This window comes from Natrinema longum (genome assembly GCF_017352095.1).
Taxonomy (GTDB): Archaea; Halobacteriota; Halobacteria; order Halobacteriales; family Natrialbaceae; genus Natrinema; species Natrinema longum.
The window spans coordinates 2,474,018-2,585,451 of record NZ_CP071463.1 but is presented as its reverse complement, the minus strand read 5'-3'; the positions used below and the strand labels follow the sequence as shown (position 1 = coordinate 2,585,451).

Sequence of the window (111,434 nt, the reverse complement as noted above, 5' to 3'; positions counted from 1 at the left end):
GATCGACCTCGAGCGGACGGCCCGGCCATCCACTTCGTCCACCGACCGGAAACCGACACGCCGCTGAAGAACAAGAAAGACGGCGAGCGCTGGAACGGGATCAGTTCTCACGTCGCCCAGATTCTACAGGATTATATCGACGGTCCCCGCGAGGAGATCGTCGACGAACACGGACGCCGACCACTCGTTACGACGCGACATGGGCGTGTATCCGTCTCAGCGTGTCGGGACACGCTCTATCGCGTGACCCGTCCGTGCTGGCGGGGAGAACCGTGCCCGCACGATCGAGATGTCGACGCTTGCGAGGCGACCCACTACTCGAAGATGAGTCAGTGCCCGTCGTCTCGGTCACCCCACGATGTCCGGAGTGGGCGAGTGACCGCCCACCGACTCGCCGATGAGGATCGGGCTCTCGTCTCCGAGCGGTTGAACGCGAGCGAGGAGATTCTCGATAAGCACTACGACAGGCGCAACGAGCGACAGAAAGCGGAGCAGCGACGGAGGTACTTCGATCTATGAACGGTAATCACCAAGACGGCCAGTGGAAAATATCGGCGATAGAGGGCCCCAATACGGGGAGGGCGGACTTCTCTTCAAGCCGATTCGTAGTCGACTGTAGATCGACTCGTCCCCCGTCCTCGTGAGCGGAGCGAACCGGGGCTCGGAAGACGCAGCGCCGAACGAAGCGGGGCGACCGTCTGAGACCTGTTCGAATCGAGAAGGGTGGCGGTAAACGTTCCCGAACGTCGACGTGTACGGACCCGTTTCAGTAGGCGACGGGGGCACAACATACACCTACTCTGTCAGACGACGCGCGAGCAGCCGACCGCCGGCCGACGAGACGGACAGCCGCCGTGAGGAGTCTCTCGGCACGGACCCGCCGGCCACACGACCCCATACAAAACGTGTAGCAGTCGTCTGACAGGGGTAAAGGGGTCGAAACAATGAGTCGGTGGACCGTCCGCTGGCAGTGAGACCGCTGTGGATGTTTACCCACTCAGTTCCGGATTCGCGATCGTCGGCGACGGATCGAACGGACGAACGCGAATCGTCGACCGCCGTTCGACTCGAGGGCGTTACCCACCGGTACGGAGCCACCGGCGGGCGGTTCCGCTCGAGCGCCGATCGGACGGTGACTGCGCTTCGCGACGTTTCCCTGGAGGTATCGACGGGAACGATCGTCGGACTCGAGGGGCCAAGCGGGAGCGGGAAGTCGACGGTGCTGCATGCCGTTTCCGGGTTGCTGGTGCCGTCGGACGGGAGCGTCGAACTCCTGGGAACCGATCTCGCCGGGCTGTCGGACGCGGAGCGAACGCGGCTGCGGCGACGCCACATCGGGATCGTGTTCCAGCGGTTCCATCTCCTCCCGTCGCTGTCCGCCCGCGCGAACGTCGCGTTACCGCTCGTCCAGTCGGGGCTCCCGCGCCGGGACCGGCGCAAGCGCGCGACGGCGCTGCTCGAGGCCGTCGGTCTCGGTGACCGCACGACCCACCTGCCCGGCGAACTCAGCGGCGGCGAGCGACAGCGCGTCGCGATCGCACGGGCGCTGTCGACGGACCCGGACGTGATCGTCGCCGACGAGCCGACCGGCGAACTCGACACGGCGACCGGCGCGGACGTCCTCGAGTTGTTGACCGACGTCGGACGGGACCGGGCGGTGCTAGTGGCCTCGCACGACCAGGCGACGCTCGAGGTCGCGGATCGGGTCGTCACACTGTGCGATGGACGGGTGGACGATGTCCGATGAGCGCGACGGGCGCGGACGGGCGGCCGGTCCGCGACGAACACGATGGTTCGGGATCGTCGGGGTGACGCTACGCAGGTGGTGGCAGCGGGCGACGGGAACGACGGTCGGCAGAATCGCATCGACGATCGCCGCCGTCGCGTTGACGATCGCGTTGCTGGTAGTCGTCACTGGGATCGCGCTGGCGCTTGCCGACGGCGGCGTGGCGAGCACGGACGACGCCGATGTCCGCGTGACGCCCGAAGCGAGCGGGACGCTGTCGTCCGTCGACGGGGTCGAGGGGCCACGGCTCGGGGCGACCAACGAACGGGCCGAAACGATCCGTTCGGCGGGCGGCGTCGAGCACGCGTCACCGGTCTTGCTCGAGACGGTCCGATTCGAGTCGTCGGACGGCGATCCACGACCGGTCCGTCTCGTCGGCGTCGTTCCCGACGACGAGCCACGGACCGTCGCGGGGCTGTCGACGGCCGCCCTCGAGCCGGGTGATCCCCACTACGCCAACGGCTCGTACGACGGGCGACTGACGAGGGAGATCGTCCTCTCGCCCACTGCAGCGGACCAGCTCGACGCGTCCGTGGGCGACGAACTCACCGTCTCGATGGGGGGACAAGAGCGGACGAGCGCCGCTGCACCCTCGGTGACGGTGACGGCGATCACGGACGAGCGGACCGGGGGAGCTGGTGCACCGATCGCGCTCGTTCACCTGAGCGAGCTCCAGTCGCTCGCCGGGGCCGACGACGGCGAGCTCGCCGATCGACTGGTGGTCTGGGGGAACCCCCAGGCGGCACAGTCGGCTGCGACCGACGCGTACCCGATCGCGGCGGTCGAACCGGTGAGTGGCACCGACCCGTCGGCGCTGTTCCAGGACGGCTTGGCGTTCGCAACGAGCGTGATCGCGTTGCTGGTCGGCGTGACGATCTGTGCGTCCTTCGTCGCGACGACGATGGGGATGACCATCGACGAGGACCGTCGGATGCTCGCCGTCCTCGAGTCGGTCGGCTTCCCCGCCCGGAGCCGGCTCGCCGTCGTCGCGGTGTCGACGGGGATCACGACGCTTGTGGGGGCGATCGTCGGCATCGGGCTCGGGATGGCGGGGATCGTCGGCGTCAATGCCGTCGCCGGCGCGACCGTCGCACCGGGTACGGTCGCCCAGTTTCACCCGGTGTTCGTCCCGTACGCGATCGCCGTCGCGCTCCTGTCGGGGCTGGTCGCCGTTCCGTACCCGCTTGCCGTCGCCGCGCGAACGTCCGTCCTCGAGGAGGTGGGGCGATAGCGATGTGGCGGAGCGCAGTTCGAATCCGTGCGGTGATCGGGCTCGCCGTCGCACAGCTCCGGCGGTCGCCCGGCCGAACCGCACTCTCCGTGCTCGCGGTCGCGCTGGCCGTGCTCTCGGTAACGGTGCTTGCGAGCCTGGGTGTCGGCGTCGTCGAAAAGGGCGAGGAGGGACTCGACAGGGCGAACCGGGACATCTGGATGACGAGCGATCCGGTCGATCCGGCCGCGAGCGGGACCGAAAACCCGATCGTCGGGGCCCACGGGATAGCGGCGGAGATGACCGCACGCGAGGACGTTCAGACTGCATCCCCGATCGCGATGTACGACGTCTATCTCGGAACGAATACGACTGCGCCCCAGCGCAGGCCCGCGGTCGGCGTTCAGCGGACCCACCACGAGTTCGACTTTCAGGCGGGTGGCGGGTTCGAAGTCGACGAGGAGACCGCTGCCAGTCCACCGCCAGCGGAGCCGTCGGTCGAGGAGATCGTGATCGACCCGCGAGTCGCGGACGATCTGAACGTCTCGGTCGGCGACACGCTCTACGTCGGGACGAGCAGGCAGACCGCACGGGCAAACGAGTTTACCGTCGTCGGCATCTCCGGCTACTACTCGCAGTATCTCGGCTCGCCGGCAGTGACGGTGCCGCTCGGGGACTTACAGGCAGTCGCGGGGACGTCGGGCACCGACCGAGCGACGTTTATCATCGCCAACGTGGCGGACGGTGCCGACCGGAACGCCGTCGCGGACGATTTGAGCGCGGAGTACCCCGAATACGACGTTCGGACCAGTGACGATCAGGTCGAGTCGATGATCGAGGAACGCACGATCGTCCTCGCGAGCGGTGTGACGCTGGTCGGCCTCGCCATCGTCGGCGGTGTCGTCCTGACGGCGAACCTGTTCGCGCTCGTGGCCCACCAGCAGCGCCAACAGCTCGCAGCGCTCCGTGCGATCGGCCTCTCCCGAGGGGTGCTCGCCGGAACGATCGGGGCACAGGGGCTCCTGATCGGTCTCGTCGGCGGCCTCGTCGGCCTCGCGGCGACGCCGTTGGCCGTGACCGGCCTGAACCGTTTCTCGGCATCCATGCTGGGATTCGAGCGGCTCCTTCGGACGACGAGCGGGATCTACGCCGGCGGCATCGCGCTCGCACTCGTCGTCGGGACGGTCGTCGCGCTCGTTTCGGGGTGGCGCGCCGGCCGGTACGCCCGTATCGAACACCTCGAGGCCTGACCGCGAGTGCGTCGGATCCGGGCCGACGACCGGTGCCGGCTTTCGCACCCCGAACCCACTTGCCGGCCGGCCCCGTAGTGGTCACGATGGGACTTCGAACATCCTTCAGTGACCGGTCGACCGCCGCGTCCGGGTCGGAATCGACGGCTGCCCGCTCGCGCTGGCGGCGTCTCGTCGGCCACCTCCTGACCGCGGTCGGGCTGGTCGCGTTCACCTACGCCGTCTTGCGAGTACTGGGGCCCCGAGACGACGTGCCCGTCCAGTCCGTCGACGAAGTACGGGCCGAGATGGACGACGTCGTCCCCGAGGAACTCCAGCGTCTGGCCGACGACGCCCCGGACGATCGGTCGAGTTCGATCGATACGATTCGGAATCGAGTGGGATCGTCCGTCCCCGACGAAATCTCGGAGATCGCCATCGACGACCCCGGAAGCGATGCGTCCGAGACCGACCCGGACGCGGCGTCGGCTCCCGACGCGAACGAGAGCGAGGGCGATAGCGACGCACTCGGCGAGGCGGAGACCAGCGCCGAGTATACCGCCGGCGACCGATCCGACGAGGAGATCGCCGAACGAGCAGCGTCGAACGTGCAGGCGGAGCCGGCGGAGCCGGGTGAAATGACGGTCGCGGACGACATCGCGGACGAACTCCTCGACACCGGACCGGATGCCGACGCCGAAAGCGAGGACGACGCCGAGGAATGACTCCGCCGCCGACCGCGACGGCGTGACTCTGGCTCGAGCGACCGCCTCGGGCCACCGGAAACGTGGGCCTTATCCGCCGGTCGCCCCTAGCGCGTTCCGATGACTGAGGGGGACGTCGCGGCGTTTACGCATCTCGGAGCGACGGTTCGCGGTGCGCTCTCCGAACGCGGGTTCTCGCAGCCGACGGCTCCACAGCGACTGGCGATTCCGCCGCTGTCGGCCGGCGAGAACACGCTCGTGATCGCGCCCACCGGGAGCGGCAAGACCGAGACGGCGATGTTGCCCGTCTTCGACCACCTCGTCGCCGAGGAGGGGCCACCCGAGGGGTTCGGCGCGCTCTACATCACCCCGCTGCGGGCCCTGAACCGCGACATGCGCGAGCGCCTCGAGTGGTGGGGCGAGTACCTGGATCTCGAGGTCGACGTCCGCCACGGCGACACCACGGACTACCAGCGGAGCAAGCAAGCCGAGGACCCGCCGGACGTGCTGATCACGACGCCCGAGACCGTCCAGGCGATGCTCACCGGCGAGCGGCTGCGCGAGGCGCTACAGGACGTCTCCCACGTCGTGATCGACGAAGTCCACGAACTCGCCGCGTCCAAGCGCGGTGCGCAACTGGCGATCGGCCTCGAGCGACTCCACGACCTCGCCGGGCGGTTCCAGCGGATCGGCCTCTCGGCGACGGTCGGCGATCCGGGAGCGGTCGGGCAGTTCCTCACGGGCGGTCGCCCCTGCGAGATCAGGGAGATCGACGTCGGGAGCAACGTCGACGTGACGGTCCGCGAACCGGAGATCACCGAGGCTGACGAGCGATTGGCCGGCGAGCTCATGACCGAAGCCGACACGGCCAGCCACGTCCGACTGATCCGGGACCTGGTCGCGGACCACGAGTCGACGCTGATCTTCGTGAATACGCGCCAGACGGCGGAGGCGCTGGGGTCGCGATTCAAGGAGCTCGACTTACCGATCGGGGTCCACCACGGCTCGCTCTCGAAGGAGGCCCGAATCGACGTCGAGGATCGGTTCAAGGCCGGCGAACTCGACGGGTTGCTGTGTACGTCCTCGATGGAGCTCGGGATCGACGTCGGACAGGTCGATCACGTGATCCAGTACAAGAGCCCGCGGCAGGTCACTCGACTCCTCCAGCGGATCGGCCGCGCGGGGCATCGCCAGGACGAGGTCTCGAGGGGCACGATCGTCACGACGCGGCCCGACGATACGTTCGAGGCGCTGTCGATCGCTCGTCGGGCTCGCGACGGCGAGGTCGAGCCGGCGGCGATCCACGAGGGGAGCCTGGACGTCGTCGCGAATCAGTTGCCGGCGATCGTCCAGAGCCGCGGGGACACGTACGTCGACGAGGCAGTCGAGACCGTCACGCGGTCGTATCCGTTCCGGAACGTGCCCGAGACGACGATCCGCGAGATCGTGGAGGAACTGGACCGTAACCGGGTCCTCTGGTTCGACGAGGGCGAGGACCGCATCGAGACCACCGGCGGCACCTGGCAGTACGTCTACGCGAACCTCTCGATGATCCCCGACGAGGAGACCTACGAGGTCCACGACATCGCCTCGGGGGGCCAGATCGGGACCCTGGACGAACGCTTCGTCGTCAACTTCGCCCAGCCCGGCGAAGTGTTCATCCAACGGGGCGAGATGTGGCGGATCGCGGAGATCGACGACGAGGAGGCGCGGGTCAAGGTCAGCCCGATCGAGGACCCCGCCGGCGAGGTGCCCTCCTGGATCGGCCAGGAGATCCCCGTCCCCGCCGCGGTCGCGGGCGAGGTCGGCGAGATCCGGGCCGTCGCGGAACCGCAACTCGGAGCCGGGGCCGACGCCGCTGCGGTCGGTCGCGAACTCGCAGGCCGCTATCCGGCCGACGAGTACACGCTAACCGAGGCCTGCGAGCAACTCGAGGCCCAGGTCGACGCCGACGCACCGATGCCGACGGCGGATCGACTGGTGCTCGAGCGACAGGGGCGGACGATCGTGCTCAACGCACCCTTCGGCCACATGGCCAACGAGACGCTCGGCCGGGTCCTCTCGGCACTGCTGGGCCAGCAGGCGGGCTCCTCGGTCGGCCTCGAGACCGATCCCTACCGGATCGAACTCGAAGTGCCGACTTCGATCGCGACCAGCGACGTGATCGAGGTACTCGAGGAGACCGATCCCGACCACGTCGAGGCGATCGTCGAACTCGGACTCAAGCGCTCGGACGCGCTCGCCTTCCGGCTCGCACAGGTCTCCGCGAAGTTCGGCGCGCTCAAACGCTGGCAGAACCAGGGATCGGGCCGGCTCTCGAACGATCGCTTGCTGTCGGCACTCGAGGACACGCCGATGTACGAGGAGGCGATCCGGGAGGTGTTCCACGAGGATCTCGATATCGACCGCGCGAGTTCGGTGCTCGCGGGGATCCAGTCGGGCGCGCTCGAGTTGGTGACCCATCGCGGGCGGACGCCGGTCGGACAGGGCGGTCGATCCTCGGGGGGCAAGGAACTGCTCGCGCCCGAGAACGCCGACGCGAGCGTCATCGAGACGGTCCGGGAGCGGATCCAGAACGATCGGGTCATCCTGCTCTGTACCCACTGCACGGAGTGGAACGTGAAGACGAAGGTCAAACGGGTCCGCGACCAGCCGGAGTGTCCCGAGTGCGGGTCGACCCGGATCGCGTCGCTGAACCCGTGGGCCGACGAGGTCGTCCAGGCCGTCAGGGCTCAGGAGAAAGACGACGAGCAACGAGAGATGACGGAGCGAGCGTTCCGGGCCGCGAGCCTCGTCCAGAGCCACGGCAAACAGGCCGTGATCGCGATGGCTGCCCGCGGCGTTGGGCCGCACAACGCCGCACAGATCATCAACAAACTCCGCGAGGACGACGCCGAATTCTATCGCGACATCCTCGCGAAAGAGCGGGAGTACGCCCGTACGCAGGCGTTCTGGGACTGAGACGGTCTGTTGTCACTGGGTCCTGGCACACCCCCGAGCAGGTCGCGGCTGGACTGCTCGCGAACGCGATCGAGGACAGCAGCGACGAGCTCCCGCAGGTAGTGCCGAAGGAACGGGACGGAGTGGACGCGGTCAGCGACCGGCGGACACGTCGAGAGCCGCCGGGAGGACGACCTCGAGGTCCCCGGCGGATTCGAGTTCGTGGAGGTGCTCGACCGTCGCCTCGAGCGTCGACTGGGAGTCCGCGTCGAGTTCGCCGAACGCAAGCGACGTGATCCCACCCCACTCGGCGGTCAACTCGAGGACCGAACGCGCGTGCTCGAGGTCGGTATCGTCACCGTACGGAATCGAGAGGCAGGTCCCGCCGCACCGTCGTCGCTCGACCGATCCGTAACGGCCATACGATCCGGCCCCGTCACCCCCACTATGAACGTCGCGCCGGGGGCCTGGAAGTACGCCATCGTTCCCCTGCTCGCCGCCCCCTTTGCACTGTTCATCAGCGTTACGGCGAGCCTCGTCGCGCTCGCGGTCGGTGCCGGCACCCTCGCGTTCTTTCGCGACCCCGACCGCACTCCGCCGCCGACCGGCGTCGTCTCGCCGGCCGATGGCACCGTCTCCGTGCTTCGCGAGGAGGGCGACCGGGTTCGACTGGGTGTCTTCATGAACGTCTGGCACGTCCACGTCGTCCGCGCCCCCGTCGCGAGCCGCGTTACCGACGTCGAACACGTTTCCGGCGCGAACCGACCCGCCTTCTCGAAGGACTCCGACCGGAACGAACGCGTCCACGTCCGCCTCGAGACCGACTCCCCGAACCTGCCGTCGGACGGGGACGACGCGGCAGCGACGAGCGCCGAGGTAACGCTGATCGCTGGCGCGTTCGCCCGCCGCATTCATCCCTACGTCGAACCCGACGACGATCTCGAGCGCGGCGACCGGATCGGCCACATCGCCTTTGGCAGCCGCGTCGACCTGCTCTTTCCGCCGACCGTCGACATCGAGGACGTCGCCGTCGATACCGGCGACTCGATGACCGCCGGCGAAACAGTGGTCCTCGAGTCCGCAGCCGGTGGGCTGGCCGGCGAGTTCGAACGTCGAAACTGAGTCGGACTCCGAATCCGCCGACCGAACCGGTATCGGGCACCGCTGGCTCGCTATTCGACGACGGCTACCGTGTCCGCGATCGGCTTCTCGTGGGTGCTCGCGTCCAGTCGGCGCTGGATACCCGCTCCGTCGGTGTGGGGATCGAATACTGTCGCGGAGCACGACCCAACAACTGTTTTCCAGCAGTCAATCGGTCGTTCACTCCGACCGATTCGGCTGAATTCCGCTGTAACCGATCGAAACGGTCGAAGCGGTATTTGCGTCCTCGAGACGCACTGTCGGCGATGGCGAGTCCACCCTCCGTTTCCGACCAGGGGTCCGGCGGTTCGACATCGTCCAGCGATCGCCGGGACGACGAGCACGGCGTGCTCGAGCGTGTAACACCACGGTTCGCGGCGTCGATCCGTGCGGCCGGATTCTGGACGGCGATCGCCATGCCGATTCTGTATCTCCCCTTGCTCGCGACGGGACTGTCGTCGTCCCTCGAGGGAGGTGTCTTCCTCGCCTTGCTCACGGGAAACCTCCTCGCGCTATACGTCGGGCACGCGTATCACCGGTAGTGGCGACCGTGGGTCAGACGGTCTCCTGTCCGTCAGTGCCGGTGGGACCGCGGGGCGTCGCGGTCCCACCGGGACATCGGGACGGCAAACCGTCTCACTCGCTCGAGTGACGCGACCGAACCGTCCCGAACTCCTGGCGGATCGCACGCCGCTTGACGAGGAGAAAGCCGGCCGCGATGAGCACGAACCCGGCCAGCGTCGTGGTGTCGACGACCTCCTCGAGGTAGAGCCAGCCGACCACCGCGGTGACGATCGGGGCGACGTACGAGACCATGTTGATTTCGACGGCACCCAATCGCTCGAGCAGGTCGAAGTAGATGAGAAAGGCGACCGCACTCGCGCCGATCGACAGGTAGGCGAGCGCACCGATCGCCACGGGGTGGGCCCACGCCGCCGGGGCGACGGGTTCCCCGATCGCGATACTCACGAGGTGCAACAGGAGTGCGCCGCCGAGCATCGACCACGCCTCCATCGTCTCGATCGGGAGCGAGGCGTCGAGCCGGCGCGTGAGAACGCTACCCAGCGCGAACGCGGCCGCCGCACAGAAGACGAGTCCCTTCGCGACGGCGTCGGTCGCCAACAGGTTCGACGGATCGGGCTGGACGATGACGGCGACGCCGACGAGACCAGCGAGGACGCCGACGACGCCGACTGATGAGGGCGCATCGGAGGGAACGAGTAGCCGGGCGAACCCGGTGCTCAAGACCGGCGAGAGGCTCACCAGAATCGCGGCTGCGGCCGCCGTCGTGTGCTGTTGGCCGACGAACAGGAACGCGTGGTAGGCCGCGATTAAGAGGACCGCACCGACGAGGACCTGTGTCCACTCGGTCCGGCCGCGGGGCCGCCAGTCGTCGACGGTCCCGACCGCGTAGCCGAGCATCAGTAGTCCGGCGATGTCGTAGCGCAGCGCTGCGAACAGGACCGGCGGGATATACGAGAGTCCCGCACTGATCGCGACGAACGCCGACCCCCACAGCGTTGCGAGCGTCAGGAACAGGACGAAGTTTCGATACCGGCTCACGATCGATTTCTCGGCGACGAGGTCCTATGCGTTTCGATCCGAAACGCACCACCCGGTCAACCGGTCGATCAGCGGGCGATCCGGTGTCGAGACTCGATCAGTCCTCGAGTGCGCCGTCCTCGAGCCAGGAACCCGCCCAGCATTCGATTTCGTCGAAGACCCGATCCAGCGATTCGCCCTTGTCGGTGAGACTGTAGTAGGTGGCGACGGGAGCGTCTTCCTCGATACGCCGGTCGACGAACCCCATCTCGCCGAGGTCGTCGAGGACCCGTGAGAGGGTTCGAGCGTTCGCGCCCGTCGATCGCTTGAGTTCGTTGAAGCGCTGTTCGCCGTCGAGTAACTCGTGGAGGACCGCCAGCCGCCACTGGGAGCCGATCTGCTCGAGGGAGGCGATGACGGGACAGGCCGTGTCGTGTTGCTCGCGGGGTTTCGTCTGTGGGGATGACATCTACCACGCCGTACGGGACGAACTGATTTAGAGGTTCGGATACGAACCACCTAACATATCGTTAGTAGCTTGCGTTCCGATACCGGAGCGGCGGGGTGGATAGGGACGGCCAGCGGCGAACCGAGAGGAGGCACGGAAACGATTGCCACACTGATCGCACCGCTGTCGTGCGATCAGGTGGACAACGATTTTCAGTGGCTCCGCTATGACTCGAGGGCACGTGCGACCTCGACAGGATAGACCAGTACCGACTGACGATGCGTCTGGGTGCAGTAGCGATACTGGTGCGTTCTACAACCGGTACCGGACGAAGTGACGCCCTCGAGGGGCGGACTATTCGTACGGATTCTCGACGACGACCGTTTCTTCGCGGCCGGGGCCGACGCCGACGGCGTAGATCGGGGCGTCGAGTTCCTCGCTGATGTACTCGAGGTAGGTCCAGGCGTTCTCGGGGATCGCCTCGTGCCCCTCGTCGGCGACCGCGCCCCAGTCGACTTCGGGCCAGCCGTCGAACGATTTGAACGTGGCCTCACAGCGCCCCCACTGTTCGGTCGTCGGCGGCATCGTGAAGATTTCCTCACCGTCGAACTCGTAGCTGTGGCCGACCGAGACCGTGTCGAGACCGGCCAGCACGTCGATGTGGTTGACCGCGAGGCCCGTAAAGCCGTTCGCGCGGGCCGCGTGGCGGAGCATCGGCATGTCGAGCCACCCGACCCGCCGCGGGCGACCGGTGACGGTGCCGTACTCGCCACCCTCGTCGCGGATGTAGGTCGCGAGTTCCTCCTCGTCCTCGCTCGCCCCGTCGTCGGCGTCGTAATCGGGGGTCTGTCCCTCGACGCCGCCGAGTTCGGTCGGGAGCGGACCCGTTCCGACCCGCGAGAGGTAGGCCTTGACGATGCCGATGACCTCGCCGTCGCCGATGACGGTCGGGCCGAGCCCGGTACCGACGGTCGCGCCGCCCGCGGTCGGGTTCGAGGACGTGACGTAGGGGTAGACCCCGTGGTCGATGTCGAGGGAGGTTCCCTGTGCGCCCTCGAGCATGACCTCGTCGCCGGCGTCGATCCGTTCCTGGAGGAAGGTCCCGCAATCGACGGTCATGTCCTCCGCGGCGAGACGCTCGCCGTATTCGCGGTAGGTTTCATAGAGGTGTTCGATGTCGAACTCTTCGCCGGTCTCCTTGTCGAAGACCTCCTCGGCGAGGGCCTTCTTCTGGGGAACGACGTATTCGAGGCGCTCGCGGAGCACGTCGGGATCGAGCAAGTCGCCGATACGGACGCCGCGGCGGCCGGCCTTGTCCTCGTAGGTCGGGCCGATACCTCGCTTGGTCGTCCCGGCGGCCAGATCCTCCTTTTCGTCCTCCTCGATGCCGTCGAGCGCGCGGTGATAGGGGAGAATGACGTGGGCGCGCTCGGCGACGCGAACGTCCGGCTCGAGGCCGCGGTCGCGGAGGGTATCGATCTCGTCGAACAGCGTCTCGGGGTTGACGACACAGCCGTTGCCAAGGACGCCGACCTTGCCGCGGACGGCCCCCGACGGCACGAGCGACAGTTTGTACTTCGTACCGTCGTGAACGACGGTATGTCCAGCGTTGTCGCCGCCCTGATACCGGGCGACGACGTCGGCGGCGTCGCCATAGAGATCGACGACTCCACCCTTGCCTTCGTCGCCGAGTTGCGACCCGACGATAGTGACGGTCATAACAGCGGCGGATTCATGCCGGGTCGATAAACAGATTTCGGTATACGGGTGGCCGTCAAGCGCCGAACGAGCCGACGGCCGAATCACACTCGGACACGGGCGGCGGCGCTGCCTGACTGTCGACCGCCGCGTCCGCGAGCAGTCCAACCGGGCCACTGGCACACGGCCGAGCGCGTAGCTACCAATATATATACGAGTAGATCAAAGACCGGCTGAGGAGTGACGATGGCGATCCGTCCCCGCCCGCGGGCCCGGAGCGGGGACGATCGCTCTCTCGACCGTTCGACGTCGAGACAGTCCCGAACCGGGGTGTGATTCGTGGCTCGAGGCCGTAGCGATCCGAACCACCCGACGCGACTCCCGTCGACCGCCGGGATCGGAAGCGTTAACTACTGACAGGAACAACCATCGAGTTGAGAGTGGTCGTTTCAGTCCACGAGAGTAACTTTTAAAGGGCCCAACGACAAGTTAACAAATGCCATGATAGATAGACTTGAGAAGGAAGTCGATATGCTAGAACGTCATCTCCAGGTCCTGAAGATGGTCATCGAGAACGAACCGATCGGGATCGTCAAGATGTCCAACGAGACCGGATACCCCCACCACAAAGTTCGGTACTCGCTTCGAGTCCTCGAGGAAGAGAACCTGATCGAGCCCTCCAGCCAGGGTGCGATCCAGACCGAACGCACGACCGAGTTCGTCGATGAACTCGACGGAAAGATCGACGATATCGTCGACAAACTCGACGGGATGAAGATCGAAGACGTCGCCGAGATCGAAGGATAGTCTCTGGTCCGCTTCGGACACTGTCGTCCGTTTCCACGACCGGTAGCCGGTGTTCCGTCGTCTCCGTTGAGCGTTTTATCGGCGTTTGCAGTCGCTCGAGCGTCGCGTACCGAATCGAATACCCACTCGAGGGGCTACAGTTCGGGGACGTTCATGTGGAACCCTTCCGATCGCGATTCGACCAGACAGAGGTGGTAGCCGTCCTTCCGCGAGAGATTGACGTAACTCAGCTTCGAGCCACGGCTGAGGAAGCCGCCGCTGGTCGCTTGCTCGGCTACCTCGAGCGCGCCGGGTTCGAAGTAACTCGATGTAACCGCGATCGCCGCCGCGAGATCCGGATAGTTCGCCTTCACCGCGGAGGCGGCTTCCTCCAACCCCTCGAGCATGCCCTTGGCCGCGGGCTCTCGCGAGTCGTTGAGGGTAACGAGGACTAACGGGTTCCCCATCTTGTCGTACACGACGATGTCGAACGTCACCTCGTCGGGAACGTCGTCGGTGTCGTCGTCCGCAAGCGAGATGGTCGCGTCGAGTTCGGCCCGATCGATGCGGGGAATGGCGTCGTAGAGGTCGACCAGTCCGTTCGCGTTGCCGGTGTCGCGGATCTCGTAGAGGAGCATCTCGGTGAGCCAGTCGACGAACCGATGCTCCATCGACGACGCGAGGAACTCGTCGTAGGGCTCCCCGTCGACCGTCGCGTCGGTCGATTCGAACTGCGTGTGATGTTCGAGCCGCAGGTTCGAGGCAACCTCGCTGCGGTCGGCATCGCCGTCGTGGGCCGTCTCGAGGGTCGGTTGACTCTTCGAGGTGTACCGGACGAAGAGGTTCGTCCCCGAGAGCGCTCGCTGGGGCGAGAGCTGGGGGCCCGCGGTCGCGTCGGCACCCGCCCCGGCCGAATCGGCCGTGCGCGCCCGTTCTCGCTCCAGTTCCGTCTCGAGATCCTCGATTCGGGACTGGAGCCGTTCGACGGTCGCGGACAGTTCGTCGTTCTCCGATCGGAGCCGATCGCGTTCGGTCTCGAGTTCCTCGGCTTTCGCCACGAGGGCGTCGCGTTGTTCCTGGAGGGTCTCGACTTTCTCGGTGAGTGCCGCGACCCGCTTTCGGTCCCGGTTCTCGGTCCCTTCGTCGGCCGATCCCGTGGACCGAGACTGGCTCGATTCCTCTCGAGCCGATTGCTCCTGTGATCGCGTCCCGCGAGTTTCCGACGAAGTCGCGGTCGATGACGACGACTCCGTCCCTCGCTCCGACGGGGTCGTCTCAGTTCGTGTCCCGGTCGACGCGGTCGGGCGAGAGCCGGTCCCCGAACCGCTCGCGGCCGAGGATCGGCTCGCTCGCCGACTGCGATCGTCCGCACCCGAGGCGTCCGCCGTCGGTGCCTCGTTGTCCGGATCGATCGACGGGATCCGCCGCGTCTCGCGCCACGCTTCCTCGCGCTCGAGTTGCTCCTCGAGATATCCGTCCTCCTCTTCCGCCGGGGTCGACTCACCGGATTGGGTCTCGCTGGCGGATTCGTCACCGCCCGGGGTGCCCGCACTTCCTTCGTCGTCGACCCACGTGATGTCGTTTCGATCGAGTTCTTCGGCCGCTGCTTCGACCTCCGCCAGATCGGGGCTCGTCGCCGCGCCGGTCGCGGTATCGTCGCCGCCCGTTTCCTCCGCGGTCGCTTCGTCGGCCACCACCTCGAGCGTCTCTCCCTCGGCCGAAGACGGAGTCTGCCGTCCGCCGTCGTCAGTGATCGACGACGGCTCGGTCACGGCCGGTTCGTCCGTCGATTGGGCCGTTCCAGTCGATTCGTCCGCCGATCCGGTGGAGTCGACCGAGTCGTCCGTCGATCGATCGGCGTCAGCCGATTCGTCCGTCAGCGGCTCGGACGTCGGTTCCTCGACCGCGCGTGAGGTCGTTCGACCGTCGTCTCGCTCGCCCCGTTGACCCCGTTGGGCGACGTCCTTGGCTCCGGTTTGCCCGCCGTCCTCGGCCTCGGCTTCGGCCGAATCGGGGCTGGAATCGGGAGTCGGGTCGACGGACGGCTCGGTGAGCCCGGATTCGGTCGACTCCGTTTCGTCAGTCGTCGTGATCCCCATCGGATCGTCCGTGAGATCGAGATCGCCCATGAGCGGCGACGAGTCGTCGGCGGTGATGCCCTGGGGAGAGTCGTCGTCGGTCACGTCGTCCGTGCCGACCGGATCGGTGCTCGAAACGTCGATCGGCTCGATTCCCGACCCCGTCGAATCGTCGCTCGAGTCGTCCCGGTCCGAGACACTGGCGTCGGTCGCGGATCCGACCGTCCCGGCCCCGGCCGACTCCGAGATCGAACTCGCGTCGGGTTCGTCGCCCGAATCGGCCGCCGACGGGGACGCTGGGTCGGCTCCTGGGACGTCGGTCACTTCGATCTCGACGTCGGTCACCTCGTAGATGCCGACCTCGTCGGCCGCCCGGTCGAAGGCTTCCTCGCCGGTGAGCAGCCGTTCGGCGTTCCCGATGTAGGCGGCGGCCATGCGCCGCCCGCCGTAGTAGACGACGTAGTAGTCGCCGCTGAGTACGTTCTCGCTCAGTTCGATGTAGCCGGTAAACGAGCCACTCTGGAGGGTCTCGTCGACCTCCCTGAGCGGCGTCTCGTTGGTGTAGTATTGCGCCCGTGTCTCGCCGCCGCGTTCCTCCATCGTACAGAGCAAGGGCAGCGACGGATCGGGGGCCTCGTACTTCGTGCCCGAAGCGGTTTCGAACTCCTCGATATCGCCGTCGACGATGCCGATAATGCGGCCGTTGAGCATAAAGAGCCACGTGCCGGCCGCGGAGACGGCACCCGAGAAATCAGTGTCAGCGAGATCGGAGAGGCCATCGAAACCGCCGCCGAACGGGCGGGAATCCCACTCCTCGACGCGCTGTTGGGTGCGCGGGTCCATACGTCAACAAGCGGGAACCACACCAAATACGTTTCGCCTAGAAATCGCCTATATTTTCGATTCCGCGTCCTCGGCGAGTTCTTTCATCCGCTTGCCGATTCGACCGGCGCTCGAGAACTCGTCTTCGCTCATCGCGCTCGCCAGCGCGTTCCCGAGGACGAAGACGGCGTGTTTGTGCTCGCTCTTGGACTTGTGGACGTGCGAAGGATCGACATCGAGCTGGCGGTAGGGATCGAACAGCGTTTCGTCGACCTCCTCGCGATCCGAGAAGTACTCCATGATGACGACGAGTTCTTCGTGGAGCTCGAGGAGTTCGTCTTTATGCATGTCCACGTGTAGGGACGGTTTCGATTTAAGCGTTGTGTGGCCGGGCGTCGCAAAACCGGTCGTGAGCACTCAGCGGTTCGGTACGTCCGGTTCGCTGTCGTTCCGACGGCGCAGGGTGACCGCGAGCACGACGATCCAGCCGCCGAAGGCGACGGCGGCGACGAATTCGGGCACGGCGAACCACGTTCCGGTATCGACGTCGCCACCGAGCGAGAGCAGCCAGCCCAGCCAGGCGAGCGGGTGTACGTTTCCGAACCAGACCGACGCGACCGCGAGCCGGCCGTCACCTGCCAGCGCCGCGCCCGACCCGTAGACCCAGCTCGCAAACGGCGCGACGCCGAAGACCGAAAGCGCGGCGACCCCGTGCAGGCTCGTCTCGAGGTAGAGCGCCGTATGCTCGAGGAAGAAGATTCCCACGCCGATCATCCCTACGACCGCGATCGAGAGGAGGACGACGCCGAGGCGCTCGATGGAGTTCCGACACGCGATCCACAGCCGCCAGGCGAAGGGGAGTCCGACCAGCCCACCCAGGATCAGCCCGCCGTTGAAGAGCGGAAACGTCGGCGCGCCGTACCGACCCATATCCGAGAGCGCCCGACTCTGCCAGGTGAACGTCTCGGGCGGGGCGACGACCGTGCCGAGGGTGATCGCCCCCAGCGAGAGGATCGCTCCCGCGAGACCACAGTACGTCGCGATCCGTTTCCTGCCAGCCATGGTACCAGTTCGCACGTGCTGGCGTATCAACGTGACTGTTCGGTATACTGTCTCGAGCGATAGCCGTGTGTCACGGGAAGCAACGGCGGAGAAAGCGGTGGGCGTTTCGGACGGACTCAGTCAGCGCCGGCGGAAACCGCGTCGGCGTCCGCATCGCGTTCCTCGCGGTGGTCGGCGGGGAACCAGGCGAGTTCGTGGTCTGCGGTGACGCGAACGTCGACGCGCTCGTCCAGGTCGATTCGATCGGAGTGGTTGTGCATGCACTCGATGGTTTGCCCGCCGTCGAGTTCGACGCGATAGAGGACGGTCGGACCGAGATAGCGCCGGTAGACGACGCGACCGTCGGCCTCCGATCCCTCTGCGGGAGAGGCCGTCACGTCGTCGGGGCGCACGAGCAGGTCGACGGCGGTGCCGTCGTAGTGGTGTGCAAGTCCGTTGACGTCGTCACGGAGGACACGGCCGAGTGCGGTGTCGACGTGATCGCCGTGGACGTCGCCCGAGAGGAAACTCGCGTGACCGAGGAAGCCGGCGACGAACCGCGATTCGGGCTGCTGGAAGACCTGCTGTGGGGTATCGATCTGTTCGATGTCGCCGTCGTTCATCACGGCCACTCGATCGGAGATCGAGAGGGCCTCCTCCTGATCGTGCGTGACGGAGACGGCGGTGACGCCGGTCTCCTTGATGATCCGGCGGACCTCCTCGCGCATCTCGACTCGCAGATCGACGTCCAGATTCGAGAACGGCTCGTCGAGCAACAGCATCTCGGGCTCGGGTGCCAGCGAGCGCGCGAGCGCGATCCGCTGTTGCTGGCCGCCCGATAGCTCGTCGGGGTAATCTTCGCCGTGGTCTGCGAGCCCGACGAGCTCGAGGAGGTCGTCGACGCGGGACTCTCGATCGGCGTCCGCCCAGTCCTGGAGGCCGAACGCGACGTTCTCGCGGGCGGTCAGGTGCGGAAAGAGCGCGAAGTCCTGGAAGACGACGCCGACGCCGCGTTCCTCCGGCGGGACGAAGCGACCGTCGCCCGCGACGGGTTCGTTCTGGAGTCGGACCTGGCCGGCGTTGGGTTTCTCGAGGCCGGCGATCAGCCGGAGCGTCGTGGTCTTGCCACAGCCGGATGGGCCAAGCAGCGTCAGGATTTCGCCGTCACGGACGGACAGTGAGAGGTTTCCGATGACGTCCTCGCTACCGAATCGTTTCGCGATGCCGTCGAGTTCGAGAACCGTCTCCTCGGTCGTCAGGTCCCGATCTCCATCCTCGGCCGCCGTTGTGAGCAGTTGTCCGTTCGCCATAGATCGACTCCGCCGTCTGCCGGCGCGTTATCCATTTAGGCGAGCCTAAAACACTTATAATTGCCGGTCCAGTCCCGACGGGTGGGACCGAAACGGAGCCCAGGGGCCGCTACAGTTCGACGCCGCTTGGAATCAGGCTGTGCTGGCGGAGCAAACTGCCCTCTTCGTCGTAGACGAGAAACGTTCGTTTGTCGTAGCTAACGAACGGGTCGCCATCGAGCGTGATCTCGACCTCGTAGCGACCCTCGTCGGCGGCATCCTCACCGTACCCCCGTGCCGCACGAATGAACTGGAGGACGTCGGCGGCGTCCTCGTTGAGTTCGAGGATGAACTCGCCGGTGACGCGGTTGGTGACGCTCACTACCCCCGTGGTGTCGTCCCCGAGCGGTCCCTGCAGGCGAAGGGCCGTGTCCGTTTCGCTCGCCTCGAGAACGGTTCCGTCGGGACCAGTAAGGCGCTCGCGGAGCAGCGTCGCCGGGCCGGTAAAATCGATCGATACCGCGGGCTTTTCCGGTTGGCCGCCGGTTTCGACCCAGTCGATATTGGTAACGTCTAACGTGAAGTGCTCGCGCCTCATTCCCTACCCGTTCCTTCGGACTCCGGCGGTATGAACGTAACGCACGAAACGGACGCGACGCGGCCGAGCCATCGGAGAGCCTGAGAACGACCCACCGGAGAGACGCACGATCGGGTGCCGATCGAACGGGTAGTTAGCCGTCTCATTTATGTCGGTTGCGTCCCGACGTGTCAGGAAACTCCGCGTCAATGGACCAACCAGCACACACCGACTCGGTCGGAAACGATACGTCGCCCGCTGAGAGCGAGGCGGCCACTCGGCCTCGAGACGAGGGGACAGGGGCGGCTGCTGGCGAGTCGGAGCCAGCCGCCGGGGACGGCGAGGGATCGTCGACGATCGGTAACGCTCGTCGGACGATCCGCCGGCTCGTCGAAACGCTCCGCGGATCGAGTCTCGATGTCCCCGACTACGATCCGAACGCCCACGGACCGCTGGTCACGGTCGACGGTTCGGACGGCCTCGAGGAGGTCGACCGCTACTGGGTCGACGCGCCGTTTGCGGCCGTCTCGATCGGCTACGATCACGAGGCGAACGAACACCGGTATCGTGCCGTCGAGCCCACGCTCCGGGAGGAGGAAGCGGTCCTGCTCGAGACGCTGTTCGACGACATCCGCGATCCCCTGTTGTACCGCGAACAGGACGGCGACGACATCGAAGGGCTGTTGCAGGAGACGATCCGCGACTCCCTCGAGCGTTACGGTGCCGAGATCGAGACGGCGACGTTCTACCGGCTGTTTTACTACATCTACCGGGATTTCCGGGGGTACGGACCGCTCGGTCCGATCATGCACGATCCACACGTCGAAGACATCTCCTGTGACGGCTACGACCTGCCGCTGTTCGTCTATCACGACGAGTACACCGACATCGAGACGACGGTCTCCTTCGAAAAAGCGGCTCTCGACCGGTTCGTCGTCCGGCTCGCCCAACACTCCGGCCGGCACATCTCGATCGGCGACCCGATGGTCGAGACGACCCTCCCCGACGGATCGCGGGCCGAACTGGCTCTCGGTGAGGAGGTGACGCCGCGTGGCTCCGCGTTCACGATCCGGAAGTACGCCGACGACCCGTTCACGCCGATCGACCTCCTCGAGTACGGCACGTTCGACGTCGAGCAACTGGCCTACCTCTGGCTCGCTATCGAACACAACAAGAGCCTGATCTTCGCGGGCGGGACCGCGTCGGGGAAGACGACGAGCATGAACGCCGTCTCGATGTTCATCCCGCCGCGGTCGAAGGTGGTGACCATCGAGGACACCCGCGAACTCCAGCTCTCCCACGACAACTGGCTCTCCTCGCTCACGCGCGAGCGCCGCCACGAGGGCACGGACGTGACGATGTACGACCTGTTGCGCTCGGCCTTGCGCCACCGTCCCGAGTACATCGTGGTCGGCGAGGTCCGCGGCGAGGAAGCGATGACGCTCTTTCAGGCGATGAACACCGGCCACACCACCTACTCGACGATGCACGCCGATTCGGTGCAGACGGCCATCAATCGCCTGGAGAACGAGCCGATCAACGTCCCCCGATCGATGGTCCGGAGCCTCGATATCCTCTCGGTCCAGACGCTGACCCGCTCGGGCGACCAGCGCGTCCGCCGGAACAAGGTCCTCGCCGAAATCGAGGGGATCGACCAGCGAACCGGCGAACTCGACTACTCGACGGCCTTCACCTGGGAGAGCGACACCGACACCTTCCGAAGTACCGGCAGTACCGTCCTCTCGGAGATCCGCGACGAACGAGGCTGGAGCCAGAAGGAACTGCTGACCGAACTCGGGAACCGCGAACGGTTCCTCGAGTACCTCCAGGCAAACGGCGTCTCCGACTACCAGCGCTTTACCGCCCTGGTCAACGAGTACTACAGCGATCCGGATCGCATCCTCGAGACCATCGAGGACGCCGATGCGGACGCCACTCGTACCGACGAGACGCTCGCCACCCGGACGGGAGTGACCAGCGAGAACGAGTTCGGAGCCACGACCGATTCCCGAACTGACGAGACCACACCCCGAGACTAATGCGCCCCGTGACCGTTGCCCCGCTGGTAGTCGCCGCACTGCTGTGTGTTCCCCTCGCCGTCGCCAGGTACTCCGATCGCGTCGACCGGCTCCTGTGTCGGATCGGGATCCGACTCTTCGGCGAGTACGTCGACGTCGTGGTTGGCAATCGGTCGGGCAGACGAGCTGCGTTACGGGCCACACACGCCCCGACGACCGTCCGCCGATACGGGGCGACGACGCTTTTGTACGCCGCGATCGCCGTGATCGTCGGCTCGATCGTCGGGCTCTACGCCATCTGGGGTCTCCTCGAACTCCTCTCGATCGACCCCGAAACCTTGCGGACGGCGCTGCCGACTCCCCTGGAGTTCCTGGCGACGCTCGGGGGCGTGCCGACGCTGCCGCCGGCCGAACTGGCCGTCCTGTTGTTTGGGTCCTCGCTGACACTCGGTGCGATCGCCGGCGGTGGGACCTACTGGTTCCGGTGGTGGTATCCGGGCTACGTCGCCGACGCCCGCGCTCGCCGGATCGAGGCGGGATTGCCCGCGACGGTCGCGTTCATGTACGCGCTCTCGAAAAGCGGCATGGCGTTCCCGGAGATCATCCGAATCATCGCCACACAGGAGGATACCTACGGCGAGGCCGCCACGGAGTTTTCGGTCGCCGTTCGGAGCATGGACACCTTCGGAACCGACGTCATCACCGCCCTCCAGACGATGGGCCGGCGCTCGCCGAGCCCGCAGTTCGGCGAGTTTACCGAGAACCTCGTCAGCGTCTTACAGAGCGGCCAGGGACTCGGCGGCTTCCTCGAGCGCCAGTACCTGGACTACCGCGAGGAGGTCGAATCACAGCAGGAAGGGATCCTCGATCTGCTCGCGACGCTTGCGGAAGCCTACGTCACGGTGCTGGTCGCGGGACCGCTCTTCTTGATCACCGTCCTCGTCGTCATCGGCATCACCGGGAGCGACACGATCGGACAGTTACAGCTCGTCGTCTACGTCCTCTTGCCGCTCGCCAACCTCGGCTGTATCGTCTATCTGAGCATGGTCACCGACAAACTCGATCCCAGCAGCGGGGTCGACGGGGACCCCGACGGTATCGACCCACTGTCGGTCGAGGGGGGTCGATCGGCGGCGGTCGTCGGGAGCGGAACGGGGCCGGGCCCGCGCCCCCACCCCAACGTCGAACGGGTTCGATACTATCGCCGATTGCAGGGCGTTCGCGAGCGGTTCGGTCACCCGATCCGGACACTGATCGAGCAGCCGTCGCTCACCCTCGCGATTACCGTCCCGATCGCACTCGCAGTCGTATTCAGCCGACTCCCCGCGGCGCTCGAGGACGGGTTCGACGTGGCCGCAGTCGACGACACCATCGCCGTCGGGGCGTTCGGGGTCGTGACGGTCTTTGCGATCGCGTACGAACTCCACCGCCGCCGCCTCGAGCGAATCGAGGCTGCGGTCCCGGACCTGCTCGATCGCCTCGCCAGCGTCAACGAGGCCGGTCTGTCGATCGTCTCGGCGATCGATCGGGTCCGTGACTCCGACCTGGGACCGCTCAGCGCAGAACTCGACCGGGTCTGGAACGACGTCGAGTGGGGTGCAGACCTCCAGACGGCGCTCCACAGGTTCGAAGCCCGCGTGGGAACGCGATCGATCGCCCGCGTCGTCACGCTGTTGACCGAGTCGATGAACGCCAGCGGGAACCTCGCGACGACGCTTCGGATCGCCGCACGCGGGGCGGCGGCGGATCGCCGGCTCAAGCGCGAACGCAGGCAAGCGATGCTCGAGTACATGGTCGTCGTCTACGTCTCGTTTCTGGTCTTCCTCTTTATCATCGCAGTGCTGGCCGGCTACCTCCTCCCGAACCTCCCGACGGAAACGGTCGACGTCGGAGCCGACTCGAGTCTCGACGGGCTGGGCGGATTCTCCGACGCCGATGCCGACGCCTACGCCACGCTGTTCTATCACGCGACGCTCGTTCAGGGAGCGCTCTCGGGGTTGATCGCCGGCCAGTTGAGTACCGGCGATATCAGAGCCGGGGCGAAACACGCCGCCGCCATGATCGCCCTCTCCGTGATTCTCTTCGCGATCCTCGTGTGAGCGGCCCCTCTATAGTAGCCACTGAAAGTCAATGCACACCTGACCGCATGATGGCGTTGTGGCCAGTGTGTAAATCGTTTCAGTGGCTACTATAGCCGAGAGCGGCCCCGATGTAGAAACGCTTTAGTCCTCGACGGCGGAAGCGAGAGTGGGAAGCGCACGGCCGCAAATCCGACTGTGCCGTCCACGTTTCGGATGGCTTGGGATTGCGGAAGTGCACGGCGAGAGCCAAATACTGTCGTTCGACAGTGTGTTCACGCGCGGTCAGTGCGATTCCTATCCTCAACAATGGCACGAATGCACACCCGCCGTCGCGGCTCGTCCGGTTCGGACAAGCCGTCGGCAGACGAACCACCGGAGTGGAGCGACGTCGACCCCGAAGACATCGAAGACCGGGTCGTCGAACTAGCCGAGCAGGGCCACGATCCCAGCCAGATCGGGATGAAGCTGCGTGACGAAGGCGTCACCGGCACGCCCGTTCCCGACGTCAAGCTGGCGACCGGCAAGAAGATCACCGAGATCCTCGAGGAGAACGACGCGCGAGCCGACATCCCCGAAGATCTCTGGAACCTGATGGAGCGTGCCGTGCGCCTGCGCGAGCACGTTCAGCAGAACCAGCAGGACCACCAGAACAAGCGCGCCCTGCAAAACACCGAAGCGAAGGTCCGCCGTCTGGTCAAGTACTACCGCGGCGACGAGATCGAGCCGGACTTCACGTACACCCCCGAGCTCGCGAAAGAACTCGTCGAAGACGCCGACTAACGTCGTATGTCCACCGAGGGTCGAGTCGTCGAGCCGGCAGCCGCCACGAGCGCACTCGAGAGCGCCGGCTTCGTCCGCGTGGTCGCCCGCGCGGACGGCGACGGGCTCGCAGCGAGCGGGCTCCTCGCGAGCGCCCTCGCGGCCAGCGAGACGCCGTTCCAGGTGACGGTCGGTCGGACGGTCGCGGAGCGAACCGAACGCGTTCGCGAACCGACCAGTCAGGACGAGGTGACGGTCGTCGTCGGGACCGCCGACGCGACCACCGCCGAGGACGACCGACTCCAGCTCGCGGCGACGGATCGCCCCGCGACCCTCGAGGCCGTCGACCTCGTCCGCGAACTCGGTTCGACCCCGGATCCGGTGCTCGCACTCGCCGGCGTCGTCGCCGGCGGGAGCGAACCCGGTGCGGGCGAGAGCGAGTGGCTCCTCGAGACCGCCCGCGAACGTGGACTCCTCGAGCGACGACCGGGCGTCGCGGTACCGACCGCCGATCCGGTCGACGGCGTCGCCCACTCGACGCGTCTGTGCGCGCCGTGGTCGGGCGACCTCGACGCGACGCGCGAGGCGCTTTCGGACGTCGTCGACGGCGATCCGGACGCGCTCGACGCGGACGCCCATCGCGCGATCGGCTCGCTGGTCGCCCTCGACGCCGTCGGTGCCGACGAGGCGACCGACGCCGCCGCGGAGACGATCGGGCGGGCGCTACGGCCGTACGCGACGCCCGAGCACGCCTTCGCGACCGTCGGCGGCTTCGCCGACGTACTCGAGGCGCTGGCACGGACCCAACCCGGCACCGGAACGGCCCTCGCGATGGGACACGACGTCCACGAACTCGCCCTCGAAGTCTGGCGCGAGTACGGACGCCGCGCTCACGATGCGCTCGCGGGCGCGTCGACCGGCCGCTACGACGGGCTGTTCGTCGTCGGCATCGACGACGGCCCCGTCGAAGCGGTCGCGCAGGTTGTGGCGGCCTCCCGGTCGCCGGAACCGACCGTCCTCGTGGTCAGCGAGGGAGACGATCCCTCGAGCGATCGGACGGGGTCCGACGGCGGCCGGGGCGAGGCGGCGATCGCGACGCGCGAGGCGACCCCCCTCGGCGCGACCCTCGAGGGCGTCGCCCGCGAACTCGCGGCGACGGAGTCGACGACGGACGGAGACGACGATCTCGAGGCCACCGCCGGCGTCGAATACGACATCGGCCACCGACGTGGCTACCTTCGATACGACCTCGACAACCTCGACGTGGACGAATCGACGATCATCGCAACCGTGAGGGAGCGACTATGAGCCGGCGAGCGACGATTCGGACGGCACACGACGACGCGGCGCTCGTCGCGCGGGCGATCAGCCCGGACAACACCGACGAGATGACGACGACCGTCGAGCGGGACGACACCGAAGGTGACGACACCACAGGTCGACTCGTTACGCGGATCGACCGCGAGACGACGAGCGGTCTCCAGTCGACGGTCGACGACTACGTCGTCAACCTCGAAGTCGCGATCGACGTCGCGTCGCAGGCACGAGCCGTACAGGGCGACCAACCGACGGACACGGGACCTGTGTCCGATCACGATACCGACTCAGACACAACACACAATGAGTGAACGATCAGTTTCACGTGCGAAACAGGAAAAGCGGTGGTACACCGTCCTGGCACCCGAACAGTTCGACCGCCAGGAACTCGGCGAAACCCCCGCTGACGAACCGGAGAAAGTCTACGGCCGAACGCTCGAGACGACGCTCGGCGAACTCAACAACAACGCAAGCGAGAACAACACGAAGCTCACCTTCAAGATCAACGACGTCGGCAGCGACAGCGCGTACACGGAGTTCGTGGAACACTCCCTGACCCGTGACTACCTGCGCTCGCTGGTCCGCCGCGGTGCCTCCAAGATCGAGGCCTACGTCACCGTCCTCACGACGGACGATTACCGCGTCCAGATCCAGCCCGTCGCGTTCACGACCAAGAAGGCCGACGCGAGCCAGGAGAAGGCCATCCGCGAGCAGATGGTCGAGATGATCGAGGAGGCCGCCGAGGAGCGCTCCTTCGAGGAACTCGTCGACAGCGTCGTCGAGGGTCGTCTCTCCTCCGCCATCTACGGCGAGGCAAAGACGATCTACCCGCTGCGACGCGTCGAGATCCAGAAGACCACCCTCGAGGCCCACCCCGAGGAAGTCGCCGAAGAGGAAGCGACCGCGGTCGACGTCGACGAAGAAGACGTCTCCGCGGACTGATCGCGACGGCGAGCGGACTGAATTTCGCTGGCGACGCTGTTTTGCCGACGTTTCGTCCGGTGAGAGCGCCGTCTCGTCGAACGACGGCAGGCGAGTCACTCAGAGCTCGAGTTCCGTCGCCGAGTCGACCTCGAACTTCGTGACCGTGGGTTCGCCGGCGAGCAACTCCGGCAGCGCCGCCTCGAACTCCTGGAAGTGGTCCGTCTGGGTGTGTGCGCCGAACGCTTCCTCGTCTTCGTACTGTTCGAAGAAGCGAACGACGTTCTGATCGGAGACGTCCGTCGCCGCTCGGTAGTCGATCAGTCCGGGTTCCTGTCGTGATTCGGCGACGAGGTGCTCGATCGACTCGAGTGCCTCCTCGCGGCGGTCTGGATCGATCGGAAAACTCGCGTGAATGACGATCATTACGACACGGTGGTTCGGCCAACAGTCCATAAAACTGATCCTCCACGGGCTGGAGGCGTTCGCACACGCTGGTTCCGTGCGAACGCGGAACGCTCCGTGCCACTGCAGCCGTTTCTGCGTGTGCAGTACTCAAAACGGGAACGCCGGGGTATCAGTCGTGGGAGAAGTCGGCTCGAATGTCGTCGCCCTCCAGATCGACGTCGAGTTCCGCAGAGTGGTCGACCCGTTCGTACTCGAGGGACGGCCTCGTCTCGGCCGGCACGGCATTGTACTCCCGGAGAAAGCGAACGATGCCTCGCGTCCCGCCGAAATCACCACGATACTGTCGGAACAGCCGCGGGACCGTCGCGGTATCGGCCTCGGGATCGTAGGTAACGTTCTCCTCCAGGAACCACTCGATCGCGATATCGAGTTCCTCGTCGACGTCACGTGGCGAGTAGACCGCGATCGGCGGGCAGTGTTCGGCCCCGTGACCCAACGCGAAGTGAATCCGGGGATCGCACTCCGCGAGGCGGAACTGCCGCTCGAACGACGAGGGGAACAGCCGGGGGAGATAGCCAAACCCCCACGGCTGTTTCGAGCTGCGGAGCAGCCCGTGTTCGATGTCGTTGAGACTCAGCCAGACGCCACTCACCGGAATCTGATCGCGGGCGAAGAACTTCCACTGATCGAGGAGTCCACCGTCGAACAGCGCCGGCTCCTCTTCCTCCAACAGGAGTTGTGCGTACGCGTTGTAGCAGTTGAGCCAGAACGCGAGCTTTCGCTCGCGATCGACGAGCGCCCGCTCTAGCTGTGACCGCTCGAGTGCCGCCAGGTGCTCTCGCAACGGGTCGGCATCGCCCTCGGTCTTGACCGTATATAAGAGATCGGCCGACAGCGAGAGGGGATCGAGCTGAGTCGACATTCGGGTAGTAGTTCACGAACCAAGCCCTTGAAGCCGTGTGACGGGTACACACGACAGTCCGGTCAGAGGACAGGTTCAAGCCGTGGTTTTATGCGATCTAACACAAAAATAATGGCTGTGAATCTCAGTAAGGGGTTTCTCCTCGTCCTCATCGCCCTCTTTGCGTACCTCTCGCTGTTGCTCGTGGTGCCGTTCGCCCAGTACGTTCTCGGGGCGATCCTCATCGCGTACGTCCTCTATCCGGTTCAGCAACGCCTCGAACGGCGAGTCCGACCGTCGATCGCCGCGGTCGCACTCGTTGCCCTCGCGGTCGCCGGCTTCGTCGTCCCGCTGATCGTCGTCGTTATCGCGGTTGCCAGCGACGCCCGGCGGCTCCTCGAGACCGTCAACACCGACTCGCTGGAGTTGAGCGAACTCGAGCGGGCGATCGAAGAGCAGACCGGCCAACGCGTCGATCTCCCCTCGGCGCTCGTCGATGCCGCACAGAACGTCGGCACGGTCGCCCTCGAGCGATCGACCGAGTGGTTCAGCACGGTGACACACGTGCTGATCGGGGTGGGTCTCGCGGTTTTTCTGCTCTACTACTTGCTCAAAGACGGCGACGATCTGGTGGCATGGATGCGAGAGCTGACGCCGCTTCCGGACGACGTCCAGGACGATTTTTACCAGCGCCTCGACGAGGTGATGTGGGCCGTCCTCGCGGGTCACGTCCTGATCGCGATCGTACAGGGGAGCATCGCCGGGCTCGGACTCCTCGCGACCGGGATCCCCAACGCCGCGTTCTGGACCGTCATCATGATCGTCCTCTCGTTGATCCCCCTCGTGGGGTCGTTCCTGATCTGGGGGCCGGCGGTGATCTTTCTGTTCCTGACCGGTGAACCGTTACTTGCGGGAGTGCTGTTCGTGTACAGCATGATCGTCGTCGGACTCTCCGACGATTACCTCCGGCCGCTCGTCGTCGATCGGTACGCGGAACTCAATCCTGCCGTCATCATCCTCGGCGTTCTCGGCGGCGTGTACGCCTTCGGCGTCATGGGTCTGTTCTACGGCCCCGTGGTCCTCGGCGCGTTGATGGCGACGCTCGACGTCATGAACAACCACTACGACCGACTCGGGAACGATCCGGGAATGCAGTGACAGGGTCCAGCGCAAACACACGCCGTTCGGCGTGGAAGAAGTCACGGACGGCGGCCCGACGGTGCCGCGTTACTCGTCGGTTCCCGCGAGCAACTCGTCGACGAGCCGCGTAAACCGATCGAGGAGTCGATCGGGAACCGTCGGCGTCACCGTCGCCAGCAGCCGACCCGTCGCTTCGGGTGCCGCGAGTTCGAGGGTCACGCGGTTTCGTTCGTCGTAGCGTTTCTCGACGAGGTCGTGATCGACCAGTCGATCGAGGTGGTACTCGAGCGTGCTCCGGGCGATATCGAGGGCGGCGGTGATATCATCGGGTGCGGCCGGCTCGTGCTCGATCAGGTAGACGACGATCTCGCGGGCCGTTTCCCGACGGAACAACGCCAGTGCGGCTCGTTCCCACTCGTCGTACTCGGGCGGGTAGTAGTGAGTCCGACCGTAGAACTCCTCGCGAACGAGTCGGTCGTCATCGAGCAGTCGACGGACGTGGTACTGGACCTGTCCCGGCGCGAAGTCGGACTCCCTGACGAGTTCGTTGAAATGGACGCCGGCGTTCGTGCCGATGCGGGCCTGAATCTGCTGTCGGGTATCGCTCATCGATAGTTCGTAACCTCGGAGAGGCGGACGTATTGGGACCTATCGCTGGCGGACATATAACGGGTCACCCAGGTTCCCAACCCCCGAGAACCGACGGCGTGACCCGGATCAGCGGCTCGTAGCTCACCCGTACCGTCGGGGGCGGATACCGTTTGGACCCCTCCGTTGCAGTCAACGACTCGCGGTCGTCGCCTCGAGCGTCGTTCGACACTGCTAGCCTGTCTGTCAGTTTCGGCTCCGATCGTCGCGTCGGTCGGCGTTCTGACTGCCTATCTGTAAGTATACTAAAGAGTTCTTGCAAACGTTACAGGAATCCAGTATATTTTTATTGTCTTATTGTTATCCTGGCGTATGAATCTCTTACAACAGTGGAAAGGTGTCAGCGGTTATATGATCAACGACCCCGGGACGTTTTTCAGTCAATACAATGAAAAACACGGGGTCGGGTACCCGCTACAGTTCCTGCTCGTTACGTCCCTGGTGAGTATGCTCATCCCCGCAGTGTTGTCCATACTGCTCAACGTCTCGTCGCCGGCTACTGCAGCGCTCGGCGGGCTGATCATCCTCGGCCTGGGTCTCGTAACGTGGCTCGGAGCCGTTATCGAGGCGTTGCTCGTCCATCTCGTGGCGATGGCGTTTGGCAAGCGTGGCGTCGCGACGACCCTCGAGGCCTACGCGTTCCCGGCGATCGTCCGCCACGGACTGTGGTGGATTCCGATCGTCAACCTCGCGCTCGGGCTGTACGGCTGGTATCTGCAGATCAAAGCGCTTGCGGCGTTCCACGACCTCTCGACCGGCAAGGCCGTCGTGGCTGCGGTGATCGGAGCCCTGCTGTACGTCCCCGCACTCGTCGTCGTCGCCGCAGTCATCGCCACGTTCGTCCTCGAACTCGGTAGCAGTACAGGCGCGGGCGCGGGCGTTTGAGGTCGGTCTCCGAGTAACCAGCGGGAAATCCGAATCGAGCGGCACAACGTCCCTGTCGCGTCTCGAGTCCGGCGTCGGACTCGAATCGAGCGGAAAACGAATCAGCAGCAATCGGAGCTGTCGTCGGCTCCGGGACCGGAAACGAAATCACCTGAGCGGATCGGCGAGCACCGTTCGGCTGCGAACGCAGCCTCGATCAGTCACCGGCGATCGGGGCGGTCGACACCGACTCGGTGTCGGGCTCCGGGCTCGTCATCTCGATCTCGATCCCGCCCCCGTCGGCGATGGAGACGAGCACGTCGTCGAAGTTCTTGCGGTACTCGGTCGCGTGCTTGCCGGAGGTGTTGATCCGAACCTTCTCTTCGACCAGGTCGGCCTCCGTCAGCTTCTCGACTTTCCGGTATGCCGTCGACATCGGGATCTCACACTGCTCGGAGAGTTCCGTCGCGGTCAGCGACTCTCCGGACGTCGCCTCGAGGATGGCGCGACAGGCGTCGTCGTCCAGCGCGGCGAGAACGGCCTGCGGGTCGATGGGGTCGTCGGTTTGCCAGCCTCGCGTCCGACCGTCGCTCGCGTCAGGGTTCGTCGTGGGCATCTTGTATCCTCTATTACCAACCCTGCCCCCTCCAAATAACGCCCAATAAATACAGGGTGCTTTATATTGGGGTGCGTATACTGGCTCGGTTCCACCCAGCGGGGAATCGTCCGGGAAGACGGAAGGCGACGCTTCCATCGGAGTACCGGATCGATCCCCTGATACGGTCTCCTGTCCGTCAGTGCCGGGGGGACCGGGACCGCCCTGCGGTTCAACCGGGACATCGGGCCAGCAAACCGTATGACGGATTCGAGGTCACAGCCATCATGTGAGAGTTTATCATTCCACAGACACAGAGTTTAGGGTCCGGCCCTCACAACGGTAGCGTATGGTTTCGGGGATTCGAGCGGAGGTAAAAATCGACGATCCGCCCGACTGCGTCGTCGGACAGGCCTCCGCCGAGACGAACGGACGGGTCCACTCGGTTTCGAAGAGCACCAGTCCATCCACGCCCGAGCGCGTCACCGAGGAGTTCCTGCTCGAGGCCGAGACCTACCCCGACGAGTTCGACGTCGATGTGGAGCTCTCGGCGATCTTTTCCTACGGCTCGAGCACGGTCTACCGGTTCGAGCGCGAACTCGGCCGCGGTTGTCCCTGCGAGTGTATCGAGGAACACGATTGTCCGGTCGTCGACGTCCGCACGCAGGGGGCGGCGCTCTATCTGACCTTCCACGCGCCGGATATGCACGGCTTGCAGGCGATCATCGGCGAGTTGCGGGATCGCTACGCGAACCTCGACGTCCAGCGGCTGCTCCAGTCCCAACAGGACCACGACGAACGAAACCTCGTCTTCGTCGACCGGAGCCTGCTGACGGACCGCCAGACCGAGGTCCTGGAGACGGCCCACCGGATGGGCTACTTCGAACACCCCAAACGCGCCAACGCCGGCGAGGTCGCCGCCGAACTCGACATTACCGGCACGACGTTCACAGAGCACCTCGCTGCGGCCCAGACGAAGCTCCTCGACGCCATCCTCGATCACGAATAGTCGCTCCGACCTGCGGGCTCGAGCCAGGGCGAGACCGGACTGTGGACGGAGCGCTGACTCGAGCCGTATGAACGTATCGGAACCTACAGGACGGCGGTACTGAACCGCAACCCTATATATACTGGACGTGCAGCTATACGGTAGACAACCGACGGTTGACACGGCTCATCCCCTGATATGAGTAGATACGAGTTTACGTGCCCGGAATGCGGGCAGGAGATCGAAGTCAACGAATCGATGCGCGAGGCCACGCTGGCACACGGCTGTCCGGTCTGTGGTTCGTCGGTTACGTCCTCGGCGTTCGCCACCGAACAACAGACGAAGTGACTCCCTCGCCATCGAGTCTCCGCGTCCGACCGTCCCGTCTCACTCCTCGCGATCGATTTCAGTCCGCCGTCCGTCGAGTGATGCCGGTGTGAGCCGGTAGAGTTCGATGTTCAGTGCCTCCTTTCCCTCGGCCCAGATCTCGAACAGCGGCCGTTTCGTATCCCCATACTGGGCGATCTGGCCCGCCGTCAGCTCCGACGGCTCGATGCTCTCGAGTGAGCCCGTGGCGATGACGCTCCGGTACGTCGAGCCGGCATCATCGTAAACGACGAGCCGCGCTTGTGGCGCGGACTCGAGGAACTGGCGCTTCTCGCTGTCGGGGGTCGACACCATCCGCATGTAGAACACTCGGTCGTCGTCGTCGTAGCCGTACGAGATCGGGATCGCATAGGGGTCGTCCGTCCGCGCGAGCGACAACACCCCAGTCTCGTGACGACTGAGGAAATCGTCGATCTCCGCGTCCGTCATCTCGGTTTCCTGGTCGATAGCCATCGTCTGGGTGGTTTTCCAAAGGAGAATCATGATCTTTAGAGTTGCCATCGACCGCGAGAAGCGCGGGACGGTGAGTTGGACGCTCCGGCCCGACCGTCGCGTTACTCGAGTCCGCTCTCCGTGCCGCCATCGACGGGATCGTCCTCGCTCGTCCCGATTACGACCGGCTCTCGGATCTCGAGTGCGCTTTCGAACTCGGCTTCGCGGTCCATGCGCCGACCGATCCGTTTCAGTTGCTCCTCGTGTGCGCGCCGGATGGCCGACAGTTCCCGGTCAGTGACGTCGATTCCGTCGCCGATCTCGTCCCAGTGGCCCCAGTCGACGAGGAAGACCTCGATCTCGTCGTCCGCGTAGAGCCGCTCGTACTCCCGGCGATACCGCTCTATCGCCGGCTTCAACGCGACCTGTGCGCGTTCGATCAGGTCGGGCAACCTGGTCGGGGCCACGCTCGCCTTGGCTGCAGTAAGCACGAGCACTTGCCCGTCGATCGGCTCGCCCGCCATCTACCCACCTGCACGCATCGCCTTCTGTGCGAACCGCTCGACGAGCGGGTCGAGCGTCTCTTCTTCCCCCTCGAAGACGATCGTCACCTCGGTCAGTTGCAACGACGGACCGATATCGACTGTCGCCGAGGAGAACGTCGCCGTCCAGTCGTCGCCTTCGACGGTGTCCTCGGCGACCTGTTCCCCGCCCAGGTTCGTCAAATAGCGGATCACGAGCCGTTCGGAGATGCCCCGAAAAGACCGACTGATACGGGTTGCCATACCGACGATTCGATCGCCGGACGGATAAATTCGCGTTCGTCGGTAATCGGTCGGCCTCACAGTAGCGTCCGAAACAGGACCACGGCCCCGACACCGCCACACAGCGACAGCAGGATGTTCTCCGTTCGCCACATGACGAGCAAGACGACGCCGGCCCCACCCCATTCCGCCGGGCCGCCGCCGGCCAGTTCCGGCCCGAGGATCGCGATCACGATCGCTCCCGGCAGGACCGCCAATCCCGCCTCGAGTCGCTCGCTCACCTCGATCCGGCGGAGGAACCAGAAGCCGCCGACTTTCGTCGCTGCCGTCACGAGTGCCATCGCGAGGATCGCACCGACGATCAGGGGGTCGAGCGCGAGAGCATCCTCACTGATCATAGCGGATCACCTCGACGGCGGCGGCCGCGAAGCCGCCAAGCAGGATGTACCACTGGCCCGGGACGACCGCCGCCGCGACGATGGCGGTCGAAAGCGCGACGAGCCACGGGACGAGCGTCGAGCGCCCCTCCCAGAGTTCGACGGCGAGCGCGACGAAGACCGCCGCGAGGACGAAGTCGATGCCGTATCGAGCCGGATCGCCGATCGCACCCCCGGCAGTCGCTCCGACGATCGTCGACGCGACCCAGAACACCCAGATTGCGATACCGGTCCCGAAGAGGAACCCGCCGCGCCCGCTGCCGGACGTGAGCTCGCGCATCGTCAGCGCCCAGTTCTCGTCGGCCATCAACAGGAGGCTCCCGTAGCTCCGGATCGAAGAGAGTTCGTCGAGCCACGGACCCAGCGCCGCACCCATCAGGGAGTACCGCAGGTTGATCGCGAGCGTCGCGAGGACGATCGTCGCGACGGGGAGCGGGTCCGCCCAGAGCTCGACGGCGACGATCTGGGCGGCACCGGCCAAAACGGTCGCACTCATCAGCGTCGCCTCCGCAACGCTCAGCCCGGCCCTACGAGCGAGCACCCCGAAGGCGACGCCGTACCCGCCGACGCCGAGCGCGATCGGGAGACAGGTGAAGAATCCGGCACGGATCCCGTCCCACTCGAAGGTCACCGCCTCGCGGCCGGCGGCACCCGCCGTTGTCGGACGCTCGCCAGCCTGCTCGTCCGCCGGTTTCCCGGCGCGGCCGCCGTGGCCGCGATCGCCGTCGCTGCCGTCGGTTTCCATCACGTTCGTCTCGAGTCGAACGAGGCCTAAAGCGCTCTCGAAACCGGCGCGGCCGCCACGGACGACGCGACCACCAGCCGACGGGCCGGTCACGCACCGCAAACGAGCAGTGCCAGCGCGATGACTCCCGCACCGAGACCGTACAGTGGACCGCTGACGATCGCGAGGGCGATCGCGAGCACGGCGACCACGATGCCGAGGAAGAGACAGAGCTGCTGGCCCAGCGTCCGGTCGTCGTTGCGGTCGATGAGCACATCGACCCCTAACTCGAGGACGAACTCGACGACTGTATCGAGCATAGTCGCGATTCGTTCCGAATCGATGAAAATACTGGGGAAACTGGCTTTCGTCGCCGCGCTGATTCGGCCGCGTTATCCGCCCGCGACCGGCGGAAACACCGACACGACGTCGCCGGCGTCCAACCGCGTCTCGGCACCTGCCATGTGCACCACGTTTCGGCCGTTTTTCAGTACACTCAGCTGTGGTCGGATCGTGCCGTCCTCGAGCAGTCGCCCCTCGAGGCCCTCGTAGTCGGACTCGAGCGCAGTGAGTACGTCGCCGACGGTGGCGTCGTCGTCGACCGTTCGCGTTCGCTCTTTCTCCCCGACGGCCTCACGGAAGGTCGCGAAAAACCGGAGATCGATTTCCATACGTCACAATCGTGTCCGGACGGCATAAGTCCAAGCGATAACCGGTCGATCAGTCCTGTCGGGGGAGCCCACACAGCGACACCACGCTCACGCCGTCGATGCCGCCGGCGACGACGTATACGTGACCGACTCGACACCGGCCGCGCCCAGCGCGTCGTCGATCGCCGTCGCTCCGATCTCGGTCGCCTCGTCGGTGTCGTCGGCCACGACGGTGACCGTCACGGTAAACTCGAGCGTGATCGTGTACGGGTCAAACGGCGCGGTCGGATGTTCGTACACGTCCGCGTCCGTGATTTCCCAGTCAGTGATTGTCCCGTCGGCAGCGAGTGACTCGAGGGCGTCCGCGAGTGACGTCGTCGCCTCGTCACAGGCGGTCGTGTCGGATCCACCGTGAAGCGTAACGAGTGTCGTCCCCGCACGGGAGACAGTAAACTCCATACACCCCGTACTCAGCCACGGCAGTTGAACGCTTGGGAGGACGGCCATCGGCTGGTGGGCCTCGATCCGAGCGCCGGAACACCGCGGCTGGCTCACTCGATCCAGAACGAAATCCCGCGGTCCGACAGCAGCGACCGCATCCGCTCGACGCCGCCGTGGATGTCCCATCCGTCCTGCGTATAGTGTTTGTAGGGGTGGCGGAGCCACGAGTACTCACGATGGGCGAACACCTCGACAGCCCCGCTGTCGGTCCGAAACAGGGTGACGTGTAGTTGCCACGTCGCCAGCGACGACTCGCGTCGAACCCAACTGCCCGCCGAGAGCCGCCCGTCGTCGTGAACTTTCAGGGCGGCGATCGGTTCTCTCTCGAACGCCATCGACTCGAGGGTCGACCTGACGGCGTCCAGCCCGCGCTTGAGGGTGCCGACGTACTCGTTGGGGTGTTGCCGACAGATCGCGTACCCGCCGAGGGGCTCTTTGATCCGGTGGAGCGCCGGCAGGACGCGACGACGCACGCGCGTCGTCAGATCGAGCGTGCCGGCCTCGGTGGTCGGAGGCCCGTCGGTCGTCGTTGCCACGAACGGATCTCTCGAGTGCGACTACAAAAATGTTTTCCACACATACATGTCACCGGTTAGTAACTCAGGCATCTATCCGGGCTATTGACGGCTACCTGGCGTTATTATGGCTATGTCGGACCATATAGATGGCTTATGAAAACACAGTTGTCGATCGGGAGCCGCTACCGATCCTGCAGTCGGATCCCGTCCTCGACGATTCGTGCGTTTCGCTCCCGATCGAGGTGCTCGCCGAGTTCGTCGTGTTCGTGAATCTGGGCGATCACGTCGGCGTACAGCGTTCGCCACGCGATCGCGTAGATCGGAGACTGTCCCCACGCCCGCAACTCGGGGACGAACGCGTCGTACGTCTCGTAGCGCTCCTCGAACCGTTCGATCACCTCGAGCACCTGCCCGGCTGCCTCGCGCTCGTCGTCGGCCGCCTCGAGGAGTCGGTTGAGCTGGTCTTCCCAGCCCGCGACCGCTTTCTGCATGTCGGCGGCCGCGCTCTCGTCGTCGGCCGGCAGTCGATCGAGAATCGGTTCGGGAACGCCGAGGGAAAGTTCCTCCATACGACCCGGTACGAATCGGACCGGCAAGAAGATGGCCCCGATCGAGCTCGCTACGAGACGCGACTCGGGCCGCGGTCGTCCGAAGGCGCTCGAGCGACGTACAGCGTCCCCTCGTCGACCGTCACCCGTTCGACGGGGACTGCCGGGCTGTCGCCACCGAGCGTCGTAAACAGGAACTCGGCGTCGGCATCGCGCGCCGCCTCGAGTGCCGGTCGATGCAGTTCCGGCGGGAGATTCCGTGCGTAGACGACGTCTGCATCCGCGTAGACCGACGGATCGGGGTCGACGATATCGTCGCGAACGAACGTCACCCCCTCCGGTACCGCTCGATCGTGAACGTCCGTCGCAGTAACCGAGACGCCCCTCGCGGCCAGCGCTCGGGCCAGTTCGGTTCGACGGCCGATCCCGATCTCGACGGCTCGCTCGTAGGCGGAGAGATGCGCAAGTATTGCATCCGGATTCCGGCGAGAGTGGGCCATGGCGGGACGTTTATGCCACCCGCGGCCATAGCCTTTGTCATGCTCGTCGATATCGTGCCGGTCGGCAACGTGCCCGCCGAGGTCAAGCGAGCGGCCTCCACTGCGTTGCGATCGGTCTACGACTGCGACGTGTCGGTCAACGACTCGCAGTCGGTCCCCAACGGAGCCTACGACTCCGACCGGAACCAGTACTCCGCCGAAACGTTCATTCAACTGGCCGAACGGGTCGGCCGTGGCGAAAAGAACATCGCGATCACACCACAGGACCTCTTCTATCGCCGCCGCAACTACGTCTTCGGGCTCGCTTACCTCGACGGCAGCGGCAGCGTCGTCTCTACCTACCGGCTCCAGACCTCCAGCGACGGCGGCTTCTCGAATCAAAGCGCCGCCGACATCTTTCAGGATCGCGTCCGCAAGGAGATCGTCCACGAGATCGGCCACACCTACGGCCTCGAGCACTGCGACAACAACCGCTGTGTGATGAACTTCTCGCCGACGGTCCGCGAGGTCGACATCAAAGAGGAGAACCTCTGTGGGAGCTGTCAGCGGCTGATTAGCTGATCTCCCTTTATCGACTCGAGACCGAACGCAAGCGTCGAGTCGGCGGCTTACGGCGCGTAGTAGTACTCGCCCTCGCTTTTCTGCTGGCGATCCAGCTGCGACTCGGGCTTGTTGATCCGGGGTCGAGAGGTGCGCTCGTCCCGGCGGAACGTGACCTCGAGGTTCGCGAGGAACTCGTTCATGCCGTCGCGCATCTGCTGTGGCTGGCCGGCACGGCCGTGGACGGCGGGTTCGCCGTCGAAGACCATCAGCCGGTCCGCGAGCAGGTCCATCATGTAGATGTCGTGATCGATGACCATCACGGTGGCATCCTGCTGTTCGGCGAAGCGCCGGATCGCCTTCGCGGCCTGGACCCGCTGTTCGACGTCGAGGTGTGCGGAGGGCTCGTCGAGCAGGTAGAGATCCGCCGAATCGGAGAGGCAGGCCGCAATCGCGACCCGCTGGCGTTCACCGCCGGAGAGATCGGAGAGGTTCTGCTCCATGATCCGTTCCAACTGGAGGGGCTGGGCGATCTCGGTGTTCCAGTAGGACGAGCCGAACTGGTCGGTGATCGAGGAGAGGAAGGCGTCGACCCGCATGTGCTGGTCGATGGTGACGTACTGGGGTTTATACGAGATGTTCAGATCGAGATCGGCGTCGCCTTCGTCCGGCCCGAGGTTCCCGGTCAGCAACTTGGCGAAGGTCGACTTCCCGATCCCGTTGGGGCCGACGACGCCCAGGACTTCGTTCTCCCGGATCGTGCCGCCCTCGACCTCGAGGCTGAACTCGCCGTCGCCGTAGCTCTTCGTAAGGTCCGGGTACTCGACGAGCGTGTCGGCGCGGGTCACGCTTCGAGGCGCGTGTTCCTCGAACTCGATCGGGTTGGGCCGGATCCGCATGTTCTCGTTGTCCAGATAGCCCGAGAGGTACTCGTTGATCCCGTTGCGGACGGACTTGGGCGAGGTGATCACACCGTAGGCACCCGGCTCACCGTAGGCAACGTGGAGCGTGTCCGCGAGCAGGTCCAAGATTGCGAGGTCGTGTTCGACGACGAGGACGGACTTGTCTTCCTCTTCGGCGAGTTCGCGGATCAGGCGTGCCGCAGTGACTCGCTGACCGATGTCCAGATACGGTGTCACCTCGTCGAGGAAGTAGAAGTCCGTATCCCGGGCGAGCGTGGCCGCGATGGCTACACGCTGCAACTCTCCACCGGAGAGGTCGTCGATCGACTGCTCCATGACGGGGCCGATCGAGAGCCGCTCGACCAGTTCGTCGAGGGCACCCCGCTCGTCGGTCCGCTCGAGTAGCTGACGGGTGTTGCCGTCGAAACTGTTCGGGATCTGATCGACGTACTGGGGCTTGCGTGCGATCGTGATGTCACCGTCGCGCACGTCGGCGATGTAGTCCTGTAGCTCGGTCCCGCGGTACGCTTCCAGGACCTCGTCCCATCCCGGCGCCGCTTCGTGACGGCCGAGGTTGGGCTCGAGTTCGCCGGCGAGGATCCGGACGGCCGTCGTCTTCCCGATCCCGTTGGGGCCGAGAATACCGGTGACCTGCCCCTCCTGTGGCGCGGGAAGGCCGTACAGCGAGAAGGCGTTCTCGCCGTAGCGGTGGACCGGCTCGTCTTGCAGTTCCTGCGGGAGGTTGATGATCTCGATGGCGTCGAACGGACACTTCTCGACGCAGATACCACAGGTTTCGCCCAGACAGATCTCCTCGGAGATGTGGATCTGCTCGGGTTGGCCTTCCGCGGCCTCCTCGCCGCGAAGCGTGATACACTCTTTCCCCGTGCGATTCGGCGGACAGTAGTTCTTGCACTCGTAGCTACACCGGTCGGGCTGACACCGATCTAGGTCTACGACGGCGATGCTATCGTCGGCCATGTTAGCCCGAGACCTCCGAGGTGAGCAGAATCCCCCACGTCACGAACCACAGTGAGAAGGTCATGAACGCGACGAACAGGTAGTGTTTGGTTCCAAACTCGTCCTCACCGTAAATCCCCGAAGCGTTGATGAGGATATACTGGACGACGATCGCCCCGAAGACGAACGCGAGCGCCTGCGTGTCCTGAGCCGCCGCCTCGGAGACGCCAACCCAGGTCGCGGACGCCAGCGCCGCGCCGACACCCAACAGCGCGGACAACGCCGTCACGCTGACCGAGCGAATGTGCTCACGTCGGTCGCTGATCGATTCGGTCGACATGGAAAGGAATCCGGTGCCGGTGATAAAAAGACGTTCGGGTTGGAGACGTGTTCGACCGAACGAGGACTGATCCGGGACTTCCGGAATCCCCCGACTTTTGCGGAGAGACGTCAGTGTCGGTATCACCGTTCACGACGGTACGTCCGTCGAAACAGGGTTACTCTTCGAATACCGACCGACGTCGAGAGAGGTCTCGAGTCGTTTCGGTTCCGTTCACGGGCAGTTGTCGTCGATCTGTCCCTTGACTTCCGCACCGGTTTCTACCGTGACACAGCCGCCGGCGGTGACGTCACCTTTGACGACCGCGTCTTCTTGGAGCACGACATCCGCGCCGGCGGTGACGTCGTTGTCAATCACGCCTTTCTCTTCGACGGTCACGCTCTCTGCAGCGTCGACACTCCCTTTGACAGTGCTTTCGGCACCCGTCGTTACGCTACCCGTTTCAGCGGTGATATCGTTCTTTACGCTACTCTCGGCGCCAGTCGTTACGTCGCCCCCGGCGTCGATACGCTCGATCGCCTCGACTTTACCGTTGAGGGTGACTTCGCCATCGACGTCGATCGAGCCGTCGATTTTGCTGGCGTCCTCCGCCGTCAAGTCACCACCTGCATCGATATCGCCCGACGTCTCGCCTGCTCTGATGACCACGTCACCGTCGGTCGTGACGTCTTCGCCGTTGCTGGCGATCGCAGGGACCGAGAAGGATGCGCTGTCGCTCCGCCCTTGGTCGTCGGAGTAATACGCGGTCCCACCCTGATCACCAGTGATCTCGAATCCGGTGAGTTCGATTTCGAGCGTCCCACCGACGTTACCCTGTGCCTGGTACGTGATCTCCTGTGTGGCATCGTCGAACCCGAAACTGCGAGCGTCCTGCCCACTGACGAGCGTCGCGCTTGCTCCCGTGTAATCGACGCCCGCGTTCTGTTGTGCGTCACTGAGATCGATCGTCGCGGTATCTTTGTTCCCGAGCGCATCGGCGTTGAATCGGAATCGCTGGGTCGGTCCGTCGGCGTCAACGTCGTCCGCTTCGAAACTCGCCGGCCCAGTTCCACCACCGCCGCCGTTATTGCCGGTACACTGATAGTCGACATCGACAGTTATCGTGGCCTGTTCTACGACGATTCCAGTCGTCGACGCCTCCGTGATGGTCACAGTTATGGGTTGGGTCCCGCTCGAGCCACCACCGTCACACTGAACCGTGAGGTCGGTCGCTGAACCGGCAGCCACCGGCGAATCGAACCCGTTCGCGATCGCGAGGTCCTGGCCCTCATCGACGTTCGTCGTGAGCGTCATGTCTGAACCGAAATTGTTGTGGATTCGAGCCACGGTCGCCGTATCCTGGCGGCCGTCGATAGATTCGCCAACTGATTCGAGACCGACATAGGCGTCCGTACCACTGGCAGTGTTGACAGTTACATCTCGATCCGCTGCGAGCGACGAGAACCCGAACGTCGGACCGGCCATGGTTATCACTCCAACAGTGATCAAACCGACCGCGACGAGCGTCCAGATTCGAGTCACGTTACGGCGGCCGCTCCATCTCCCCGAGTCGCATCCGTCGATTCTGTACCACGTGAACGACAGCGGAGACGGCGAACAGACCAAACACCGCCGTCGCCCACCCCAATTGCGGAACCGTCTCCGTGGGGATCACCTCGAGCCACAGCCCCGCCATCACGACCGAACCGACTGCGGCAAGCCCCAGATAGTAAACGCCCCACGGGATCGAATCGCCGGGCACGATGTCGAGGTAGACATCCAGCTCTGCCGCCTCGTCGGTGAGCTCGATCGTCCGGTCGTCGAACTCGATCACGTCGGCTCGCTCGAGCGTCGGCAGGTGTGTCTGCTGGAGGGACGTATAGACGCGCTTTCGCTCGGCGGACGTAATCTCCGCGACTTCCTTCTCGAGCTCCCAGGCGGCGACGTGTTCGGCGAGATCGCCGAGTGGAACCGGTTCACCCTCGCGTTTGCAGTAGTGGATAGCGTACCGGCGACGCTGGTTGCTCAACAGGTCGAAAATTTCGCCTTCCCGCGACTGATCGTCCTGACCCGTCGCCCCCGCTGTAGCCGGTTTGCTCTCGCTGGTTGTCGCCATCCCCCTGTACAGTGTGAATATCGGTGTCGTTGATACATAACACTTGTTGCCGACCAGGGTCCCATTTGGACATCGTTCACAACGATCAGCGTCCGCTTCTGGAGAGAGGCCGACTCGGCTCCGGAACGCTCACGCTCGGTTTTCGAAGCGAGAATCGGGTCCCCGACGAGATGGTCACTCACATTGGACGGGAATCTCCCGCTCGAGTTCGACAGTAATCGATCCATCGCTGGTCTCGAGATCCATCGTGAGATCCGTACTGCTACTTCGCTGATCGAATCGGAAGAAGCCGACCGCCGTTGCGTCACACCGAAGCGTCCCTTCGACGACGTATTCGTCGTTGCTCGTCCGAATATCGGACGCTTCGAGGGACGGATAGTCGGTCGCCCCCGCCGACATCTCGAGTCCTGCATCCGTCACCTCGAGGCCGGACGACGGTGTGTGATCGGTAATCGTGACGAGTTCGACGTCGGTATACTCATACTCGTAATTGCAGAACAGACAGTCGGCTACCAGACTCCCGTCTTCTTTGACCAGACTGATCGGTTCGTTTTCGATTCCGACGAGTGCATGTTCGTCAGGTGCGGTCTCGATGCTGGCCCCGCGGTCGGCACTCGTCATGTCGAATGCGCCGCTCGGTGCGGCGAGCACGAGCCCGCCGACGATGATCAGTCCGAGGCTGAGAGCTGTGAGCGATCGCATAACGTATCGTGGTCTGGAGTCGCTTGGATTCCGTTTCGGTGGGTTCTGTTCGGTTTCGTTGACGGTGGTCCTAGATACATCGAGCCCCGTCGCTACAGAGCCACAGCGGTAGGCCCCGTCTCAATCGAAGACGAGGGGCGGTCACAACGCTGCCGTCAGCCGATCACGATGTGATCAGCGTCGACATCGACGCCGGTGTCACCCGTCATGCCGCCCGTCACGTCGTTGTCGGACGTCCCGGTTCCGACATCGGGTCCTGCGCCTTCGTCGGCGTCTCCCTCGAGGCTCGGATCGACTTCGTCGGGCCCGTCGCCTGTCTTGCTACCGTCACCAGTGTCGACATCGGTCGAGTCGCCGCCACCGGGCATGATCGTGATACTGGGCGTTCCGGGATCGACACCCGCACGTTCGACCTGCACGTACACGATCAGATCGTTGAAGTCCGGGTCGTTGGTTGCATCGGGGTTTTCGTTGTAGGCTTCGACTGCGTCGTCCCAGAGCGCGTCGATGTCATCGTCGTCACACCCTCGCCCGCAGTTGGCCGTGTTTTCGAAGAGGAACACGAACTCGCCAGGTCCGAGATCGAGTTCGTCCTCGTTTTTCACCAGGCCTCGCTCCTCGAGGACCTCGGTGGCACTGATCTGTTGGTCCGCGCCCGCAGGAAGCGCCGGAATCGTATTGTTCTCCGCGCTTCGAACGCGGACGTTCTGCAGGTTCTGACCCTGTGATGCGTCGATCGGACCGAATACGGAGGTCGTCGGGACGTTGTTACACCATTCGAGCGATCGGTCCTCGGGATCCGAGTAGTGTGGTAACTCGTCGGGGTCCGTGCTTCGGTCGTCGCACGACCTGTATCTGGTATTTCGGAGGGTGAGTTCCGTCTCGCTCTCGACCGTGAAGTTGTACGTGTAACTGTCACCAGTCTTGTCCTGCCACGTCGGCCCGGTATTGATGTTATCGCCGCCGCTGGGGTTTTCGAAGGAGTGTTCCGTCCCGCCGTTCGCGACCACGTCGAGGGTCATCGGTGAGAGTATATGAACGTACTCGTAACCGTACCAGGGATTCCCGCGTCTGGTGTTACCGGAGACCTGTGAGCCAACGACATCGACGCTCACGTTCGCGTCGTCGACCTCACCCAGACCGACCCGGCCGGGATCGATCCCAGCATCAACGGTGAAGTTCGTCGTTTTAACTCCGTCCTCAGTCTGAATCGTTGCCTGGTACTCTCCATCGAGGAGTTTGGTCCCATTGAAACCCATCTCGATGGTGTCCGACTCGCCGAACGACCGGTTGACTGCTCCTTCGAAGATCCGTCCGTACGGACTTTCGTCCTCGAGCTCGGCCGGCATCTCGTCGAGATATTCGAGATCGAGCGTGACGGTCTGTGAGCCGGACTCGACGCCGGTGTTTTCCAGATCGGCCGTGACGGTGACGTTCTCATCGACCGTGACGTTCTCGTTCGACAGCTCGAAGTTCGTCCCCGGCTTGCCGACGTAGAACGATCCCGGCTCGCTCAAGCCTTCCTCGCCGGCCGTGACGTTGTACTCGTAGACCGTCCCGGCCTCGAGATCGTGCTCGGTCGGATCGACGGTAAACGAGACCGTCTCTCTTTCGCCGCTCTCGAGCGTCGTCGGCTCGGACATGGTGACGTCGGCGTTCGGAATCGTCAACGCGACGTCTCGTGACTGCTCGTCGGCGTACGTGTTTTCGACGACGGCTTCGACGGTGAACGGTTCCTCGTCGGTGACGATCTGATCGTCCCCGACGCCGTTGTCCTCAACGACGGTGAACGCGTTTTTTGCCTCTCCGGTGGCTTCACCAACGATGGTCCCGGTTGCAGTGTCGTCACCGGTCCCGACTTCGAACTCGTTTGGCTCGTAGGGCAGTGCAGTTTTGTTGACCGTCCAGTTGACCGTCCCGGTCGCCCCGTAGTCGAGGGTCAACTCCTCGCTTGCAGAGACGTTGTACTCATCGAAGTCGATGGTCACGGTCCGGTCGCCTTCGTCGACGCCGATGTTCGTGATCTCGGCGCTAATAGTCGCGTTGTCGCCGTCGGCTGGCGTCGTTTCGATGTCGTTGACAGTGAAGTTCGACCCTGATTCACCGAGGTAGAACTCCCCAGGATCATCGAGCGTATCGTCGATATCACCGGACTCATCGAGTGTTTGGATCGTGTAGTGGTACGTCTCACCGGGCGAGAGGTCATCCTCGTAGTCCTTCGAATCGATTTTGACCGACCTCTCTTTCTCTTTGTTGCCGGGAACAGCCCCACTGCCGCCACTGGCACTGTTGTCCGAGACGACTGTCCCACCATCGACCGCGACGCGCATCGTTGGTGCCGAAACCCTTTCACTTCCGGTGTTGTTCAGCGTCGCCTGGAAGTGCAACTTGTCTCCGAATTCGACCGGCTGAGTGTTCCCACTCGTGTGTTTGAGTCCGTTGTCGGACTCCACCAGCAGTGATGCGCTATCGACCGGCGTCCTGACGTTCTCGATTTGCACTTCGACGTCTTCGGTGGCTGGCTTGTGGGTTACGGACACCTCGCTGTACTCATCCGCACCGACTGCGTCCTCGAGATACGCCGCCCATCCCTCGTGGTACGTACTGTTTTCGATGCTGAACTCGATCGAGGTCGCGTCACTGCAGGCTCTGGCACGAGTGTCGATCGTCTCGGTTAGCTCCGACGACCGGCTGTGATTCGCTTTCGCAACCGTGTCGCTCGCTCCGAAATCACCCTCCTCGAGTTCCAGGATCTGGAGCTGTAACGAATCGCCGTCGTAGCCGATTTCGGGCTCCGAGACGGTGCTGACACCCCGATCGGTTTGCTCCCAGATGCCACCACCCTGATGGGCGATCGTCCGATCGTCGAGTTCGAACTCGAGTGCGCGGAGTTCGCCCTCGACGGGGGCACAACTACGACTCCCGCTCGAGGCATTATACCACGTGACAGTAATATTCCCGTCGTCCGTAATCGTCGGTTCGTTCCCCCGCATCTCGTCGATCGGCAGCGGCTGATCCGTTCCCGTCGTTGCGACGGTCGTTATTCTGTGATCGGTTTCCCTGACGAACTGCTGGGTCTGTTCGTTGTTAGCTTCCGATTGGATCGCATCGAACATCGCCGAGCCGGCGACGAAGACGAGCATCGCACCCATGATCACGAGCGCAAACAGCAGTACGATTCCGATAAGCGGACTCGAGCCACGGTTCCCTGAGCCCACCCGCTGGGAACCATCCGGGTTTCTTTCTCCCACCATTTCTGAGTCTCTTACTCAGTTACGCCCCTTCTACTATAAAAATACGCATCGTCGTTGGCATATCGTAAGCCCGAGAGCGGGTTACAAGTACGTCCTGATCGAGGTCGGACGGCATCAATCAGTCGTCGAACGTCCGAAATGAACGGTTCTGGGTCGTGTTCCCGGTAGACTCGAGCGAAGCGAACGCTTCCGAGTGTGAGCGTGGGGCCTCGAGAGCGATGACTAGCCACGCCACATTCGGGACTGATTGTGCTGTTTCAGGCGGTACTTGCGCCCTTCGAGTAGCAGGTGGCTGCGTTCAGGACGGCCTTGAACGATCGTATGGCCGGTCTTTCGCCCGTTCTGGTCACTCAATACAAAGGGGGTAGCGTCTGTGGGTGAGAGTAGGAACTGCGTTCTGGCACCCGCGGTGGTGTTGGGCGCGGTACGCATACCATAACCATGAGAATGAATCGACGCAACGTGTTAGTTGGACTGGGAGCGATTGTCGCAAGTGGCGGGGCTGCACTCGGAACGGGTGCATTTTCAACCGTCGAGGCGAATCGGACAGTCGAGGTTACGACAGCAGGTGACGCGAACGCGTTCATCGGGTTAGAACCAGGCACCAGTATCAATACAGGTGCGGTATCGGCTGAGAATGGAACGCTCGAGATAGATCTGGGGTCCGATTTCGGTCAAACGAGCGGGTCTGGCGGCGTCAATTATAACGCAACGACGTCTATCGGCGCGGGTGACAGTGGCGGCGTTTCAACGGCTGCGTTCACCATTACGAACAACGGTGATTCACCGGCAGATATTAGCGTGAGCGTTACTGGTGATAATCCTAGCTACCTGCACCTCTATGCCGAAAATACGAACAGTAGTACTACTGTAGATCTCACGTCCGGAACCAGTATTTCTCTTGCAGCTGGGAACTCCCTCGACGTAGCAGTTGTTGTTGATTTGACCGGAGTCGATCAGGGCGACTGGACTTCGGGTGAGAATATTGCGAGCGAAATCACGATTACTGCCGATACAACCGCATAAGCGAACGGTACTGATTCAATAACCACTGCCCATTGAGGTGGGAGCGCTCTATCGCACCAAATGCCATCTCCGAAAACCATATCTATCATTTCGATTTTATTCGTAGTTTCTTTAACGATGGCAACCGGTGCAGCCACGATGGATGGCGATCACGCAAGTGACGGCGTCTCGTTGGAGTCGACGAGCAAGTACGCCACTGCCGACAACGAACTCGAACTCGATTTGAAACAGCTCAACGACGAGGCAGTCACACGTGCGGACGATGCGTTCTCGATCACCGTCACCGACGATGCCGTCGAACGGGTCTGGATCGACCACGACGTGCCCGGACTCACGTTCTACCGGGGAGACCAACCGACAGCAACGGTCTCCGAATCGAGTCCCCTCGAGCCCGCGGCCGGAGACACCGCGAGTATCGGCGTCGCGGTCGATACCCACGTCGCACAACCGGGGACCGAGACGTTCACGGTCACGGTGGAGTACGCGGACAACGAAACCGAATCGGGGCAGTCCGCAGGTGGCTCAGGCGGATCGGGTTCCTCGACAGCAGCGTCCATCGAGCCCTCGAGTTTCAACGTCTCACCGACGACAGTTTCGGCCGGAGAGACGGTAACCGCGACGGCGACGTATCGGAACGTCGGCGACGCCGCCGAATCGATGACGACGAGTCTGACCGTCGACGGGACGGTCGTCGACCAGCGGACGATCACGATCGCGCCCGGCGAGACCGGAACCGTCTCGTTCGAGCGACCGATGGAGTGGACCGGGGCGTACGATATCGGCATCCAGGGTGCTGGAAGCGCGTCGGTAACTGTCGAGGGGCCGCCGGTCGAGGTCGTCGACGCCACCGTCGTCGACCCCGACATTACGGTCGGTGAGTCGACGACGATCGAGGCGACTGTCAGCAACCCCACGAACGAGCGGGTGACGCGGACGCTCGAGTTGGCAATCGACGGAATCGTCGTCGACACCCGGGCCGTTTCGGTCCCGGCGAACGAGAACCGAACCGTGTCCTTCGAGCGGCAGTTCGACGAATCGGGGACGTACGAGACTGCCGTCAGTGGCGAGACCGCGGGTCCGGTAACCGTCGAGCGGGCTGCGTTCTCGATTCGAGATCGCGAGCTCTCGCCGGAAACCGCAGCGGCGCTTGCACCCCCCGCGACGGCGGGGCTGTTGTTCCTAGCGATCGCCGCCAACCGCCGGTGGGCGTTCCTGTAGTCGCTGACCCGATGGTGTCACCGCGCCCCGATCAAACCGTCATCGTATGAGACCACTCGACTCCCGACTCTCGCGACATTTATACTACTGGACGGATAACGTATCCTACTCGAATCGTCACCGAACCATGACACTCTCTGGTAGTGACTGATGGCTGCTGGTACGCTCGTACAGCGGGGCCTCGGACTCGTACTCGTCCTGGCCGTCCTCCTGTTAGTGGTCGGTCAGTTGCTCGGGCAGCCCATCCTGCTGGGGTACGTCGCGACCGGCAGTATGGAGCCGACGATGGACGCCGGCGACGGCTTCGTCGCGATTCCCAGTCTCGTTGCCGGCGACGTCGAGGAGGGAGACGTCGTCGTCTATCAGGCACGAGAACTCCACGACGGCGGGCTGACGACCCACCGCGTCGTCGGTGAGACCGATGAAGGGTACGTGACGAAAGGTGACGCCAACCCGTTTACCGATCAGGACGGCGACGAACCCCACGTCACCGAGGGCCAGGTCGTCGCCGAAGTCTTGCAGGTGAACGGAGACGTGGTAACGATCCCGTATCTGGGGACCGTCGTCATGGGTGTCCAGGGAGTCGCGGCATCGGTCGCCGGCACGGTCGCGTCGGTGTTCGGACTGGCGACGATGTCGACGAACGGACTTGGTGCCCTCATGGTCGCGATCGGGGTCGCCTTGCTCGGCTTTGGGACCGTCTTCGATCGGCTCGGTCCGGACCGGCGCGAGACGCGGCGCTCGCGGTCGCGCGAGAACGTGATCGCGTTCTGGACCGCGCTGGGACTCGTCTTGCTCGTGTTCGTCACGTTCGCAACCGCGGCGATGGTCGTCCCGTCGGGGACGACCGAGTACGAGCTCGTGAGCAGCGAGTCACCCGACGAGAACCCACAGATCGTCGCACCCGGCGAAACCGCGGAGCTTACCCGGACCGTCGACAACGCCGGCTATCTTCCCGTCGTCGTCGTCCACGAGCCCCAAAGCGGTCGGATCAGCGCCGATCCAACACACCAGACGATCGGTATTCGGGGGAGTGGAGAAACGACGGTGTCGCTGTCCGCCCCTGATCGGACCGGCCAGTACACACGTCACCTCGGTGAGTATCGCTATCTAGCCGTGTTGCCACCCGCCGTCCTGATCTGGCTTCACGGAGTCCACCCGCTTGCTGCCATCGCGGCGGTAAACGGCGTTATCGTCGCCGTTTCGGTCATGATCGTCCTCCTGGTGTTTGGCAGTGGCGACATTCGGTTTCGGTCCGCGGGCGGTCACGTCCCGCTGTCGACCAGACTCGAGCGAAAGCTTCGAAAGTGGCTCCGGGACCGGGAATAGCCGGCCGGGGCCACTACCCTTATCACGGTCGATTTCTTCCACTGAGACATGAACTGTCCCAACGACCGACCAGTTCGGAAGCGAACGGGTTGGCTAACCGGTGTGGTCGGTCGGGAGGTTTCCCGTGGGGGATGAACACGGATGATCGATAATCCCCGCCTCGAGTTGCTACTCGCCAAACAGGGACGGGCGATCGCGATCGCGTTGGTCGTCGTCGGCATCCTGGCGATCGGAGCGACCGGCTGGGCCGTCGCGAACCCGGAAACGACGACGACCCCCCAGTTCGACGAGGAACGCGTCTCGACCGAGGGACAAACCAGCGCGATCGTCGTCCAGGATGGACCGCTCTGGTCCGACGGTGACGAACTCACCGACAGCTCGGTCTACTTCTTGAACACGACGCCGGAACTGACGGTCGAGCCCGAGACGACGCTGCGAAACGAAACTGGTGGGGCCGCGATCGAGGATGCGAACGTCACCCACGAACTCACCCTGCGTTTCGATGCGGTTCGCGATGGGGCGGTGTTCTGGAACGAGAGCCACCAACTGCTCCGTGAGTCGCCGTCGGTCGAAAACGGGGTCGCAACGTCGGAGACGACGCTCGATATCGAGTCCTACCGGCAGCGACAGCGCCAGCTCCAGCGGGAGGTCAGCGGCGTCGGGACGGTCGAACTGACGTTGGAACTCCGTGTCGAGTACGACACGGGACGCCACCAGGGGACGCTGACGACCACGACGCCGGTAGCGATTACCGAGGACGCCTATTGGCTGGAAGAATCCCTCTCGGACTCCGCGTCCCACAGCCATCGGAGCGGCACGATCCGGACGACCGAGTCCCGCAGTCCGGCGCTGATCGGCGGGCTATCGGTGCTCGGGACGCTCTCGTTGGTCGCTGGGGCGATCGTCGCTCGCCGGTCGCCAACCGATATCGAAGCCGCGCGACGTGCAGTGCACGAACAGCGCTACGCCGAGTGGATCTCGCGGGGATCGATCCCGATGTGGATCGGCGACTATCACGTCTCGCTGGATACGCTCGAGGACGTCGTCGACGTCGCCATCGATACCAACGAGCGCGTCGTCCACGACCACCAGCGGGGGCTGTTCGCGGTCGTCAGCGACGGGGTCGTCTACTACTACAGCGACCGCGGCCTCTGGGAGGAGACCGCGTGGCCGGAGATGGACCTCCAGGACCAGTCGGCCGTCGTCGACGCCGACGGAGAACTCCCGACCGGTGATGTCTCCGAACTCGACGGAATCGACGAATTCGCGGACGCCGACGATCCCGACGGCTTCGAAGACGACGAGGAAGTCTGGGAACAGCTGTAGCGGGTGGGATCTCGATGACGTCACCACTGCTCGTGGGGCATCCGTGTCTGCGAAATTAGACAGTATTAATTATAATATTTCAAACACGCTTCTTGCCTGATTGATCATAAACGAAATCCCTATACGATCGATCTGCAAAAATTTCGGTGTATGGAGACGCCACTCATTGTCACGGATTTCCTCGAGCAGGCACGGGCTCATTACGGGGACGAGGAAGCGATCGTGGGGACCGACGGCGACCGGTTCACCTACGCGGAGTTCGGCGACCGGGTCGACCGCTTCGCAGCGGCGCTACAGGAGCGTGGGATCGAGAAGGGCGATCGGGTCGCCGTTCTCGATCCGAACACGCACTACCACCTCGAGGCGGCGTTTGGCGCGATGCAACTCGGGGCGGTCCACACGCCGTTGAACTACCGACTCGAACCGGACGACTACGAGTACATCCTGTCGGACGCGGGCGTCGACGTGGTTTTCGCCGACTACGAGTACGCAGCGAAGATCGAAGCGATCCGCGACGACGTGCCGACGGAGACGTTCGTAACGAACGATGCCGACGCTGTCGAGGGCGAGTGGGAGGAGTTCGATGCACTCGTTTCGGCTGCCGGCACTGAGTTCGACCGCCCCGAGATGAGCGAGGACGAGATCATCACGATCAACTACACTTCGGGGACGACGGGCGATCCGAAAGGGGTCTGTCGTACGCATCGGACCGAGACGCTCCATGCGTACCTGATGTCGATCTACCACGAGATCACCGACGACGACACCTACCTGTGGACGCTGCCGATGTTCCACGTCAACGGCTGGGGACACATCTACGCAGTGACCGGGATGGGGGCGACTCACGTCTGCACGCGCGGGGTCAACGCCGACGAGGTCGTCTCGTCGATCCGCGAGGAGGACGTGTCGTTCCTCTGTGCGGCTCCGGCAGTGCTCAATCAACTGATCGACTACTACGAGGACGAGGGCGAGCCCGCGATGATGGGCGAGAAGCAAGTTCGCGTGACGACCGCCGGCAGCGCGCCGCCGGAGGCGACCATCCGGGCCGTCGAGGATCGGTTCGGCTGGTATCTGAAACACCTCTACGGGGCGACGGAAACGGGTCCGCTGATCACGATCTCCGACGCGAAGCGGCTCATGACCGACGACAACCGCTTCGAGATCAAGAAGCGCCAAGGGATGGGCGTCCTCGGCACCGACGTCCGCGTCGTCGACGAGGACGGCGAGGACGTTCCACGCGACGATGCGACGCTGGGCGAAGTCGTCGTCCGTGGCAACCAGATCATGGATCGCTACTGGAACAAGCCCGAAGCGACCGAAGAGGCGTTCAACGATCGCGTCGAGGGCTATTACCACACCGGCGATCTCGCGACCGTCGACGAGAACGGCATGATCGCGATCCGGGACCGCAAGAAAGACATCATCATTTCTGGCGGGGAGAACATCTCGAGCATCGAACTCGAGGACACCTTGTTCGACCACGAGGCGGTGGCGGATGCGGCAGTGATTCCGGCCCCGAGCGAGCAGTGGGGCGAGACGCCGAAGGCCTTCGTCGTGCCGTCGAACGGCGATCCGACCGATCCGCCGGTGTCGGCCGACGAACTGACCGAGTTCACTCGCGAACAACTGGCGAGTTACAAGGTCGTTCGCCGGATCGAATACGTCGCGGAACTCCCCAAGACCGCGACCGGGAAGACCCAGAAGTACGAACTGCGCCAGGAGGAGTGGGCCGACGAAGACCGGATGATCGGCGAGGGATAGTCCCTCCCGAACCGTACGAGAGCCGGTTTTTCCGCCACGGATCGAACTCACGGAGACGGATGGATACGTCCGACTGACTCTCGGTGCGTTCGACCGGTTGCTTCGGATCGGTCACAACACCCAGATTCGGTTCCTCGACATCTCAACGATCACTTTACTGGCGTAACAGTATCGTAATCTACCACACTCTCGATCCCAGTAAGGCTCAACTTTTATACTTCTGGGGCGTTTCGAATCGTAATATGGCAGAGACCGACGGGGAGGAAATCGAAGACTTGCCACCGAGTGCGAAACTCGTCTTCAAGGTCCTCGAGTACGACGGGCCGCTGACGCAAAAACAGATCGTCGAAGAATCGATGCTCTCGGCCCGGACGGTACGATACGCGCTCGAGCGGCTCGAAGAGATCGGGATCGTCGACGAGGACATCTACTTTGCTGACGCTCGACAGAGCCTCTACCGGCTCGAGGAACCGGTCGCAGCCGACGGGAACGGCGGCGTCGACGAGTCCCCGAAAAAGGACGCCTGCTGCGCGGAATAACGGGGCAAGCGGCAGTATTATTTTCCAGCGGTGACCGTCCTCGATATGGACAAAGAGCGGTTACCGCGATGGGGGTGGCTGCTGGCCGGCCTGTTCGTCGCGGCACTGGTCGCAAATCTGCTCAACCTATTCGTACTCGTGCCGACGGTGTTCCCCGAGGAATACCGGGCGGTCACGGTCATCACGACGATGTCGCCGGTGTTGATCTACGTCGGCGTCTGGTACGACGAGCACCGACAGCACTACTGGGAGCAATCGGGGGCGCATATCGCCGGCGACGTCCTGTTCGTCGTGACGGGGGCTGCCCTGGGATCGGCGATCGTGCTCGTTGCGATCATCGATTTCGGGATTCCCGCCTTCCTCCGTGAAGTTCTCGCGATGGGTGCCGGATTCCTCATGTCGTGGGGGCTGTTCTGGTGGCGCAACCCCGACGTCTACGCCGACGAATCCGCGCGGTGAACCACTACGTGTCCCGCCCGTCAGCGATCGATCCCCGGCGTCGGCGGCGTGGTCCGTTTGTGTTCGCTGTCGGCGTGCAACGACGCGATCTCGCGAGCCGTCTCGCGGTCGATCCGCAGATCCGCGATCGCCTCCTCGAGCGAGTGCTCCGCGTCGACGAGCCGGTACAGTAGCGGATCGATGACCTCGTATCGCGCGCCGAGTTCGCCGGCGTCGGTCTGCGTGGCCCAGAACCCAGCCGTCGGCTCCTTGGAGATGATCCGCCGCGGGAGCCCGACGTGCTTCGCGAGTGCGCGGACCTCCGTCTTGTAGCAGTCGCCGATCGGATAGGCGTCGGCTCCACCGTCTCCATACTTCGTGAAGTAGCCCAGCAACCGCTCGGAACGGTTCGCAGTGCCGAGGACGAGCCGTGACTGGCGATTCGCCGCGTAGTAGGCGGTGACCATCCGCAGCCGCGCGACGGCGTTACCGACCTCCTGAGTGCGGTCGTCGGGCCGCCCGCGCTCGTCCGATTCCGGCTCGAGTTCGGTCGCGACCGTTCCCTCGAAGGCCTCGAGGAGCGGTCGCAACTGAATCTCTTCGTAATCGATCCCCAGTCCCTCGGCGAGCGTCCGGGCGTCGCTGACGTGGGTCCCGTCCGTCTTGTGACAGGGCAGCCCCAGTCCGAGCACGTTCTCGTTGCCCACGGCTTCGACCGCGAGCGCCGCCGTCAGCGTCGAGTCGAGGCCGCCGCTCATCGCCACGACGACGCCGTCCGCGCCGGCGTCGGCGACGCTTGTCCGAATCGCGTCCACGATCCGCTCGCGGACGACCTCGAGCGAGCGGCGATCCGTGACGAACGCCCCGTTCGTACGCTCCACGTCCGAGAAGACGAACGTCGTCCTATCTACGCTCATGCGCTGGAATCACTCCGTTGTTCACGTGAGATCCGAACGTTTGTCTCGTATATGAAGATAATCCTTAAACACCTAGTTGCTGTACCCGTGTTGAAGACACACACGGTCCAGAATCTGGGGGATTTGGTGATTATGCATCCACTTCCTTGCCTCGAAGGCCGCCCTTCCGTACGTTTGCAGTCTTCCCGTCGGCGGGATCGATCGTCACCGGGTTCTTCCGGTCGCTCGCTCGAGTTCCGCCGCGAGGATCCGTGAGGGAGGTCCCCGGATCGTCGTTTACTTCGAGGAGAGGTATCGGCCGGCGGCGTAGACGACGCAGGAACTGATCGCTGCCGCGGCACCGACGGCGATCACGGGTACCGGGACGCCGGTCCGTCCGTAGGGATCTCGCGGCGCGGATTCGACGACGGCGGTGACGGTCTCGATGCCGGCGTGGCCGAGCAGGAAGAACCCGACGGTAATCAGGATCGCGAAGCCGCCGGTCGCCAGTCCGAACATCGACGCGACGTCCTCGACGTTCAGTAGCGCGTGTACCTGCGACTCCGATAGGTGGGGTTCGTACCGCCGGCGCGCGATCGCCACCGCGACGAGACAGGTCGCAGTCCCCAGCTCGATGCCGCCGGCGTAGACCCCGACCCAGAGGACCAGCGGCGACGACCACAGCGGATCACCGCCCGGGAACGCCGCTTGCACCGCCGACGGATAGGTGGCGACGATCGGAACGACGAGCGCGAGCGCGAACAGCAGGCCGCTCTGGTAGACGAGCTTTTGGGGAATGCGGCGCTTGATCAGCGCGTATCGCTCTACTCTGAGTCGTTCGTACGTCGAGTCGCCGAGGAGTGCGTCCGCGATCGGATCGTTCGGATCAGTCGAAGTCATCTGTTGTGGAGGGCGTTTCGCGATCGGGTCATGCGACTGAACACAGAACGCCTCAAAATACGCTGCGATTTCACTCGCAACGTCACATTTCTGGACATACACGCTACAATGAGTGTTATTTTCGTTAGGCTCAACCGGTATATATTGGTCCTTCCTAGCAACCACCATGGCCGCAACAGTTGGCCCAGAATCCATTTGGCTGTGGATCGGCACGATCGGAATGACCCTCGGAACCCTGTATTTCGTCGGGCGTGGACGCGGCGTTCGCGACCGAAAGATGCAGGAGTTCTACATCATCACGATCTTCATTACGACCATCGCCGCTGCGATGTACTTCGCGATGGCGACCGGCTTCGGCGTCACCGAAGTCATGGTCGGCGACGAAGCGCTCACGATCTACTGGGCGCGCTACGCCGACTGGCTGTTCACGACGCCGCTGTTGCTGCTCGACCTCTCGCTGCTGGCCGGGGCGAACCGAAACACGATCGCGACGCTGATCGGACTCGACGTCTTCATGATCGGGACCGGTATGATCGCGGCGTTCGCGTCCACCCCGGGTACCCGGATCGCCTGGTGGGCGATCAGCACCGGCGCTCTGCTCGCCCTGCTGTACGTCCTCGTCGGGACGCTCTCCGAGAACGCGCGCAGTCAGTCCCCGGAGGTCGCATCGCTGTTCGGGCGACTCCGCAACCTGGTTATCGTGCTGTGGTTCCTCTACCCGGTGGTCTGGATCCTCGGCACGGAGGGGACGTTCGGCATCCTTCCACTGTACTGGGAAACCGCCGCGTTCATGGTACTCGATCTCTCGGCGAAGGTCGGATTCGGAGTGGTCCTGCTCCGGAGTCGCTCCGTCCTGGAGCGAGTCACGACGCCGACGGCCGCACCGGCCTGAAAACGCACATCGACTTCCGCAGTCGGCTTCGCGACGCTCGTCTCGCAGCCGACCCGCGACCGATTTCCTTTGCCGGTTCGAACGTGAGTACCGACCGTCGGCACCCGAACCGACGCGATAGCGGAGTCCCCGCCCGCCTTCCAGTTACTGCTCGTGAGTGTCCGACTCGAGACGGACACTCGTTTATGTGTCGCGCCGGTGAAGTGATCTCCGTTCATGCAGTCAGTCCACGACCTCGGTTTTCGCGCCCAGCGCGCCGTCCTGCAAAACGGCGCGGCGGACCGGGAACTATTCGAGTACGTCTTCGGCGGTGACAACACCTTGCTCGCGCTGTCGTTCGTCCTCAATATCGCCCTCGCGGGGATCACCATCCTCGCGATCGCCTACCTCGGACGGCACCTGACGGACCCCCGTTCGAAGGCGATCGCGACGGCACTGATGCTGATCTCGATCGTTTCGATCTCGAGTTACACCGGGCTCACGTCGGGGCTGACGCTGGGCGTCGTCGAGATGCCGCCGGGCCATCCGGCCGCGGGTGCGACGACGGCCGGTCAGGACGGCGTCCTGACGATGTGGGGTCGATACCTCACGTGGACGTTCTCGACCCCGTTCATCCTGATCGCACTCGGGATGATCGCCGGGTCGGACTGGACGAAGATCCTCACGGCCTGTGCGTTTACGATCACGATGTGTGTCACTGGCCTCGCCGCCGCGTTGACCACGTCCTCGCTGGTGCTTCGCTGGTGGTGGTTCGTCCTGTCAACGATTTTCTTCCTCGTGATCGTCTCCATCATTCTCGTCGACTGGACCGCCGAGGCGTCGGCGACGGGAACGGCCGATCTGTTCCGGACGCTGAAACTCCTCACCGTCGTCGGCTGGTTCGGCTATCCGATCCTCTGGGCGCTCGGCGTCGAGGGATTCGCCGTGCTGGACGTCACCGTCACCTCCTGGGGGTACAGCATCCTCGACGTGATCACGAAGTACGTCGTGACCTTCGTCGCCATGCTCTACATCGTCGACGAACCCGACGCGATCACCGGCGGGGCGGACTACGGCACCAGCATGCCCGGACTCGACCCGGGCGACGACTGATCGAACCGAATTCCGTCCGCCCCGCAATCGATCCGTGACCGCCGACGGTGTTTCCGTTCCGGGTACGTCTTCCCGATCGATTTCGATCGAACGTCCACGACCGTCCCTAACCAGTATGGACACGGCGCTATTGGGCTCCCGTTCGTACCCCGCCTACGGGGATTTCGGCTCCTACCGCTGCGCCGTCGACTCACCCATGACCACCCAGTTCACGTACTTCGGAATCCACTTCGCGTTCCTGCTGCCGCCAATCCTGATTCTGGGGTGGCTCGCGATCCGGCGCGACCGTGCCTGGTGGGGGGTTCGCCCCCTCTCGGGACTCGGCATCATGATCGCCCTCGCCATCGTCTACACGACGCCCTTTACCAACCGCCTCATCCCCGTCGGCGTCTGGTGGTACGGAGAGGGTGCCGTCCTCGCGACCGTCTGGTACACGCCGATCGAGGAGTACCTCTTCTTCGTCCTCCAACCGATACTGACCGCGCTCTGGCTGTTTCAGGTGAGACCGACCGCCGATCGGTCGCTGGCGATTCCTCGCACGCATCGACTGCTCGGCGTCGCCGGCGGGCTGGCGATCGCCGTTATCGGCTGGGCACTTCTCGACAACACCCCGACGTACTATCTGGGCTGGCTGCTCCTCTGGGCTGGGCCGGTCCTCGCTCTCCAGTGGGGGTTCGGGTCGACGTACCTGTGGAACGTCCGCCGGCCGCTGCTGGTCGCGATCGCCGTCCCGACGCTGTACCTCTGGCTCGTCGACCGGATCGCGATCGAACTCGGTGTCTGGGTCATCTCCGATGCGCACACTACCGGGTACGCGCTCCTCGGACTCCCGATCGAAGAGGCGCTGTTCTTCCTCGTGACCAATCTCTTCGTCGTTCAGGGGATCACCATGTACGTCTGGGTACTCGATCGAATCGGCGGCGTTTCGGCGTGGACGAACGCATCGCCGCGGCTTCCGACGAGTTCCGATGACCGGTGACGCGATCGATCGGCGCACCGACGTGCGAGCGAGCGTCGAAGGCCGATCGCGAGCCGCTCGGCTAACCCTCTGGTTCGGTTCGCCGCTCGCCGTCGCTGCCGTCGCGACGATCGCGTTCGGAGCGCCGCCGCTCGTCTACCAGTACGTGCCGCTGGCGCTCAGCGTCCTCGTTCTCGGCCTTCCCCACGGCGCCGTCGACCACCTCGTGGTACCGCGGGCCCGAGACGACCCGGTAACGCCGCGATCGCTCGCGTTCGTCGGCGTCCTCTACCTGCTCCTCGGATCCGCCTACGCCCTCGTCTGGGTTCTCGCACCCGTCGCCGCGTTCGTCCTGTTCATCCTCGTCACGCTCGTCCACTGGGGGCAGGGTGACGTCTATGCGCTCCTCGAGTTCGTCGGCGCCGACCACCTCGAGACGCGGGCCAGCCGGCTGCTCACCCTCCTCGTCAGGGGCGGCCTCCCGATGCTCGTCCCGCTGGTCGCCTTTCCGGCGCAGTACGCGTTCGTCGCCGAGACGATCGTCGAACTGTTCGATCCGGGCGCTGCGACCGCGCTCGAGCCCCTCTTCGAACCGGCGGTTCGGGCGGCCGTGGCGGTCGGATTCGGATCCCTGATCGCACTCTCGCTCGCCCTCGGGTTCTGCCGAACGAGCCCCGGCGAGCGGCGGCCGTGGCTCGCCGACGCCGCGGAGACGCTGGGTCTCGTCGGCTACTTCGCCACCGTCCCGCCGATCCTCGCGATCGGCCTGTATTTCTGTTTCTGGCACTCGCTCCGACACGTCCTCAGAACGATGCTCGTGGATCCCGTCGCCAGCGCGGCCCTCGAGCGCGGGGCGATTCGGGCCGCGTTTCGCCGCTTCGCCCGTGACGCGACACCGCTGACCGTCGCCGCGCTGGCCGTCCTCGTCGGTATCTGGCTCGTCGTCCCGCGGACGCCCGCGACCGTCCCCGACGTCCTCGCGGTCTACCTGGTCGGCATCGCCGTGCTGACGCTTCCGCACGTCGTCGTGGTCTCGTTGCTCGACCGGGAAGAAGGAATCTGGTCCCCCTGAGTGGGCTGTTGGCTACTCGCACACGTCGCCCCCTGCGAGAGCTCCGCTCTCGCTGGCTCTTCGCTCGGTTCACTCGCGACGATGCCGAAAATCCGCTCGATCCCTGACTCGCTGGCGGTACCCCTCGTCTCGACGCGAGGTCTCGCGCCGCGTCCGGTCACGCGCGATCCAATACCCGAACCCTACGACGGGACGACCGTCACCGGGTCCTTCCGGTCGATCGCCCGCTCGAGTTCCTCCGCGATCGCGCTGCCCCGCGAAACCTGAATCTCGCCGCCGCGACTCACCGTCGCGGTAAAGAGGTACTCGCCGGCGGCCTGAATCTCGACGGTCTCGCCGTGGTTGCCGTCGACGGGGATGACGATGTGCCGGGAGGTGATCTCGGGCTGGACCATCTGGCCGGCCTGTGATCCGCCGCCACCGCCGCCGTTGGCGCTGGCACCGCCGCCACCGCCGCCCGCGCCGTAGTTGGGGTTCTCGTCGTGGGTCCGGACGTCGATGTCGATGCCCAGTCGGTTCTCGACGTCGGTGATCCGACCACCGCCCTTGCCGATGACGCTCGAGATGTCGTCTTCCTCGACGTAGACGACGGCCGTGTCCTGACTCTTGAGTTCGACGTCGACGTAGCCGCGGGCGATCGAGCGGATCTCCCGTTCGATCTCCTGTTTGGCGATGCGGTCGACGCCGGACTCGTTGGCCGGGCCGCCGTCCTCGTCTTTCAGCGGGACGGTGACGACCTGGCGGTTGAAGGTGTAGATCTCGTACTCCGGCTCGCCGGTCTGGAAGTTCGTGACCTGGATGACGGGGCGGGCGAGGTCCTCCTCGGTGAGTCCGGCGGGGACCTTGACTTCGGTCCTGACGTCGTAGACCGTTTCGACCTCGCCGGCCTCGATGTAGACGACGGTGTCGACGACCTGGGGGATCATCCCGAGTTCGACCCGTCCGACCAGTCGCTGGAGCGAGTCGATCGGTCGCGTCGCGTGGACGACGCCGATCATTCCGACGCCCGCGAGCCGCATGTCCGCGAAGACCTCGAAGTCGTTGGTCTTGCGGACCTCGTCGTAGATCGTGTAGTCCGGCCGAACCATCAACAGGGCGTCGGCGGTCTTTGCCATCTCGCCACCCAGTTCCGTGTACTGGGTGATGTCGGGGCCGACCTGCAGGTCCCGTGGTTTCTCCATCGTCTTGACGGAGTAATCGTGATCCGCGATGTAGCGGGCGACCGCTTGGGCGAACGTCGACTTCCCCGCTCCGGGTGCACCCGAAATGAGGACGCCACGCTGGCGCTCGAGCAGCCGCTCTTTCAGCTCGTCGGCGTGTTCGTAGTCCTCGATGTCGGTCTGGGCGATCGGGCGGACGGCGGTGATCTCGATCCCGTCGGAGAAGGGTGGACGGCCGATCGCGATCCGGTAGTCCCGGAACTGGACGATCTTCATGCCCGGTTCCGACAGTTCGATGAAGCCGTCGGAGGCTTCCTTCGCGCCGTCGACGACCTCGCGGGCGTACTCGTCCATCGTCGCCTCGTCGAGGGAGTCGTCGGCGATCGCCTCGTAACGCATTTCGCCGAGTTCGCCGCGTTTGGCCTTCGGGACGGCGTCGGTCTTGAGATGGACGCTCATCGTCTTCTCGTCGAAGAACTCCTCGACGGCCAGCGTTCCGACCTCGCGGACTTCGGGGGAGACGCGTTCGACGTCGAGTCCTTTCGCCCGTGCGACCTCGGCCTGGACGACGTCGCTGGTGATGAAGGTCGCATCGAGGTCCTCCGCGAGATCGCGAATCAGGGCGTCGATCTCCCCCTCCGAGGCGTGACCTCGCTCGATGGCGTTGGGTCGCTCGCCGACGTACTCGAGGTCGACGACGCCGTCGTCGGCCAGCTCGGCCAGCCGCTGGAGTTCCTCGAGGCCGTCCCAGCCGCTGTCGATCCCGTCGTTTGCCTGCGCCTCGAGTTCCGCGACGACCGCCTCGGGGACGCAGATCGTCGCTCCCTCGAACTGCCCGTCTTCGATTGTCGCCGAGACGCGGCCGTCGATGACCACGCTCGTATCCGGCACGACGTTCATACCTAAACTGGTCGACGTACGCGTATAAGGGTGTCCACAACGGATCCGAACATGGGTTCTATTCACACGCAACCGTCCGTGTGGTGCCGACACGTGTTCCTATCCCGCGGGAACATACAAATAAACTTAACCGAAACCCCGAACACGTTTGTCGTATGCAACCGGAGCAGACGTTCGGTCGGGGTGGACTCAACGGCTTTCTCGACGTCGACGATCTCATCGATCGGATCGGGCTCGATGAGGACGAGATCGCCTGGCGAAAGGAGTTCATCGGCTTCGACGAGGACGACGAACGACGGCTGGCGGATCTCGAGTCGATGATGCGGGACAACCGCGAGGAGATCGCCGACGACTTCTACGAAAACGTGTTGCACTACGAGCAGACGCGAGCGATCGTCGACCGATCACCGAAAGACGTCGACGCGCTCAAACAGACCCAGCAGGCGTATCTCGTCTCGCTGGCGAGCGGTTCCTACGATCAGTCGTACTTCCAGAACCGGACACGAATCGGGAAACTCCACGAAATGCTCGATATGCCCCTGAAACAGTACATCGGGCAGTACGGCGTCTACTACGATCTCATCCTCTCGCGGTTGAACGAGCGGATGCAGCGACAGGTCGTCGACGCCATCGAGGAGTGGGCAGCGGAACGCGATACCGACGGAGACGAGGGCGGACTCGGTCGGTTCGTCGGCGCACTGGGACTGGGCGGCGGGGACGAGGAGATCCCCGACGGCCTCGAGGAGTCGTTCGAAGCCGCCGTCAGGGACGCAATCGACGACGGCATGATGGACGTCCTCTCCTTGTTGCGGATCATCAATCTCGACATGCAGGTCGCGACCGAAACGTACGTCGACTCCTACGCCCAGCGACTCGAGGAGTCGATCGAACGACGCAGACGGCTCGCTCGCGAGGTCGAAGAGGACGTACAGACGCCGATCACCGAACTCCACGAAGCGAGCGAGGTCGTCGCACGACGCGCCGAGGCGATCAGCACCCACACCGAGTCACAGGCGAACAGCATCACCACGGCTGCGGGCGAACTCAACGAGGTGAGCGCTGCCGTCGAAGAGGTCGCGAGCGTCGCGGACGAGGTTCGAACGGAAAGCGAACGAACCGAGCAACTCGCGGCGGCGGGCGTCGACGCGGCCGACGAGGCGCTGGACGAACTCGAGGCGATCGAAACCGCGACCGACCGCGTCGCCGATGCCGCCGATTCCCTGGCCGAGCGGACCGACGAGATCGACGCCATCGTCGAGCGCCTCGACGATCTCGCCGAGCGGACGACGGTGCTGGCGGCGAACGCGAAGATCGAATCCTCTCGAGCGGACAGCGGCGGCGGTGAGACGATGGGAGTGATCGCCAGCGAAGTACGCTCGTTCGCCGAGCAGACGAAATCCGATCTCGCGGAGATCGAAAGCGCCGTCGAGGCCGTCCGCGAGGACGCCGCAGCCACGGTCGAAACGACCGAGGAAACGGTCGCCCGCGTCGATACCGGGACGGACCGCGTCCGGAAGACGGTCGACTCGCTCGAGGAGATCCACGACGCCGCAGAGGGGACCGCGGCGGGGATGGAAGACGTGGCGGCTGCGGCCGACCAGCAAGCACACGGCGTCGAGGCGACGGCCGAAACGCTCGAAGGGCTCTCGGATTCGGCCGACAAGGTCGCGAGCGCTGCGGAATCGATGGCGGCGGCGAGCCAACAGCAGACGGCGAGTCTTCGCGAGGTCCACGACTCCGTCACGCGGCTCACCGACGACGACCCAGGGGTCGAGCCACCGGCGTACGAACGGATCGACTGAGACGGGTTGCTGTCCCGGTGGAACCGCAGGGCGGTCCCAGTCCCACCGGCACTGACGGACAGGAGACCGTCTGAGGAGTCCAAACGCGAGGTACGATCGGCCGATCGGGCACAACCGGTTTCGGAGCACTGAACACGACAGCTATCGATACGCCCGGCATGAGCGTCGTCGATCTGACCCGCGACCTCGTCGCGATCCCGAGCCACGAAGACGAGACCGCTGCCGGCGACTTCCTCGAGGACTGGCTGCGCCGCGAGACCGACGCTACCGTGACTCGAGACGCTGTCGGAAACGTGATCGCCCGGAAGGGAAGCGGTCCGGAGACCCTCGCGTTCGTCGGTCATCACGACGTCGTCGAGCCGACCGGGGCACAGGTCGCGAACGCGGACGGAGACGACCCGAACGAGTACGTCGTCGAGGAACGCGACGGCCGTCTCTACGGTCGCGGAACGGCCGACATGAAAGGGGCGCTCGCAGCCGCCCTGCTCGCGTTTCGGGACAGCGAGGTGCGAACGCCCTCGAGCGGTCGGACGCAGTCCGGCGACGCCGACTCCGCCGGCGAACTCGTCGTCGCGAGCTTCGTCGGTGAGGAGGTCGGCGGGGTCGGCGCACAGCACGCGCTCGAGACCGGATTCGCACCCGACTACGCCGTCGTCGGCGAAGGGTCGACCGACTACTCCGGGCCGGACGTCACCGACGTGGCCATCGCCCACAAGGGTCGCCGCGGGAGCACGATCACCGCGCACGGAACCGCGGCACACGCCAGCGAGGCCGATACCGGCGAGAACGCGATCTATCGCGCTACCGAGGCCATCGATGGCGTCCGCAGCCTCCAGCCTCCGTCGGTCGACGTGGCCGGCGAGACACTCGAGGGACGGCTCACGGTCACCGAGATCGATGGCGGCTCGGCGATGAACGTCGTTCCCGCCCGCTGTGAGTTCACGGTCGACGAGCGGACGGTCCCCGGCGAACGGGCCGCCCTCGAGCGGGTCACAGAACCCGCGGGCATCGAGTGGACGGTCGATCAGGACCTGCCACCGATGCGCTGTACGGACGAGGCCTTCGCCGAGTGCGTTCTCGAGGCCGCCGCCGCGTCGCAGGCGGGGGCTCCCGAACTCGTGACGAAACCCCACGCGACCGACGCGGGTTGGCTCTCACGGGCCGGCACCGAGTGCGTGATCTACGGGCCGTCCGAACCCGGCGAAGCCCACACCGACGACGAGAGCGTCTCGATCGAGGTCCTCGAGCGATGTCGAGAGACCTACCGGCGGGTCGCACGGCGGTGGCTGACGGCCCGGTGAGTGCACCCGGCGTGACCCGCTGATCGATCGGTGGGCGGGCCTCAGAGACCCGGAACGCCGACTGCATCGAAGCCCGTCACGCCGAGTGCGGCGAGGGCATAGAGGACGATCAACACGGTGATCCAGGCGACGAGACCGATCATCGCCGCGGCGGTCCAGTCGCCGGGATACCGCCAGTTGATGACCGCGACGTAGGCGATGAGGGCGAGCAACGGCCCCACGAGCGGGATCCAGCCGACGACGAAGCCGACGATCGCCCAGACGATCGCGCCGATCAGGGCGGTCACGATGGCGTGATCGTAGTCCGCGCGACCGACGATGACTCGAGCACCCGCGTAGATGCCGACCGCGCCGATCAGGAGGCTCACGACGAACACGATTACTGACGCGACTGGTGAAGCGAGGGCCATAGCGAGACGACGTACGTCGGATCGGTGGAACAGTCCGGTGCTTGCACGTTCCGCATGTCTCTCATTGGCTTCCGAGGGAAGCGGAATAGCGCCACACGAGGTCGTTATCACGACGTCGTGATCGTCTCGTCGGTCGATACGTCCGCCGATCGAGTCCGGTCGCCGGACCGTCGTTCCCGATCGGTCGCGAACGAAGTACCCGGAACCACGACGTTGATAGCACTTCCGAGCAAAGGGTACGGCTATGGCGACCGATCAGGCCCAAAGCGACGCGAGCGAGGGCGACACCTACGACCAGTTCGAAGAGCGAGTGCGACGCATCTCGAACGTCGGGAACGCCGCCGGCATCCTCCGATGGGACCAGGAAGTCGTGATGCCCGACGAGGGGACCCCTGCCCGAGCACAACAGCTCTCGACGCTGTCCTCGATCAGTCACGAACTCCTGACCGCCGACGAGACGGGCGAACTGCTCGAGGAACTCGAAGGGAGCGACCTCGAGGACGAGCAGGCCGCCGTCGTCCGCGAGATCCGCCGGCGGTACGACCGCGAGACGAGCGTCCCACAGGAACTCGTCGAGGAGATATCGGCGACGGCGTCGAACGCCCACCCCAAGTGGAAGCAGGCGAAAGAGGACGACGACTTCGACCACTTCGCGCCGACCCTCGAGAAACTGGTCGATCTCAAGCGGGAGTACGCGGAGCACATCGATCCCGACGCCGACCCCTACGCCGTGCTCTTCGCGGACTACGAGCCCTACATCGACCTCGAGACCGCAGAGCGGGTCCTCGAACGACTCCGCGAGGAACTCGTCCCGCTGATCGATGCGATCGACGACAGCGACGCCGACCTCGCCACGGACGCCTTCGCGGGGGAGTTCGACGACGACGATCAGGAAGCGCTCGCACGCGACGTGCTGGACTCGCTGGGCTACGACTGGGACCGTGGCCGACTCGATACTGCGCCACATCCGTTCTCGTCGGGCACGCAGTTCGACGCCCGCGTGACGACCCGATTCGAGGAGGACGACCTCCTGGGCTCGATCACGTCGACGATCCACGAGTTCGGCCACGCGAACTACACCCTCGGACTTCCGGACGACGGCTACGGGACGCCGCTGGGCGAGGCGCGGGACCTCTCCGTCCACGAGTCCCAGTCCCGCCTCTGGGAGAACCACGTCGGCCGTTCTCGCGCCTTCTGGAAGCACTTCCTGCCGATCGCCCGCGATCGCTTCCCCGAACTCGCGGACGTCACACCCGAGGAGGCCTACGAGGCGGCCAACCAGGTCCACGACGATAACCTCATCCGCGTCGAGGCGGACGAACTCACCTACCACCTCCACATCGTGGTCCGCTTCGAGATCGAACGCGATCTGATCCGGGGCGACCTCGAGGTCTCCGAAATCCCCGAAGTCTGGAACGACAAGTACGAGGACTATCTGGGCGTGCGACCGGAGACGGACGCGGCGGGCTGCCTGCAGGACATCCACTGGTCCCACGGCGACTTCGGCTACTTCTCGACCTACTCGCTTGGATCGGTGCTCGCAGCACAGCTCTACGCCGCCGCGGAATCCGATCTCGGCGAGTTCGACGAGCAGATTCGCGAGGGCGAGTTCGGCGAACTCAACGGCTGGCTCCGCGAGAACGTCCACCAGCACGGCAAACGCTACGTCACGCCCGACCTGATCGAGCAGGCCACCGGCGAGGGGCTGACTGCGGACTCTTTCCTCGAGTACGTCACGTCGAAGTACGGCGACCTGTACGAACTCGAGGAGTACTGAGACGGACCGCTGTCAGTCAGCGCCGGCGAGCTTACGGACGGCTCCGGACCACTCGGGACAGGGGGACCGCATGACGCGTCGCTGCCCACCGGCTGTTGCCCGCTTTCGGAGCCTGTCGTTCCGCGACCCTCGTTTTTAGGAGCGGTGCTCGCCTACTCGTCGAACGATGTCCGAGACACTCGAACAGGGAACGGCAGTCGTAACGGGTGCGAGCTCCGGCATCGGCGCAGCGACCTGCCGCGAACTCGCGGCTGCGGGCGCGAACGTCGTCCTCGCGGCCCGCAGCGAGGACAGGTTGACGGAGCTGGCGGACGACCTCGAGACGACCCACGGCGTCGAGACGCTGGTCGTGCCGACGAACGTCCGCGAGGAAGACGCCGTCGACGCGCTCATCGACGACACGGTCGACGCCTTCGGCGGCCTCGACGTGCTGGTGAACAACGCGGGACTGGCCCGCGGGAGCGAGGTCGAGTCGCTCTCGACCGACGACTACGAGACGATGCAGGAGACCAACGTCGACGGCGTCTTCTACGCGACGCGGGCGGCGATCCCACACGTCCGCGAGCGGGACGGGCACCTGATTTTCGTCGCCAGCTTCGCCGGCCAGCACCCACGACCGGCCAACCCCGTCTACGCTGCAACGAAGTGGTGGGTACGGGGCTTTGCCAAGAGCCTCGCAGCCCAGATCGGCGACGACGATGTCGGATTCACCATCGTCAACCCCGCCGAGGTCCGCTCGGAGTTCGGAGCGGCAACGGGTGAGTCCTTCGCCGAGCGCTTCGACGAAGACGAGGCCAGCGACCCCGCCGAAGTCGCCGAAGCGATCCGATTCGCCGCGAGTCGGGAGGGCTCGAGCGTGAGCGAACTCGACATCAATCGCCGGGACAAGTTCGCCGACACCTTCCACTGAGACGGGCTGCTGTCCCGATCTCCCGGTGGGACCCCAGGGCGGTTCGCGGGTGCGCCGTCACTGGCGGACGGGAGTCGGTATGACAGCAGGAGCGATCGATCGCGGGGCGTATAAAACGGGGGTTGGTGTGCCGGGTACGGACGCTTCCGCTCCTGGCCCCCTCCCTTCGAGTATGCGACTCTCCATTCCGGGCGCACCGGGCGTCTACTTCGATACCGACGCGGAGTCGACGGCGATCAACGTCGCCCTGACCGCCGCCGGCCGACGAGCACCGAAACCCCAGGGGTACGCCATCCAGTTGCTGCCCTATCTCTGGTCGTTCGACGTCGACCTCCGAGACGTACCGACCGACCACCCGATCCAGTACCTCCATCCGGAAGGGGCACGAAGCCTGGGCGACCTCTCACCCCGGCGGGGCGTCCGCGAGGCCGGCACCGAACTCGAGTCGGTGTTGCGATTCGTCTGGTCGGTCAACGACGAACTCGAGTCGGCGACGACACAGTTCCTCGGGACGAGCGACGAGGTGGAGGAAGTCACGATCGAAATTCAGGAGGGCCGCGTCGGAGTCGACGGCAGCGAACTCGACACCGACGAGTTCGACACCCGCGGTGATGCCTAGCACGGATGAGCGAAACGCCCCCTCCCTTGCTCCGATTGAGGCGGGGCTGAACAACGAGCGGTTTCGCGGAGACCGGTTCGCTCACGGGCGGACCGTTCACACGTCTCTCACGACGGATGACGACGTCTCTCAACTACCCAAATAGCAGCCGCTCGTGGATATTTGAGAGACGGGGTAGGTCAGTCAGGTGAACGCGCGTGGAAACCACGTGCGCTGAAAGGTAGCTGTCTGACCGTGCCGTCTCTTCGTCCTTTCTCGTATCGCTACAAAACACCTCCGGTACGCGGATCCGGCGAGCGGTCCGGCTCATCGAGATCATCGCGCGTCGAGGGGACGCGCCAACCGAGAACTCAGTCCGCCCGTCCGCTGGCCTCGACCTCGAGCAGTTCACAGCAGTCCCGCTCGGCGTCGAAGCAGTCGGGACACTGGTCGGGCCGGTCGATGATCGTATCGAGTCGCTCCGCGACGGTGTCGTCGATGACGCTCTCGAGGGCACGAGCCTCGTCGCGAAACTCCTGGACCTCGAGGACGTTCGCGAGGAACCGCTCGATGATGCAGTAGGTCTGGAGGGCGTTGTGAGCGCGCTCGAGCCCCTCGTCGGTCAGGCTGGCTCCCTGATACTTCTCGTGGTCGACGAGTTCGCGGTCCTCGAGTTTTCCGATCATCTCGTTGACACTGGCCGGACTCACCTCGAGTAAGTCCGCGAGCGTGCCGGTCGATGCGGGGCCGTCCTCGATGCGCTGTGCCAGGTAGATCGCCTTGAGATATTGATCTGCAGTGTTCATCGGATCCCTCCATCGGTGTCGCTTCGTCCTACGACGGTCCCTCGCCGGTGTCCCCGAACCCGGGGGTCGATACGCGTCTCGGACGGCCGCTTCCCGCCCCGGACGGCCGCCGACGTTGCGATTACTCGACTCATGCTCTGTGCTCCATGATCTCGGTCACTTCCTCGACCCCCTCCTTTTCTTCCTCACGGATGGCCGTCAGCGTCTCGAGGAGTCGGTCACGGTCGACCGCGAACTCGGCGTCGGAGGCCTCGATCGCTTCGATCAAATCGTCGTAGAACTTGTAGGCCGTCTCCTCGTTTGCCAACTGATCGTAGAGGACGCCGTCCGTATCCTCCGGCGGGCCATACTGGGCGTCGACCAGGGCATTTATCTCCTCGTATCCGACGGTCTCCGCCTCGAGATCGTCGATCAGCGCCTCGAGTCGCTCGCGGTGATCGGCCGACTCCGCGGCGGCCTCCGCGAGCAACTCTTCGACCTCCGCATCGAAGTCCGCCCGCTCTTCGGGCGGTAAGGACTCGATGTGGTGGGCGGCGCGTGACTCGACGAGTTCCTCCAGCACGACCCCGATCTGCAGCAATCGGGTCAGCTGGTGGTCGCTCGAGACACGCTGTCCCAGACTCATGTCTCGACAAGAGAGCCGCTGTTACTTAGTCGTCTCGGAGCACCGACGGCGAAAACGAGCAGTCGAAACGGAGCGACGGCGAATCGAACCCGCGTTAGTCGCGCTGGCGAAGCCGCGCGCCGATCAGTGCTTCGAGGTCCTCACGGAGTTCGTCGACGTCGATCTCCTCGAGGACGGGCACGAAGAAGCCCTCGACGAGCATGTTGCGGGCAGAGCGCGGGTCGATACCGCGGGAGGTCATGTACAGCAGGTCCTCCTTGTCGACCTGGCCGACCGTGGCGGAGTGGCTGGCCTCGGTGTCGTGGTTGTTGATGATCAGCTTCGGGGAGGCGTCGGCCTCGCTCTCGTCGCTGAGCATCAGCGTGTTCTCGCGCTGGTAGGAGCTGGTGTCCCAGGCGTCGGTGCCGACGTCTTGAACCCCCTCGTAGACCGAGCGGGCGACGTCGTCGGTGACGCCGCGGGTGACGAGGTCGGCGGTCGTGTGTTCGGCACGGTGCCAGACCTTCGCGTCGAGGTCGAAGTGCTGATCGTTGTGGCCGTAGAAGGCACCGACGATCTGCGTCTCGGAACTATCGCCGCTGAGAGTCGTCGAGACCTCGGTCTTCGTGAGTTGGGTCCCGAGGTTGCCCTCGATCCAGTCGATCGTGGCGTAGGTGTCGGCGACCCCGCGCTTGACGGTGAAGTTGTAGGCCTCCTCCGAGAGGTTCTGGAGGCTGCCGTACTGGACGTAGCTGTTCTCGCCGGCGGCGACTTCGACGACGCCGCTGTAGTATTGTTCGTCCTGCTCTGCACCCGTCGACTGACGCTCGAGGATCGTGACCGAGGACGACTCCTCGGTGACGACGAGCGTGTAGTTGAACAGCGAGCGGGAGTTCTGCTCGGTTCGGATGGCGACGTCCTCGGCGTCGACGCCTTCGGGGACGTAAATGACCGTTCCGGTACTGAACAGAGCCGTCGAGAGCGCCGTCAGGTAGTTCTCCTGGGGATCGACGACGGTGCCGAAGTGCTCCTTCAGGAGTGTCTCGTGCTCGGCGACGGCGTCGCTCCAGGACAGAACCTCGGCCTCGTCGGGACCGACCTGGTCTTTGTTTTCGGCCGCGTTCAGCGGATCGACGAGGGATTCGAAGTCCAGATCGTGGAGGTTCGTCCAGTCACGACCCGGCGTCCGGATGACGTCTGGCATGTCGAGGTCCTCGAGGGCTTCGAGGGCCTCGAGACGGGTCTCCGTGAGCCAGTCGGGCTCGTCGAGTCCGTCGCTGATCTCGCGTACTTGTTCCTCCGTCAGATTGGCGTGTACCTGTGTTCCTGCGCTCATATTATCCGAGGCTCCCCTCCATCTCGAGTTCGATGAGGCGATTGAGTTCGACCGCGTACTCGATCGGCAGTTCTTCCGTGATCGGCTCGATGAAGCCGGCGACGATCATCTTCTTGGCGTCGTCGTCGTCCAGTCCACGCGACTGGAGGTAGAAGATGTCCTCGTCGCCGATCTTGCCGACGGTCGCCTCGTGAGCGACGTCGACCTTCGACTCCTCGATCTCCATGTACGGCATGGTGTCCGAGGTCGAGTCGTTGTCGAACATCAGCGCGTCACACTCGACGGCGGTGCTCGCGTTCTCGGCACCGTCGGCGATGTGGACGAGGCCGCGGTAGTTGGTGCGGCCGCCGTCCTTGGAGATCGACTTGGACTCGATGGTCGAACTCGTCTCGGGCGCGTTGTGGTAGACCTTCGCGCCAGTGTCGATGTCCTGCCCTTCGCCCGCCAGGGCGATGGTGATGTGAGTGTCGGTCGAGCCGCGACCCTTGAGGATCGTACACGGGTAGAGCATGGTCACTTTCGATCCCATGCTGCCCGAGACCCACTCCATCGTGCCGTTCTCCTCGCAGATGGCGCGTTTGGTGTTCAGGTTGAAGGTGTTCTTCGACCAGTTCTGCACGGTCGAGTACTGCACGTGAGCGTCCTCGCCGACGAAGACTTCGACGCCGCCCGAGTGCAGGTTGTGAGTGCCGTACTTGGGTGCGGAACAGCCCTCGATGTAGTGGACTTCCGACCCTTCCTCGGCGATGATGAGCGTGTGCTCGAACTGGCCCATCCCCTCCGAGTTCATTCGGAAGTAAGCCTGAACGGGCATTTCGACGGTGACGTCTTCCGGAACGTAGACGAACGACCCACCGGACCAGACGGCCCCGTGCAGCGCGGCGAACTTGTTGTCGCTCGGCGGCACGCAGGTCGTCATGAAGTGCTCTTTGACGAGCTCGGGATGCTCCCGGACGGCCTCGTCCATGTTACAGAAGATGACGCCTTTCTCCTCCCACTGCTCTTGCATGTTCTGGTAGACGACCTCGGACTCGTACTGGGCACCGACGCCCGAGAGGGCGTTCTTCTCCGCTTCCGGAATGCCGAGCTTGTCGAACGTGTCCTTGATCTCGTCGGGCAGCTCCGTCCAGTCGTCGACGCCTTCGCGCTTGTCGACGTCCGGGCGGATGTAGGGAATGATCTCTTCGACGTCCAGCTCGGAGAGATCGGGCATGCCGGGCCAGTCGGACGGCATCGGCATGTTGTGATACTGCTTGAGGGCGCGGAGGCGTCGCTCGAGCATCCAGTCGGGCTCGTCCTTGTCCTCGGAGATCATACGAATGACCTCCTCGGTCAGGCCTTTGCCGGATCGGACCGCGGCGTTCTCCTCCTTCTTGAACTCGAACCGGGCCTCAGTGTCTGTCTCTTTCAGGTGATCTTGATCGGAACTCATATTGATGTGGTTGTGTTTACGGCTGTAGCGTTATTACGGTTGTTCTAGTCGAATCCGGTTACGCGGTGCCGTAGACCTCTTCGCGGACCCAGTCGTACCCCTTGTCCTCGAGCTTCTCGGCGAGTTCGGGACCGCCGCTTTTCGCGATCTGGCCGTCGAGCATCACGTGGACGTGATCGGGCTCGACGTAGTCGAGGATGCGCTGGTAGTGGGTGATCTGGAGGATCCCGGTGCCTTGCTCGTCGCGAAGGGCGTTGATCCCGTTGGACACGTCCTGCAGTCGGTCGATGTCGAGCCCGGAGTCGATCTCGTCGAGGACGGCGATCGAGGGCTCGAGGATGGCGGCCTGCAGCACTTCGTTCTGTTTCTTCTCCCCGCCGGAGAAGCCGGCGTTGAGGTAGCGCTGGGCGAACTTCTCGTCCATCTCCAGTTGCTCCATCTTCTCCTGAAGGATCCCCTGGAATTCGGCGACGCCGATTTCGCCCTCGTCCGCGGGGCCTTCCATCGGCGAGGACTCGAAGCCCTCGTCGTCGTCGTCTTCCTCGACGTCCTCGTCCTCGAAGAGCTCCTCGCGCTCCTCGATTTTGGCGTTCAGCGCCGTTCGGAGGAAGTTCGTCATCGTGACGCCTTCGATCTCGGCCGGGTACTGGAAGCCAAGGAAGATGCCGAGTGCGGCGCGCTCGTTGGGCTCGAGGTCGAGCAGGTTCCAGGTGCGCTGGTCCTCGTCGATCTCGATGTCCGCGCCGAACTCCTCGTCCTCGAGGTGGAGCAGGACCTCGCCCTCGGTTACCTCGTAGGCCGGGTGGCCGGCGATGACTTTCGCAGTCGTCGACTTCCCGGAGCCGTTCGGTCCCATCAGCGCGTGGATCTCGCCCGACTGGACCTCGAGATCGACGCCCTCGAGAATTGTCTCGTCGCCCTCCGCCACTTCCGCATGCAGATTGTTGAGTTCGAGGCGTGCCATAGTGTTCTGTCGTCTGGACAGTGGGTCGTATGACTGATAACGGTTTCGTATCCAATTGGATACGGTCTCCTATAGCAAAAATAATTTTTTGTACCGGAAACTCTGACCCGCACGCCCGAAAGCCATTTCTCCGACAGCCGTCGTACTCGGCGACTGTTCGTCCGAAAAGTCGGGAGCTATGCGACGGATCGACAGGATTCAATCTCGAATCGTAACGAACGATCAACACCGGGATTGCCCCATCGGAGCAGGTACTCTCTCCAAAGGGTCACATCGTCCTCTCGGCTGTTGGACAGTGTCGTGTGGAGTCGGCCATTCGCGGTGACGCACACACCCCTTCCCCCTCTGCACGGTGACGCACGCGCGTCCTCCCCCTCCCTGCAACTGTCTGCAGGCTCGAACCGACATCGGCAGTACCGTCGACGATCACCGGGCTGTCGGTTATCGCCAAAACCGCTTTGCGAACCGCGAGATGAGACCCTCCTCGGGGGTCGTCACGTCGTCCCAGAGGGTAAACGCCTCGGCGACGGTGGCGGCCTCGCTCGCGACTCGCTCCTGGCGCTCTGGAACGACGACGACCAGATTCACCTCGTAGTGACCGTGATAGCCGAACTTCAGCAACGTTCGATCGCGGAAGCCGGACACGAACTCCCGGACCGCAGCCGGTAGCTCCTCTGTGACGAGCACGAACGTGAAATCCGTCCCGAAGTGTTCCTCGTCGGGGACGACGCGCTCGTCGGCGAGTTCGTGACCGTACTCGACGAATTCCTCGAGTTGCGCGACCGTCGGACGCGACTCGCGCCGGGCGAAGAGGTACTCTTCGGCCTCGTGATCGGCGTAACTCAACGCGGGATGGAAGAACTGCTTCTGGCTGCGCACGCGCATCTCCCCGTAGAGGTCCCACCGCTCGCCGTCGACGCGGCGGTCCTTCTCGAGGTCGTAGTTGTACATCAGTCGATCGGAGACCCGGTCGAGGTACTCGTCGTCCCAATCGGGGACCGCCTCGCGGATTTCTGCCGGAAGCTCCGCCGGCGTCACTTTGTCGCTCATCCTGTGTTGTCGACCCGTACTCGTCGTTCGCAGTTCCGTCTGGGTTCCGGTCGGGCCGGCCCCGTGACCCGTTCTCTCATACCATCGATTACCGTCGGGGTGTCAAATAATCGTCGGTGGACCGGGGCGGGCCGAGCGCGTCGTAACTCGTCGAGTCGGTCGGTAGGTTTTAGCCGTCGGAGACGAACTAGCGTGTAGATCACACACATGGGAGGAAGAGAAACCGAAACCTGCGGTCGGTGTTCCATGTCGACGGTCGTCGACGTCGCCTCGTCGTCGGACGAGGCGGGCGATGGCGACGAGAGCCGGGATCCGTTCGGCGAGGCCGCCATCGAGGTCGACGACGAGACGCTCCGGCGGGTCTCGCCGGGCGCGTGGGCCGGACGCGTTACCGAGTATCTCGACGACGTCGGCCAGCGGCTCATCTATCGCCGCTAGTGGCGGTCCACGCCTGCAGTCGACCGTTCGTGGTGCCGCCATCACGACATCGTCACGAGATACGTCATCGCGAAGAGAACGATCGCAGCCGTCGCGACGTTGACGAGTCCGAACTCGATAGCCCCCAGATACGACAATCCCCAGACGATCGTCCAGGCGAACAGCGTCGACAGCACGGCGTTCATCGCGAGCAGGACGCGGGGATCGCCCTGCGACGACGAGACACCCGCCTCGAACCCGTCGCGTTCCGAATCGCCATCGCTCATACAGGGGGAACGACGGCACCGCCACTTAGCTCTTTACCGCTCGAGAGCGACTGCCGACTATGGGACTTCGAAACCGCCACGGCACCCACGTCGATCCCGTCCCGTTTCTCGTGGTCGTCGGTCTCAGCTTCATGCTCCTGTTGTCGTTTGGCCCCCTGTACGGACGGGCCCTCGGCCTGCCACTCGAGACGGCGATCGGTGCGTCCGCCGGGTTGTTCGCGGTCGCAGCCGTCCTCGCGTTCTATCGACAGGTGTGGACGTTCCGTCCGGAGACGACCGGAGCCGTCCCGTCGACCGCCCGTGCGGAACGGCTGTTTTATCTCATCCCGATACTCACGGCGCTCATCCTCGGACTCGCCGTGCCGTTAGTTCTGGGATAGGACCCTCCGTGCGGTACTGGCCGATCGGTTCGTGGTTGTGCGACACGGTCACACACTATTAATACTGTCACCGACGAACGATCGATCATGGGACTCGTCGATTCGATGAAGGCAGCCCTCTCCGCACCCGCGCCGAAGAGCCGGCCCGACGACGGCTCCGAGGGCGCCTACTGGTGTGACGACTGCGCCGTCCGGATCAGGGACGTCGAACTCGAGGGCGAACCGGTCTGTCCGGACTGTGGCACCGAGATGCGCTTCGAGCGCTCGACGGGCCGCGACTGCGCGTGTTGATCAGGGCTCCCGGATGACGACCTCCTCGCCCTGTTCGGTAGGGAAGGGGCCGTCGAACGCCGTTTCCCGCTCCTCGTCGGTGACGAGCGCGTCCTCGAGCGTCGCCCGGAGCGCCGCCTCGTCGTAGTCAGTCCCGATAAAGACGAGTTCGGTCCGGCGATCGCCGTGGTCCTCGTCCCACTCGAGGTCCGGTCGGTTCGACCGATACATGTCGCGCTCGACCTCGGGGAGGCTCGCGATCCAGGGCCCCTGTGCGGTGGCCCTGACCGACGGCCCGGCCTGCGCGATCGAGACTCGCATCTCGGTGTCCGCGATCCAAGCGGTCCCCTTCGCGCGGACGATCGCCCGCGGGAGGTTTCGGAGGAACGTCGCGAACCGCTCGGGGTGGAACGGCCGGCGAGACCGGTAGACGAACGAGGTGACGCCGTACACCTCGTCGGGATGGTGGTGGCCGTGACGGTCGCCGTCCTCGTCGTGTCCGTGCTCGCCGTGGCCCTCCTCGGCGTCGTGGCCGTGATCGTCGTCGGCCGACTCGAGCGCCCGTTTCCAGCCCGGTAGGTCGTTCACACGGCCGGGATCGAACAGGCCAGCGGCGAGTAGCCGATCGGGATCGACCGCCGAGAACTCCGTCGGAATCGTCTCGGCCTCCGGCTGGAGCGCACGGACGAGCTCCTCGGCCTCCGTGAGCGCCGCGTCCGAACACAGATCGGCCTTGTTGAGTAAGACGAGGTTCGAGACTTCGACCTGTTCGACGAGCAGGTCCGAAAGCGGCCGCTCGTCTTCGTCTCCCCGCCGTTCCGGTGTGCCCTCGCCGCTGAAGGCCTCGAGGAACGCGGGCGTGTCGAGGACGGTCACGAGCGTGTCGACGTCGTAGAGCGCCGCGACGCGGGATTCCGTGGTGAACAGCCGCGCGACGGGGGCGGGTTCGGAGATTCCCGAGGACTCGACGACGAGGTGATCGAACGACCGATCGCGGGCCAGCCTGACCACGGCGGTCTCGAGGTCGTCCTGGAGTTCACAGCAGATACAGCCGTTCGAGAGCTCCGCGACGCCATCGTCGACGTCGAGCTCCGACCCCTCGGCGACGAGTTCGGCGTCGACGTTGACCTCGCCCATGTCGTTGACCAGCACCGCCAGCGTCCGGTCGGCACTCGAGAGTAGGTGATTGAGCAGCGTCGTCTTGCCGGCACCCAGGCTCCCCGAGATGATCGTCACCGGAATCTCCCCGTCCGTGTCCGTCATCATACCCCAACACTGGGATCGGAGCGCCTTGAAAGCGAGCCACGAGGGTTTTTAGCGTTCGATACACAGATACTGGCATGGACCTGGCCGATCGGATCGACGCGTTCCGCCAGATACTCGAGGAGTGGCTGCGGGGCCTCTACCACGGCATGATCTCGCATCCGGCCTACGAGAAGATCGAGAAGGAAGCCGAGGACACCGAAGACGCGTTCATCCTGGCGTGTTTCCCGGACGCCTTCGGCATCCCGTCGCCGGTTTCCTACTACACCGCCGAACTGCTGCCCTACCTCGAAGACGAGTTCGAATCGTGGGAGCGGCGGCTGTGGGACCGCGGCACGTACCTCGAGCGCAAGGGACAGCAGTACCACTTCTGATGGAGCCGTTCGTCTTCTTCGGCGGCAAGGGCGGCGTCGGGAAAACGACCGTCTCGTGTGCGTACGCGCTCCGGTGTGCGCGGGACGGCCAGCGGACGCTCGTCGTCTCGACCGACCCGGCCCACTCGGTCACCGACGTGTTCGACCAGCCGTTCGACGACGCTCCGCAATCGGTCGAGGGGATCGACGGCCTCGACGCCATGCAGATCGATCCCGACGAGGAGGTGACCCGTCACTTAGACGAGATCCGACAGGATCTCTCCGAGCAGGTGTCGGCGTCGATGGTCAACGAGATCAACCGCCAACTCGAGATGGCACACGGAACCCCCGGTGCGTACGAATCGGCGCTGTTCGACCGCTTCGTCGACGTGATGCGGAACGCGGACCCCTACGACCGCGTCGTCTTCGATACCTCGCCGACGGGGAGCACGCTCCGGCTCCTCGGCCTCCCCGATCTGCTGGAGAGCTGGATCGACCGGCTGATGCACAAGCGACGGACGAGCATCGACCTCTTCGAGAAGGCCGCCGTCGGAAACAACGAACCGCGCCGCGTGATGGAGGGCGATCCCGTCCTCGCCCGACTCCAGCAGCGCAAGGCGTTCTTCGAGTTCGCCGACTCGGCGCTGCACGACGACGCCGCCTTCTTCCTCGTCTTGAACCCGGACGAACTCTCGCTGAACGAGACCGAACGCGCGATTGCCACCCTCCGAGAGAAAGATCTCACGGTGCGGGGTCTCGTCGCCAACAAACTCACGCCGTCGCCCGACCCCGACGAGGACGGCCGCGGCGCACGCTACCTCCGCGAGCGCGTCGAGACGGAAGCGGAACGTCTCGAGACGATTCGCTCCGAGTTCGACCCACCGCTGGTCGCCGAAATCGGCTGGCGGAGTGCGGAGGTCAAGGGCGACCTCCTGGCCGACGTCGCAGACGAACTCGACATCGAAACGGCGGCCGAGCCGCCGACGCACGTCTAACTGGGACAGCGGCTGTGGGACTCGAGTGCGATTCGACGGTCCGCGTCGACGCGCTCGAGTCGGCCACACGGACTTGCTACGCCCACGCATACCACTACAGCAGCGGACAGAAACCCGTTTAGGCGGGCCACACGAGGACTCGATAATGAGTACGAGTTACCGGATCGGACTCGTCGGCAAACCCTCCGTCGGCAAGTCCTCCTTTTTCAACGCAGCGACGATGAACGACGTACCCGAGGGGGCCTACCCGTTCACGACGATCGACCCGAGCGTGGGCGAGGCCTACGCTCGCGTCGACTGTGCGGCACCCGAATTCGACGAGGAGTGCACACCGTCGGTTGGCTACTGCGACCACGGGACCCGCTTCGTCCCGACGAAACTCGTCGACGTGGCCGGGCTGATCCCCGGCGCACACGAGGGCAACGGGCTGGGCAACCAGTTTCTCTCCGACCTCAACGAGACCGACGTGCTCGTCCACGTCGTCGACTTCTCGGGGAAAACGGACGCCGAGGGCGAACCCACCGAGGGCCACGACCCGCGGGACGATATCGCGTTCCTGGAGGAGGAACTCGACCAGTGGTATCTGGGCGTTCTCGAGAAGGGGATCGAACGCTACGAGACGGGCTACACGACCGAAGACGACGCCATCGAGGAAGAACTCGCCGAACAGATGAGCGCGTTCAAGACCAGCGAAGACGAGATCAAGCGTCTCATTCGACGCGTCGACGTCGGCTTCGACCCCGCGGCGTGGGACGAGGCCGACCAACTCGAGCTCGCCCGCGAGATTCGCAAGGAGACCAAGCCGATGGTCATCGCGGCGAACAAGATGGACACCCCCGAGGCGCAAGCGAACTACGAGGAGATCACCGACGATCCCGACTACGACCACCTGACGATCGTTCCCTGCAGCGCCCACGCCGAGAAGGCCCTGAAGTCGGCCGACAAGGCCGGCGTCGTCGACTACCGGCCGGGCGACGGGGAGTTCGAGATCACGGGAGACGTCTCCGGCGAGCAAGAACAGGGCTTAGAGCAGATCCGGGACTTCCTCGAGGAGTTCGGCGCGACGGGCGTACAGGCGGCCCTCGAGACCGCCCTCTTCGACGTCCTCGGCGTCACGCCCGTGTTCCCCGGCGGCGCGAACGGACTGGGGAACGAACGCGGCGAGGTCTTGCCCGATTGCTACCTGATCCCGCCGAACTCGACCGCGGAGGAGTTCGCCTATAGCCTCCACTCCGATATCGGCGACGGTTTCCTCCACGCGATCGACTGTCGGACGAACCGCCAACTGGGCAAGGACTACGAAGTCGAGTCTCGAGACGTGATCGAAGTCATCACGACGAACTGACGAAACCGAAACCGGGAGTACCGGCGGCAACCGACGCGGAGGGTGATTCGGGGCCGGCGTGGCGTCGCCGCCCGCCGGAGACCGTCACGATCGCGTCACGAGGGCGATCGAGTCGAGCGCTCGTTAGTTCCGTGAATGAACGTAGCCGATCGATCGGGTGTCGCCGTACTGGAGCGTGGCATTCTGGATGTCGTCCACGTCGACGGAGATGGTATCGCCGTCTTCGAACTCGCCGTCGATCTTCTCGTCGACGTCGATCTCGTCGAAATCGTCTTCCGCACGGACGTGGAGCGTGAGTTCCGAGGCGGGCAACGAATCACCGCCGACGTGTTCGACCGCGGTGCCGTCCTCGACGAGTTCGAGTTCGATCTGTGGTCGGGGGCTCGTCCAGCCCACGCGAACGTCGTCGTCGCCCCAGACGACGGTTACGTCTGTCCCGACCTGGACGTCGTCGATCTCGATCGTCGATCCCGAGGAGACCGTGTCGCTCTCGTCGGCCCACTGCGTGTCCGCCGGTTCCTCGTCGATCAACAGTTCGTACTCGTCGGCCGGGCGTTCGGCGTCGTCCTCGAACTCGAGGGTCGCCGAGAGCGTCTTGCTCTCGAACTCGTAGTCGAAGCGAACGTCGCCCGGTGGCCGGGCACGGAAGTATCCGATGCTGTCCTGGTGGGTCGTCCCGTCCCAACAGACGAGGACGATATCGCCGGGCTGGACGTCGTCGACGGTCGCCTCGTCGCCCGTGCTCATGGTCTCGCCCGTCCACGGCTGTACGGTCGTCCGTGGTTCGGGACCCTCCTCGTCGTGACGGTAGGCCGGTCGCTCGTCGTACACCGCGATCGAGACCTCGTCCCCATCGAGGGGGAAGTCGTCGGCGTATTCGACGGCGAGGGTGCCGGCGTCGACGTCGTAGTCGAACTCGAACTCGAAGTTGTGGAGGATCCGGGTCCCACTCGAACTCGAGCCGAGTTCGTGATCGTGCTCGAGGGTAATCGACAGGTTCGGCTCGACGTCGTCCATGTCGATGACGATGGTATCGCCTTCCTCGAGCGTTCCGTGACCGTTGGTCCAGACCTCGCGGTCGTACTCTTCGTCGTCGACTTTGAGGGTGAGATCCTCGATCGGGGTCGGGTCGCCGCGTCCGACCTCGATCTCGAGGACGTCGTCGTCGAGGTCGACGTCCCGCTCGACCCGGAGACTACCCGGACTCTCGTGTTCGCGGACGGCCCGCTCGGCCGCGAGGTCGCGCTCGGTAACGACCGTCACGAGTTCACCGTCGACCTCGACCGTGGGGTCGTCCGTCGCCATGTACGACAGTTCGCCGGTGAGGGACTCGACCAGTTCGTCGGTGACGACGGACTCGTCCTCGAACGAAATCGCGAGTTTCATCTCCATCGTATCCGGACCGAGCACGCTCATCGCCCGGACCGCGTACTCGACGGCGACGTCCTCGTCGGTACTTGGCAGGTGGAAGTCGTCGCCGATGTTGACGCTGTAGCCGGCATCGGCGTCGTCGAAGACGGAAAAGCCCTCGTCGAGGACGGGTTTGGCCTCGAGCAGGCGTTCGGAATCGCCCGCACTTGCAGCGAACGCATCGGTGAGCGTCTCGTCGTCCTCGGCGAGAACGACGATGTCGTCGGTAACGGCGGCGATCTGCTCCCGATCGTTCTCGTGGCGTTCGTACTCGACGCCGCCGTCGGTCTCGCGGGTCTCTCCCTCGCTCTCGAGGTCGAAATCGCCGGCGAGGACGGTGATCGATGTCGAATAGTCGTCGCCGGTACTGTAGACGAGGGCCTGCTTCGAGACGGATTCGCGGTCGATCCCGAACCCGCCGGTGTTGGGACGGGGCTCGTAGGGTTCGTTGGCCACTCGTCGTTCCTCGAAGTCCATCGTCGTCACCGCGAGGGAGTCCGAGTCGATCGAGGCCGGCAGGTACTCGAGGAGGGTATCGAGCGCCGGCGACTCGGAGCCGCCATCTGACTGGTCGTCCGTCTGCGTCGCGCCGACGGTACGTCCTGCCAGCGCGATCGTCATCGTCGTGCCGATGCTCCCAAGGAGGGTACGGCGGGGACACTGTGGCATACAGGTCGCATTTCTTCCCAACAATACAAGTAGGTTTTCATTACATTCTATTTTGGTAACTTCTCGGCTCGGGTTACTCGAGGGGGCGAACTCGGTCCTCCGCCGGTCACTCGGTATCGAACGTCTCACTGTCGATGTGACCGCTTCCAGTACCGGTCGACGACGAGCGTCCCCGAACCGGAAACGGGGGCCGGGAGGCGACAAGTTCTCATCGCGGGCTCGCTTTGTCCACGTAATGAGCATGCGGCAGTTGACTGCCTACCGGCCGACCAAACCCGAGGGTGCGGTGTTCGTCTCCGGCGTCACCAGTATGGGCCTGGAGATTCTCGCGGGCCGGATCATCGCCCCTCAGTTCGGCAGCAGCATCTACACCTGGGGCAGCATCATCACGGTCTTTCTCGCTGCGCTGAGCCTGGGCTACTGGCAAGGTGGCAAACGGGCCGAGACGGCATCGAATCGACGAATGAGTTGGATCATGCTGGGAACGGCGGGCTACGTCGCGATCGTGATCTACGCGAGCGACCAACTGCTGCTCTCGGCGTCGGCGATGCCGTTACCGGCCCGGTACGCCTCGCTACCCGCGGTTCTCGTCCTCTTTGGCCCGCCGACCTACCTGCTGGGGTTCATCAGTCCGTACGCGGCCGAACTCTCTCAGAAAGAGGGGATCGGCGAGGCCTCGGGTCACGTCTACGCGCTCGGCACGATCGGCAGTATCGTCGGTGCCGGTGCGACCACGTACTTCCTCATCCCGACGCTGGGGATCGACATGATCGGTCTCCTGTTCGGGTTCATCCTCGTCGGGACCGCGTTCGCGCTCACGCTTCCGACCCTCATGCCGCAACCGGCGGCGGCCAGCGTCGCCATCGCACTGTTGCTCGTCGTCGCGGCCGGCATCGGCCCGGTCGCGTTCGACCATCGCGGCGACGTCGTCTACCAGACGCAGACGGCCTATCAGGAACTCGAGGTCATCGACGACGGGGACGAACGGACGCTGTATCTCGACGGCGCTCGCCACAGCGCGATGGACCTCGAGGAGCCCGACCGGCACGTCTTCGAGTACACGCGGTACTTCCACATCCCCATGTTGATGGTCGAGGATCCCGCCGAGGTAGAGAACGTCCTGTTCATCGGCGGGGGCGGCTACACCGGGCCGAAGGATTACGAACGCAAGTACGACGTCAACGTCGACGTCGCCGAACTCGACCCCGAGGTGACCAGGGCTGCCAAGGACCACTTCCGGCTCGAGGAAAGCGAGAACCTGACCGTCCACACGGAAGACGGCAGGCGGTTCCTCCGGGATACCGACCGGACCTACGACGTGATCGTCCTCGACGCCTACCAGAAGGATCAGGTGCCGATCCATCTGACCCAACTCGAGTTCATGGAACTGGCCGAACAACGCCTGACCGACGACGGCGTGTTCCTCGCGAACGTGATCTCCGCACCCAGCGGTGCGGGCTCGGATTTCTATCGGGCACAGTACAAGACCATCGACGAGGCGTTCCCATCGACCTACAGTTACCGAACGTCGAACTGGAATTCGGTCCAGAACATCGAAGTCGTCGCCACGAAAGCCGACACCGACTTCACCGAAGCCGAACTCGCCGAGCGAAACGAGAACCGGGACCTGGGGATCGATCTGAGCGACGAGATCGACACCACGTTGAGCGAGCCCACCACCGACGACGTTCCAGTACTGACCGAAGACCACGCGCCGGTCGAAAACCTGCAGGCGTCGACGATCGGCCAGAAGTACGTCATCGAGCAAACGGGGGAGGAGGAAACCCAGCCCGAACCAGCGTCGATCACGATCGAACGGGAGTTACCCGCCGTCGTCCGCCCGACACCCGCACTCGAGGCGGTCACTGCGACACCGGTACCGTCCGATCCGGTGGCGATCTGACGCGTCGAGTGGCCCCTGCCCGATCGACTCTCACTCGGAGAGCGTCTCGGCCTCGAGCGGCGTCGCGGTCCGCCAGTAGTGATCGAGCGAGTCCTCGGCCCACGATCTGACCGCGTCGTCGGTGGTGTCGACCGAGGCCCGCAAGATGCCGTTCTCGTCGCGCAAGAGGAGATAGACGACCTCGTCGACGATCATGATCGCGATCGGGACGCCCTCCTCGCGGACCCTGATCTCGGCGTCGGCGGCGTCGAGCAACGCCTCGAGTTGGCCTCGGAGCCCCGATTCGTCCGCGAGCGCGTCGATGGCGCTGCGACCGAAAACGCCCGTGAACCGCTGGTCGCCGGCAGTCACGCGCTCCCGGACGACGCGCAGCGTCTGTTCGTTGAACGTATGCGAGAACGTTCGGACATCGACGCCATCCCGCAGGAAATCGAGCAGTCGTCCCAGCGGTGCGTTCGGTCGCGTCGCGCTGGGAACCGTGATCGTCGCGTCCGAGAGCCGCCGCAGATCGAAGTCCATCGCGTGGGTCGGCAGGTAGTCGACGATATCGCGGAGTTTCGCCTCGGTCTCGAGGATCTCCTGGAGGTCGGTAAACCCCGTTGCGACCAACCGGCCGGTCGCGGTCGCGACGTACTCGCTGCCGTCGTGGCGGATCCACGATCGCTCCTCGAAATCGCCGAGGATCCGACCCAGGGTCGCCTGCGAAGCACCTGTCGCCGCTGCCAACTCGTTGCGCGTGTACCGTCCCTCCGAGAGGAGTCGCAGCACCTCGACGCGGTTCGACGAGAGTGCGAGAAACTCGATCTCCTCGAGTGCCGATTCCATACGGCCAGTCGTCGCCGCCGCGGTAAACCGTTTTCGTAGCGTGAAACTCTTTCATAGCCTGCAGCAGCCTCGTGGCTCGTCGGACTTTCCCGACTCGCGACGGTTTCCCGGTTCGTCTCACTTTCTTGCTGTGAAATATTTTCTGAACGAAACTATAACCCTGCAGCACCTCCGATGGAGTACGATGCTTTCCGCTATTCGCGCGTCGGCCGATCTCGGCTCGGCGCACACGATTCTGACGGGGGTAACGGCATAGATGCTCTCCCGTCGCAGTACCGTTTTCTTCGCTCTCTCGAGTCTCCTCTTCGGTGGCACGTTCGTCGCCACGAAGGCCGGATTGGCCTACTTCCCACCCTTGCTATTCGTTGCCTTCCGGTTCGACGTTGCCGCCGTCGTCATGCTGACGTACGTCGGGTTGACATCGTCGCGGTCGGACCTGCTCCCGCGGACTCGCGGCGACGTTGCGGGCATCCTCGCAACCGGCGTGCTCGCGATCGGTCTCACCAACGCCCTGCTGTTCGTCGGCCAGCAGTACGTCTCGAGCGCCGTCGCTTCGATCGTCTACAGCCTCAACCCGATCATGACGCCGGTGTTCGCCGCGCTCTTGCTCTCCGACGAGCGCCTCTCTCCACGGGGCGCGGCCGGGATGGGCCTGGGCCTGCTCGGTGTCGGCCTCGTGGTCAGCCCCGATCCGGCGAACCTACTCGGCGGTGCCCTCGGCAAGGGGATCCTCTTTACCGGCGCAGTCACCGCCGCACTCGGGGCAGTATTGATCCGGCGGGCCGACAGCGATCTCTCGAGTACGGTTCGCGTCGCCTGGGGCCTGCCATTCGGCGCGGCGCTGTGTCACCTGCTGGCCTGGTCGGGCGGCGAATCGATGGCCGCGATCACGTGGACCTCCGAAGCAGTCCTGGCGTTGACCTACGTCAGCATCTTCGCCGGCGTCTTCGCGTACATCGCCTACTTCAGCCTGCTCGACACGGCCGGCGCGATCCGCGCGAACCTGATCTTCTACGTCGTCCCCGTCGTCTCGACGCTTGGCGGCTGGGCGCTGCTCGACGAGACGATCGGCGGCGTTGCGATCGTCGGCTTCCTGACGATCTTCGCCGGCTTCGCCGTACTGGGGAGCAAATCGATCGACATCCGTTCGCGGCTCCCGGCGGTTCCGACCGACCTCTCCCTCTCCGAGGAGGAATCGGCCGTCAGAGAGGAACCCCGCGGCTACCGCTCGGACTAGAACGTTCACCGCCTCCACTCACATCCCGTCGGTCTCGACGTTCCCGCGACCTCCGGTTTCGAACAGCTAGAACAGCGAGAGGTCGCCCGTCACGCTGTCGACCCGGTCGTCGGCCGCCGGCCCGACGGCAAGCGCGGTGACGGTCCCGGGCTCGAGTTGCGTGTGGCCGGCGTCCCGAATAACGGCGTTGGGGATCCCCTCCCGGTCGGCGATTTCGGAGAGTTCGTACAGTTGACGTTCGCTCTCCCCTTTCAGAACGACCTTTTTCTGACCGCCGCTTTTCCACTGGTCTTGCAGCTGCCTGTCCGCCTTCTCGTAGGCCGACAGCGACGCGTGGGCGACCTGTGCGGCGAGTTTTCCCTGTCCCATGCCGATGTCCGTTCGAGCGACGATGGCCTGTTTCATGGCCGAGACGAAGGCCGGGAGACGTTTAGCCGTACCTATACACTCGAGCGAGTCGCTCCCTGTCCGGCGGCCGACGAACGCTTCGAACAGAAACCCGGCGTTCCCGTCCGTCGTTCTACTCACCGCCCGCTCGAGCAGCTACTGCGGGACCATTTCGTGGAGGAACACGAGAAGAACGACCGATACGCACCCTATGTGCGCTGTACCGCCACGTGTAATCGGATTACTGCCCGTCCGTGCAGAACACCGGCAGGCTCGTTCAGGTGTGGTCTGCTGGGTCCCCGTCACCGAATCGAACGTACCGTCGGCCGACGACCGCAGCCCCCGCGAGGGCGACGACGACGGCGACGCCGAACCCGATCGGGACCGACCAGGAGTCGCCCGACCAGTCGGCCTCGAACACGTCGGCGTAGTAGGTCGCGATCTCCTCGCCGTGGAGCGCGAGGAGCACCTCGCGGTTGTTCTCGAGCGAGTTCGAGTTCCAGTTCGCACTGCCGACGATCGCCGTCTCCCGATCGATCACGATCCCTTTGGCGTGGATCTTCTCGAAGCGGTCGGTGTCCTCGACGAGGCGGACCTCGAGCGGGAGCGATTCTCGCTCGGCCGTCCGCTCGAGGTCGGCGGCCAGGGCCTCGTTCTCGTCGGCGTTGTACTCCGTCGATCCGAGCAGGATCCGAACGTCGACGCCCCGGCGGGCCGCCTCGACGGTCGCCTCGAGCAGCGATACGTCGGCGGCGATGCTCGGCTGGATAACGAGGATTTCGTCGTCGGCGTCGGCCAGCAGCTGCTGGAGCCGCTGATCGGCGTTGTCCGGTGCGAACAGCAGTTCGGCCGAGTCGACGGGGACCGTCGCCGGTTCGTGGGTCGTGGGGTACTCGGTTTCGGCATCGGACGACAAGAAGTCCGGCTCGCCGTCGACGAACGAGGCGTTCCCGCGATAGGCCGTCCCTGTCGTCGTGTCCCGCCCCTCGAAGTCGGCTCGGAAGACGCTCCCGAGATCGCTCGCGAGCGCCTCGTCCTCGAGTCGGACACCCCACCCCCGGCTACTCTCGCCGCCGACGCCCGCCGGCTTCCAGTTCTCGCTGGTGACCAGGACGCGGTCGTCGGCGACGGCGTATTTGGGATGATGGTACCGGTAACGCGCGTCCTCGCCGCCGATCACCCGAACGTCGACACCTCCCTCCACGAGCGTCTCGATGACGGCCGCGGTCGGTGCCGGCGTGCCGCCGACCGGGCTCGCCTCGAAGAGGACCGCGACGTCGACGCCGCGCTCGGCCGCGTCCACGAGGTCGGCGGCGATCGGCTCGGAGGTGACGGTGTAGCCCGCGAGCAGGAGTCGCTCGTCGGCGTTTTGGATCGTTTCTCGGGGGACTCGCGGCGTGTCCGGAAGGACGAACGCCGTCGCCTCGTCGACGGCGGCGCTCGAGACGGGGAGACAGGTCGCGTCGCCGGGCCACCACTGGCCGCTGGTGGTGCCGTTCACCCCGGCGGTCGGAGTCTCCGTCCGATACCATCGCTCCGCTGGTGGCGCGCGGTCGTAGGAGACCGAATCGATCGCGGTCGTCGCGTTTCGGAGCCGGAGATCGTCGCCGCCGTTCGCGAGTTGCAGGTGCCCCTCGAGCCCGAGAACCGGCGTGTCGGTCAGCCGTTCCGTGGCGTTCGGGGACGTACTCAGCGCGGTACGGCCGGAGACCGTCTCGTTCGGGAGCCGTGCCGTCGTGTGGCCGTCCGTCAGCGTCCAGTTCTCGATTCGGGTGTCGGGTGGGGTCTCGAGGACGACGAACTCGCCGGCGTTTTCCTCGGTCGGCGGATTCGGGGCGAGACCGACGATCCGCGGGTTCTGCGGTGTGTCAGTGGTTGTCTGGTCCGTGTGGCTCGCTTGGGGCGGACAGGCGAGGGCGGTCGCGTTCGGGTCGCCACTCGGGGTGGCTCGAGCGCTGGACTGTTCCGTGACCGAGGTGCCGGTGGCGACTGCAAACCCCGCGAGTATCGTGGTACTGCTGACGAGACAGATAAGGACGGCAACGAGGGCGACCCGTCGGTGATCCATCGCTCCCGCTGGCCGCCTTTCAGTACTTAAAATATCGGGCCCAGTCCGTCGTGGCGGCACAGCCGTGGGTCGATCCCTTCGGGATCGATACGGAAAGCCCGAAACCTTGGAACGCTCGAGAACGATGCAAACGGCGTCCCGCCCGTACTGACACCACGGAATCGCCACGCCCTCCCCAGCCGATTTCTCCTCACGGATGCTTTGGACCCGGTCGCAGAGTTCGCGAAAACCTCGCACAGATTCGTTCCGCGGTTCGCCGATGGCGAACCGCGCCACAGCGCGCGCCACCGCAGATGGCGGTGTCATTCTGGAGCGACGGTGGCGTCGATACCGCTCGTATCGGCTCCCCTACCGTCGTCCAGTCGAAACTAGTCAGCCGAACGGGTCGCTCCGAGCCGACCGTCAGGCCGCGGGCTCGAGGTCGACGCTCTGGGCTTCGGCCTGCACGAGGTAGGCGCGGTCGTCGTCGTAGTCGGCGACGATCTCGAGGGCGTCCTGGGTACCGATGCGGTTGAGCGCCCACGCGGCGCTGGCCCGGACGCGGTCGGACTCGTCGTCCGCGAGGACGTCGGCGAGGGGGTCGACGGCGCGGGTGTCCCCGATCAGGCCGAGCGCGCGGGCGGCCCAGCTCCGGACATCGGCCTCGTCAGCGACGAGCTGCTGGGCGATCGGCTCGACCGCGTCTTCGGCACCGATCTCGCCGAGTGCGCGGAACGCGGGCCGCTGGAGGTTCGGGTTGGAGTCGACGTAGTCGACGAGCGTGTCGACGACCTCCTCGTCGTCGACGCCGATCTTTCCGAGGATTCGCATCGCGGCCTGGTCGCGGCGGTTAGCCTTCTGGAGCATCGGGTCGATGGCTTCCGCGGGCCCCATCCGCTCTAAGGCCTCCATGCAGTGGTCCTCCATGAAGTCGGAATCGAACGTCTCCAGTGCGAGGAGGATCATGTCGACGTTGCCCTGCTTCTCGTGGACCTTGAGCGCGTGCCACTCCGGCGGGAAGTCCTTGACGTGGTCGAGCACGTCGTAGTAGCCCTCGCGGCGGAGCTGTTCGCGGATCTCGAGGTCGGTCCACTCGGTCGCGTCGTCGACGTCGGACTCGAGGTCGTCGGTCGCCTCGAGCAAGCCGGCGATCGTCTCGGCGTCGTCGTCCGCGTCCAGCGCGGCGTCCTCGACGGCATCGGCCGCGTTGTCGAGGGTCGCCTCGAGCTGGTCGGACACCGTCTCGCCCTCGTCGACCAGCGCGACGGAGCTCCCCAGCAGGTCGTTGAGCTCGTCGAGGAAGTTCTCGACCGCCTCGATCAGTTCGGCGTTGCCCTCCTCGGTCCAGCGGGTGTCCGTGATCGTCCCGCTGACGCCGTTTATCTCGCTCACCACGTCCTCGCCGTAGGGACCGCGCTGGTCCTCGAGGTCGGATTCGAGATCCGAGAGGTCGCTCTCGATCTCGTCGTACTCGTCCTGGAGTTCTTCTTCCGGTGTGGGTTCCTCGTCTTCCTCCTCGTCCTCGTCGGTTTCCGGCGGCTCCGGCACCTCGACGCGCTCGAGGTCGGCGCGGAACGACTCGAGGTCGGCCTCGACGACGTCGAGGTCGTCCTCGGTCTCGGCGGCCTCGAGGGTCGAGTCGAGCCCCTCGAGATCGTCGGCAAGCGCCGCGAGGCGTTCGCGGATGGCCTCGAGGTCGACGGGCTGGTTCTCCGTGTCCTCCTCGGCGGCCACGTCGTCACCGTTCGTTTCGTCCTCGCTCATCGTACCACCCGGGGACGACGCCGACGCGTGACAGTGTACATACGCTACTCTCGTGTCAGCACGGCCCTAAGCGTTTCCATGCACGTCGACCTCCGACGGCCGCTCCCGGTGGCCCCAGTAGAGCCAGGGGCTGAGCGTCATGTACGCCAGTCCGAGCGTCAGGAGGGCGTAGGGAAACGTCCGACCGGCGAAATTCGGCACGAGGATCGCGAGCGCGTGGATGACGCCCATGATCCCGGCGTCTCGAGCCAGCAGATCGGGATACTGGATCCGCGAGACCATCAGATAGCAGAACGCGCCGGTGACCGCGAGCACGAGCCACGGCTGGGTCTCGCCGGCGAGGATCGCCGCACCGAGGATCGTGGCAGCGAGCGTCGTCTGGACGCCCTCGGTGTAACTGCCCGAGATGTCGTAGGCGGTGTACATTCCCAGACGGGTGACGGCCATGGCGACGAACAGCGCACAGACCGCGGTGGCGAGCAGTAGTTCGGGCGTGAGTGTGTCGAACCGAACCCCGAGGCCGTCGGTGACGACGACGAACGAGAGGGCTGCGGGGGCGACGGCGAACGACGCCACGTCCGCGAGCGAATCGAGATAGGGGCCGGCGTCGGTACCGCCGTAGCGGCGCGCGAGGATCCCGTCGAGGCCGTCCGCGATCGCCGCCAGGAGGATCAGCCGGGCGGCGAGTTCGATGTCGACGGTCGCGATGACGACGGCGACGAATCCCAGCGCGGCGTTGGCGATCGTCACCGCGTCGGCGACCCCGAGCCGACCGACGAACCGGGGGAGCATATCGCGGATTCGACGGGGAGCTACCTTACGTGTTTTCGTTTTCGGAGCGTTCCCAGTTTCGAAGAGTGAACCGGGGCGATTATACCATCACTCTTCCAAGAGCCTTCCATGCACCGGCGCGTCTATCTCGCCGCCGTCGGAACCGCAGCCTCGGCCGGTCTGGCCGGCTGTTCGTCCGCGCTCAGCGTTCTCGAGGACGATCCCTGCAGCGGAGACGAGTGCCACATCGGGATGAATCGCACCGAGTTCCTCCCCGAGTCCTACGAGGTGGCCGTCGGCGACACGGTCATCTGGAAGAACACGAGCGAGGCAGACCACACCGTCACGGCCTACGACGGACTGATTCCCGACGAGGCCGAGTACTTCGCGTCGGGGGGCTACGAGAGCCAAGAAGCCGCATACGACGCCTGGGAGGACCGCGGCGGCCGACTGGGATCGCGCCAAACGTTCGAACACACCTTCGAGGTGCCAGGGACCTACGAGTACTTCTGTATTCCCCACGAGGGTGCCGAGATGGTCGGCGAGATCGTCGTCACCGAGTAGCCCCGCGTCGTTCACCCGGCACGAAACGGATCGTTCCACTCGGACGCGCATCGTGATTCTTCGGCGAGTGTGGGGACCGAGAGCGCGTTCGGTGACCGCTGCCGGGGCCGCTACTCGAGGCGCTGAATCGACGCCGCCGGTGCGGTGCGCATCACGCTCCGAGCCGCGCGTTCGGCGTTCGATCGGGACGCGTACCCCTCGCCGCTGTCGGCGACGATGTTGCCGTTCCAGTGGACGAGCCGCCAGCGCCACTGTCCTCCCCTGTCCTCGTAGACCTCGAAGCGGCTGGTTCGACCGGCGTCGCTCGGTTGCTCTTCGCCAGCTGATTCGGTGTCCGTATCGCGCTCCGTCTCGGCGGGGCCGTCCGCCGTCCCGTCCACGTCGATGGCAGCAGCGGACCCGCGGTCGGCGAGTCCCTCGAGTGGCAGCACCGCCATTTCGGGATCGGCCTCCGCGGCGTCGGCCCCCTCGCGTCCCTGGACCGCCTCGTCGTCGCGGTCGGTGAGCCGCACGCTCGAGCCCTCCGGGTCGTCCCACTCGAGTTCCAGTTCCAGTTCACTGACCGACGGTTCGACGGCGGTATCGTGCCCGGCTTCGAACTCGGCGACGACCCGCTGGGGGACCTCGACGGTGGCCGTCCGTTCGTCGCCGCGGACCCGGACCGGGCGGCCGCTCTCGAAGGCGGTCGCGAACTCCCGGAAGACGGCGGCGAGGTCGTCGCGATCGTACCCTCGCTCGAGGCTGAACGCCGCCGTGTCCGATTCCGCCGCTCGATTCCCATCGGATTCCGCCGCCCGCTCCGCGTCGTCCGGTGTGTCGTCCATGCGAGAGTGTATGGGCGGCTGTGAGTTAGTGTTTCGTGCCAGCCGCCCGACCTGCCCCTCGTCTATCGGCGGACTGTCGGAGCGTTTTTGTCGCCACACTGTCTTGCCTCGGCCGTGACTGCACGCGACTGGCGCGCCGACCGAGCCGCCGTATTCGACCGCGACGCATCCACGTGTCGCCACTGCGGAACCGTCGGCGGCGACGACGAACCGGCGACGCTCCGGGTCGTCCCCGTCGGCGACGTTCCACTCGAGGGCGACGTCCACGAGAGTGGGCTCGTCACCGTCTGTGGGGAGTGTTTCACGACCCTCGACGCCGAACCGTCGGCCGAGCCGATCGACAGCGACGAACTGTTTCAACTCGTCCGGGAAACCACCCGGCTCCAGGGGACGACCATCTCGGAGGTGGCCGCCTTCGCGTCCCTGGCGACGTCGTTCCCAGAAACGCTCGAGTCGGCCCTCGAGGAGGACTCCAACACCGACGTCGAGGAATCGGTAGCCGAGTACCGCCGGACCCGCCGCGACCTCTTGCTGGCCATCGACGTCGTCGACGCCCGCCTCGAGCGACTCGCCACGCTCGAGGACGGCGCGGACGCGTCCGACGTTCGGAGCGCACTCGAGGAGTTTTCCGAAACCGCGGCCGCGCTCCAGTCGACCCTCCGTGAGGTCGTCACGCTGTGTGAAACGGTCGCGACCGGCCTCGAGCGCTGTCACGGCTGTTTCGACCCCCTCGAGGGGGAGACCTGTGAGACCTGCGGGCTCGCGGCCCGCGAGACGGAGACCTGGCGGAGCGACGACGGTCCCCTCGCGTTCGACCGGTTGTTCGCGGCGATCAACGATGGCCTCCAGGAGGCGACCGAAACGACCGAGACGCTGACCGATCGGACGACGACGCTGGCGGAACGGCTCACGGCCGGATAACCGGGACGGATCGGGAACCAGCCGGCGAGTGCGTGGCGCTTTCAGGAACTGGCGCTCGCACTCGAGCGGAAGCTCGTGATCGTCTCGTCGGTCACGCCATTACGGGAAAAGACCGTGACGATGTCGTCCGGTCGAATTTCCGTGTCGCCGTGGGGAGTCAGGACGGTATCGTCTCGTTCGATCGCGATGACGAGCGTATCGTCGGGGAAGGTTTCGCGGCGGGCTGCTTCCTGTAGGCACATTCCAGCGATCGGAGCGTCTCGGTCGACCGTTACCTCCGCAACCTCGGCGTCGCCCGAGAGACTGATGAAGTCCGTGAGCATGGCGTCTCTCGTCTCGTCGGCTGGACCGAACGGCGAGTAGGGTTGCGTCGTCTCGTTCTGGACGAGCACCTCGTCCTCGATCTCGATCCCGAGATCCGAGAGCGAGCGGGCGATCCGGCGGAGGTCAGCAGTGTCGTTTCCGACCGCGAGCACGTGCAGGTTCCGGCGGCCGGTCAGCAGCTCTCTGACGTTGATGACGCCGGGGATTATCTGGGCCTGTTTGGCGACCGATTCGCGCTCGGAGACGGGGGCATTACACATGAAGAGGTTCGTTAGATGCCCCTCCGCGCGCTCGAAATCGATGCTCGCGTGATACCCGGTGATCACGCCGTTGTCCTCGAGTTGGTCGATGCGGTTACGGATCGTTCCGGGAGAGACGTTCACTTCCTCCGCGATCGTCGGGGCAGAGATCGTCCGCGCATCGTCCATCAACGCGTGAATGATTCGACGATCGATCTCGTCGAGCCGGGTATCCATACCGAGTCCTACTCCGTCCTCCATCATATGCTCACCCAATTCCAATTAATGTTGTATAGTATACTATTTTGAGTGATCGTCAATATATGCGCCTAAAACTAAGGTATCAATAATATTATCGAGAACTTTATGATCTGCTCGAGATAAAATCCGGACTGATGGCCGAGAACGAGCGTGACCAGCGGACGCCGGTTTCGAACAGGGCGGCGCTGGAACAGGGAACGAACCCGATCGAGATCGACCGGAACGGAGGACGAGTCGATGGCTAGATCCCTCTTCGGGACCGCTCTCGTCCCGATCGCCAACGAGCAAGACGCCGATGAGACGTGTCGGGCTATTTTGCGAGAGATTCACGACGACCGACCGACCGTTCACGTCGTCCACGTAATCGAGAAAGCCGGCGGTGCGCCCGACAAAGCCGGCGTCGAACAGCGACGAGAGCGTGCTGCACGCATCTTCGAACGCGTCGAGACGCAACTGGCCGACGAAGCCGTCTCACTCGAGACCGAGATCCTGTACGGAACCGACGTAGCGGCGGCGATTCTCGAGCACGGGCGACGACTCGACGCGACATCGATCGTCTTCACTCCCCGCGGGGCGAATCGCTGGATGAAGCTGCTTTCCGGTGACGTCGCACAGAAGTTACTCTCGAACACCGATCGGCCGCTGATAGTCCTTCCGCGGGCAGAGAGCCATGAGTGACGACGAACTCGCCAAGGACCTCGGGCTCCTCTCCGCGCTCGCGATCGGAATGGGCACGATGATCGGTGCCGGCATCTTCGTCCTCCCCGGCGCTGCTGCTCAGGAGGCCGGCCCGATCGTCGTTGTCTCGTTCGTCATCGGCGGCTCGATCGCGATGGTCAACGCTCTGGCGGTGAGCGAACTCGGGACGGCGATGCCGAAAGCCGGCGGCGGCTACTACTACGTCAATCGGGGCCTCGGCCCGCTGTTCGGCTCGATATCCGGGATGGGCGACTGGATGGGGCTTGCCTTCGCCTCGGCGTTTTACTGCATCGGCTTCGGGGGCTATCTCACCGACCTGCTGGCCGGGACGGTGCTCGCCTTGCCGACGCTCGAGTTCGGCCTGTTCGCGCTCTCGGACGTTCAACTGGGGGCCCTGCTCGCCGGGCTGTTGTTCGTCGGCGTCAATTACATCGGCGCGAAGGAGACCGGCGGCGTCCAGACGGTGATCGTCACGGTCCTGCTGGGCATTCTCACCGTCTTCGCCGCCACCGGCTTCCTGCACTTCGACTGGGGGACACTGACGACCGACGGGTTCGCGCCGACCGACCGAGGGTACGGCGCGATTCTGCCCGGCACCGCCCTCGTCTTCGTCTCCTTCCTCGGCTACGCGAAGATCGCGACCGTCGCCGAGGAGTTGAAAGATCCCGGTCGGAACCTACCAATCGCCGTCATCGGCAGCGTCGCCGTCGTGACGACGATCTACGCGATCCTCGTCGGCACGATGGTCGGGATCGTCCCCTGGCACTCGCTCGACGACAACGTTCCCGTCTCGCAGGTCGCCGAAATCACGTTCGCCGGTCTCCCCCTCCTCGACGTCGTCGGCGTAACGCTCATCTCGCTGGCGGCGATGCTGGCGACGGCCTCGAGCGCGAACGCCTCGATCCTTTCCTCGGCCCGCATCAACTTCGCGATGGGACGGGACAAGATCGTCACGGATACGCTCAACGAAATCCACCCCAAGTACGCGACCCCATATCGCTCGATCCTGCTGACCGGCGGCGTCATCATCGTGTTCATCGCCGCGCTCGGACAGGATCTCAAGGTCCTGGCCAAGGCCGCGAGCGTGCTCCACCTGATCGTCTACGGTCTGATGAACCTCGCACTGATCGCGTTCCGGCAGGCCGACGTTCCCGAGTACGAGCCGGACTTCCGGGTGCCGTTCTACCCGGTGACGCCGATCCTCGGCGCGGTGTTCTCCTTCGGACTCATCGGCTTCATGGATCCAATCGAGATCGGGTTGGGTCTCGCCTTCGTCGCCGTCGCGGTGCTGTGGTACGCGCTGTACGCCCGCTCGCGGACGCCACGGCAGGGCGTCCTCGGCCAGTACATTCTCGACCGCGCCGAGGAGATGCCCGACGTCGCGGTTTCGGCGGCCAGTGCAGCGAGACCCGACGGGTCGAGCGAGTACCGCGTGCTGGTACCGCTGGCCAACCCCCGTACCGAACGACACCTGATCGAGTTCGCCAGTACGCTCGCCGCCGAACGCGACGGCGTCGTCCACGCAGTTCACATCGTGCAGGTTCCCGACCAGACCCCCCTCGATCGCGGTGCCGAGCACATCGACCGGATCGACGCCGAGTCGGCGAAACTGCTCGAGCGGGCCCGCGAACACGCTGGGGAACACGACGCGGCGATCGAGACGACGACGATCGTCTCCCATCGCTCGTTCGAGGAGGTGTTCGACGCCGCCCGCGAGCACGACGCCGACCAGGTGGTGATGGGGTGGGGCGAGAACCGGCCGTGGACCGCCGGGCGCGCCGAGCAACCGCTCGACGAACTCGGTCACGACCTCCCGTGTGACGTCCTCGTGTTGAAAGACCGCGGCGACGAGTTCAGCCGGATCCTCTTGCCAACCGCCGGCGGCCCGGACTCCGATCTCAGCGCGGAAGTCGCACGGACGCTGCGTTCCGCCACGGGGGCCACGATCGACCTGCTCCACGTCGTCGACGACGAGGGCGAGCGCGAGGCCGGCGAGGCGTTCCTGACGGAGTGGGCGGCCGACCACGACATCGGCGACGCCGTGCTGACGATCGACACCTCTGGTGACGTCGAGGGTGCGATCGCTCGAGAAGCCACCGACGAAACGCTCGTGATCATCGGTGCGACCGAACGCGGCTTGCTCTCCAGACTCGTCCGCGGCTCGCTCGTCTTCGACATCGTCGACGACCTCGAGTGTTCCGTTGTGCTCGCCGAGCGCCCGACCGAACGGTCGCTGCGCGAACGACTGTTCGGGCGCTCCGAGGAGTGAAAACTGGCGTTCGGTTCGGAGCCGTCAGAGTTCGGTCGCGGCCTCGAGCGAGAGATCGATCGCGCGGCCGACGTTGTTCTTCGCTTTCTCGGGGAGTTCGTCGTCTTCCGTGTCGGTACCCTTCTGCGTGCCTTCGACGAGGTTGCCGTCGACGGTACAGATCGCGCCGGCGCGCAACCCCTTGCGCCGGGCCAGCGAGAAGACCGCGGCGGCTTCCATCTCGACCGACAGCATACCGGCGGCTTCCCAGTCGTCGACGGCGTCGTCAGTCTCGGCGTAGTAAGCGTCGTCGGACGCGATCGGCCCGACGTGGACGTCTTCGTCGTTCGCTTCGGCGGCGTCGACGAGCGCCGACAACACGTCGTAGTCCGGCACCGCGGGGTACTCGGCGGCTTCGTAGCGCTTGCTCGTCCCCTCGTTTTTCGCCGCGCCGGTCGCGACGATCATGTCGCCGATCTCGATCTCCGACTGGAGTGCCCCGGTCGTTCCGACGCGAACGAACGTCTCGACGCCGACGGCGGCCAGTTCTTCGATCGCGATCGCCGCGGAGGGACAGCCGATCCCCGTCGAACAGATGGTCAGCTCTCGGCCCCCGTAGGTGGCGTTGACGACCTTGTATTCGCGGTTCTGTGCGATCGTCGTCGACTCGTCGCAGTGGTCGGCGATGCGATCGACCCGTCCCGGATCGCCCGGAATGAGCGCGATATCCGTCAGATCGCCGTCGTCGACCAGCAGGTGTGGTTGGGTCGCCATACCGTCGCGTTCCGCGGGCGGCGAGAAAAAAGGTTCGAGGAAGCGCTACGAGGCGACCGATCCTCGATACCACCCGACCGCCGCGTCCGACCGGCGGTCGACGGCCCGATCGTCGGTCACTGGACCGGACACACCTCGACGCGATCGGGTCGGACCGTGACCGTCGCGTCGTCGATCTCGAACTCGACGATCCCCGTCGATCTGGACCGACCGCGGTTCGTCTCGGCGAAGAGGCTGTCGAGTGCATCGGGGTCGATGTAGTCGTACAACTGCGTACTGGCCGCAGTAACGTCGTCGCCGTAATACTGAGCCAGTGCGGTTGCAGCGGCGATACTCGGCGATTCGTCCGATCGTCGCTCGTATCGGACGGGCCGTCCGTGGCCACATCCGTGGGAGTGAGTTACCCTTCCTTCCGTCATGTCTCTCAGTCACGGGATCGTGACTGTTCACTCGAGTGGCCAACGGCCCCGCCAATATAACTACCGTCAGACAGCACCCGGTGAGAACCACACGACAGCGATGGTTTCCGGAAGTCACGTGGAGTACAAGAAGGGTGCGGTCGGGATCAATCCGTGAAAACGCGCTCGACCGCCGTGGCCGTCAGCCTGCTCCGCGCACCGGCACGGCTCGCGGTCAGCGCACCACAGGCGTTCCCGTACGCGAGTGCACGGTCGATATCCCCGTCCTCGAGCCACGTCGCGAGAAACCCCGCGGCGAAGGCGTCGCCCGCACCGGCCGTATCGACCGGCTCGACGTCGAATCCCGCGTGGACGACGGCACCGTCCGGCGTGTACGCTTCCGCGCCATCGGCACCGCACGTGACGACGACGACCCGGTCGTCGACGCCCCCGCCTATCGGATCGGTCTCCAGGAGCGCCGTGGCTTCCCGATCGGTCACGAAGACGACGTCGGCGAGTGCGAGCGCGTCGCCGTAGTCTCGGTCCCCGAGCCGGCGGCCGGGATCGAAACTGACGGTGATTCCGGCCTCGCTCGCGACCTGGGCGATCGCAGCGGCGGTGTCGGGGCGTTGCCCCGTGAGGTGGACGTGGTCGGCCGCTCGAATCCGAGCCGGCTCGAGGTCCCCAGGGGTGACGGCTTCGTTGACGCCGTCGTTGCCGAGCACCGCGACCGACCCCGTCTCGTCGACGAGCAGGTACTTGACTACCGTTTCGGCTCCCTCGACCACGCGGAGCCCCCCGAGGGAGACCCCCGCACCCTCGAGTTCTCGGCGGGCGAGCAGGCCGTTGTCGTCGTCACCGACGCTGCCGATCAGCCCGGTCTCGACCTCGAGGCCGGCGAGTGCGGCGGCGACGTTGGCGGCGCTGCCACCCCCGGACCCGCGTTGTGAGCGGATCGACGCTTCGCCGTCGGGTTCCGGGAGCCGATCGACGCGAAGGGTCACGTCCCAGTTGACGTGGCCGGCAGTAAGTACCGTGACCTGATTCATCGGCTACGAGTTCGGGGACGGCCCCGGCGGGCAAAAATGTGGGTGGACTCCCGGTCAGCCGGAGTCAGTCGTGCCCGGCCACGCCACTCCCGGGAACGGGCGGTGCCAGCGCTCGATCACGCCGTGATCCGGACGGACCGCATCAGGCCACAGTGAACAACAGGACGTTGTGAACGGCCGGCCCGAGCCCGACAGCGGCGACGAGCGCGAGTATCGTTCGGGCCTGCCGTGGCTGTTCGTCGACGTACTCCCGGAACAGCCCGAGGATGACCACTGCGAGGACGACCTTGACGAAGACGAACAGCCAGCCGGCCCCGACGTATTCGGCAGTCGGCAGGGCCGCGCCGGCCTCGAGGAGCAACAGCGAGACCGGAACGGTCTCGCCGGCCGCGAGGACGTCGTAGCCGACCGCGGTCGTGACCCCATCGAGGGTATGCCCGAAGACGACGAGCGCGCCCGTCGCGCTCGTGGTCGCGGCGATATCGGTAAACCAGAGGCTCACTGCGACCCAGGTGATCGCGGTGACGATACCGGCGACGACGACGGAGATAACCGGCCAGAACGGCTCGAAGGTCCCGCTTTCGAAGCTGCGAATCAGTGCGAGCATCGCGAAGACCGAGAAAAACGCCGTTCCGGCGATGCCGACGAACCGGTGGGTCGTTCGCTGGAGTCCGCCGACGTGGAGGAACACGGCGACGATCCAGACGAGTCCGGCGAGGACCGCCGTGACGGCGTAGACCATCGGTGCGGTAAACAGTGGCTCGATACTCGCCGGGAACGCGGCCATCTTGTAGAGGACGTGCAGCGTCGCGCCGAACATCATCCACGGTGCGAACGCGATAACCGTCCGGTCGGTCACCGGCGGCTCGAGCGTCCACAGCAGCGAGATGACACCGGCGAGAACCACGATGACCGGAACCAGGAGGTACCACGGCGGGACGACGAACCCCTCGGGTAATACCATAGCTGATATGGGACACACCAGGAACTAACACTTTCCGGTTATTGTCCGATTATTTTACTGATACCTCTTGCTACGAGAAGGAGGGAGGGCGACGCGTTCGATCGAGAATTAGCCGCGCCAGTTCGAACGAATCCGGTGATCGATCCACCGCATACGCCTCGAGCAACTATCACGTAACGGCCGATAGTATCGAACTGCTGTCACGATATCGTTCGATGGGAACGTCCTCCGCCCGGTAACGACCGCCCCGATGGCGTTCGCCGACACCCGGGCCCTCGAGACGCGTGTCGGCTCCTCCTCCGGGCGAGAAGAACCGATTCGGGATCCACCTCGCTGAAAGGCCACGATCGCGTGACTCGGATATCCGCGACCGGTCGGCTTTTTGCGTGTCCAGTGAGTCCGCTCGTATATGGATCGCAGCGAACTCGCTCCCCGGATCGACCACACCGTTCTGGGCCCCGAGACGACCCCCGCCGACGTTCGGAGCGCCCTTGAGGAAGCAACGAACTACGGCATGAACGCCTGTATCCCTCCGTACGCAGTCGAACTCGCGACCGAGTACGCCCCCGACGTGACCCTGGCGACGGTGATCGGCTTCCCGCACGGCCAGCACGCTCCCGGGGTGAAACGCAGGGAGGGGGTCACGGCCTGGCAAGCGGGCGCGGACGAACTCGACGTGGTCATCAACGTGGGCCGGCTGAAAGCGGGCGATACCGCCGCGGTCAGGGAGGAACTCGCGGAACTGGTCGCCGCGGTCCCGATCCCGGTCAAGGTGATCGTCGAAACCGCGCTCCTGACCGACGCCGAGAAACGACGGGCCTGCGAGGCCGCCCAGGCCGCCGACGCGGCGATGGTCAAGACCTCGACCGGCTTCGCCAGCGTTCCATCGGAAGCCCAACGTGCGAACGGCGAAGCCGCGAGCGCCGGCGCGACCGTCGCGGACGTCGCACTCATGGCCGAGTACCTCCCCGTCAAGGCCAGCGGCGGCATCGGGAGCTACGACGACGCCATGGCCATGCTCGAGGCCGGTGCCGACCGGATCGGTGCCTCGAGCGGCGTGGCGATCCTCGAGGGTGCACCGGAATAACGGCGGGAGCGATCGGACCGCCGACCGACACGGCACGCGGCCCGACCCAAGCCAAAGGGTTTTGATCGCGCCGGGGGCAACGAACGGCTATGCTCGAGGGAGCGCGAGCGTGGCTTCGCGGGGTCGCGAGACGGCTCCGACGGCTCGAGCGACGGGAACTCGATTCCTTCCGTCGGTGGCTCGAGCACACCGGAAACCTCCTCCACCTCTCGGTGCTCGTCTTCGTCCCGCTGTTGATCGCGGCGGTGACCTGGCTGGCGAACGCGAGCGCCGCGATCTCGTTTCTGGTGTTCCCGCCGCTCGCATCCGGAACGTACACGCTCTTTTCCGATCCCGAGGGAAAGTATTCGACGCCCTGGAAGTTCGTCGGCGGGATGACGGCCGGAGCGTGCTGTGGCTGGCTCGCGCTGGCGCTGTCGGCCGCCGCCGGTCTCGACGGCGGCGGCGTCAGCGCAGCCGGTGCCGCCGTCGGGGTCTTCTTCACCGGTGGCTGTACCTGGGCGCTCGACCTCGAGGAGCCGACGGCGTTTTCGACCGCGCTGCTCGTGCTCGTGACCGGGAACGCGCAGGTAGCCTACGTCCTCGGGATCGTCGTCTCGAGTGCGTTCGTCGCGGCCGCTTTCGTCGTCTGGCGGGATCGCTTCTACGAACAGCGTGCCCGCTATCTCTACGGGACGATGGGCGGGGACGATCACGTCCTCGTCCCGATGGACGACGGCGACGAGACCGTCGCTCGCTTCGCCGCATCGATCGCCGGCGCACACGACGCTGGAAAGGTCGTTCTCCTGGATATCGTCGACGAGACCGACGCCGAGCAGCGGCGTCCCGACGCCCACGAGGACGAGCGACGAGGCGAAACGGATCCAGCCGAACAGGCGGCCACCGACGCCGCTCGTCACCTCGAGTCGCTCGCGGCCGATCTCGAGACTGCATACGACGTTCCCTGTGAGGTCGTCATCGCGGGTGACCACGGACGCTCGGCCGGACTCGTCCTCCGGACCGCGCGAGAACTGCGCTGTGATCTCATCGTCACACCGTACGCCGAACGCGAGAGCGGCGGTCTCTCGACGTTCATCAACGGGTTATTCGACAGCGAGATCGACGTGATCGCCTTCCGGTCGAACGGCACTCGCCGGCGACGATGGCGGAACAGCCTCGTCGCAGTCCGGGGTGCCGGCGACACTGCCCGCGCGATGCTCGACTTCGCGATCCGGGTGACCGACACCGGCCGGACGGTCAGCGTCTGTACCTGTATCGACAGCGAATCGCGCCGCCGCACGGCCGAGAGTACGCTTGCGGACCTCGTCGATGCGTTCCCTGGCCGCTTCGAGACCCACGTCGCCACCGCGTCGGTCGAATCCTACCTCTCGCGGACCGCACCACGGTACGACGTCTGTTTCGTCGGCTCGAGTACGGACCGGTCGGCCGCCTCCCGATTCGTCTCCCCGCCGACGTTCCGGAAACTCAGCGATCTCGAGGCCGACGTCGCGATCGTCCATCGGGGTCGGCATCGATAGCCTGCTACTCCCGTTCGAGGATCCGATCGATCAGATCGCTCTCGTCGCTGCCCAGCGCCGAGCGAACCAGCAGATGGCCACCGAGCTGTGCGGGACTGATAACCGAGTTCGCGCCGGCGCGCTCGAGTTTCCTGGTGTTCTCCCGGTCGGTCGCACCCGCGACGATGCGAGTGGTCGGCGCGAGCTGGCGAGCAGTGAGGATGGTAAGGGCGTCCTGTGCGTCGTGGTTCGTCGCGACGAGGATCGCGGCCGCACGATCGATCTTCGCGCGGCGAAGCGGCTCCTCGTCGCTGGGATCGCCGGCGACGACCGAGATGCCGCGTTCGGTGAGCTCCGTCGTGGCTTCGCGATCGCTGGTGACGACGACGAACTCCCGGCCGTTGTCCGCGAGTTCGTCGACGATCGGTTCCGTCAGTTCGCCGTAGCCGAGCACGAGGATGTGCTCGTCCAAGAGTTGGAGCTGTGATTCAGTCATTTTTCCGAGTGTTTTCGAGATGCGGTCCTGGATTACCGGTCCGACGAGCGCCCCGATCGCGATACCGAAACTGGCGACGCCCAGGATGAGCACGGACATCGTAAACAACATCCCCTGGACCGACTCCGCGTTCGGCGTCACGTCGCCGTATCCCACCGTACTCGAGGTAATCAGCGTGAAGTAGAAGGCGTCGAGGATGTTGTTGATCCCGTCGAAGTGCTCCCTGAGGGCGTAGCCGCCGATGGTCCCGTAGAGTTGCACGCCGACGAGTGCGGAGCCGGCCGCGATCTGCGTCGTCGTAAGCGAGAGGGGTTTGTCGAATCGCTTGCGCGTAAGCAGGAGGAGCGGAATCGCGAGCAGTGAGACGACGACCAGCGGGACCGAGTACTGGCTGGTCTGGAGCAGTCCCTGCGCTGCGGTCAGGGGCAAGAGAAAGAGCGTTGCCCACCAGCCGGCTCTGAGTCCGCGCCGGAGTGCGAGCGCACTGCCGACCATCAGGAATCCGGTGAGTGCGCCGGTGAAGCCGGCAGCGTCCTGGACGGCCTCGGGGATGTACTCCGCAAGTGGCCCGTAGACGGTCTCGGTCCCGATATTGATGACCGCAGTGGCGACCGAAAGCAAGGCAACGAGCAGAACGAGGACGATGGCGATCCGCGTCGTGAACACCCGCTGCCAGTTCTCCGGCAATCGCGCTCGAAGCGACGGGTCCTCGACCATACACACCGCTGGGCGGTGGTGTTAGTTAAACGTCTCCGTCTGTACCGATCCGGACCGAGCGAACCGTCGCGTCGGCTCTCGATCGACGTGAGACCGACGATTGCTGCCGCCGGAACGGTGGGCGTGTCGGTGCAAATTTAACGATTCCCTCCCACTGACCCACAATGCAATCGCTTCCGGTCGACTTGCTGATCGAGGTGCTTCTCGGCCTCTATCTCGGTTTGCTAACCGGGATCGTCCCGGCGTTCGTGGCCGGCTCGCTGGGATTTCTCGTGCGGTATTTCACCGGCGTCACGCTGCCCGGGTTCGGTGTCGTCGTCCTCGCGCTGTCGATTGCCAGCGTCCAGGGCGGATTGCTCGGCCTCGTCGAACCCACGATCGCCCAGTCGCCGCGGCTGCTGGTCGCCGTCCTGGTCGTCCTCATGCTCGCGCTCTATGCCCACAACCAGGGCGACAAACTCGGGGCCGAACTCCCCCGCCGACTCTCCTTTACCCGCCTCCGACAGCGAACCCTCTCCGCCGACGTCGTCGAACTCGTCGGGTCGGTCGGTCAGGTCACCGTCCGCCCGACCGGCGAAATCCGGAACATGGAGGGCTACCCCCCGCTCTCGGCCACCCTCCGACAGACCCTCAAGAGCGGCTCCTGGCGGCTCCCCGCCGATCTCCCGCTCTCGGAACTCGAGTCCCGCCTCGAGGAGCGACTGCGAACGGACCACGACCTCGCCGACGTCGACGTCGCGATCGACGAACAGGGGCGGGCGACGATCACGGCCGCACCGCCCTCCGGCAGCCTCTCGAGGCGGGTCGCGGCGGGCCAGCGGGCGGTCTCGATCGCCACGCTCGTCCCGACCGGCCTCGGTCGCGGCGACGAGGTTACCGTTCGCACCGGCGAGCGCTCGATCGCCGGGACGGTGGTGAGTGCGCGGACCGATATCGACGACGAACACGCTCGGGCTCCCGTTCCCGACGATCCGCCAGCGGAGTTGGCCACCGATGGCGGTGCCGACGTCGAATCCGAGATCCACACGGCGAAACCGACCGCAGCGACGGCCGGCGGCCCGGGGCGAGTCACGGTCTCCGTCGCCCGGCGGGACGTGAAAGCCGTCCTCGAGGCCGACTCGCCGCGACTCGTCGTACGCTCTCGTGGCACGAGCCGCGAGTTCGAAGCGTTCGCGCTGGTCAAACGCGAGGGATACGCCGTTCGCCGGATTACCGTCGGAACGAGCGACGCAGCCGACGAGAGCGCCGACCTCGAGGATCCCCCATCGACGGGGACCGTGAGCGTCCTCGCGGTGCGACGGCAGGGCAGCGAAACGGGCGGCCGAAGTAACGGCTGGGTGTTCGGACCCGGCATCGAACGACGACTCGAGCCCGACGACGAGGCGTTCCTCGCGGGGCCGGACGACGCGATCGAGGCGTTTGCGGAGGCGATCGCGCGATGAACTGCGCCGTCGGCGCTTGGCTTCGTCCCGATCGTGGGGGTGAACGATCGTGATCAACCCCGTCGTGGCACAGCTGGTTTCGACCGAGACGCTGGTCGAAGCGATCGTTCGAATCCTCGGCTTTGCCCTGCTCGCCGCCGGCGTGGGAGCCAGCGTGGCGTTCGTCTACCGGTGGTACAGCGCCGACGAGATCCCCGAGGGCATCGCGGTCCTGTGTGGCGTCGCGCTCGTCGCGATCTGGTTGAACACCCAGACTGCGTTGTCTCAGGCGATTATCGGTAACACGGGGCTGACCGAACCGGCCACCGCCATCTACACCGTCGCCGCGTTCGTCGCCAGCGCGATCGCCGCCGACGCGGGTCGACGGCTGGGCGATTACCTCGCGCTGGACGTGTTCATGGTCGCGACCCCACGGACGCTCACCGAGGTCACGCAGCTGGTTCGGGCAGCCGGTCGCGTCGTCACCGTCGAACTGCCCGATGAAATCGGCGACATCGACGGCTACGACACCGTCGACGAATCGGTGAAAGCGGAGCTCGTGGGCGAGACGTTCCTCTTCCCCCGGCGACTCTCGGTCGAGGAGTTACGCGAGCGATTGATCGCCCGCCTCGAGCGCGATTTCGGGATCGGACACGTCGACGTCGACCTCGCGGCGGACGGAACGGTCGAGTATCTCGCGGTCGGGAGCCGACCGGCGGGGATCGGTCCGACGCTCGCACCGGGGACCGTCGCCGTCGCGCTAGCGGGCGATCCCGCGGCCGACGCCAGCCCGGGCGATGCGGTCCGAATCTGGGCTCGCGACGCCCCCGACGGAACCGCTCGACGGATCGCCGGCGGCGAACTGCGCGCGACAGCCGCCGACACCGTGACGGTCGCCATCGACGCCGAGGACGCCCGCGACCTCGAGCCGGAGCGGACGTACCGGCTCGTGACGCTGCCGGGGAGTCCCGACGCCGAACGGGAACTCGTCTCCCTGCTCCGGGCGGCCGACGAGACGGTCACGACCGTCTCGATCGAGGCCGACGATTCGCTCGTCGGGATATCGATCGACTCGCTGCCGGTTTTGGTACTGGCCCTCGAGCGCGAGACGGAGGGCGGTACTGGCGACGAACACCTGCCGTTGCCGGCGGGCGACGTTCGACTCGCTGCCGGCGACACCGCCTACGTCCTCGGTCGGCCGGAGGCCCTCCGGCGGGTGACGGAGCGAACGCTGGTCGGACCGACGGAACGAAGCGGGGATTCGGACCGCGACGCGGAGCCCGCGTCAATGCGGGAGCGCGAACGGACACGGGAGCGGTAGCTACTTGCCGTCGGCACCGATAGCGCCACGTATGCCTACGGAGTGGAAGCTGTTCGCCGACCTCGCCGAACGCGCCGGTGACAAACACGTGACCGTCGACGCCACGGCCGGCGACACCGTCGGGGACGCCTTCGAATCGCTGCTCGCGGCGGCCCCCGAACTCGAGGGGCGCGTGCTCGACGACGACGGCGACCTGCGATCGCAGATCAACGTGCTTCGCAACGGAACCAACGTCCTGGTCGAAGAGGAGGGGCTCGAAACGGAACTCGAGGAGGGCGACGAACTGGCGCTGTTCCCGCCGGTCAGTGGCGGCTGAGGTCGCTCCCATCCCGAGATCGATCGTGAGACCGTCCGCGGTCACTCGCCCGTGAGGTCGATCCCGAGCACGAAATCCGGCTCCTCGGAGAGATCCGCGTTCGCGTAGGGGGAGTCGGTCACGTACCGGGTCGTTTCGGGGATTAGTACACGCGTCTCGTCGGCCCCGCAGTCGGCCGCGTCGCGGTCGATCGCGGCGAACAACGACCGCGCGGCGTCGACGTCGTCCCACGCCGCGACGCCGTATTCGGCCCACGTCTCCGTCGTCGCGGCTCCGGTCGCGGCGTCCGCGTCCGCCTCGAGTTCTCGGTCGTACGTTCGCGATCGGTAGGCCGTGCCGGCGAGTCCGTCGCCGTCCTCGACCGCGAAGACGGCCGTCTCGTCGGCCAATCGGTCGAAATCGTCCCGCGTGAGTTCCCGGACGGCCCACGATTCCTCCGGCGCGAGTCCGAGCCCGGTGAGATGTTCGCGGGCGTCGCTGTGGGTCCAGTACCGCCAGGCCGCCGTCGGATCGCTCGAGACCCGATGTGGCCCCTCGGCGTCCGAATCCGGCTCCGGGTGGGCGAAGCGGAACTCGGTGATCGGTTCGTAGCCGCTGGCTCGCGCTGCGCCCAGCGACGCCGCGTTCCACGAGAAGATCATCACGCGGCCGATCGTCGCTCCCTGCTCGCGGGCCCACTCGAAGATCGCCTCGTTCAGGCGGTGGCTCACGCCCTGCCGACGGTAGTCGGCCGCGACGCGCATCCCCTGAAACCAGGCTTCGTCGGGCGACAGCATGACTCCCTGGACGAGCCCCGCGACCTCGCCGTCGACTTCCGCGAGGAGGGTCTTTTTTCCCTGGCCGGGCTCGTCCTCGAGCCAGTCGTGGTAGATCCGCGGGATGTAGTCGCCGCCGTGCTCGGGCCAGAGGTCGCTGGTGAATCCGACGACGGCGTCGTAATCGTCGTGAGTTGCGCGGCGGATCTCGATGGAGGGGTCGGCATCAGATGACATCGTCTGGCAAACAGTGAGGACTCACGTGGTCACGTGGGAAAGACCTTCGCAGAATCGACTCGGGCCGTCCAATACGGTGGCGCACGCTAAGCCGTGCCGAGTGGTGTGAGGGCGTTAGGAGTGGGTACCACTCCCGCCGGTCTGTCAGCGCCGGGCAGCGTCAACGATGCCGGCAGTCTGTCCGACAGCGACCATGACGAAAGCCAGAATCGCGAGCAACCCCCGGTCGTCGACGAGAGATCCTACGAAGAGGACAGCTCCGAGAATCGAGAGCACAGCGCCCCCGCCGTAGACGAACGCCGCATCCGGGAGTTTCCGGGCGGTGTACGCGAGTCCCGCCGCGGGGAGGACCATCCAGCCAACCAGACTCGTCGCAAGCAACGGTTCCGCGACCGACGGAAGAAAGAACCCGGCGATACCGGCGACCGTAATACCGAGACCGGCGACGAGGACGAGTCGCCAGGCTCGCAACGCACCCCGATTCATCTCGTTCCACCCCGTGATCGCAAAGAAAGCGATGAACCCAGCCATCACGAAATGGGCGACGAGGATACCGTCGTCGCTCAGGTAGCCAGCGTCTGCGGCTCCCGCAGCGATCCAGGCTGCCGGAATCAACACGACCGGGCCGAACTCCCGTACCTCTTCGAGCACGTCCACGAGTACGCAGGGCGATATGAATAGTGTCCCGGCGTCTCTTATACGGTCTCCTGTCCGTCAGTGCCGATGGGACCGGGACCGCCCACCGGGAAATCGGTACACCGAACCGTATTACTCCCAGGGTACCGATCGCTCCTGAATCTCGCCAGCCAGCGAGGTCCCCATCGCCTCTTCGACGTCCTCGGCGTTCTCGAGGGCCCACATCAACTTCACTTTCGCCGTCCCCGGCAGCGTATCGCCGGCCTCGACGACCCCCGCCTCGAGCAGGTCCCGACCGGTGTCGTAGACCCGATCGCAGACTCGGCCCTCGAGACATTGGCTGGTCATAGCGACGGTCGTTCCGTCCTCGATGAGCTCCTCGATGCGGGGGATCAGATCGGTGTGGACGTGGCCGAGGCCCGTGCCTTCGATGACGACTCCCTCACACCCCTCGAGGACGTCGAGGAACTGGGGATCCATCCCGGGCGTGAACTTCAGGAGTTCGACGTCGTCCTCGAGGGCGGGTTCGATGGCGAGGTCGACCGCGCCACGCTCCTGGTACTCCCGGCGGAACTCGACGGTTTCGCTCTCGTAGTCGACTTCTCCCAGCGGTTCCGCCCCGACGGTTTCGAACGCATCGCGGCGCGAGGTGTGGTTCTTCCGGACGCGCGTCCCGCGGTGGAGCGCACAGCGGTCGTCGGATTCGGAGGCGTGCATACAGACCATGACCTCCGCACAGTCGCTCTTTGCGGCCTCGACGGCCGAAACGGCGTTCATCACGTTGTCCGAGGACGGCCGATCCGCGGAGCGCTGGGAGCCGGTGAAGACGATCGGGACCGGCGTCTCGAGCATAAAGGAGAGCACCGAGGCGGAGTACTGCATCGTGTCGGTGCCGTGCATGACGACGACGCCGTCGGCACCGGCCGCGATCTCCTCGTGGACCGCGTGGGCGAGGTCCTGCCAGATGGGCGGCTCCATGTTCTCCGAGAGGATGTTGGCGACGACGCGACCGCGGTAGTTCGCGCGGCCCGCGAGGTCCGGAACGGCGCGCAGGACGTCCTCGGCGTCGAACTGGGCCGTCACCGCGCCGGTGCGGTAGTCGACCGTCGACGCGATCGTGCCGCCGGTCGAGATCAACGAGATCGTCGGCAGGTCGTCGTCGAACTCGATCGCCGAGCCCGTTTCCTCAGTTCCCGTCGAATCGGTGCCGTCGATCTCGTAGACGTCCTCCGCGAGGACCGACACGTCGGCTCCCTCCCGGTCGACGCCGACGTTGTAGCCGCCCTCGAGTTTCACGACGAGGTGGTCGTCCGTGCTCGAGGGGAGCAACACGCCTTCGTACGTGCGGTCCGCGCGATCGACGCGGACGCGGTCGCCTGGGTTCATGGGTGGCCGTTGCGCGGCGGCGGACTTGAAGGCACGCTTTCGGCCCGGTCCGTCGGGACGCCCCGGGACATGAGAGCGGTTATCGAACGCAACAAATAAACCCACGACGGATTACATACGTGATATGCAAGTCGAGCCGCAGGCGTTCGACCGGGTTCTCTCGTCGATGTGTACGGATCCTCACCCGGCGGCGCGCGACGCGGCCGAACGGTTTCTCGCGACCAACCCCGGTGATCCGGGTACCTACCCGAACGTCGCAGCCCTCGAGGACGACGCCGTCGCGTTGCTGAGCGAGATCGCAGGGCTCGAGGAGCCGGCGGGCTACATCACCAGCGGCGGAACGGAAGCGAACATTCAGGCGATCCGGATCGCCCGCGAACGAGCGGCGAGCCGGACGCCCAACGTCGTCATGCCCGAATCGGGCCACTTCAGCTTCCAGAAGGCCGCCGACCTGCTCGGCGTCGAACTGCGAATCGTCCCGACCGACGACCGCCATCGGGCCGACCTCGAGGCCGTCCGGGCCTCCGTCGACGACGACACCGCCGCGGTGGTCGGCGTCGCCGGAACGACCGAGTACGGCCGCGTCGATCCGATTCCCGAACTCGGCGAGATCGCACAGTCGGTCGACGCCGCCCTCCACGTCGACGCCTCGTGGGGTGGGTTCGTCCTCCCCTTTACCGACTACGAGTGGCACTTCGACCACGCCGCGGTCGATACGATGGCGATCGACCCCCACAAGATGGGCCAGGCCGCCGTTCCCGCGGGCGGACTGCTCGTCCGCTCGCCGGACCTGCTCGACGAACTCGCCGTCGACACGCCCTACCTCGAGTCGACCTCGCAGGCGACGCTGACGGGAACCCGTTCGGGTGCTGGGGTCGCAAGCGCCGTCGCCGCGATGGAAGAGCTGTGGCCCGGCGGCTATCGCCGCCAGTACGTCCGCTCACAGAACAACGCCGAGTGGCTCGCCGACGCCCTCGAGAAGCGGGGCTACGACGTCGCCGACCCGACGCTGCCGCTGGTCGCGTCCGACGTGCCGCGATCGACGTTCGACGCGCTGCGAGCCAAGGGCTGGCGGATTTCGCGGACCGCCACGGGGGAACTCCGGGTCGTCTGTATGCCCCACGTCACCCGCGAGATGTTGGCGTCCTTCATCGGGGATCTGGATCGACTCGAGGTGCGCGCGAGCGTGCCGGTCGTCAGCGACGATTGAGACGGTCCCCTGTCCCGAGTGGCCGGCGACCGAACGGAGCACTCCGGTCACCGATCGATTTCTCGCGGAGCGGGGACGGACCGACTA

General features: G+C 65.1%; 112 protein-coding genes (1 of these 112 cut by a window edge). 54 read left to right on the top strand and 58 right to left on the bottom strand.

Annotated features, from left to right (window positions below; translation table 11 throughout):
• The 6 genes from J0X27_RS12770 to J0X27_RS12745 form a co-directional block, all read left to right on the top strand.
• On the top strand, nt 1-519 hold the final stretch of the coding sequence (locus tag J0X27_RS12770) for a tyrosine-type recombinase/integrase (RefSeq protein WP_207269560.1). 522 nt of this gene lie to the left of the window's left edge; only the last 519 of its 1,041 coding nucleotides appear in the window; its start codon lies off the left edge, out of view; the stop codon is at nt 517-519.
• A gap of 466 nt (nt 520-985) precedes the next feature.
• Nucleotides 986-1,747 (top strand): ABC transporter ATP-binding protein, encoded by a 762-nt coding sequence (locus J0X27_RS12765; protein WP_207269559.1) that lies wholly within the window; start codon nt 986-988, stop codon nt 1,745-1,747.
• On the top strand, nt 1,737-3,017 hold the full coding sequence (locus tag J0X27_RS12760) for an ABC transporter permease (RefSeq protein WP_207269558.1): 1,281 nt from the start codon (nt 1,737-1,739) through the stop codon (nt 3,015-3,017). Before J0X27_RS12765 ends, J0X27_RS12760 begins: the two co-directional genes overlap by 11 nt.
• Before the next feature lie 2 nt (nt 3,018-3,019).
• A complete protein-coding gene (locus J0X27_RS12755; protein WP_207269557.1) occupies nt 3,020-4,246 on the top strand; it encodes an ABC transporter permease in 1,227 nt (408 codons plus the stop codon).
• Nucleotides 4,247-4,332: 86 nt separating this feature from the next.
• Nucleotides 4,333-4,950, top strand: a complete 618-nt coding sequence (locus J0X27_RS12750) for a hypothetical protein (RefSeq protein ID WP_207269556.1) — start codon at nt 4,333-4,335, stop codon at nt 4,948-4,950.
• Nucleotides 4,951-5,049: 99 nt separating this feature from the next.
• Nucleotides 5,050-7,890, top strand: coding sequence for a DEAD/DEAH box helicase (locus tag J0X27_RS12745; protein WP_207269555.1), 2,841 nt, complete (start codon nt 5,050-5,052; stop codon nt 7,888-7,890).
• Nucleotides 7,891-8,022: 132 nt separating this feature from the next.
• On the opposite strand, the gene J0X27_RS12740 is transcribed toward J0X27_RS12745, so the two are convergent.
• Nucleotides 8,023-8,187, bottom strand: a complete 165-nt coding sequence (locus tag J0X27_RS12740; protein WP_207269554.1) for a hypothetical protein — start codon at nt 8,185-8,187, stop codon at nt 8,023-8,025.
• 129 nt (nt 8,188-8,316) lie between these two features.
• Here J0X27_RS12740 and J0X27_RS12735 point away from each other — a divergent pair, with 129 nt between their 5' ends.
• Complete coding sequence (locus tag J0X27_RS12735; RefSeq protein WP_207269553.1) at nt 8,317-8,991, top strand: protein sorting system archaetidylserine decarboxylase; 675 nt, start codon at nt 8,317-8,319, stop codon at nt 8,989-8,991.
• 284 nt (nt 8,992-9,275) lie between these two features.
• A complete protein-coding gene (locus J0X27_RS12730; RefSeq protein ID WP_207269552.1) occupies nt 9,276-9,551 on the top strand; it encodes a DUF8028 family protein in 276 nt (91 codons plus the stop codon).
• Between the two features lie 94 nt (nt 9,552-9,645).
• Here the strand turns inward: J0X27_RS12730 and J0X27_RS12725 are convergent, their stop codons facing one another.
• The 3 genes from J0X27_RS12725 to J0X27_RS12715 all read right to left on the bottom strand — a co-directional run bounded on the left by J0X27_RS12725 (nt 9,646) and on the right by J0X27_RS12715 (nt 12,718).
• Entirely contained in the window at nt 9,646-10,572 is a 927-nt protein-coding gene (locus tag J0X27_RS12725; protein WP_207269551.1) for a DMT family transporter, read from the bottom strand.
• 97 nt (nt 10,573-10,669) lie between these two features.
• Nucleotides 10,670-11,020 carry a winged helix-turn-helix transcriptional regulator gene (locus J0X27_RS12720; RefSeq protein WP_207269550.1) on the bottom strand — a complete coding sequence of 117 codons (351 nt, stop codon included), beginning with the start codon at nt 11,018-11,020 and terminating at the stop codon, nt 10,670-10,672.
• A gap of 333 nt (nt 11,021-11,353) precedes the next feature.
• Nucleotides 11,354-12,718: an adenylosuccinate synthase gene (locus J0X27_RS12715; protein ID WP_207269549.1), complete on the bottom strand. Its 1,365-nt coding sequence runs from the start codon at nt 12,716-12,718 to the stop codon at nt 11,354-11,356.
• A gap of 480 nt (nt 12,719-13,198) precedes the next feature.
• On the opposite strand from J0X27_RS12715, the gene J0X27_RS12710 reads away from it, so the two are divergent.
• Nucleotides 13,199-13,504 carry a hypothetical protein gene (locus tag J0X27_RS12710; RefSeq protein ID WP_097380295.1) on the top strand — a complete coding sequence of 102 codons (306 nt, stop codon included), beginning with the start codon at nt 13,199-13,201 and terminating at the stop codon, nt 13,502-13,504.
• A 134-nt stretch (nt 13,505-13,638) separates the two neighbouring features.
• On the opposite strand, the gene J0X27_RS12705 is transcribed toward J0X27_RS12710, so the two are convergent.
• From J0X27_RS12705 to J0X27_RS12685, 5 genes are all read right to left on the bottom strand, one after another.
• The gene (locus J0X27_RS12705; RefSeq protein ID WP_207269548.1) at nt 13,639-16,404 is read right to left on the bottom strand and encodes a DUF7527 domain-containing protein; all 2,766 of its coding nucleotides are present in this window, start codon (nt 16,402-16,404) and stop codon (nt 13,639-13,641) included.
• A gap of 48 nt (nt 16,405-16,452) precedes the next feature.
• Nucleotides 16,453-16,731: a UPF0058 family protein gene (locus J0X27_RS12700; protein ID WP_006186471.1), complete on the bottom strand. Its 279-nt coding sequence runs from the start codon at nt 16,729-16,731 to the stop codon at nt 16,453-16,455.
• Between the two features lie 69 nt (nt 16,732-16,800).
• Nucleotides 16,801-17,445 (bottom strand): DUF998 domain-containing protein, encoded by a 645-nt coding sequence (locus tag J0X27_RS12695; protein ID WP_207269547.1) that lies wholly within the window; start codon nt 17,443-17,445, stop codon nt 16,801-16,803.
• Nucleotides 17,446-17,561: 116 nt separating this feature from the next.
• Nucleotides 17,562-18,734 (bottom strand): ABC transporter ATP-binding protein, encoded by a 1,173-nt coding sequence (locus tag J0X27_RS12690; protein WP_207269546.1) that lies wholly within the window; start codon nt 18,732-18,734, stop codon nt 17,562-17,564.
• A 109-nt stretch (nt 18,735-18,843) separates the two neighbouring features.
• On the bottom strand, nt 18,844-19,311 hold the full coding sequence (locus J0X27_RS12685) for a DUF5793 family protein (protein WP_207269545.1): 468 nt from the start codon (nt 19,309-19,311) through the stop codon (nt 18,844-18,846).
• 188 nt (nt 19,312-19,499) lie between these two features.
• On the opposite strand from J0X27_RS12685, the gene J0X27_RS12680 reads away from it, so the two are divergent.
• The 6 genes from J0X27_RS12680 (at nt 19,500) to J0X27_RS12655 (ending at nt 26,407) form a co-directional block, all read left to right on the top strand.
• Nucleotides 19,500-21,329, top strand: a complete 1,830-nt coding sequence (locus J0X27_RS12680) for a type II/IV secretion system ATPase subunit (RefSeq protein ID WP_207269544.1) — start codon at nt 19,500-19,502, stop codon at nt 21,327-21,329.
• Nucleotides 21,329-23,407, top strand: a complete 2,079-nt coding sequence (locus J0X27_RS12675) for a type II secretion system F family protein (RefSeq protein ID WP_207269543.1) — start codon at nt 21,329-21,331, stop codon at nt 23,405-23,407. The genes J0X27_RS12680 and J0X27_RS12675 overlap by 1 nt, the downstream gene beginning before the upstream one ends.
• Before the next feature lie 288 nt (nt 23,408-23,695).
• Complete coding sequence (locus J0X27_RS12670; RefSeq protein WP_207269542.1) at nt 23,696-24,169, top strand: 30S ribosomal protein S15; 474 nt, start codon at nt 23,696-23,698, stop codon at nt 24,167-24,169.
• Nucleotides 24,170-24,175: 6 nt separating this feature from the next.
• Nucleotides 24,176-25,456: an exonuclease gene (locus tag J0X27_RS12665; RefSeq protein WP_207269541.1), complete on the top strand. Its 1,281-nt coding sequence runs from the start codon at nt 24,176-24,178 to the stop codon at nt 25,454-25,456.
• Nucleotides 25,453-25,776 (top strand): KEOPS complex subunit Pcc1, encoded by a 324-nt coding sequence (locus J0X27_RS12660; protein WP_207269540.1) that lies wholly within the window; start codon nt 25,453-25,455, stop codon nt 25,774-25,776. Before J0X27_RS12665 ends, J0X27_RS12660 begins: the two co-directional genes overlap by 4 nt.
• On the top strand, nt 25,769-26,407 hold the full coding sequence (locus J0X27_RS12655; RefSeq protein WP_207269539.1) for a 30S ribosomal protein S3ae: 639 nt from the start codon (nt 25,769-25,771) through the stop codon (nt 26,405-26,407). The genes J0X27_RS12660 and J0X27_RS12655 overlap by 8 nt, the downstream gene beginning before the upstream one ends.
• Nucleotides 26,408-26,506: 99 nt before the next feature.
• On the opposite strand, the gene J0X27_RS12650 is transcribed toward J0X27_RS12655, so the two are convergent.
• Together J0X27_RS12650 and J0X27_RS12645 are read right to left on the bottom strand one after the other, a co-directional pair.
• Nucleotides 26,507-26,812, bottom strand: coding sequence for a putative quinol monooxygenase (locus tag J0X27_RS12650; RefSeq protein WP_207269538.1), 306 nt, complete (start codon nt 26,810-26,812; stop codon nt 26,507-26,509).
• 151 nt (nt 26,813-26,963) lie between these two features.
• Entirely contained in the window at nt 26,964-27,716 is a 753-nt protein-coding gene (locus J0X27_RS12645; protein ID WP_207269537.1) for a DUF547 domain-containing protein, read from the bottom strand.
• Between the two features lie 117 nt (nt 27,717-27,833).
• On the opposite strand from J0X27_RS12645, the gene J0X27_RS12640 reads away from it, so the two are divergent.
• Nucleotides 27,834-28,853, top strand: a complete 1,020-nt coding sequence (locus J0X27_RS12640; RefSeq protein ID WP_207269536.1) for an AI-2E family transporter — start codon at nt 27,834-27,836, stop codon at nt 28,851-28,853.
• A gap of 69 nt (nt 28,854-28,922) precedes the next feature.
• On the opposite strand, the gene J0X27_RS12635 is transcribed toward J0X27_RS12640, so the two are convergent.
• On the bottom strand, nt 28,923-29,444 hold the full coding sequence (locus J0X27_RS12635; protein ID WP_207269535.1) for a winged helix-turn-helix transcriptional regulator: 522 nt from the start codon (nt 29,442-29,444) through the stop codon (nt 28,923-28,925).
• 351 nt (nt 29,445-29,795) lie between these two features.
• Here J0X27_RS12635 and J0X27_RS12630 point away from each other — a divergent pair, with 351 nt between their 5' ends.
• The gene (locus J0X27_RS12630) at nt 29,796-30,368 is read left to right on the top strand and encodes a YIP1 family protein (RefSeq protein ID WP_207269534.1); all 573 of its coding nucleotides are present in this window, start codon (nt 29,796-29,798) and stop codon (nt 30,366-30,368) included.
• Nucleotides 30,369-30,564: 196 nt separating this feature from the next.
• Here the strand turns inward: J0X27_RS12630 and J0X27_RS12625 are convergent, their stop codons facing one another.
• Nucleotides 30,565-30,963: a winged helix-turn-helix domain-containing protein gene (locus tag J0X27_RS12625; RefSeq protein WP_207269533.1), complete on the bottom strand. Its 399-nt coding sequence runs from the start codon at nt 30,961-30,963 to the stop codon at nt 30,565-30,567.
• A 328-nt stretch (nt 30,964-31,291) separates the two neighbouring features.
• Here J0X27_RS12625 and J0X27_RS12620 point away from each other — a divergent pair, with 328 nt between their 5' ends.
• Both J0X27_RS12620 and J0X27_RS12615 read left to right on the top strand, forming a co-directional pair.
• A complete protein-coding gene (locus J0X27_RS12620; protein WP_207269532.1) occupies nt 31,292-31,951 on the top strand; it encodes a helix-turn-helix domain-containing protein in 660 nt (219 codons plus the stop codon).
• Between the two features lie 177 nt (nt 31,952-32,128).
• On the top strand, nt 32,129-32,278 hold the full coding sequence (locus J0X27_RS12615; protein WP_097380312.1) for a DUF7560 family zinc ribbon protein: 150 nt from the start codon (nt 32,129-32,131) through the stop codon (nt 32,276-32,278).
• Nucleotides 32,279-32,317: 39 nt separating this feature from the next.
• Here the strand turns inward: J0X27_RS12615 and J0X27_RS12610 are convergent, their stop codons facing one another.
• From J0X27_RS12610 to J0X27_RS12560, 11 genes are all read right to left on the bottom strand, one after another.
• On the bottom strand, nt 32,318-32,770 hold the full coding sequence (locus tag J0X27_RS12610) for a pyridoxamine 5'-phosphate oxidase family protein (protein WP_207269531.1): 453 nt from the start codon (nt 32,768-32,770) through the stop codon (nt 32,318-32,320).
• 101 nt (nt 32,771-32,871) lie between these two features.
• Complete coding sequence (locus J0X27_RS12605; protein WP_207269530.1) at nt 32,872-33,273, bottom strand: DUF8048 family protein; 402 nt, start codon at nt 33,271-33,273, stop codon at nt 32,872-32,874.
• On the bottom strand, nt 33,274-33,534 hold the full coding sequence (locus J0X27_RS12600; RefSeq protein ID WP_097381641.1) for a MoaD-like domain-containing protein: 261 nt from the start codon (nt 33,532-33,534) through the stop codon (nt 33,274-33,276).
• Between the two features lie 56 nt (nt 33,535-33,590).
• Nucleotides 33,591-33,911 carry an AzlD family protein gene (locus J0X27_RS12595; protein WP_207269529.1) on the bottom strand — a complete coding sequence of 107 codons (321 nt, stop codon included), beginning with the start codon at nt 33,909-33,911 and terminating at the stop codon, nt 33,591-33,593.
• Nucleotides 33,901-34,695 carry an AzlC family ABC transporter permease gene (locus J0X27_RS12590; protein WP_207269528.1) on the bottom strand — a complete coding sequence of 265 codons (795 nt, stop codon included), beginning with the start codon at nt 34,693-34,695 and terminating at the stop codon, nt 33,901-33,903. The genes J0X27_RS12595 and J0X27_RS12590 overlap by 11 nt, the downstream gene beginning before the upstream one ends.
• Nucleotides 34,696-34,784: 89 nt before the next feature.
• Entirely contained in the window at nt 34,785-34,994 is a 210-nt protein-coding gene (locus J0X27_RS12585; protein ID WP_207269527.1) for a hypothetical protein, read from the bottom strand.
• Nucleotides 34,995-35,066: 72 nt separating this feature from the next.
• On the bottom strand, nt 35,067-35,345 hold the full coding sequence (locus J0X27_RS12580) for a ubiquitin-like small modifier protein 1 (RefSeq protein WP_207269526.1): 279 nt from the start codon (nt 35,343-35,345) through the stop codon (nt 35,067-35,069).
• A gap of 87 nt (nt 35,346-35,432) precedes the next feature.
• A complete protein-coding gene (locus tag J0X27_RS12575) occupies nt 35,433-35,783 on the bottom strand; it encodes a hypothetical protein (protein ID WP_207269525.1) in 351 nt (116 codons plus the stop codon).
• A gap of 92 nt (nt 35,784-35,875) precedes the next feature.
• Entirely contained in the window at nt 35,876-36,361 is a 486-nt protein-coding gene (locus tag J0X27_RS12570; RefSeq protein ID WP_207269524.1) for a hypothetical protein, read from the bottom strand.
• Nucleotides 36,362-36,525: 164 nt separating this feature from the next.
• The gene (locus J0X27_RS12565) at nt 36,526-36,912 is read right to left on the bottom strand and encodes a DUF7971 family protein (protein WP_097380320.1); all 387 of its coding nucleotides are present in this window, start codon (nt 36,910-36,912) and stop codon (nt 36,526-36,528) included.
• Nucleotides 36,913-36,962: 50 nt separating this feature from the next.
• A complete protein-coding gene (locus J0X27_RS12560; RefSeq protein ID WP_207269523.1) occupies nt 36,963-37,391 on the bottom strand; it encodes a UPF0146 family protein in 429 nt (142 codons plus the stop codon).
• 39 nt (nt 37,392-37,430) lie between these two features.
• On the opposite strand from J0X27_RS12560, the gene J0X27_RS12555 reads away from it, so the two are divergent.
• The gene (locus J0X27_RS12555) at nt 37,431-37,952 is read left to right on the top strand and encodes an archaemetzincin family Zn-dependent metalloprotease (protein ID WP_207269522.1); all 522 of its coding nucleotides are present in this window, start codon (nt 37,431-37,433) and stop codon (nt 37,950-37,952) included.
• A gap of 47 nt (nt 37,953-37,999) precedes the next feature.
• Here J0X27_RS12555 and J0X27_RS12550 read toward each other — a convergent pair whose 3' ends face one another.
• From J0X27_RS12550 to J0X27_RS17950, 6 genes are all read right to left on the bottom strand, one after another.
• Nucleotides 38,000-39,814 carry a ribosome biogenesis/translation initiation ATPase RLI gene (locus J0X27_RS12550; RefSeq protein WP_207269521.1) on the bottom strand — a complete coding sequence of 605 codons (1,815 nt, stop codon included), beginning with the start codon at nt 39,812-39,814 and terminating at the stop codon, nt 38,000-38,002.
• A 1-nt stretch (nt 39,815) separates the two neighbouring features.
• Nucleotides 39,816-40,133 (bottom strand): EMC6-like membrane protein, encoded by a 318-nt coding sequence (locus J0X27_RS12545; protein ID WP_207269520.1) that lies wholly within the window; start codon nt 40,131-40,133, stop codon nt 39,816-39,818.
• A 213-nt stretch (nt 40,134-40,346) separates the two neighbouring features.
• Nucleotides 40,347-41,426: a bactofilin family protein gene (locus tag J0X27_RS12540; RefSeq protein ID WP_207269519.1), complete on the bottom strand. Its 1,080-nt coding sequence runs from the start codon at nt 41,424-41,426 to the stop codon at nt 40,347-40,349.
• 229 nt (nt 41,427-41,655) lie between these two features.
• A complete protein-coding gene (locus J0X27_RS12535) occupies nt 41,656-42,228 on the bottom strand; it encodes a DUF7344 domain-containing protein (RefSeq protein ID WP_207269518.1) in 573 nt (190 codons plus the stop codon).
• A gap of 174 nt (nt 42,229-42,402) precedes the next feature.
• Entirely contained in the window at nt 42,403-42,930 is a 528-nt protein-coding gene (locus J0X27_RS12530) for a hypothetical protein (protein ID WP_207269517.1), read from the bottom strand.
• A 155-nt stretch (nt 42,931-43,085) separates the two neighbouring features.
• Nucleotides 43,086-46,184, bottom strand: coding sequence for a DUF7289 family protein (locus tag J0X27_RS17950; RefSeq protein ID WP_425491911.1), 3,099 nt, complete (start codon nt 46,182-46,184; stop codon nt 43,086-43,088).
• A gap of 447 nt (nt 46,185-46,631) precedes the next feature.
• Between J0X27_RS17950 and J0X27_RS12520 the strand changes: the two genes are divergently transcribed.
• From J0X27_RS12520 to J0X27_RS12490, 7 genes are all read left to right on the top strand, one after another.
• Nucleotides 46,632-47,210 carry a hypothetical protein gene (locus J0X27_RS12520; protein ID WP_207269516.1) on the top strand — a complete coding sequence of 193 codons (579 nt, stop codon included), beginning with the start codon at nt 46,632-46,634 and terminating at the stop codon, nt 47,208-47,210.
• A gap of 117 nt (nt 47,211-47,327) precedes the next feature.
• Nucleotides 47,328-48,428, top strand: a complete 1,101-nt coding sequence (locus tag J0X27_RS12515; protein ID WP_425491910.1) for a CARDB domain-containing protein — start codon at nt 47,328-47,330, stop codon at nt 48,426-48,428.
• A gap of 150 nt (nt 48,429-48,578) precedes the next feature.
• Complete coding sequence (locus tag J0X27_RS12510; protein WP_207269514.1) at nt 48,579-49,757, top strand: signal peptidase I; 1,179 nt, start codon at nt 48,579-48,581, stop codon at nt 49,755-49,757.
• A gap of 141 nt (nt 49,758-49,898) precedes the next feature.
• Nucleotides 49,899-51,083 (top strand): DUF5305 domain-containing protein, encoded by a 1,185-nt coding sequence (locus J0X27_RS12505; RefSeq protein WP_207269513.1) that lies wholly within the window; start codon nt 49,899-49,901, stop codon nt 51,081-51,083.
• Between the two features lie 150 nt (nt 51,084-51,233).
• A complete protein-coding gene (locus J0X27_RS12500) occupies nt 51,234-52,844 on the top strand; it encodes a long-chain-fatty-acid--CoA ligase (RefSeq protein WP_207269512.1) in 1,611 nt (536 codons plus the stop codon).
• A gap of 242 nt (nt 52,845-53,086) precedes the next feature.
• On the top strand, nt 53,087-53,383 hold the full coding sequence (locus J0X27_RS12495; protein ID WP_207269511.1) for a MarR family transcriptional regulator: 297 nt from the start codon (nt 53,087-53,089) through the stop codon (nt 53,381-53,383).
• A gap of 45 nt (nt 53,384-53,428) precedes the next feature.
• Entirely contained in the window at nt 53,429-53,842 is a 414-nt protein-coding gene (locus tag J0X27_RS12490; RefSeq protein ID WP_207269510.1) for a hypothetical protein, read from the top strand.
• A 20-nt stretch (nt 53,843-53,862) separates the two neighbouring features.
• Here J0X27_RS12490 and J0X27_RS12485 read toward each other — a convergent pair whose 3' ends face one another.
• Both J0X27_RS12485 and J0X27_RS12480 read right to left on the bottom strand, forming a co-directional pair.
• Entirely contained in the window at nt 53,863-54,738 is an 876-nt protein-coding gene (locus J0X27_RS12485; RefSeq protein ID WP_207269509.1) for an NAD+ synthase, read from the bottom strand.
• A gap of 276 nt (nt 54,739-55,014) precedes the next feature.
• The gene (locus J0X27_RS12480; RefSeq protein WP_207269508.1) at nt 55,015-55,617 is read right to left on the bottom strand and encodes a hypothetical protein; all 603 of its coding nucleotides are present in this window, start codon (nt 55,615-55,617) and stop codon (nt 55,015-55,017) included.
• 166 nt (nt 55,618-55,783) lie between these two features.
• Between J0X27_RS12480 and J0X27_RS12475 the strand changes: the two genes are divergently transcribed.
• The 4 genes from J0X27_RS12475 to J0X27_RS12460 all read left to right on the top strand — a co-directional run bounded on the left by J0X27_RS12475 (nt 55,784) and on the right by J0X27_RS12460 (nt 59,631).
• Nucleotides 55,784-56,509, top strand: coding sequence for a bacteriorhodopsin (locus J0X27_RS12475; RefSeq protein WP_207269507.1), 726 nt, complete (start codon nt 55,784-55,786; stop codon nt 56,507-56,509).
• A gap of 216 nt (nt 56,510-56,725) precedes the next feature.
• Nucleotides 56,726-57,601, top strand: a complete 876-nt coding sequence (locus tag J0X27_RS12470; RefSeq protein ID WP_207269506.1) for a bacteriorhodopsin — start codon at nt 56,726-56,728, stop codon at nt 57,599-57,601.
• A 196-nt stretch (nt 57,602-57,797) separates the two neighbouring features.
• Complete coding sequence (locus tag J0X27_RS12465; RefSeq protein WP_207269505.1) at nt 57,798-58,580, top strand: lycopene cyclase domain-containing protein; 783 nt, start codon at nt 57,798-57,800, stop codon at nt 58,578-58,580.
• Nucleotides 58,570-59,631 (top strand): Brp/Blh family beta-carotene 15,15'-dioxygenase, encoded by a 1,062-nt coding sequence (locus J0X27_RS12460; RefSeq protein ID WP_207269504.1) that lies wholly within the window; start codon nt 58,570-58,572, stop codon nt 59,629-59,631. Before J0X27_RS12465 ends, J0X27_RS12460 begins: the two co-directional genes overlap by 11 nt.
• A gap of 182 nt (nt 59,632-59,813) precedes the next feature.
• Here J0X27_RS12460 and J0X27_RS12455 read toward each other — a convergent pair whose 3' ends face one another.
• Nucleotides 59,814-61,691 carry a PINc/VapC family ATPase gene (locus J0X27_RS12455; protein WP_207269503.1) on the bottom strand — a complete coding sequence of 626 codons (1,878 nt, stop codon included), beginning with the start codon at nt 61,689-61,691 and terminating at the stop codon, nt 59,814-59,816.
• Between the two features lie 155 nt (nt 61,692-61,846).
• Between J0X27_RS12455 and J0X27_RS12450 the strand changes: the two genes are divergently transcribed.
• Nucleotides 61,847-63,493, top strand: coding sequence for a globin-coupled sensor protein (locus tag J0X27_RS12450; protein ID WP_207269502.1), 1,647 nt, complete (start codon nt 61,847-61,849; stop codon nt 63,491-63,493).
• A gap of 158 nt (nt 63,494-63,651) precedes the next feature.
• Nucleotides 63,652-64,794, top strand: a complete 1,143-nt coding sequence (locus J0X27_RS12445; RefSeq protein ID WP_207269501.1) for a M20 family metallopeptidase — start codon at nt 63,652-63,654, stop codon at nt 64,792-64,794.
• Between the two features lie 41 nt (nt 64,795-64,835).
• Here the strand turns inward: J0X27_RS12445 and J0X27_RS12440 are convergent, their stop codons facing one another.
• Entirely contained in the window at nt 64,836-65,204 is a 369-nt protein-coding gene (locus J0X27_RS12440; protein ID WP_207269500.1) for a hypothetical protein, read from the bottom strand.
• Between the two features lie 244 nt (nt 65,205-65,448).
• On the opposite strand from J0X27_RS12440, the gene J0X27_RS12435 reads away from it, so the two are divergent.
• The 3 genes from J0X27_RS12435 to J0X27_RS12425 all read left to right on the top strand — a co-directional run bounded on the left by J0X27_RS12435 (nt 65,449) and on the right by J0X27_RS12425 (nt 68,510).
• A complete protein-coding gene (locus J0X27_RS12435) occupies nt 65,449-66,981 on the top strand; it encodes a carboxypeptidase M32 (RefSeq protein WP_207269499.1) in 1,533 nt (510 codons plus the stop codon).
• Between the two features lie 166 nt (nt 66,982-67,147).
• Nucleotides 67,148-67,891: an SDR family oxidoreductase gene (locus J0X27_RS12430; protein ID WP_207269498.1), complete on the top strand. Its 744-nt coding sequence runs from the start codon at nt 67,148-67,150 to the stop codon at nt 67,889-67,891.
• A 172-nt stretch (nt 67,892-68,063) separates the two neighbouring features.
• Nucleotides 68,064-68,510, top strand: a complete 447-nt coding sequence (locus tag J0X27_RS12425; protein ID WP_207269497.1) for a hypothetical protein — start codon at nt 68,064-68,066, stop codon at nt 68,508-68,510.
• A gap of 350 nt (nt 68,511-68,860) precedes the next feature.
• On the opposite strand, the gene J0X27_RS12420 is transcribed toward J0X27_RS12425, so the two are convergent.
• The 6 genes from J0X27_RS12420 to J0X27_RS12395 form a co-directional block, all read right to left on the bottom strand.
• A complete protein-coding gene (locus J0X27_RS12420; RefSeq protein WP_207269496.1) occupies nt 68,861-69,295 on the bottom strand; it encodes a metal-dependent transcriptional regulator in 435 nt (144 codons plus the stop codon).
• Nucleotides 69,296-69,425: 130 nt separating this feature from the next.
• Nucleotides 69,426-69,920 carry a rubrerythrin gene (locus J0X27_RS12415; RefSeq protein ID WP_097380348.1) on the bottom strand — a complete coding sequence of 165 codons (495 nt, stop codon included), beginning with the start codon at nt 69,918-69,920 and terminating at the stop codon, nt 69,426-69,428.
• A gap of 94 nt (nt 69,921-70,014) precedes the next feature.
• The gene (sufD, locus tag J0X27_RS12410; protein ID WP_207269495.1) at nt 70,015-71,235 is read right to left on the bottom strand and encodes a Fe-S cluster assembly protein SufD; all 1,221 of its coding nucleotides are present in this window, start codon (nt 71,233-71,235) and stop codon (nt 70,015-70,017) included.
• A gap of 1 nt (nt 71,236) precedes the next feature.
• Nucleotides 71,237-72,667, bottom strand: a complete 1,431-nt coding sequence (gene sufB / locus J0X27_RS12405) for a Fe-S cluster assembly protein SufB (RefSeq protein ID WP_207269494.1) — start codon at nt 72,665-72,667, stop codon at nt 71,237-71,239.
• Nucleotides 72,668-72,725: 58 nt separating this feature from the next.
• Nucleotides 72,726-73,631: an ABC transporter ATP-binding protein gene (locus J0X27_RS12400; RefSeq protein ID WP_207269493.1), complete on the bottom strand. Its 906-nt coding sequence runs from the start codon at nt 73,629-73,631 to the stop codon at nt 72,726-72,728.
• A gap of 441 nt (nt 73,632-74,072) precedes the next feature.
• On the bottom strand, nt 74,073-74,681 hold the full coding sequence (locus tag J0X27_RS12395) for a DUF8052 family protein (protein ID WP_207269492.1): 609 nt from the start codon (nt 74,679-74,681) through the stop codon (nt 74,073-74,075).
• A 207-nt stretch (nt 74,682-74,888) separates the two neighbouring features.
• Between J0X27_RS12395 and J0X27_RS12390 the strand changes: the two genes are divergently transcribed.
• Complete coding sequence (locus J0X27_RS12390) at nt 74,889-75,119, top strand: DUF8007 family protein (protein WP_484549477.1); 231 nt, start codon at nt 74,889-74,891, stop codon at nt 75,117-75,119.
• A 41-nt stretch (nt 75,120-75,160) separates the two neighbouring features.
• On the opposite strand, the gene J0X27_RS12385 is transcribed toward J0X27_RS12390, so the two are convergent.
• On the bottom strand, nt 75,161-75,385 hold the full coding sequence (locus J0X27_RS12385; protein WP_207269490.1) for a DUF8107 family protein: 225 nt from the start codon (nt 75,383-75,385) through the stop codon (nt 75,161-75,163).
• A gap of 59 nt (nt 75,386-75,444) precedes the next feature.
• On the opposite strand from J0X27_RS12385, the gene J0X27_RS12380 reads away from it, so the two are divergent.
• Together J0X27_RS12380 and J0X27_RS12375 are read left to right on the top strand one after the other, a co-directional pair.
• Complete coding sequence (locus tag J0X27_RS12380; protein ID WP_207269489.1) at nt 75,445-75,765, top strand: hypothetical protein; 321 nt, start codon at nt 75,445-75,447, stop codon at nt 75,763-75,765.
• Between the two features lie 87 nt (nt 75,766-75,852).
• The gene (locus J0X27_RS12375; protein ID WP_207269488.1) at nt 75,853-76,056 is read left to right on the top strand and encodes a hypothetical protein; all 204 of its coding nucleotides are present in this window, start codon (nt 75,853-75,855) and stop codon (nt 76,054-76,056) included.
• Here J0X27_RS12375 and J0X27_RS12370 read toward each other — a convergent pair whose 3' ends face one another.
• Complete coding sequence (locus J0X27_RS12370; RefSeq protein ID WP_345778253.1) at nt 76,057-77,298, bottom strand: CobW family GTP-binding protein; 1,242 nt, start codon at nt 77,296-77,298, stop codon at nt 76,057-76,059. It abuts the gene before it with no gap.
• Nucleotides 77,299-77,375: 77 nt separating this feature from the next.
• Here J0X27_RS12370 and J0X27_RS12365 point away from each other — a divergent pair, with 77 nt between their 5' ends.
• The 3 genes from J0X27_RS12365 (at nt 77,376) to J0X27_RS12355 (ending at nt 79,991) form a co-directional block, all read left to right on the top strand.
• Nucleotides 77,376-77,672: a DUF7990 family protein gene (locus J0X27_RS12365; RefSeq protein ID WP_207269486.1), complete on the top strand. Its 297-nt coding sequence runs from the start codon at nt 77,376-77,378 to the stop codon at nt 77,670-77,672.
• Nucleotides 77,672-78,646, top strand: a complete 975-nt coding sequence (locus tag J0X27_RS12360) for an ArsA family ATPase (protein ID WP_207269485.1) — start codon at nt 77,672-77,674, stop codon at nt 78,644-78,646. Before J0X27_RS12365 ends, J0X27_RS12360 begins: the two co-directional genes overlap by 1 nt.
• Nucleotides 78,647-78,791: 145 nt before the next feature.
• Entirely contained in the window at nt 78,792-79,991 is a 1,200-nt protein-coding gene (locus J0X27_RS12355; protein ID WP_207269484.1) for a redox-regulated ATPase YchF, read from the top strand.
• Between the two features lie 123 nt (nt 79,992-80,114).
• On the opposite strand, the gene J0X27_RS12350 is transcribed toward J0X27_RS12355, so the two are convergent.
• Nucleotides 80,115-82,070, bottom strand: a complete 1,956-nt coding sequence (locus J0X27_RS12350) for a hypothetical protein (RefSeq protein WP_207269483.1) — start codon at nt 82,068-82,070, stop codon at nt 80,115-80,117.
• 235 nt (nt 82,071-82,305) lie between these two features.
• Between J0X27_RS12350 and J0X27_RS12345 the strand changes: the two genes are divergently transcribed.
• Complete coding sequence (locus J0X27_RS12345; protein ID WP_207269482.1) at nt 82,306-83,973, top strand: spermidine synthase; 1,668 nt, start codon at nt 82,306-82,308, stop codon at nt 83,971-83,973.
• Nucleotides 83,974-84,003: 30 nt separating this feature from the next.
• On the opposite strand, the gene J0X27_RS12340 is transcribed toward J0X27_RS12345, so the two are convergent.
• Nucleotides 84,004-84,798 (bottom strand): helix-turn-helix transcriptional regulator, encoded by a 795-nt coding sequence (locus J0X27_RS12340; protein WP_207269481.1) that lies wholly within the window; start codon nt 84,796-84,798, stop codon nt 84,004-84,006.
• Between the two features lie 256 nt (nt 84,799-85,054).
• Between J0X27_RS12340 and J0X27_RS12335 the strand changes: the two genes are divergently transcribed.
• On the top strand, nt 85,055-86,035 hold the full coding sequence (locus J0X27_RS12335) for a DMT family transporter (RefSeq protein ID WP_207269480.1): 981 nt from the start codon (nt 85,055-85,057) through the stop codon (nt 86,033-86,035).
• A gap of 66 nt (nt 86,036-86,101) precedes the next feature.
• Here the strand turns inward: J0X27_RS12335 and pth2 are convergent, their stop codons facing one another.
• The 4 genes from pth2 to J0X27_RS12315 form a co-directional block, all read right to left on the bottom strand.
• Nucleotides 86,102-86,440, bottom strand: a complete 339-nt coding sequence (pth2, locus tag J0X27_RS12330; protein WP_207269479.1) for a peptidyl-tRNA hydrolase Pth2 — start codon at nt 86,438-86,440, stop codon at nt 86,102-86,104.
• Nucleotides 86,441-86,699: 259 nt separating this feature from the next.
• Nucleotides 86,700-88,490, bottom strand: coding sequence for a phospholipase D-like domain-containing protein (locus J0X27_RS12325; protein ID WP_207269478.1), 1,791 nt, complete (start codon nt 88,488-88,490; stop codon nt 86,700-86,702).
• 402 nt (nt 88,491-88,892) lie between these two features.
• Nucleotides 88,893-90,233 carry a HEAT repeat domain-containing protein gene (locus J0X27_RS12320; protein WP_207269477.1) on the bottom strand — a complete coding sequence of 447 codons (1,341 nt, stop codon included), beginning with the start codon at nt 90,231-90,233 and terminating at the stop codon, nt 88,893-88,895.
• Nucleotides 90,234-90,299: 66 nt separating this feature from the next.
• Entirely contained in the window at nt 90,300-91,025 is a 726-nt protein-coding gene (locus J0X27_RS12315) for a protein sorting system archaetidylserine synthase (RefSeq protein WP_207269476.1), read from the bottom strand.
• Nucleotides 91,026-91,133: 108 nt separating this feature from the next.
• On the opposite strand from J0X27_RS12315, the gene J0X27_RS12310 reads away from it, so the two are divergent.
• Nucleotides 91,134-91,568, top strand: coding sequence for a cupredoxin domain-containing protein (locus J0X27_RS12310; RefSeq protein ID WP_207269475.1), 435 nt, complete (start codon nt 91,134-91,136; stop codon nt 91,566-91,568).
• A gap of 110 nt (nt 91,569-91,678) precedes the next feature.
• On the opposite strand, the gene J0X27_RS12305 is transcribed toward J0X27_RS12310, so the two are convergent.
• Nucleotides 91,679-92,392, bottom strand: a complete 714-nt coding sequence (locus J0X27_RS12305) for an amphi-Trp domain-containing protein (protein ID WP_207269474.1) — start codon at nt 92,390-92,392, stop codon at nt 91,679-91,681.
• A gap of 114 nt (nt 92,393-92,506) precedes the next feature.
• On the opposite strand from J0X27_RS12305, the gene J0X27_RS12300 reads away from it, so the two are divergent.
• Nucleotides 92,507-93,313, top strand: coding sequence for an HNH endonuclease (locus J0X27_RS12300; RefSeq protein ID WP_207269473.1), 807 nt, complete (start codon nt 92,507-92,509; stop codon nt 93,311-93,313).
• A gap of 41 nt (nt 93,314-93,354) precedes the next feature.
• Here J0X27_RS12300 and J0X27_RS12295 read toward each other — a convergent pair whose 3' ends face one another.
• Nucleotides 93,355-94,113, bottom strand: a complete 759-nt coding sequence (locus tag J0X27_RS12295) for an Lrp/AsnC family transcriptional regulator (protein WP_207269472.1) — start codon at nt 94,111-94,113, stop codon at nt 93,355-93,357.
• A 261-nt stretch (nt 94,114-94,374) separates the two neighbouring features.
• Between J0X27_RS12295 and J0X27_RS12290 the strand changes: the two genes are divergently transcribed.
• Entirely contained in the window at nt 94,375-94,815 is a 441-nt protein-coding gene (locus J0X27_RS12290; protein WP_207269471.1) for a universal stress protein, read from the top strand.
• Nucleotides 94,808-97,105 carry an amino acid permease gene (locus J0X27_RS12285; protein WP_207269470.1) on the top strand — a complete coding sequence of 766 codons (2,298 nt, stop codon included), beginning with the start codon at nt 94,808-94,810 and terminating at the stop codon, nt 97,103-97,105. The genes J0X27_RS12290 and J0X27_RS12285 overlap by 8 nt, the downstream gene beginning before the upstream one ends.
• Before the next feature lie 24 nt (nt 97,106-97,129).
• On the opposite strand, the gene J0X27_RS12280 is transcribed toward J0X27_RS12285, so the two are convergent.
• The 4 genes from J0X27_RS12280 to J0X27_RS12265 all read right to left on the bottom strand — a co-directional run bounded on the left by J0X27_RS12280 (nt 97,130) and on the right by J0X27_RS12265 (nt 100,269).
• Nucleotides 97,130-97,858: a guanosine phosphorylase gene (locus J0X27_RS12280; protein ID WP_207269469.1), complete on the bottom strand. Its 729-nt coding sequence runs from the start codon at nt 97,856-97,858 to the stop codon at nt 97,130-97,132.
• A gap of 116 nt (nt 97,859-97,974) precedes the next feature.
• The gene (locus J0X27_RS12275; RefSeq protein ID WP_207269468.1) at nt 97,975-98,277 is read right to left on the bottom strand and encodes a HalOD1 output domain-containing protein; all 303 of its coding nucleotides are present in this window, start codon (nt 98,275-98,277) and stop codon (nt 97,975-97,977) included.
• Nucleotides 98,278-98,423: 146 nt separating this feature from the next.
• Nucleotides 98,424-99,305, bottom strand: a complete 882-nt coding sequence (locus J0X27_RS12270) for an ATP-dependent ribose-1-phosphate kinase (protein WP_207269467.1) — start codon at nt 99,303-99,305, stop codon at nt 98,424-98,426.
• A 142-nt stretch (nt 99,306-99,447) separates the two neighbouring features.
• Nucleotides 99,448-100,269, bottom strand: coding sequence for a DUF63 family protein (locus J0X27_RS12265; RefSeq protein ID WP_207269466.1), 822 nt, complete (start codon nt 100,267-100,269; stop codon nt 99,448-99,450).
• Between the two features lie 409 nt (nt 100,270-100,678).
• Between J0X27_RS12265 and deoC the strand changes: the two genes are divergently transcribed.
• Together deoC and J0X27_RS12255 are read left to right on the top strand one after the other, a co-directional pair.
• Nucleotides 100,679-101,356, top strand: a complete 678-nt coding sequence (gene deoC, locus J0X27_RS12260) for a deoxyribose-phosphate aldolase (protein WP_207269465.1) — start codon at nt 100,679-100,681, stop codon at nt 101,354-101,356.
• Between the two features lie 89 nt (nt 101,357-101,445).
• A complete protein-coding gene (locus J0X27_RS12255) occupies nt 101,446-102,873 on the top strand; it encodes a universal stress protein (RefSeq protein WP_207269464.1) in 1,428 nt (475 codons plus the stop codon).
• 4 nt (nt 102,874-102,877) lie between these two features.
• Here the strand turns inward: J0X27_RS12255 and J0X27_RS12250 are convergent, their stop codons facing one another.
• Nucleotides 102,878-104,065, bottom strand: a complete 1,188-nt coding sequence (locus J0X27_RS12250) for an NAD-binding protein (RefSeq protein ID WP_207269463.1) — start codon at nt 104,063-104,065, stop codon at nt 102,878-102,880.
• Between the two features lie 164 nt (nt 104,066-104,229).
• On the opposite strand from J0X27_RS12250, the gene J0X27_RS12245 reads away from it, so the two are divergent.
• Genes J0X27_RS12245 through J0X27_RS12235 form a run of 3 tightly spaced genes read left to right on the top strand, consistent with a single transcriptional unit; the run spans nt 104,230 to nt 107,123 of the window.
• Nucleotides 104,230-105,507 carry a DUF8167 domain-containing protein gene (locus tag J0X27_RS12245; protein WP_207269462.1) on the top strand — a complete coding sequence of 426 codons (1,278 nt, stop codon included), beginning with the start codon at nt 104,230-104,232 and terminating at the stop codon, nt 105,505-105,507.
• A gap of 49 nt (nt 105,508-105,556) precedes the next feature.
• Nucleotides 105,557-106,807 (top strand): TrkA C-terminal domain-containing protein, encoded by a 1,251-nt coding sequence (locus J0X27_RS12240; protein WP_207269461.1) that lies wholly within the window; start codon nt 105,557-105,559, stop codon nt 106,805-106,807.
• A 31-nt stretch (nt 106,808-106,838) separates the two neighbouring features.
• Nucleotides 106,839-107,123 carry a ubiquitin-like small modifier protein 1 gene (locus J0X27_RS12235; RefSeq protein WP_207269460.1) on the top strand — a complete coding sequence of 95 codons (285 nt, stop codon included), beginning with the start codon at nt 106,839-106,841 and terminating at the stop codon, nt 107,121-107,123.
• A gap of 41 nt (nt 107,124-107,164) precedes the next feature.
• Here the strand turns inward: J0X27_RS12235 and J0X27_RS12230 are convergent, their stop codons facing one another.
• The 3 genes from J0X27_RS12230 to gatD form a co-directional block, all read right to left on the bottom strand.
• On the bottom strand, nt 107,165-108,115 hold the full coding sequence (locus J0X27_RS12230; RefSeq protein ID WP_207269459.1) for a GNAT family N-acetyltransferase: 951 nt from the start codon (nt 108,113-108,115) through the stop codon (nt 107,165-107,167).
• A 144-nt stretch (nt 108,116-108,259) separates the two neighbouring features.
• The gene (locus J0X27_RS12225; RefSeq protein ID WP_207269458.1) at nt 108,260-108,766 is read right to left on the bottom strand and encodes a hypothetical protein; all 507 of its coding nucleotides are present in this window, start codon (nt 108,764-108,766) and stop codon (nt 108,260-108,262) included.
• Between the two features lie 117 nt (nt 108,767-108,883).
• Nucleotides 108,884-110,137, bottom strand: coding sequence for a Glu-tRNA(Gln) amidotransferase subunit GatD (gatD, locus tag J0X27_RS12220; RefSeq protein ID WP_207269457.1), 1,254 nt, complete (start codon nt 110,135-110,137; stop codon nt 108,884-108,886).
• A gap of 124 nt (nt 110,138-110,261) precedes the next feature.
• On the opposite strand from gatD, the gene mfnA reads away from it, so the two are divergent.
• The gene (mfnA, locus tag J0X27_RS12215; protein ID WP_207269456.1) at nt 110,262-111,347 is read left to right on the top strand and encodes a tyrosine decarboxylase MfnA; all 1,086 of its coding nucleotides are present in this window, start codon (nt 110,262-110,264) and stop codon (nt 111,345-111,347) included.
• Nucleotides 111,348-111,434 lie beyond the last annotated feature (87 nt).

Bases quoted from the DNA above. Each gene is read 5' to 3' on its own strand.
- J0X27_RS12695 (WP_207269547.1), bottom strand. From the start codon at position 17,445: ATGGCTGGCAGGAAACGGATCGCGACGTACTGTGGTCTCGCGGGAGCG.
- J0X27_RS12370 (WP_345778253.1), bottom strand. From the start codon at position 77,298: ATGACGGACACGGACGGGGAGATTCCGGTGACGATCATCTCGGGGAGC.
- J0X27_RS12605 (WP_207269530.1), bottom strand. From the start codon at position 33,273: ATGGCGGGCGAGCCGATCGACGGGCAAGTGCTCGTGCTTACTGCAGCC.
- J0X27_RS12320 (WP_207269477.1), bottom strand. From the start codon at position 90,233: ATGAGCGAGGACGAAACGAACGGTGACGACGTGGCCGCCGAGGAGGAC.
- J0X27_RS12235 (WP_207269460.1), top strand. From the start codon at position 106,839: ATGCCTACGGAGTGGAAGCTGTTCGCCGACCTCGCCGAACGCGCCGGT.
- J0X27_RS12385 (WP_207269490.1), bottom strand. From the start codon at position 75,385: ATGAGCGATGGCGATTCGGAACGCGACGGGTTCGAGGCGGGTGTCTCG.
- J0X27_RS12285 (WP_207269470.1), top strand. From the start codon at position 94,808: ATGAGTGACGACGAACTCGCCAAGGACCTCGGGCTCCTCTCCGCGCTC.
- J0X27_RS12415 (WP_097380348.1), bottom strand. From the start codon at position 69,920: ATGAGTCTGGGACAGCGTGTCTCGAGCGACCACCAGCTGACCCGATTG.
- J0X27_RS12660 (WP_207269540.1), top strand. From the start codon at position 25,453: ATGAGCCGGCGAGCGACGATTCGGACGGCACACGACGACGCGGCGCTC.
- J0X27_RS12360 (WP_207269485.1), top strand. From the start codon at position 77,672: ATGGAGCCGTTCGTCTTCTTCGGCGGCAAGGGCGGCGTCGGGAAAACG.
- J0X27_RS12675 (WP_207269543.1), top strand. From the start codon at position 21,329: ATGCGCCCCGTGACCGTTGCCCCGCTGGTAGTCGCCGCACTGCTGTGT.
- J0X27_RS12650 (WP_207269538.1), bottom strand. From the start codon at position 26,812: ATGATCGTCATTCACGCGAGTTTTCCGATCGATCCAGACCGCCGCGAG.
- J0X27_RS12265 (WP_207269466.1), bottom strand. From the start codon at position 100,269: ATGGTATTACCCGAGGGGTTCGTCGTCCCGCCGTGGTACCTCCTGGTT.
- J0X27_RS12600 (WP_097381641.1), bottom strand. From the start codon at position 33,534: ATGGCAACCCGTATCAGTCGGTCTTTTCGGGGCATCTCCGAACGGCTC.
- J0X27_RS12700 (WP_006186471.1), bottom strand. From the start codon at position 16,731: ATGCATAAAGACGAACTCCTCGAGCTCCACGAAGAACTCGTCGTCATC.
- J0X27_RS12375 (WP_207269488.1), top strand. From the start codon at position 75,853: ATGGGACTCGTCGATTCGATGAAGGCAGCCCTCTCCGCACCCGCGCCG.
- J0X27_RS12345 (WP_207269482.1), top strand. From the start codon at position 82,306: ATGAGCATGCGGCAGTTGACTGCCTACCGGCCGACCAAACCCGAGGGT.
- J0X27_RS12335 (WP_207269480.1), top strand. From the start codon at position 85,055: ATGCTCTCCCGTCGCAGTACCGTTTTCTTCGCTCTCTCGAGTCTCCTC.
- J0X27_RS12460 (WP_207269504.1), top strand. From the start codon at position 58,570: ATGACCGGTGACGCGATCGATCGGCGCACCGACGTGCGAGCGAGCGTC.
- J0X27_RS12530 (WP_207269517.1), bottom strand. From the start codon at position 42,930: ATGCGATCGCTCACAGCTCTCAGCCTCGGACTGATCATCGTCGGCGGG.
- J0X27_RS17950 (WP_425491911.1), bottom strand. From the start codon at position 46,184: ATGGTGGGAGAAAGAAACCCGGATGGTTCCCAGCGGGTGGGCTCAGGG.
- J0X27_RS12350 (WP_207269483.1), bottom strand. From the start codon at position 82,070: ATGCCACAGTGTCCCCGCCGTACCCTCCTTGGGAGCATCGGCACGACG.
- J0X27_RS12625 (WP_207269533.1), bottom strand. From the start codon at position 30,963: ATGCCCACGACGAACCCTGACGCGAGCGACGGTCGGACGCGAGGCTGG.
- pth2 (WP_207269479.1), bottom strand. From the start codon at position 86,440: ATGAAACAGGCCATCGTCGCTCGAACGGACATCGGCATGGGACAGGGA.
- J0X27_RS12720 (WP_207269550.1), bottom strand. From the start codon at position 11,020: ATGTCATCCCCACAGACGAAACCCCGCGAGCAACACGACACGGCCTGT.
- J0X27_RS12555 (WP_207269522.1), top strand. From the start codon at position 37,431: ATGCTCGTCGATATCGTGCCGGTCGGCAACGTGCCCGCCGAGGTCAAG.
- J0X27_RS12490 (WP_207269510.1), top strand. From the start codon at position 53,429: ATGGACAAAGAGCGGTTACCGCGATGGGGGTGGCTGCTGGCCGGCCTG.
- J0X27_RS12760 (WP_207269558.1), top strand. From the start codon at position 1,737: ATGTCCGATGAGCGCGACGGGCGCGGACGGGCGGCCGGTCCGCGACGA.
- J0X27_RS12630 (WP_207269534.1), top strand. From the start codon at position 29,796: ATGAATCTCTTACAACAGTGGAAAGGTGTCAGCGGTTATATGATCAAC.
- J0X27_RS12595 (WP_207269529.1), bottom strand. From the start codon at position 33,911: ATGATCAGTGAGGATGCTCTCGCGCTCGACCCCCTGATCGTCGGTGCG.
- J0X27_RS12465 (WP_207269505.1), top strand. From the start codon at position 57,798: ATGACCACCCAGTTCACGTACTTCGGAATCCACTTCGCGTTCCTGCTG.
- J0X27_RS12615 (WP_097380312.1), top strand. From the start codon at position 32,129: ATGAGTAGATACGAGTTTACGTGCCCGGAATGCGGGCAGGAGATCGAA.
- J0X27_RS12620 (WP_207269532.1), top strand. From the start codon at position 31,292: ATGGTTTCGGGGATTCGAGCGGAGGTAAAAATCGACGATCCGCCCGAC.
- J0X27_RS12325 (WP_207269478.1), bottom strand. From the start codon at position 88,490: ATGGATCACCGACGGGTCGCCCTCGTTGCCGTCCTTATCTGTCTCGTC.
- J0X27_RS12655 (WP_207269539.1), top strand. From the start codon at position 25,769: ATGAGTGAACGATCAGTTTCACGTGCGAAACAGGAAAAGCGGTGGTAC.
- J0X27_RS12390 (WP_484549477.1), top strand. From the start codon at position 74,889: ATGGGAGGAAGAGAAACCGAAACCTGCGGTCGGTGTTCCATGTCGACG.
- J0X27_RS12430 (WP_207269498.1), top strand. From the start codon at position 67,148: ATGTCCGAGACACTCGAACAGGGAACGGCAGTCGTAACGGGTGCGAGC.
- gatD (WP_207269457.1), bottom strand. From the start codon at position 110,137: ATGAACCCAGGCGACCGCGTCCGCGTCGATCGCGCGGACCGCACGTAC.
- J0X27_RS12230 (WP_207269459.1), bottom strand. From the start codon at position 108,115: ATGTCATCTGATGCCGACCCCTCCATCGAGATCCGCCGCGCAACTCAC.
- J0X27_RS12425 (WP_207269497.1), top strand. From the start codon at position 68,064: ATGCGACTCTCCATTCCGGGCGCACCGGGCGTCTACTTCGATACCGAC.
- J0X27_RS12280 (WP_207269469.1), bottom strand. From the start codon at position 97,858: ATGGCGACCCAACCACACCTGCTGGTCGACGACGGCGATCTGACGGAT.
- J0X27_RS12420 (WP_207269496.1), bottom strand. From the start codon at position 69,295: ATGAACACTGCAGATCAATATCTCAAGGCGATCTACCTGGCACAGCGC.
- J0X27_RS12395 (WP_207269492.1), bottom strand. From the start codon at position 74,681: ATGAGCGACAAAGTGACGCCGGCGGAGCTTCCGGCAGAAATCCGCGAG.
- J0X27_RS12355 (WP_207269484.1), top strand. From the start codon at position 78,792: ATGAGTACGAGTTACCGGATCGGACTCGTCGGCAAACCCTCCGTCGGC.
- J0X27_RS12480 (WP_207269508.1), bottom strand. From the start codon at position 55,617: ATGACTTCGACTGATCCGAACGATCCGATCGCGGACGCACTCCTCGGC.
- J0X27_RS12250 (WP_207269463.1), bottom strand. From the start codon at position 104,065: ATGGTCGAGGACCCGTCGCTTCGAGCGCGATTGCCGGAGAACTGGCAG.
- J0X27_RS12470 (WP_207269506.1), top strand. From the start codon at position 56,726: ATGCAGTCAGTCCACGACCTCGGTTTTCGCGCCCAGCGCGCCGTCCTG.
- J0X27_RS12365 (WP_207269486.1), top strand. From the start codon at position 77,376: ATGGACCTGGCCGATCGGATCGACGCGTTCCGCCAGATACTCGAGGAG.
- deoC (WP_207269465.1), top strand. From the start codon at position 100,679: ATGGATCGCAGCGAACTCGCTCCCCGGATCGACCACACCGTTCTGGGC.
- J0X27_RS12730 (WP_207269552.1), top strand. From the start codon at position 9,276: ATGGCGAGTCCACCCTCCGTTTCCGACCAGGGGTCCGGCGGTTCGACA.
- J0X27_RS12670 (WP_207269542.1), top strand. From the start codon at position 23,696: ATGGCACGAATGCACACCCGCCGTCGCGGCTCGTCCGGTTCGGACAAG.
- J0X27_RS12520 (WP_207269516.1), top strand. From the start codon at position 46,632: ATGAATCGACGCAACGTGTTAGTTGGACTGGGAGCGATTGTCGCAAGT.
- J0X27_RS12305 (WP_207269474.1), bottom strand. From the start codon at position 92,392: ATGGACGACACACCGGACGACGCGGAGCGGGCGGCGGAATCCGATGGG.
- J0X27_RS12635 (WP_207269535.1), bottom strand. From the start codon at position 29,444: ATGAGCGATACCCGACAGCAGATTCAGGCCCGCATCGGCACGAACGCC.
- J0X27_RS12440 (WP_207269500.1), bottom strand. From the start codon at position 65,204: ATGGCCCTCGCTTCACCAGTCGCGTCAGTAATCGTGTTCGTCGTGAGC.
- J0X27_RS12585 (WP_207269527.1), bottom strand. From the start codon at position 34,994: ATGCTCGATACAGTCGTCGAGTTCGTCCTCGAGTTAGGGGTCGATGTG.
- J0X27_RS12380 (WP_207269489.1), top strand. From the start codon at position 75,445: ATGGGACTTCGAAACCGCCACGGCACCCACGTCGATCCCGTCCCGTTT.
- J0X27_RS12735 (WP_207269553.1), top strand. From the start codon at position 8,317: ATGAACGTCGCGCCGGGGGCCTGGAAGTACGCCATCGTTCCCCTGCTC.
- J0X27_RS12340 (WP_207269481.1), bottom strand. From the start codon at position 84,798: ATGGAATCGGCACTCGAGGAGATCGAGTTTCTCGCACTCTCGTCGAAC.
- J0X27_RS12495 (WP_207269511.1), top strand. From the start codon at position 53,087: ATGGCAGAGACCGACGGGGAGGAAATCGAAGACTTGCCACCGAGTGCG.
- J0X27_RS12450 (WP_207269502.1), top strand. From the start codon at position 61,847: ATGCAACCGGAGCAGACGTTCGGTCGGGGTGGACTCAACGGCTTTCTC.
- J0X27_RS12505 (WP_207269513.1), top strand. From the start codon at position 49,899: ATGATCGATAATCCCCGCCTCGAGTTGCTACTCGCCAAACAGGGACGG.
- J0X27_RS12685 (WP_207269545.1), bottom strand. From the start codon at position 19,311: ATGAGGCGCGAGCACTTCACGTTAGACGTTACCAATATCGACTGGGTC.
- J0X27_RS12575 (WP_207269525.1), bottom strand. From the start codon at position 35,783: ATGGAGTTTACTGTCTCCCGTGCGGGGACGACACTCGTTACGCTTCAC.
- J0X27_RS12435 (WP_207269499.1), top strand. From the start codon at position 65,449: ATGGCGACCGATCAGGCCCAAAGCGACGCGAGCGAGGGCGACACCTAC.
- J0X27_RS12295 (WP_207269472.1), bottom strand. From the start codon at position 94,113: ATGGATACCCGGCTCGACGAGATCGATCGTCGAATCATTCACGCGTTG.
- J0X27_RS12750 (WP_207269556.1), top strand. From the start codon at position 4,333: ATGGGACTTCGAACATCCTTCAGTGACCGGTCGACCGCCGCGTCCGGG.
- J0X27_RS12665 (WP_207269541.1), top strand. From the start codon at position 24,176: ATGTCCACCGAGGGTCGAGTCGTCGAGCCGGCAGCCGCCACGAGCGCA.
- J0X27_RS12400 (WP_207269493.1), bottom strand. From the start codon at position 73,631: ATGGCACGCCTCGAACTCAACAATCTGCATGCGGAAGTGGCGGAGGGC.
- J0X27_RS12680 (WP_207269544.1), top strand. From the start codon at position 19,500: ATGGACCAACCAGCACACACCGACTCGGTCGGAAACGATACGTCGCCC.
- J0X27_RS12550 (WP_207269521.1), bottom strand. From the start codon at position 39,814: ATGGCCGACGATAGCATCGCCGTCGTAGACCTAGATCGGTGTCAGCCC.
- sufB (WP_207269494.1), bottom strand. From the start codon at position 72,667: ATGAGTTCCGATCAAGATCACCTGAAAGAGACAGACACTGAGGCCCGG.
- J0X27_RS12245 (WP_207269462.1), top strand. From the start codon at position 104,230: ATGCAATCGCTTCCGGTCGACTTGCTGATCGAGGTGCTTCTCGGCCTC.
- J0X27_RS12715 (WP_207269549.1), bottom strand. From the start codon at position 12,718: ATGACCGTCACTATCGTCGGGTCGCAACTCGGCGACGAAGGCAAGGGT.
- J0X27_RS12510 (WP_207269514.1), top strand. From the start codon at position 48,579: ATGGCTGCTGGTACGCTCGTACAGCGGGGCCTCGGACTCGTACTCGTC.
- J0X27_RS12590 (WP_207269528.1), bottom strand. From the start codon at position 34,695: ATGGAAACCGACGGCAGCGACGGCGATCGCGGCCACGGCGGCCGCGCC.
- J0X27_RS12500 (WP_207269512.1), top strand. From the start codon at position 51,234: ATGGAGACGCCACTCATTGTCACGGATTTCCTCGAGCAGGCACGGGCT.
- J0X27_RS12275 (WP_207269468.1), bottom strand. From the start codon at position 98,277: ATGACGGAAGGAAGGGTAACTCACTCCCACGGATGTGGCCACGGACGG.
- J0X27_RS12540 (WP_207269519.1), bottom strand. From the start codon at position 41,426: ATGACGCTCACGACGAACGTCGATGAGGGCCAGGACCTCGCGATCGCG.
- J0X27_RS12290 (WP_207269471.1), top strand. From the start codon at position 94,375: ATGGCTAGATCCCTCTTCGGGACCGCTCTCGTCCCGATCGCCAACGAG.
- J0X27_RS12580 (WP_207269526.1), bottom strand. From the start codon at position 35,345: ATGGAAATCGATCTCCGGTTTTTCGCGACCTTCCGTGAGGCCGTCGGG.
- J0X27_RS12270 (WP_207269467.1), bottom strand. From the start codon at position 99,305: ATGAATCAGGTCACGGTACTTACTGCCGGCCACGTCAACTGGGACGTG.
- J0X27_RS12705 (WP_207269548.1), bottom strand. From the start codon at position 16,404: ATGGACCCGCGCACCCAACAGCGCGTCGAGGAGTGGGATTCCCGCCCG.
- J0X27_RS12560 (WP_207269523.1), bottom strand. From the start codon at position 37,391: ATGGCCCACTCTCGCCGGAATCCGGATGCAATACTTGCGCATCTCTCC.
- J0X27_RS12485 (WP_207269509.1), bottom strand. From the start codon at position 54,738: ATGAGCGTAGATAGGACGACGTTCGTCTTCTCGGACGTGGAGCGTACG.
- J0X27_RS12255 (WP_207269464.1), top strand. From the start codon at position 101,446: ATGCTCGAGGGAGCGCGAGCGTGGCTTCGCGGGGTCGCGAGACGGCTC.
- J0X27_RS12310 (WP_207269475.1), top strand. From the start codon at position 91,134: ATGCACCGGCGCGTCTATCTCGCCGCCGTCGGAACCGCAGCCTCGGCC.
- J0X27_RS12745 (WP_207269555.1), top strand. From the start codon at position 5,050: ATGACTGAGGGGGACGTCGCGGCGTTTACGCATCTCGGAGCGACGGTT.
- J0X27_RS12610 (WP_207269531.1), bottom strand. From the start codon at position 32,770: ATGGCTATCGACCAGGAAACCGAGATGACGGACGCGGAGATCGACGAT.
- J0X27_RS12645 (WP_207269537.1), bottom strand. From the start codon at position 27,716: ATGTCGACTCAGCTCGATCCCCTCTCGCTGTCGGCCGATCTCTTATAT.
- J0X27_RS12755 (WP_207269557.1), top strand. From the start codon at position 3,020: ATGTGGCGGAGCGCAGTTCGAATCCGTGCGGTGATCGGGCTCGCCGTC.
- J0X27_RS12765 (WP_207269559.1), top strand. From the start codon at position 986: ATGTTTACCCACTCAGTTCCGGATTCGCGATCGTCGGCGACGGATCGA.
- J0X27_RS12445 (WP_207269501.1), top strand. From the start codon at position 63,652: ATGAGCGTCGTCGATCTGACCCGCGACCTCGTCGCGATCCCGAGCCAC.
- J0X27_RS12690 (WP_207269546.1), bottom strand. From the start codon at position 18,734: ATGGCGAACGGACAACTGCTCACAACGGCGGCCGAGGATGGAGATCGG.
- J0X27_RS12535 (WP_207269518.1), bottom strand. From the start codon at position 42,228: ATGGCGACAACCAGCGAGAGCAAACCGGCTACAGCGGGGGCGACGGGT.
- J0X27_RS12545 (WP_207269520.1), bottom strand. From the start codon at position 40,133: ATGTCGACCGAATCGATCAGCGACCGACGTGAGCACATTCGCTCGGTC.
- J0X27_RS12515 (WP_425491910.1), top strand. From the start codon at position 47,328: ATGGCAACCGGTGCAGCCACGATGGATGGCGATCACGCAAGTGACGGC.
- sufD (WP_207269495.1), bottom strand. From the start codon at position 71,235: ATGAGCGCAGGAACACAGGTACACGCCAATCTGACGGAGGAACAAGTA.
- J0X27_RS12710 (WP_097380295.1), top strand. From the start codon at position 13,199: ATGATAGATAGACTTGAGAAGGAAGTCGATATGCTAGAACGTCATCTC.
- J0X27_RS12455 (WP_207269503.1), bottom strand. From the start codon at position 61,691: ATGAACGTCGTGCCGGATACGAGCGTGGTCATCGACGGCCGCGTCTCG.
- mfnA (WP_207269456.1), top strand. From the start codon at position 110,262: ATGCAAGTCGAGCCGCAGGCGTTCGACCGGGTTCTCTCGTCGATGTGT.
- J0X27_RS12475 (WP_207269507.1), top strand. From the start codon at position 55,784: ATGGCCGCAACAGTTGGCCCAGAATCCATTTGGCTGTGGATCGGCACG.
- J0X27_RS12565 (WP_097380320.1), bottom strand. From the start codon at position 36,912: ATGGAGGAACTTTCCCTCGGCGTTCCCGAACCGATTCTCGATCGACTG.
- J0X27_RS12315 (WP_207269476.1), bottom strand. From the start codon at position 91,025: ATGCTCCCCCGGTTCGTCGGTCGGCTCGGGGTCGCCGACGCGGTGACG.